The organism is Luteimonas aestuarii, assembly GCF_004357985.1.
Lineage (GTDB): Bacteria > Pseudomonadota > Gammaproteobacteria > Xanthomonadales > Xanthomonadaceae > Luteimonas > Luteimonas aestuarii.
The window spans coordinates 1-86,797 of record NZ_SMTF01000017.1 but is presented as its reverse complement, the minus strand read 5'-3'; the positions used below and the strand labels follow the sequence as shown (position 1 = coordinate 86,797).

Sequence of the window (86,797 nt, the reverse complement as noted above, 5' to 3'; positions counted from 1 at the left end):
GCGACTGGATCCAGTTCTATAACCACCGGCGCCCACACCAGGCGCTGGGCATGAAGACACCCGCTGAGGCATATGCATTAGCGGCCTGACCTGTGCAGAAACCGCTGGGTCATTACACGCGTTGGGTAAACGACCTCCGTCTGGAGAGTGGTGGCCAGGCGAACCGGGGTGCACGGCATTTCCTGACAAGGTGCCAAGGCACTCCCGGATACCCTCAATCGGCGCGATCAACGATGTTCGGTGCATGTCCCGATATCGTCGCGCATGGGGGCCGGGCGGCACCTACTTCTTCACGGTCAACCTGCTGGAGCGCAGGCGGACGCTGCTGGTCGACCGCATCGACGCCTTGCGCGTGGCTTTCCGCGAGGCGCGTGCGGCACGACCCTCGCGATCGAGGCCATCGTTGTGCTGCCGGATCACCTGCATTGCGTCCGGCGATTGCCGGACGGCGATGCGGACAATGCTACGCGCTGGCGTCACATCAAGACGAGGTTTTCCCGGATGGTTCCCAACGGGGAAAGGCGTTCGACTCGACGGCTGGCAAAGGGTGAGCGTGGGATCTGGCAGCGCCGCTTCTGGGAACATCTGATCCTCGACGAGGATAACCTGCAACGGCATGTCGACTACATCCATTTCAATCCGGTCAAGCATGGCTACGTGCAGCGGGCGGCGGATTGGCGCTACAGCTCCCTGCATCGGGAGATCAGCCGAGGATTGGTGGGGAAAGACTGGGCGGTTGAGGATGGTGGCGGAGGCCGTTGGGGTGAGTGATGGTCTTGCGGGGGATTCAACGGGGGCGTTGAAGCGTGGCGTTGACGCGGGATGGGGAAAATCGACACGGACGTCGAGGGGGGGCGTAATGGCGGGTCTAGACCCGCCCTATGGGATTTCGATCCTTGTGCCGTTGTTGCGCGCCGACTCGAACGCCGCATCCAGCACGCGCATGTCGGCCACGCCGTCTTCGCCGGGCACACGAGGCGCGGTGTTGTTGAGGATCGCCAGTGCGTCCTGGTCCATCTGTTCGGCCTGCATGCGCGGGGTCTTGCCCAGCTGCGGCTCGAACACGGTGCCGTCGCTGGCGCGGCCGGCGTTGCCTTCGTAGCCCTGGAACGGCGACATCACGTACCAGCCGCGTTCGCAGTCCACCTGCAGGGTGTTGAGGTTGCGGCCGAAGCTGGTGGTGCACTCGGCGACGATGTCGCCGGGGAATTCCAGCAGGAAACGCATGGTTTCGTCGACGTCGGGGAAGATGTCGCGGCGCGCGGTTTCGTCCCAGGCGCGGATGGCGACGGGGTCCAGCCCGCTGGCATAGCGCACGGCGTTCACGCAATACACGCCCATGTCGTACATCGCGCCGCCGCCGAACTCGGGTTTGGTGCGCCAGGCGTCGCTGGGGCCGTCGCGGAAGCCGAACCAGCCGGCGTCGGCGCGCAGCTTGATGATGCGGCCGAACGGTCGCTCCTCCGCCATCGCCATGAACCGGCGCGTGTTGGGTTCGTGCTGCATGCGGTAGCCGATGGTCAGCTGCACGCGGTTGTCGCGGCAGGCCTTGACCATGGCCTCGCCTTCGGCGGCGTCCATCGCCATCGGCTTCTCGCACCAGACGTGCTTGCCGGCGTTGGCGGCGGTGAGCGTCTGCGGCTTGTGCAGGTGGTTGGGGGTGACGATGTAGACCGCGTCGATGTCCGGGTTGTCGGCGATGCGGTGGAAGTCGTCGTAGCTGTAGACGTTGCCGTCGGGGATGTCGTACTTGCCCTGCCATTCGGGAATCTTGCCGGGCGAGCCGGTCACGATGCCGGCGAGCCGGCAATGCCGGGTCAGCTGCAGCGCCGGGGCCAGCAGGTCGCGGCTGTAGCCGCCCAGCCCGACCAGTGCCACGCCGATCCTGCGTTGCGCACCCTGCTCCGCGAAGCCTTTCGGCACGACGCCTGCAGCGCTGGCCAGGGCCAGCGATTGCAGCGCCTGCCGCCGTGTCCAGCCGTTGGTCCGGGGTGTCGTCATCTCCGCCTCCACGTCCGCATGCCCAGACCCATGTTAGCGCTATCCCGGATCGGCTCCCGTCAACGGATGGCGGCGATAATGCGGTGATGCCTGGGTTCCCTCCGCCTCATCGGGTCGCCGTCATCGGCGGCGGCCCCGCCGGACTGTTCGCCGCCGAGCGCCTGCGAGCGGCGGGCGTGGTGGTGGACCTGTACGAAGCGAAGGGTTCGGTGGGCCGCAAGTTCCTGATCGCGGGCAAGGGCGGGCTGAACCTCACCCATTCCGATCCGTTCGATGTGTTCGCCAGCCGTTACGGTGCGCGCAGCGAGGCGGTGGCGCGCTGGTTGCGCGGGTTCGATGCCGACGCCCTGCGTGAATGGGCGCGGGGCTTCGGCATCGAGACCTACGTGGGCACGTCGGGACGCGTGTTCCCGCGCGACCGCAAGGCGGCGCCGCTGTTGCGTGGCTGGGTGCGGCGCCTGCGCGAGCAGGGCGTGGCCTTCCATGTGCAGCATCGCTGGGCCGGATGGACGCACCAGGGCGCATTGCGTTTCGACACGCCGCAGGGCGAACGCACGGCGCAAGCGGATGCCGCCGTGCTGGCATTGGGCGGCGGCAGCTGGCCGGAGCTCGGTTCCGACGGTGCCTGGGTCCCGGTGCTGCGGGCGCACGGCGTGGACGTTGCGCCGCTGCTGCCGGCCAACTGCGGCTTCGACCTCGACTGGAGTGCGCATTTCGCGCAGCGCCACGCCGGTGCGCCGGTGAAACCGGTCGTCGTGCATTGGGATGACGGTGACGGCGCGCCGCGCGCGCTGCAGGGCGAATGCGTGGCCACGGCGACCGGGCTGGAGGGCAGCGTGGTGTATGCACTGTCGGCGATGCTGCGTGATCGCATCGCGCGCGGCGGCCATGCCGACATCACGCTCGACCTCGCGCCGGATCGCAGCCTGCCGCAACTGCAGGCCGCGTTGTCGCGACCGCGCGGCAAGCGCAGCCGCAGCGAACACCTGCGCCGCGAAGCCGGGATGCAGGGCGTCAAGGCCGGCCTGCTGCACGAGGTGCTGCCGCGCGAGGCGATGGACGATCCGCAGCGCGTGGCGGACGCCATCAAGCGCCTGCCGCTGCGGCTGTTGCGGCCGCGGCCGATCGACGAAGCGATCAGCAGCGCCGGTGGCGTGCGCCTGGAAGCGCTGGACGACGGGTTGATGCTGCGCGCGCTGCCCGGCGTGTTCGTGGCGGGCGAGGTGCTGGACTGGGAAGCGCCGACCGGGGGTTACCTGCTGACCGCGTGCTTCGCCAGTGGTGCGGTGGCGGCGGAGGGGGTGCTGGCGTGGTTGCGCGGCGGGGGAGCCATGCGCGCGTAAGCGGATGCGCCGGGCATGGGGCATGGTGTCCTGCAGGCCTCTGTTCCGAGCACAGGGGTGGCGTGGTTCCGACGGCCGACATGCAAGCGACCTTCGGTGCCGGTTCGATGCGGCGGCTGCGTCGCGACCGGGGCCACGGTCGCTTCGCCGACCCTCACCCCGGCCCTCTCCCGGGGGGAGAGGGTGCGAAGAGCGATTGCTCGCTCTCGAAGCATTGAGCCGTGCCATCCAGCGGGTCTTCGAACGCCAGCGACTGCGCCAGCAATTGCAGGGGCGCGCCATCCTGCGCAAGGGCCGTCTCATCGAGATCCGGATACAGCGGATCGCCCAGGATCGGTGCGCCCAGCGAGGCCATGTGCACGCGCAACTGGTGCTTGCGGCCGGTGACCGGCTCCAGCGCGTAGCGCCAGTGCGCTGCATCGCGCGACAGCACCTCGATGCGCGTCTCGCTGTTGGGTTCGCCGTCGACCTCGCGCATACGGAAGAACGGCTCGCCGCGCACGATGCGGCTGCAATGCGTCAACGGGAACGACCGTCCTGGCAGCGCTGGCGCGAGCGCTGCATAACGCTTGCGGATGCGTCGCTCGCGGAACAGCGCCTGGTACGCGTCGCGCGTGCGCGGTTCGACCGAGAACAGCACCAAGCCGGCGGTCGCGCGGTCGATCCGATGCAGCGGCACCAGCGTGTCGATGCCGGTCTGGCGCACCAGCCGCGCCAGCAGCGTGTCGCGCACGAAGCGGCCCGCCGGCACCACTGGCAGGAAATGGGGTTTGTCGGCCACCAGCAGGTGCGCGTCGCGATGCAGGACGCGCGCTTCGCCGACGATCAGGGGCTCATCGGGGACGTCGCGGTAGTAGTGCAATTCCAGACCGGCGCGAGCGGCGGCATTGGCGGGCAAGGGATGGCCGTCGGCATCCAGCACATGGCCGCGGGCGAAGCGTTCGCGCCACTGGCTGGCGGGAATGGCAGGGAACGCGGCGCACAGCGCATCCAGCACGGTGGCCGATGGCCCGGGCGGGACCTGGAAGCGGCTTGCGCCGACGCCATCGATGGCCGGCGGACGCCGGCGTGCGCTGCCCATGGCGCGGCAACGGGTGCGCCGCCCGCGCTCAGCCGTCCTGCTGCGTCCCGCGCAGCGCGCGGTAGCGCTCCACGGCGTATTCGAGGTCGGCGTCCAGCGACGCGCGCTCGTCCAACTGCTGGGACATGATCGCCTGCTGGCGCAGCAGGTCGTTGTGCTGGGTGAGGATGTTGTTCGCCAGCGGCTGCGGCACCGGCTTCTCCTGCAGCTCCAGGTCGGAGGCCTGGCGCAGCAACGACAGCAGGCTCAGGCGCAGGTTGGTCACGCCCATGCGCGAGGTCTTCAGCGCTTCGTCCACCAGCACGATGCGCTCGCCGAACGCTGCGCGCAGGTCGGCCTCGGTGTTGTAGGACACGGCCATCGCCAGTTCGCGGCGCTCCTGTGCGGCGACGGCTTCGGCAGCCTGCATGTCGCGCGCGGCCTGGGCTTCGGCGGCGGCGCGCTCCTCGGCGGTCAATGCGCGGCCGACCTGGCCGACCTGCAGGCCGCTGCGCGGGCTGATCTCGGTGCGCGCGCTGTCCACGGCCGACGCCGGCAGGGCGTCGCCGCAGACCTTGCGACCGTTTTCTTCCCAGCAATACAGCTTGCGTTCGACGGCCGCCGTGGACGTGCCGCGGCGCTGCTGCGCGTCCGCCGGGACCAGCACGGCGCACAGGACGATTCCAACAATGGCGATCCGGATGTTCATCAGCCTATCCCCAAGCAGCGGTCGCGATCAGCCCGTGGCGCTGCCGTGGCGGGCGCGGTAGGCGTCGAGTCGTTCGCGTTCGCCTGCCAGTGTCGCGTTTTCGCCCACGAACGCAAGCAGGTCGGACAGGCTTGCGACCGCAATCACGGGAACCCGGTGCTCGGCCGCCACCGCTTCCGCGGCCGAGCGGGGGTCGCCATCGGCGATGCGCTCCTGCCGGTCCAGTGCGATCACGATGCCCACGGCGGTGCCGCCGGCGTCGTCGATGAAGCCCAGCGCCTCGCGGATCGCGGTGCCCGCGGTCATCACGTCGTCCACGACCAGCACCCGCTTGCCGGCCAGCGGCGCGCCGATCAGGGTGCCGCCCTCGCCGTGGGCCTTGGCCTCCTTGCGGTTGAACGCCAGCGGCAGGTCGCGGCCGCGGCGCGCGTACTCGCAGGCCAGCGCGGTGGCCAGCGGGATGCCCTTGTAGGCGGGGCCGAACAGCAGGTCGAAGTCGAGCCCCGCGCCGTCGATGGCATCGGCGTAGCAGCCAGCCAGCGTGGCCAGCGCCTGGCCCGAGTCGAACCGGCCGGCGTTGAAGAAGTACGGACTGGTGCGCCCGGACTTGAGCGTGAACTCACCGAAGCGCAGGGCGTCGGCGGCCAGGGCGAGCTGCAGGAAGCGGGTGCGGTGGTCGGTCATGGCGGCATTTTCCCACGCCGGAGGCCGGCAGCGCGGATGCGAGAATGGAGGCCTTCTTGCTGCCAGGGACCGCGATGTCCGGTTTGCCCCCTTGCCCGCAGTGCGGGTCCAGCTACAGCTACGAGGACGGGCCGTTGCTGGTCTGCCCCGAATGCGCGCACGAGTGGTCGCCGGGCGAGGTGGTGGCGGCCGCCGCCGCCGCCGCGGAGGCGGCGCAGGTCCGCGACGCCAACGGCACGCCGCTGGCCGATGGCGACAGCGTGGTGGTGGTCAAGGACCTGAAGGTCAAGGGCTCGTCGCTGGTGGTGAAGGTGGGCACCAAGGTGCGCAACATCCGCCTGGTGGAGGGCGACCACGACATCGATTGCCGGATCGACGGCGTGGGCCAGATGGGGCTCAAGTCCGGGTTCGTGCGCAAGGCTTGAGGCGGAAATGCCGCCCCCACGCCAACCCGTCCGGTCCGGCGCACCGGCCGTTCGGAGCCCCCGCGCGGCAATGCCGCGCAAGCAGGTCCTCCTCACCCCCGCACGCGGGGGAGGGAGACGAAGACCAGGCTGCGCAGATCTGTCGGAACGTCCTGTTGCCGGTCGATTCCCGGTTGCCGAACTGTCCGAGCGACAGTCTGCTCCCTCCCCCGCTTGCGGGGAGGGTTGGGGCGGGGGAAACGGCGCCGCCGGCTTTCCGCTAGGCTTGCCCCACCTCTCCACGCGACGACCGCATGCGCATCATCAGCTTCAACGCCAACGGCATCCGCTCCGCCGCCAACAAGGGTTTCTTCCCGTGGCTGGAGGCGCAGGACGCCGACATCGTCTGCGTGCAGGAGACCAAGGCGCAGGAAGACCAGCTGGGCGACGCCTGTTTCCGTCCGTTCGGCCACTGCTACTACCGCGATGCCATGACCAAGAAGGGCTACAGCGGCGTGGCCATCTACAGCAGGCGCGAACCCGACGAGGTGCGCACCGCGCTGGGATGGGCGCCGTTCGACGACGAGGGGCGCTACATCGAGGCGCGCTACGGCAACCTCAGCGTGGTCTCGTTCTACATTCCCTCCGGTTCGTCCGGCGAACTGCGGCAGGGGTTCAAGTTCGAGGTGATGGACTGGCTGAAGCCGATCCTGGACGCGTGGCTGGCCAGCGGCCGCGATTACGTGCTGTGCGGCGACTGGAACATCGTCCGTGCGAAGAACGACATCAGGAACTGGACCAGCAACCAGAAGAACTCCGGCTGCCTGCCAGCCGAGCGCGCCTGGCTGAGCGGCATGATCGCCGACGCCCATGGCGATGGCCTGGTGGACCCGCCCGCGACCGGCTGGAAGGACAGTTTCCGTGAGCTGAAACCGGATGCGGTCGAATACACCTGGTGGAGCAACCGCGGCGCCGCCCGCGCCAACGACGTGGGCTGGCGCATCGACTACCAGCTGGTCACGCCCGGCCTTGCGAAGCGCCTGGCCGGCTGCGCGATCCATCGCGAGCCGCGCTTTTCCGACCATGCCCCCTACGTCGTGGATTACGCCGAATGAGCACAGCCGTCGAACGTCCCCGGAAGCCTTCGGCGTGGCAGGCCTTCGCGCAGCCTTCGGCTTGGACGATGTTCTTCTTCGGCTTCGCGTCGGGCATGCCGTTCCTGCTGGTCGCCGGCACGCTGGCGTACTGGCTGACCGAGAACGGGCTGGAGCTGAAGAACATCACGCTGATCGCCAGTGCCGGCCTGTCCTACACGCTGAAATTCCTGTGGGCCCCCTTGGTCGACCGCTGGCGGCTGCCACTGCTGGGCCGGTTGGGCCAACGCCGTGGCTGGCTGCTGCTGGCGCTGATGATCGTGATCGGCGGCCTGCTGATGATGGCCCAGCTCACGCCGGACCGGCTGGCGATGTTCGTGTGGATCACGTTGGCCACCGCGTTCGCCGGTGCCACGCTGGACATCGCGGTCGATGCCTACCGGGTCGAGATCGCTCCCAACGAGGCGCAGGGCGCGCTGGTGGCGACCTATTCGCTGGGCTACCGGATCGCGCTGATCATCACCGGCATGCTGGCGCTGGTGCTGGCCGACCATGTGTCGTGGCCGCAGGTGTACCGGGCCATGGCGCTGTTCATGCTGATCCCGGTGGTTGCCGTGCTGGTTGCGCGCGAGCCGGACGTGATCCGCATCAAGACCGAGACCTGGGCGCAGGGCCTGCGCGAGGGCGTGGTGGAGCCCTTCGTCGACTTCTTCCGTCGCTTCAGCGGGCCGCTGGCGTTCGCGCTGCTGGCCTTCATCCTGGTGGCGAAGATCTCCGACCAGTCGCTGGGCGGCGGCATCATGGCGCCGTTCTACCTGGGCGAGGGCTATACCAAGACCGAGATCGCCGCGGTGACCAAGCTGTATGGCATCTGGGTCGGCATCGTGGGCGTGTTCCTGGCCGGCATCGCGATCGCGCGCTGGGGGATCAAGTGGCCGCTGCTGGCCGGCGTGGTGCTGGGCGCGATCAGCAACCTGCTGTACCTGTGGCTGATCGGTGCCGATGGCGACGTGTGGAAGCTGACCGTCGTGATCTCGGGCGAGAACCTTGCGCAGGGCTTCCAGGGCACCACCCTGGTGGCGTTCCTGTCGGCGCTGGTCAACCAGCGCTTCACGGCGACCCAGTACGCGCTGTTCTCGTCGCTGGTGATGCTGCCGGGCAAGCTGCTGGGTGCGGTGTCGGGCCGGATCGTGGAGGCGACGGGCTTTGGCGTGTACTTCTGGATCACCACCCTGGTTGCGATCCCCGCCGTACTGCTGTTCTTCTGGTTGAAACCACGGCTTCGGCTGGGGGACGATGACGCACCAGCCACCGGCGGGGAGGCTGTGCAGGAGGCCAAGGCATGACCGACATCATGCTCAAGGATGCCGATCCGGTACTGGTGGACCGGATCAAGCGCGTCGCCGATGCCCGTGGCTGGCCGCTGCCGCGCGCGCTGCTGTACCTGCTGGAGCAGGGCCTGCACGTGTACGAAGGCGACGGGTCGGTGCGCTTCGACACCAAGGAAGCGGATGTCCTGGCGGCGGCCATCGCCGCACTGGAAGGCGTACCCGATGACGAAGGCTTCGCGCTGATCGGACGCGCGCCGCCACCGGGCGCGGATTGATCCGCCGGGTGTAGCGGGATTCGCAGCACCGCGATCAGGCCGCTGCGCGGGACGCCTGGATGCGGCCATGACGCAACCTTGCATCGCCCGGCGGTATGCTGCGGGCATGAGCGATCCCAACGACGTCATTGCCTTCTGGCGCGAGGCCGGCGAGTTCAAGTGGTTCAACGGCGGCGAGGCGTTCGACGCCGAATGCCACGCGCGCTGGACCGACGCGCATTTCGCCGCCGCGCGGCGCGAGTGCGAACACTGGATGGAGACGGGCGATGGCGCCCTGGCGCTGCTGATCCTGCTCGACCAGATCCCGCGCAACATCTTCCGCGGCAGCGCGCACGCCTTCGCCACCGACGGACTGGCCCTGCACTACGCGCGCCGCGCGGTGGACGCGAAACAGGACCGCGACGTGGACGCCGAACTGCGCGCCTTCGTCTACCTGCCGTTCGAACACTCGGAAGACATGGCCGACCAGCGGCGTTCGGTCGCGCTGTTCCAGCCGCTGGGCAACGCCGAGTACACCAGGTACGCGTATGCGCACCTCGACGTGATCGAGAAGTTCGGTCGCTTCCCGCACCGCAACCGGGCGTTGGGGCGGATCAGCACGCCCGCGGAGCAGGCGTGGCTGGATGCCGGGGGCGGGTTCTAGGCTGTTTGGCGCCGGCGCGTCGCGTCCGGGTCACGCCATATCCGCAGCGGACCGGTGCCGTCCTGGTTCCTGCAGTCCGACGCTCCGGTTCTCGCGCCATCCTCGGCGGTGGGAGGCGGCGCACAGCGCGGCATGAGATCGCTCGCAGGCAGTGCAGCGCGCCCTCACCCGATGCGCGGTGCACTTCGACCTCTCCTGCAAGCGGGAGAGGTGGGCAGGCTCAGTAACGCGGCACCGACGTATCCACCGTCTGCGCCCAGGCGTCGATACCGCCTTCGACGTTGAACACGTTGCCGAAGCCCAGCGTGCGGAACTGTTCGGCGGCTTGCGCGCTGCGGCCGCCGCTGTGGCACAGGAAGGCGAGGGCGGTGTCCTTCGGCAGGGCCTGCAGCTGCTGGATGCCGTCGCCGTCGAAGGTGCGGAAGTCGCGGTTCACCGAGGCGATGGCGCGCTCGTCGGCGGGGCGCACGTCCACCAGCAGCAGGGTGCCGGCGGCGACGCGGACGTCGGCATCGGCCGGCGTGATGCCCTGCACCGGCTTCGGCGCGTTGGGGTTTTCGATGACCAGGCCACGGCCGCGCATGTCGTCGGCGAAGTCGATGGTCATGCCCTCGGCGCGGCGTGCGCCGGCCAGGTCGAACTGCACGCGCACGCCGTCGATGGTGGTGGCGACGGCGTCGGCATCGGCGGGGGCGAGGTTGAGGCGGGTGCGGAAGTTGCGGTCCACGTCCACCTGCACCGCGACTTCGCCGCCGGCGTCGTCGATGGCCTGCTTCAGCATCGCCAGCGCGGGTGCGGTGATGGTGATCGACGGCGGCGTGCGATCGGGCTGCGGCAGGCCCAGCGCGGTATGCAGCTCGCCGCTGTTGAGCATCTGCAGGATGATGTCGCTGCCGCCGACCAGCTCGCCGCCGATGTAGAGCTGCGGGATGGTCGGCCAGTCGCCGTAGGCCTTGATGCCTTCACGGATCTCGCCATCCTGCAGCACGTCGATGTGCGCGTACTCGGCGCCCAGTGCGTCCAGCGCCGACACGGCCTTGGCCGAGAAGCCGCACTGCGGCGCCTGCGGCGAGCCTTTCATGAACAGGACGGCGGGATTGGCCTGCAGCAGCGCGTCGATGCGGGCGCGGAGGGCGGGATCGAGGGACATGACGGACATCCGGCAAAGCGATGGGGGATGCGCATGGTACTCCCCGTGGCCGGGGCGGGCCACGCGACGCATGGCATCATCGCGGCATGGAATTGCATCGCACGCCGCGCTGGCCGCAAGCCTGGTGGTGGCTGGCCCTGCCGGCGCACCTGGCCATCGCGTGGCTGTGGTGGCGGCATGGCTGGATGGCGGGCCTGCCCGCGCTGATGGCGCTGCACGGCGTGCTGCTATGGGGCACGCTGTCGCCGAACGCGCGCTTGTTCGGCCCGGTGCTGTCGCAGTTGCCGCCCGATGCGGATGGCGTGTGGCTGACCATCGACGATGGTCCTTCGGACGACACGCCCGCTCTGCTCGACCTGCTGGACGCGCATGGCGCGAAGGCGACGTTCTTCCTGGTGGGTGAACGCGCCGCGGCGCGACCGGCGCTGGTGCGCGAGATCGCGGCACGCGGCCACGGCATCGCCAACCACAGCCACACCCATCCGCAGGCGCGGTTCTGGGCGCTGGGACCGAGCGCGATGCGCCGGGAAATCACAGGGTGCCAGCAGCAGTTGCAGGCGATCACCGGCGCTGCGCCGGTCTGGTTCCGCGCGGTGGTCGGGCACGCGAATCCGTTCGTGTCGGCACCGTTGCGGGATCTCGGACTGGCGCGCGTGGCGTGGAGCGCGCGTGGTTACGATGCGGTGGATGGCGATGTACAGCGCGTGCTCGGCAAGATCGCCGCGGACCTTGCGCCCGGTGCGATCGTGCTGCTGCACGAAGGTGCGAAGCATGGCCGCAGTGTCGAGATCGTGACGGGGGTGCTCGACCGGATTCGGGAAACGGGGCTGCGAACGTTGGTGCCAGGGGTTGCGGAAGATGGCGTGGCTGCGGACGGCTCCCCACCCCAACCCTCCCCCGCACGCGGGGGAGGGAGTTGATCGTCGCGAGGTTCTCGTCGCGACGCGACAAGCCCCCGGCTCTGCTCCTCCCCCGCAGGCGGGGGAGGGAGTTGATCGTCGCGAGGTTCTGGTCGCGACGCGACAAGCCCCGGCTCTGCTCCCTCCCCCGCTCGCGGGGGAGGGCTGGGGTGGGGGCCACCCAGTCGCGCGGGACTTTCCCGCAAGGCGTCGCTCAGCGCCGTGCGACCACCAGCCAGTTGTTGAACGGCGTGTTGCCGTAGAACGGTTCGATGCGGGCGCTCAGCCCGGCGGCATCGAAACGCGCGCGCAGTTCCTCGACGGCGGGGTAATGCTTCGGTTGCGCGGGCATCCAGCGCACCAGCGCAGCGAAGCGGTCGGCGGCACGGGTGCGGCGGATTCGCGCACTGCCGTCGTCCAGCGCGGCGCGCATCACCAGCGTGGCGCCTGGGGCGAGCATGGCGATGGCCGCATCCAGCAGCGACGCCTGCTCGTCTCGCGACAGGAACTGCAGCACGTCGAGGATGGCGACGCTGCCCGCATGCGGTGGATAGCCGCGGGCCAGGTCCACCACCTCGAAACGCGCGTCGTGCAGGCCGGCTTTCGCGCCGATGCGACGCGCGCGCTCGATCTTCGGCGCATCGACATCCACGCCGATGTACGGCATCGATTGCCCATCCTGGCGCAGCGCGTGCGCCAGCAGGCCCAGCCCGCAGCCGAGGTCCATCAGCGGCGCGCCGTCGCCGCGCAGCGCGTCCAGCACGCCGGGATACAGCGGATCGGTGCGCAGCTTGGCGAGCGTGTAGTAGTAGTCGTGGCGGTTGCCCAGCGCGCGCTCGGGCAGGAAGGCGCGGGCGATGCGCTTCGCGGCATCGGGTGCGATGGGGCGGAGGGTGGCGTCGTTCATGCGGATTCCAGCAGGGCACGCGCCACCGGAAGGGCGCACGCGGTCCACGCAGCGTACATCGTGGACGACGGATGCAGGCCATCGTCGACCAGCATGTCCGTGTTGGCGCCGCGCTCGCGGCTGATCGGCGTGATGTCGACGAAAGCCACGCCGCGCATGTCGCAGATACCGGCCGCGACGGCGTTGTAGGCATCGATCTGGTGCGCGACGAGGCCCGCATCGCGCCCCTGCGCAATGGCGAATGGCGTCACGCCCCAATCCGGGATCGACAGCACGATCACGCGCCCGGCGCGGCCATCGGCGAACCCGATCGCGCGGCCAAGCAGTGCATCGAACTCGCACGCGTAGTCGTCGGTGCCGCGACCGCGGTACTGGTTGTTGACGCCGATCAGCAGCGACACGAAGCCGAAGGTGCCCGGTGGCTCCGCGGCATCGATGGCCTGCGACAGCTCGTCGGTGGTCCAGCCGGTGGTGGCGATGACATGGGGGTCGGACAGCGGAATGCCGTCGCTGCGCAATGCCCGCGCCAGCTGCACCGGCCAACGGCCGTGCACCGGAACGCCTTCGCCGATGGTGTAGCTGTCGCCGAGGGCGAGGTAGGGGATCGTGCCGTCGTACGTGCGCGGCGTTGCCGGTGCGCCGGGACTGCTCACGCCGCGGGCCGGGCCCGGCCGTGCTTCGAGGCGGCGATGGGCACGACTTTTCCGTTCGCCTGCGCACGCCGCGACAGCACGCGGTCGATGCGCGCGAACACGTCGCGCAATTGTTCCGGCTGCGGCAGCAGGGTGACGCGGAAGTGGTTGCGGTAGGGCACGTTGAAGCTGTTGCCGGGCACCAGCAGCACGTCCTCGGTCTCCAGCATCTCCAGCGCGAAGCCGTGGTCGTCGAAGCCCTTCGCAGCGTCGCCGACCACGCCCGGGAAGGCGTACAGCGCACCGGCAGGCGCGTTGAGCGAGAGATGCGCACTGGCGGCGCAGGCCTCGATCACCGCGCGCCGCGCCTCGTACAGTCGACCGCCCGGCTGGCACAGCGGGGTGATGGTGTCGACGCCGTCCAACGCGGCTTCGATGGCGAACTGCCCCGGCACGTTGGCGCACAGGCGCAGTGCGCCCAGCAGGTCCATGGCGTGGCGGAAGTCGGCGCTGCGCGCGCGGTCGCCGGACACCACCGCCCAGCCCACGCGCCAGCCGCAGGCGCGATGCACCTTCGACAGTCCGCCGAACGAGACGCAGGGCACGTCGCCGGCCAGCGGCGCCAGCGGTTCGAACACGGCGTCGTCGTAGACGATGCCGTCGTAGATCTCGTCGCACAGCAGCAACAGGTTGTGCTTGGCGGCGATGGCGACGACGCGTTCCAGCAGCGCGCGCGGGTATGCGGCGCCGGTGGGGTTGTTCGGGTTGATCAGCACGAGCGCGCGCGTGCGCTGCGACACCAGCGCCTCGATCTCGTCGGGGTCGGGCAGGAAACCGTTGCCGGCGTGGCAGCGGTAGAACACCGGGCGGCCATCGTTGAGGATGGTGGCCGCCGACCACAGCGGGTAGTCGGGCGAGGGCACCAGCACTTCGTCGCCGGGATTGAGCAGCGCGCGCAGCGAGATGTCGATCAGTTCGCTGACGCCGTTGCCCACGAACACACGATCGGGCGACGCGTCCGGCGTGCCGCGACGTGCATGGTGCGCGGCGATGGCTTCGCGTGCCTCGGGCAGGCCCTGCTGGTGGGTGTACGGATCGGTGCCGTGGATGTGGTCGGCGATCGCGCGCTGCAGGTGTTCCGGCGCGCGGAAGCCGAATGCGCCCGGGTTGCCGATGTTCAGCTTCACCAGCGTCCGCCCCTGCGCTTCCAGCTCGCGGGCGCGCCGGGCCAGTTCGCCGCGGATTTCGTAGCGGACTTCGGACAGGCGTTCGCGGGTTTTCAGCGGCGGGGTGGACATCGCGGCGGGTCGGCGGGAAAGGCGGGAATGCTAGCGGAAATGGCGGGTCGCCGCCCCCGGGGGGCCGGCCGCGCCTGGCGTCATCCGCCGGTCGGCAGGGTGCAATCGGCGGGCGCGGGTGCGGCGCGCGGCACGGCCATCAGCGCCATCAGCGTGTCGGCGGCGTGGCGCGACACCTCGCCCAGCAGCGCATCCGGGGTGGTATCGCCGACTTCATAAGTCACCGTGGGCGCGCCGTACTGGCAGTAGGCCCAATTCTTGAACACCGCGCTTGCGGCCGCGGACGGCCGTTCGTCGAGGCGGCCGGGGAAACGCGCCTGCATCGCCGCGATCCAGGCGTGCATCAGCCCACCCTCGGCCCGCGAAGGGTCCTCGGTGACGGTGTAGAGGATGTCCTGGAAGGTGGAATGGAAGTCGATGGCGAACGCGACGTGGCCGCCGCGTGCGAGTTCCGCATCCAGCGCGTCGCGCAACGCGCGCGTCTCCGGCTCGGCGAACGGACCCCAGTCGCGGTTGAGGTCGGTGCCGTTGGCATTCGTGCGCCAGTGGCCTTCCAGCACGCCGTCGGGGTTGAGCTGCGGCGCGACCAGCACGCGCACGCGCTCACGGAATGCGCGCGCCGCCGGGGTGTCGGCCGCCAGTGCTTCGACGAAGCCGGCCAGCGCGCGCGCGCCGGTGTACTCGGGCGGATGCTGGCCGCCAACGACGAGCAGCAGCGGTGCGCCGGGTGCGGCACCGAAGACGAATGCCGGCAGCGGCCGGCCGCGCACCGACCGGCCGATCGTGGTGGTGCCCGTACCGGTGCGTGCGGCGATGCCATCGGCCCATGCGCGCACGTCGCCGGGCAGCCAGGGCACCTGCGCGAAGGCCTGGAGCGTGCTGCCGGGCGACAGTGCCACCGACAGTTGCGCGCGGCCTTCGCCGTCGATGGTGAACTCGCCTTCGGCCGGTTCCCGCCATGGCCCGTCGCCCACACGCAGCTTGGGCACGTAGCGGTGCCGGTAAGCGTGCGGATACGCGAAGTCGAGGTGCAGCGTGCGCGCAGCGTCGGCGTGGACAGCGAAGCCGAACCACGGACTGGGATTGACCGGGTGCGTTTCCGGCGCGCTGGTGACGCGGTAGTGGCCGGGACCGAGGCGTTCGACGTCGGTCAGGCGCGCGGCGGGCGCCAGGTTGTCGAAGCGCAGGCCATCCTCGGCGAAGGCCCAGCTGCGACGTGCCTGCAGGGGCACGGCGCGGCTGGTGTCGATGGCGACTGCGGCATCCGGTGCCGGTGCCGGCACGCTGGAACAGGCGGCCAGCAGGCTTGCGGCCAGCAGCGCCACGCAGGCATGGCGAACAAGGGATGCAAGCCGGTGGCGTTGCAGCAGGGTCATGCGGTGTCCTCGCGCAGCGAATGCAGGGTCGCCGACAGGGTGTCGATGAAGGCCTCGGTCGCTTTCGATGGCGGGCGGTCCTCCAGGTGCACGCACTCCACCTTGAAGCGGATCGGTGGCTCGAACGGGCGGAACACGGTGGAGGCGTCGCTGCTGGCGCGCGCGGTGAACTCGTCCACCACCGCCATGCCGGCGCCGCAGCGGGTCAGCGCCGCGGCGATGTAGAACGTCTGGTTCGACACCACCTCGCGGATCGACACGTTCTGCCGCTGCATTTCCGCCGCGAACAGGTCGCCGACCGGTCCGCTGGTGGTCAGTCCCACCATGTCCTGGCCGTCCAGTTGCGCCAGCGGGACGCTGTCGCCGGCATCGGGCAGGCTGTCGGGCCGGAACAGCAGCATCAGTTCGCCGCTGCCCAGTTCGCGCCGCTGCAGGCGCGGATGGTTGGGCGGATCGTAGGCGACGGCGATGTCACAGGTGCGTTCGTACAGCGCTTCGAACAGGTCGCCGTGGTGCAGCGTCTGCACGTCGAAGGTGACCTCGGGATGCCGCTGCCGGAAGCGGGTGATCGCCAGCGGCGCGGCGTGCAGCCCGAGCGACGGCACCACGGCCAGCCGGATGTGGCTGCCGGCGAGGTTCTTGATGTTGCTGACGGTCTTCTGCAGCGAGGTCAGCCGCTTGAAGATCTCCGACACCTCGATGAACAGCGCATGCGCTTCGTCGGTGGCTACCAGCCGCCCGCGTACCAGGGTGAACAGCTCCAGCCCGAGTTGCGACTGGGTGTGGTGCAGCACCTTGCTGACCGAGGGCTGCGACACGTGCAGTGCACGCGCGGCGGCGCTGATGGAACCGGTGGTGTACACCGCGTAGAAGACTTCGATCTGACGGAATCGCATCGTTCGATCTTAAGCCAGTGGTGCCATCGCACGCGCGCAGGTCATGGACGGCGCGCTTCGCCGTCGCGTCGTGGGTCGGCGGCGCCTTCCAGCACGCCGTTGCGCAGGAACACGCCGTGCAGCCCGGAATCCTCGCCGGCGCCGGGCACGATGCGCACGCCACGCGCGGCCAGTGCGTCGCGCACGTCCGGCGCGAACGCATCGGCCTCGCCGTTGAAGCGGTCGCCGCGTGCGACCAGGTTGGGCAGGTCGATCGCCCGCTGCAGCGGCAGGTCCCAGTACAGCAGGCCCAGCAGGGTCTTGCCGATGTAGGCCGGGATGGCGTTTCCGCCCGGCGAACCGAGCGCGCCGACGAAGCGGCCGTCGTGGTCCAGCACGATCAGCGGCGACATCGACGAGCGCGGGCGCTTGCCCGGCGCGATGGCGTTCGCGGCCGGCAGCGCGTCGCCGGCATCGCCCCACGAGAAATCGGTGAGCTGGTTGTTGAGGAAGAAGCCTTCGGCGCGTCGCCCGGACCCGAAGAACGATTCGATCGTCGTGGTGACCGACACCGCGTTGCCCTGCGCATCGACTATCACGAAATGACTGGTGCCGGCGGGCTCGGCGGTGCGGTCGGCCGCGCGCGTTTGCGCCGCGGGTGGCGTACCGGCTTCGAACGATGCGGCAGCGCGGGTGCCGATCAGGCGGCGGCGCTGGTCGAGGTAGGCGGGGTCGAGCAGGCCGTCCACCGGCACGTCGACGAAGGCGGGATCGCCCACGTAGCGGTCGCGGTCGGCGTACATGATCCGGCTGGCCTCGGCGAACAGGAACCACGCCTGCGGATCGTCCGGGCCGCGTTCGGCAATGTCGGTGCCGTCGAGCAACAGCATCAACTGCAGCAGGCCCACGCCGCTGGCGGGTGGCGGCGGCACGCACAGCACGTAGGCGCGCAGCGGCCGGCACAGCGGCGCGCTGTCGGCGAGGTGGTACGCGGCCAGGTCGTCGACGGTCATGCCGCCGGGATGCGGCCCCTGCCGGGTGCGCGCGACGATGGCTTCGGCCAGCGGGCCGCGATGCATCGCACCGGCCCCCTCGCGCGCGATGCGGCGCAGGGTGCGCGCGTAGTCGGGATCGCGCAGCGTGTCGCCGGCCTGCATTGGCATACCGTCGTCGCGACGGAAGTAGGCCACCACGTCCGGCGCGCTGGCCTGCGGGAAACTGCCGGCGATGTGCCGCGCCAGTCGCGGGGTGATGGCGAAGCCGGATTCGGCGCGTGCGATGGTGCTGTCGAACAGTGCATGCCAAGGCAACTGGCCATGCGCCCGGTGTGCGGCGTCCAGCGCGGCCAGTGCACCCGGCACGCCGGTGGCGCGGCCGCTGAGCATGGCCGTGCCGCGTGGCAATGCCTTGCCGGCAGCGTCGCGCAGCATGGCCGGCGATGCGGATGCCGGGGCGGTCTCGCGCCCGATCCAGGTCTGCACCTGCCGCGTCTGCGCGTCGTAGGCCATCACGATGGCACCCCCGCCGATGCCGGAACTCTGTGGCTCCACCAGTCCCAGCATCGCCTGCACCGCCACCGCGGCATCCGCGGCGCTGCCACCGCGGCGCAGTACATCCAGTCCCGCGTCCACCGCCAGCGGATGCGCGGCGGACACCATGCCGGTCGTCGCGTGCGCAGGAGTGGGTGTCGGATCGCGCGTGGCGGGCGCGACCGCGCACGCGGCCAGCAGCACGCAGGCCAGGCCGAGCAGGACGATGCGCAGCGGTGCCGCGCGAAACGGGATCAGGGGCAGGGAAACAGGTCGCATGGGCCCAGCGTAAGCCGCAGGCCAGGCCGCAAGGCATCACTTTGCATGGCCCGGGGATAACCGGGGGCTATTGGTCGCGGATAGCCCATGGTTATACCCGTCGTCCGCAAACCTGCACGACAAACCGCCGCAGCTGCGACACCCTCGGACGGTCACGCATTGCCGCCGGAGTCCGACATGCCGCGCCCGATCGCCGCCATCCGCCTGCTTTCCGTCGTCCTGCTGCTGTTGTCGCTGGCCGCCCCCGCGATCGCGCAGACCCGGCAGCTGCTGAACTACGAAGAGATCCACAAGCCCGTCGTCGGCCAGCGCGGCATGGTGGTCAGCCAGAACACGCTGGCCAGCGAGATCGGTGCGCAGGTGTTGCGCGACGGTGGCAATGCGGTGGACGCGGCGGTGGCCACCGCGTTCGCGTTGGCGGTCACGCTGCCGCGCGCCGGCAACATCGGTGGCGATGGTTTCATGCTGGTGCACCTCGCCGATGGGAACCGGACGGTAGCGATCGACTACCGCTCGGCGGCGCCGGGGCTGGCGACGCTCGATGCCTATCTCGATGAAGACGGGCGCGTGGTCGATGCCACCGCCGGCTACAAGTCGGCAGGCGTGCCCGGCACCGTCGCCGGGCTGGCACTGGCGCATCGCAACCACGGAAAACTGCCGTGGGCGCGGCTGTTGGCACCGGCCATCGCGCTGGCCGCCGATGGCGTGGTGCTGAGTGCCGACGAAGCCTTCGCGCTCGACTGGGGCCGCGAACGGCTGGCGCGCACGCCCGCGGGGGCCGCGATCTTCTTGCATCCCGACGGCAGCGCGCTGCGTGCCGGCGAGCGCCTGGTGCAGGCCGACCTGGCCTGGTCGCTGCGGCAGATCGCCGAGCACGGCGAGGACGCGTTCTACCGCGGCGAGATCGCGCGCCGGCTCGACGCCGGCATGCGTGCCAATGGCGGCCTGCTGCGCTACGAGGATCTCGATGCGTATCGCGCGATCGAGCGCGAACCGTTGTTCGGCAGCTACCGCGGCCATCGCATCGCGACCATGCCGCCGGCCAGTGGCGGCGGCCTCGGCATCCTGGCCACGCTCAACCTGCTGGAACACTTCGACATGGCGGGCTTCGGCGCCGGTTCGGCGGCGGCGCTGCACCACTTCGCCGAAGCGACCAAACTGGCCTGGCGCGACCGCGCGCGGCATGCCGGCGACACCGGCTTCGTCGAGGTGCCGTTGGCCGGGCTGGTGTCGAAGGAGTACGCCGCGCGGCGCGTGGCGTCGATCTCGTCGACACGCAGTGCGCCGATCGAGACGGTCGAAGCCGGCGACCCGTGGCCGTACGAAAGCCCCGAGACCACGCATTTCTCGGTGGTGGATGCCGACGGCAACGCGGTCAGCAACACCTACACCATCGGTTCGGACTTCGGTGGCGGCGTGGTGGTCGAAGGCACCGGCTTCCTGCTGGGCAACCTGATCGGCAATTTTTCGCTGGCCGCGCAGGCGGCAGGGCGTCGCGAGGGTCGCGCGCAGACCGGGAACGAACTCGCGCCGGGCCGCCGCCCGGTGTCGAGCATGGCGCCGACCATCGTGTTCCAGGGCGACCGCCCGTGGCTGGTCACCGGCAGTCCCGGCGGCAACACCATCCCGGGCACCGTGGTGCAGACGATCCTCGGCGTGGTGGATTTCGGGTTGGGCATCGCCGAATCCGCCACCCTGCCACGCGTGCACCAGGAGATGCGCGGCGAAGGCCAGCTCAACCACGAGCGCGGCGTCAGCCCGGACACGCTGCGCCTGTTGGCCGGCTACGGGCACCGCCTGGAAACCGGCGAAACCATCGGCAGCACGCAGACCCTGCTGCTGCGCGACGGGCGCGTGGAAGGCGCCGCCGATCCGCGGCGCCCGGGCGCCACGGCAGTGGCGGAGTGAGCGGGGTTTCGCGGTGTCGCCGCGCGAGAAGCGGCGCATCCGGACGACGCGAATGCGATGGCGCGGGCATAGCTTGCAGCTATGGGCTGCCTCCAAATCGCTAATGCCTGCGCTTCCTGCGGGCTGATACCGTCAAAACATGACCCGTGCATGACAACGCACATGCCACGGGGTGGTCGATTCCAGAAAAGCCGAGGGGGCTGACACATGAAACGGCATCGCAGAACCGTACTCGCCATGGCCTTGGGCGCCATCGTCGCCGGCAACGGCGCATTCGCGCAGACCGCGCCCACGCAGGACGAGGCAGAGGCCGCGACCACCACCACCACGCGCTCGGCCGCGCAGCTCGACAACGTCACCGTGGTCGGCAGCCGCTTCGCCAGCACCAACGAAGCCGGCATGGCCCCGGTCGCGGTGCTGGACCAGGAGGCCATCGAAGCCACCGGTGCGGTCGATGGCGAGGACCTGCTGCGCAGCCTGCCGCAGGTCGGCGACATGAAGTTCGACAACACCGACGTGGCCGCCAACCTCAACGCCGCGCGCGGCGACGTGGGTTCGATCAACCTGCGCAACATCGGCACCGGCAACACCCTGCTGCTGGTCAACGGTCGCCGCATGGTGCCGCATCCGGGCACGCAGACCGAAGACCTGGTGCCGCGCCAGACCGCCAACATGAACGCCATCCCGCTGTATGGCGTGCGCCAGATGCAGGTGCTGCTGGGGGGCGCGTCGGCGCTGTACGGGTCCGATGCCGTGGCCGGCGTGCTCAACGTGGTCATGGACAGCACCTTCCAGGGGCTGGAGATGCAGGCGCAGTACGGCGGGTCCGAGAACATCGACATGCGTCGCGGCAATTTCAACGTCAAGGCCGGGCAATGGTTCAACGATGGCCGCACGCGCGTCACCCTGCTGGCAGGCCACACCTATCGTTCCGAAGTACCTGCGAGCGAGCACCCCATCACCGCGAACATGGACCGCCGGTACCTGATGGAGGGCACCCCGTTCGAAGGCAATGCCTCGTTCGACAACCGCTTCACCACAAGCGCCTGGGGCGTGTTCCAGACCGTCGGCAACGTGCCGGTGCGCCGCAATGGCGCGCTCGTCACCAGCGCCACGGGCTTCTTCAACATCCAGCCCGCCGAGAACCGCTGCCAGACCGTGTACCGCGATGGCATCTGCATCCAGTCGGGCGCGCAGAACACCACGCTCGATCGCCCCTTGCGCTTCAACGCGATGGAGCAGCGCAACATCCTTGGCGGCATCTCGCGCAGCAACGTGTTCACCACGCTCGAGCAGGATATCGACGACAACTTCGTCGCCTTCGGCGAGTTCAGCTACTACAAGGCCAAGTTCAACGGCATGCGCGAGCAGGCCGCGTCGCTGGGCGCGGCGCCGATGATCGTGCCGGCGTCGAACTACTACAACCCGTTCGGTGCGCTCTACCTGCCGGACGGCACGCTCAATCCCAACCGCCTGTCGGGCATCGACGCGCCGCCGGAAGGCCGTGCCGTGCGCATCACCAGCTACCGCGCCACCGACACGGCGCGTCCGTATGAAGTGCTGGACGACTCCTACCGCTTCCTGGCGGGCGTACGCGGGGACCTCTGGGGCTTCGACTGGGAGAGTGCCATCCTCTACTCGCGCGCCACCACCGAGGACACGCAGTACGGCTCGATCAGCAACACGCTGTTCGCCCAGGCCCTCGCACGCTCCGATGCAAGCGCCTACAACCCGTTCAACGGCGGCGACCTGTCCAACTGGTCCGGGGTGGATGGCACGCCCAGCAATGCCGATGCCATTGCCAGCTTCACGGTCCCGGTGGTGCGGCTGAGCACGGCCAGCCTGTTCCAGGTGGACACGCGCTTCCTGCGCGAGCGCATCTTCAGCCTGCCGGCCGGCGACGTGGGCCTGGCGTTCGGTGCGGAATGGCGTCGCGAGACGCTGACCGACGACCGCGACCCGCGCTTCGACGGCACCATCACCTACACCAACCCGATCACTGGCGAGATCACCAGCGACGTGCTCGGCGCCAGCCCGGCGGGCGACAATTCCGGTTCGCGCAACGTGGCGTCGTTCTACACCGAGTTCGCCGTGCCGCTGGTCTCGCCGCAAATGGAGGTGCCGCTGGTGCGCAGCCTCGACCTGCAGCTCGCGGGCCGCTGGGAGCGCTATTCGGACTTCGGTACCGTCGGCAATCCCAAGGTCGCGCTGGCCTGGTCGATGAGCGACAGCGTGATGCTGCGCGCCAACTGGGCGCAGAGCTTCCTGGCGCCGAACATCCTGCAGCTGTACTCGGAAGGCTCGACCGTCAGCAACACCCGCACCGACTACTACCTGTGCGAGGCCGACCTGCGCGCGGGCCGCATCACCAGCTTCGCCAACTGCGGCCGCTCGTTCAGCACGCAGGCAGACCGTACCGGCAACCGCGACCTCAAGCCGGAAACCTCCGATGCCTATTCGGTCGGGTTCGTGTTCGCCCCGGCCTTCATCCCGCGCGCATCGGGCCGGCTGACGCTGACCGCCGACTACTGGGTGATCAAGCAGGAGGACGTGATCGGCATCTATGGCGAACAGACCCAGCTGGCGCTGGACTACCTGGCACGCATGCAGGGCTCGTCCAACCCGAACGTGGTGCGCTTCGATCCGGACGACACGCGCATCGCCGACTTCGCCGGCACCGGCCTGACGCCGGTGGGCAATGTGTCGGTGGTCAACGACCGCTACATCAACCGCCTGCCGCGCACCACGCGGGGCATCGACTTCGGTGCCACCTGGCGCGTCAACACCGATGCCGCGGGCACCTTCAACTTCAGTGCCAATGCCTCGCGCCTGATCGAACGCACCCAGCAGCCGGCCGAGGACGAAGAGATCATCCTCGCCGCGCAGCAGTCGGGCATCATCAACGACGGCTTCCGCCTCAGCAGCGCGGGCAACCTGCTCGGCATCAACGGCACGCCGGAGTGGCGCGGCACGTTCAACGCGTCGTGGCGCTACAGCGACTGGCTGACCGGCACGCATTTCCGCTACGTCGGACCGTTCGAGTCCACCGGCGCGCTGGACGCGGACGGCAACCGCTTCCAGATCCCCAGCTGGACCACGGCGGACGTGTACGTGGAGCGTCGCTTCCGCGACGTGGGCAACTTCCTCGACGGCAGCCGCATCCGCCTGACCGTGCGCAACGTCACCGACCGCGACCCGCCGATCTCCACCACCGCGCTCGGCTTCTATTCATCGGTGCACAACGTGCTGGGCCGCGGCTACTTCCTCACCGTGACCAAGTCGTTCGACTGAACCCCCGCGCGACGCGCGAGCGTTGGGCGGCCTACGGGCCGCCCTTTTTTGGCGGCACTGAATGCGTGCGTGCCTGTCATCCTGGCGCAAGCCCACTGCGGTCCGGGGAAATGCCTGGGAAGGTGCAGGACGTGCCTGCGGACCTGCGGGAGATCGTGAAGTTGATCCGTCCGGGGTTCGATTTCGAGCGTGGCGGTGCATGGTCGGATCGGGATGTTCGTTCCGTGCGATCGGGTTTGTCCCGGGCCATGGTGCGCGACGTTGCCCTGTGTCCTCGATGGCATCGAACAGACCAAAATACTTCGCCTTCGGCGGGTTCATTTCCTTTAAGAAGCGTCACTGCGAGCACGCAGTGCTCGCGAACGGCGAAGCCGGCCCGAAGGGCGAGCGCCGGAGGCGCGAGTCAAAGCAGCGAACCAAAGAAAAACGCTTTCCCCGATCAGAGCGAACGTTGCGTCGGGTAGAGCGACGGGACTTTCCGCCCCCCCCATCCTGGTTCGATCGGAAAACGCCGCACATCCTTGTGCGGCGCCCTACGGATCTGGACGGTGTCATCGCGATTCACCACAAAGCCTCTAAAGCCATCATCCCGGCTTTCGCCGGGATGATGGCTGTTGGGGTTGTTGATCTATGTTGAGCAGCAACATTGCCGGAAGACCCGCAGGGTGGCTGGCATGGGTGAGCCGATGCGCGCTTGCGCGCGATTGGCGCGCGCATTGGCGAACGCCCGCGCCGCAAGCGCGGGCCGGACCTGGCCGCGAAGCGGACAAGCCAGCCGTTCTTCGACAGGACATGGACGTCCTGTCGAAAAATCCCGCCGAGACCGACAAAACCGGTTAGCTCTGACCGGGGAAGGCATTTCTTTGGTTACTTTCTTGACCGGCTTCGCCGTTCGCTGCGCAGGGTGCCAGCAAGGAAAGTAACCCGCCCTTCAGGGCGGAACGCTCTTGCCTTAACCGGCAGCACCATTCGCTTCGCAGCGGACCAGCAAGGAAAAGTGCCCCGCCGGCCTACTTCCACAGATTGATGAACGTCGTGATCACCAGCGCATTCGAGAAATCGATGAAGAACGCACCGACCAGCGGCGCGACCAGGAAGGCGCGCGGGGCCATGCCGTAGCGCTCGACCAGGGTGCGCATCACCGCCATCGCGTTGGCGGTGGTGCCGAGCATGAAGCCGATGAAGCCGCCGCCCATCACCGCGGCGTCGTAGTCGCGGCCCATCACCCGGAACACCACCACGCAGAACAGCGCCACCAGCGCCGCCTGCACGCCCAGGTTGACCAGCAGCGGCAGCGCCAGGCCGGCCAGTTCCCACAGCCGCAGGTTCATCAGCGCCACCGACAGGAACAGCGCCAGGCAGACGTTGCCGATCAGGTCGGTGGTGGCGGTCGGCAGCTTGATCCAGCCGGTGGCGTCGTCGATGTTGCGCACCAGCGCGCCGACCAGCATCGCGCCCACGTAGGCGGGCAGGGTGATGCCGGTGGTGGAGATCCAGCGGCTGACCCACGCCCCCAGCCACATCGCGATCAGGATCACCACGATGCCCTTGAGCGCGGCGAACTCGCGCTGGTGGTCGGTGTTTGCGGAGGCAATGACCGCTTCGTCCGGGGCGTGGTGGTCATGCGGGCGCGAGGAGACCAGCTGGAACCGGCGGATCAGCACCGTGATCACCGGCCCGCCCAGCAGGCCACCCAGCACGATGCCGGCCATCGCCGAGGCCACCGCGATCGACTCCGCGCCGACCACGCCGGCTTCCTCGAACAGCGGCGCGAACGCGAGTCCCGTCGCCGGGCCGCCGGCCAGCGTGGTCGAGCCGGCCAGCACGCCGAACAGCGGCGGCAGGCCGAAGCCGCTGGCGACCAGGATGCCCACCAGGTTCTGCACCACCGCGAAGCCGCTGGCCAGCAGCAGGAACACCAGCACCTGCCTGCCGCTGATCTTCAGCAGCGACAGGCTGGCGTTGAGCCCGATGCTGGTGAAGAACGCGATCATCAACGGCGCCTGCAGGCTGGTGTCCAGCGTGAACAGCGTGGTCTCGCGCGCATACGCGGCCCAGGCGACCAGCGCCACCACCAGCCCGCCGATCACCGGCGGCGGCAGGTTGTAGCGGCCCAGCACCGGGATCCAGCGACACAGGCCGTAGCCGAGGAACAGGGCGAGGCCGGCGAAGGCGAGGGTCTGGACCGCGTCGAGTTGCAGCATCGGCAAGGGTGTCCTGTGGTGTGCGGGCGGCGGCGTGGCGACCGCCGTCGTGGTTCAGGGGCAACTGCCTGCCGGCGGCACGTGGCGCAGCACGCGCCCGGCGCGCACGTCGGTCGCTTCGCCACCATCGATCGCAGGCACGCCGTCGACCAGCAGGTACGCCACGCCGGTCGAGAGCACCCGCGGGTTGGCATAGTCTGCCTTGGGCGCGAAGGTTTGGGGATCGAACACCACCACGTCGGCGAACTGCCCGGCGCGCAGGAAGCCGCGGTCGCGCAGGCCCATGATCGTCGCCGTCAGCCCGGTGGAGCGATGGATGAAATCCTGCAGCGTGATCACGCCCTCGCTGCGCACGAAGCGCGCGTACTTTTCCGGGAAGGTGGCGTACTGGCGCGGGTGGCCGTTGCTGCCGTCGGACGCGGTGACCACCCACGGCTGCTGCATGAACAGGTCCACGTCGGCCTTGTCCATGTTGAACGAGGCCACGCGCTGCGAACCGCCCGGACCTTCGATGCCGCCTTCGGTGAGGATGCGCAGCGCGGCCTCCACCGGATCGAGGTTCCACTCGGTGGCCATGTCCTGCAGCGTGCGCCCCGACCACGGGAAGCCCTGGCTGGTCAGCAGCAGCGCGCCAGGCCCGCCGCGACGGCGCAGGTTGTCGGCCATGTCGGCGCGGATGCGCGCGGCGTCGGCGGGATCGTCCAGCCGCGCGAACAGGGCGGCGCGCCCGCCGTCCACCGCCCACGGCGGCAGCAGCGTGGCGCCGAATCGCGTGCCCGACGCCAGCCACGGGTACTGGTCGGCGGTGACCTGCAGGCCCCCGGCGCGCGCGCGTTCGACGCGATCGATCACCGCCGCCGCCTGCCCGTGCACGTCCAGCCCCAGCGCCTTGATGTGCGCGATGTGCACCGGCAGCCCGGCCTCGCGGCCGATGGCGATGGCTTCGTCGATCGAGGCCAGCAGGCCGATGTCGTAGGACGACTCGTCGCGATGGTGCGTGTCGTAGCGGCCACCGCGCGTGGCCGCTTCCCGCGCAAGCGCGATCACTTCCGGGGTGTCGGCAAAGCCCTGCGGCGTATAGAACAGCCCGGACGACAGGCCGAACGCGCCCTCGCACATGCCTTTCGCCACCAGCGCACGCATCGCGTCGAGTTCGGCCGCGTCCGGCGCACGCGCATCCTGTCCCAGCACGCGCGCACGCACCGGGCTGACGCCGACATAGGACGCGATGTGGGTGCCCGTGCCGTGGCGTTCGAACCAGGCGTGGTCGTCGGCGACGTCCGGCGTGCCGCCGCCGTCGACGCCGATGAAGATCGTGGTCACGCCCTGGAACAGCCACGGCAGGTTGCGCCGTGCCGCGGGATCGTCGGAACGGATGTAGCTGTCCGGGTGCGTATGTGGATCGATGAAGCCCGGCGCGACCACCAGCCCGGTGGCATCGATCGTGCGTCGCGGTGCATGGCGTCGCCCGGCGTCGGGCCCCACGGCCACGATGCGTCCGCCGTCGACCACCACGTCGGCGACGCGGCCGGGGGCGTCGCTGCCATCGAACACCAGTCCGCCGGACAGCAGCAGGTCCACCGGCGTGCGCGGGGCCGGCGGGCCGCCCGCGCAGGCGGCAACCATCAGTGCGGTGGCCAGCAGGCCACAGGACAGGGCGATGCGACGGTTGCCGGCCGCCGTCATGTCGCCGTGGCGGCGTGGCGAGGCGCGGTGTCGCCTGGCTGCGTCGCCGCCGACAGGCCGCCGCCCCACAGCGCGGGCGACGGCGGCTGCAGCAGGCCATCGCGCCGCGTGACGCCGCCGGCATGGTCGTCGCGCAGCCACAGCGGGCCGTCGAGGTCGACGAACTCTGCATCGCGCGCCACGTGCAGCGCGGGCGCCACCGCCAGCGACGAGCAGATCATGCAGCCGACCATGATGCCGAAGCCCTGCGCGCGCGCCGAGGCGTGCAACTCCATCGCGGCGCTGAGGCCGCCGGTCTTGTCCAGCTTGATGTTCACCACCTGGTAGCGGCCGCGCAGGCGCGGCAGGTCCTCGGCGACATGGCAGGACTCGTCGGCGCACAGGCGGATGCGCGACTCGAACCCGAGCAGGGCCTCGTCCATGCCCGCGGGCAGCGGCTGTTCCACCAGGTCCACGCGCGCCTCCTGCAGCGCCGGCTGCAGCGATGCCAGCAGTTCCAGCGTCCAGCTTTCGTTGGGGTCGACGATCAGCCGCGCGCGCGGCACCTGGCTGCGCACGGCACGGATCAGCGTGGCCGGGTCTGCATCGGCCACCTTGATCTTCACCAGGTCCAGGTGCGCGAGCTGCGCGGCGGCGCGCGCCATCCGCTCCGGCGTGTCCAGGCTGACCGTCTGCGCGCTGTGTATCGCGGACAGCGGCGTGCGTCCGAGCAGGGTGGACACCGGCGTGCGGTGGCGCTGCGATTCGAGGTCCCACAGCGCGCAGTCCAGCGCATTGCGCGCCGCGCCCGGCGGCAGCAGGGATTGCAGCTGGCGTCGGTCGAGCCGCGCCGCCACGGCGCTGCGCGCCAGTTCGACCTGTTCGATCACCGAGGCGGTGGTTTCGCCGTAGCGCGCATAGGGCACCGCTTCGCCGCGGCCGACGCGCGCACCGTCGCGGATGGCCACCACCACCACGTCGGCGGCGTCCTTCACGCCGCGCGAGATGCGGAACGGCGTGGACAGCGGCCAGTGGACGGCTTCGACGGTCAGTTCGGGAAGCATGCGATCACATGGTCGACGATGCGGGACACGCCGTGGCGCACCGGATCCTGCGCCGGCAGGCCCAACTGGTCCTCGGCGCTGCGGCAGGCGCGCTCGGCGTCCTGTTCCGACATCCGCGCCGTGTTGAGCGCGATGCCGACGAAGCGGGCCTCGGCATTGGTCAGGTGCGCCGCGGCGAGGTTCGCTTCCAGCGTGGCCTGCAGGCTGGGCACGGCGTAATGCGGCAGGCCGCGCATGTGCGCGCGTCCGGGTTCGTGGCACAGCACCAGCGCGTCCGGCTGCGCGCCGTGCAGCAGGCCGATCGACACGCCCGCGTACGACGGATGGAACAGCGAGCCCTGGCCCTCGATCAGGTCCCAGCCGTCGTCGTCGCGCGCGGGCGACAGCCATTCGATGCCGCCGGAGATGAAGTCCGCGACCACGGCGTCGATCGGAATGCCGTGGCCGGCGATGAAGATGCCGGTCTGGCCGGTGGCGCGGAAGTCCGCGGCCATTCCGCGCGCCCGCATCTCCTTTTCCAGCGCCAGCGTGGTGTACATCTTGCCGGTGGAGCAGTCGGTGCCGACGGTGAGCAGGCGGCGGCCGGCGCGCGGCAGGCCGTTGCCCACCGGCGTGGGCGGCGGGTTGCGCGCATCGAACAGGCTGCGGCCGTTGCGGCGTGCCGCCTCGACGATGCGCGGCTGCGAGTCGAGCCGCTGGTGCAGCCCGGAAGCGACGTTCATGCCCGCGTCCAGCGCCGCCACCACGTGCTCGATCGTGCGCTCGTCCATGCGTCCGCCGGCATTGGCCACGCCGACGACCATGGTGTTGGCGCCGGCGGCCCGCGCCTGCGCGAAGTCCAGGTCGGTGATGCCCAGCGTGGTCTTGCAGTCGCGGTCGCGGAACTGGCCCACGCACAGCTCCGGCCGCCAGAAGGCCAGCCCGCGCGCGGTCTTGCCGGCCAGGTCGTCATGCGCATTGCCCAGGTACAGCAGGAACGGCGCCGGCCACGTGGATGCCGCGGCAGGCTCGACGGGAAGGGGGAGGGGTCGGGACATCGGCGGTCGGTCCTGGTTTGCGGTGGCGGCGGATGGGGTGCGCATCCACCTTAGGCAACCGGCCGCGCGCGCACCATTGAAAAGACACCCGACGGACATAACCGCAGGCTATGCGTCGTCATCCTGCCATCGGGCAACGCTTAGAATGCGCGGCATGCGCCGTCATCCCACCCTCGCTTGAACCTGCCCCCGGCCGCGACCGACGCCGCGCGGCTGGGCGCGATCGGCTGGCGGACCGCCGTCGATCCCGAGTGGCAGGCCTTGCTGGACGCGCATCCGGCCGCAACCCCGGCGCGCGTGGTCGAACAGCACCGCTCCGGCTATGTCGTGGCCACCGGGCCCGGCGAGGGCGTGGCGGTGGAGTCGCTGCCCGAATGGCAGCGCCCCTCCGGCTACCGCAAGGGCACGGTGTCGCCCGAGGAGCGGCCGGCGGTGGGCGACTGGGTGCTGGTCGAGGACGGCAAGCGCATCGTCGCCCTGCTGCCGCGGCGCGGTGCGATCAAGCGCGGCGCCGCGGGCGAGCATTACAGGCAGCAGCTGATCGCCGCCAACGTGGACGTGGTGCTGGTGGTGTGCGGGCTGGACGGCGATTTCAATCCGCGCCGCATCGAACGCTACCTGCTGCTGGTGCAGGGCAGCGGCGCGACGCCGGTGCTGGTGCTGACCAAGGCCGACCGGCCCGACGCCGATGCCGCCGCCGCGCGCGAGGCGCTGGCCGGCATCGAAGCGCAGCACGTCGCCGTGGTGGCGGTGAATGCGAAGGACCCGGCGACGGTCGATGCGCTGGCGCCGTGGCTGCGGCCCGGCGAGACCGCGGTGCTGGTCGGCAGTTCCGGCGCCGGCAAGTCCACCGTCACCAACACCCTGCTGGGCATCGAGAAGATGAAGACCAGCGCGGTGCGCGAACACGACGCGCGCGGTCGCCACACCACCACGCACCGCGCGCTGATCGCACTGCCGTCGGGCGCGTGCATCATCGATACACCGGGCATGCGCGAACTCAAGCCCACCGGCGAAGAGGAAATCGCCGATGGCGGTTTCGGCGACATCGAGGCGCTGGCGGAAGCCTGCCGGTTTCGCGACTGCGCGCACCAGAAGGAGCCCGGTTGCGCGGTGCGCGCCGCGATCGAGCGTGGCGAACTCGACGAAGCGCGGTTTGGCAACTACCTCAAGCTCAAGGACGAAATCGCCGCCGCGTCCGACCGGCTGGCGTCGCGCCTGGCCGACAAGCAGGGCGCGAAAGTGCAGACCCGCGCGCTGCACAAGCGGCCGGACGACAAGTACGGGAAGCGTTGACGGCGCATCGCGTCATTCCCTCGCCGACAGAAGCTCCAATGCCTTCGCCAGCGCCGGGTCACGGCCTTCTCGGATCGCGGCCCAGTCGTCGGCCACCTGCACGTCCGGTGCCACGCCGGTCTTCTCCAGCAGCGCGCCATCGGCGGTGGTCATCACCAGCATGCCGACGTGCAGCAGGCCGCCGTCGGGAAGGTCGATGCCGCGCGTGCCGACCACGGCACCGCGCGTGCGCTGGCCGACGAGCGTCGCGCGCCCGGTCTCGTGCAGGCGCGCGGCCAGCAACTCCGCCGAACTCGATGTCGCGGGCCCCACCAGCACGACCATGGGTCCCGTGTAGACCGTCGCGGGTGGGCGAGCGAACAGGCGTCGATTCACCAGCCGGCCCTCGAGCACCGCGAACGACTGCCGGTCCTCGTGGAAAAAGGCGTGCGCAAGCGCGGCCAGGTGGACCAGGCCGCCGCCATTGCGGCGCAGGTCGAGCACCAGTCCCGGCGGCGGATCGGCGGCAAGCGCGACCATCTGTTCGAGCAGCCAGTCGTGCGTGGCGCGATCGAAGTCGTCGAAGCGCAGGTAGCCGATGCCATCGCCCAGCACGCGTGCTTCGCGCCTCGGCAGCGGCGGCATCGAGCGTGCGGTCAACGCGAACGCGTGCTCGGTGCCGTGCTCGTCGGCGAACACCAGCCGGTCCGTGCGCCCGTCCTCGGCGGGCGTCGCGGCACGCGCGGGCCGGCCATCGACGCTCAGCAGCTGCCAGCCCGGCAGGATGCCGACCGCGGCGGCGGGGCTGTCGGGCAGTACCATCGCGACGATGTAGTCGTCGCCGGCCATGGTCAGCACCAGGCCGTAGCCGGCACGCTCCTCGCCGGCCTTGCGCGCCTCGACGCGCTCGCGCACGGTCGGCGCCAACGCGTAGCTGTGGTCGTCGTCGAGCCGCTTCAGCAGCGTGCCCAGAGTGGCGTAGAGGTCGGCCTCGTCCACCTGTGCCAGTGCATCGTCGCGTTGCGCGCGCGCTTCGCCGGCGAAACCGGCGCGGTCGAAATCCTTGCGGTAGAACAGCCGGTCGACATGGCGCACCGTGGCGTCGTACACGCGTGCGTTGAGCGCCGCGCGTTCGGGCGAGGCATCCGGCGGCTGCTCGGCGGGTGGCAGGTGGCCGTCCCTGGCATACGGCACGCTGGCGCAGCCGGCCAGCGCGGACAACAGGACCAGGGCAAGCAGCAGGCGATGCAATGCGGGCATGCGCCGAGCCTAGGCCAATGGCGGTACTTGCGTCGAGCTGTGCAGTCCGCGGCGGGCGTCGCGACGGCATGCGACACTGCGCGCATGGATGCCACCACCATCCTCGTCGCCGACGACCATCCGCTGTTCCGTGCGGCGGTACTGCATGCGTTGCGCGATGCGCTGGACGGCGTGCGCGTGGTCGAGGCGGCCAGCGTGTCGGCGCTGATCGAAGCGCTGGAGCGCGAGGTGCAGATCGACCTGGTGTTGCTGGACCTCACCATGCCCGGCGCCCGCGGCCTGTCGTCGCTGGTGCACCTGCGCGGCGAGCGCCCCGAGGTGCCGGTGGTGGTGATCTCGTCCAACGACCATCCGCGCACCATCCGCCGGGCGCAGCAGTTCGGCGCGGTGGGGTTCATCCCGAAATCGTCGCCGGCCGAATCGATCGGCGAGGCGGTGCGGGCGGTGCTCGACGGCGGCGACTGGTTTCCGCCGCTCACCGCGGAACGCTCCGATGCCGACGCCGAACTCGCCACCCGCCTCGCGCAGCTCACGCCGCAGCAGTTCCGGGTGCTGCTCAGCCTCGCCGACGGGCTGCTCAACAAGCAGATCGCGCACGAACTGGGCCTGGCCGAGAACACGGTGAAGGTGCACGTCACCGCGATCCTGAAGAAGCTCGGTTGCCACAGCCGCACGCAGGCGGCGGTGATGGTGAAGGCGCTGGAACCCGAAGGCGAGGCGTAGGGCGGGCCTCGGCCCGCCATTGAAAACCCGGCCATCACCAAGCGTGGCGGATCGCCCCCATCCCGGGATTCCTGCTTTTTCGCCCATCATTCCCGCTGGACCCGACATTCGTCTGTCGAGAGCTGTGAGACTGACGGCGACAGGGATGCCAGAAGCCAATTCCCTTTGAGGCACTCACGCCGCGCGCAACAACAATTGCGACATCAGCGCCCGCAGCGCCGGCGGCCGCACCGGCTTGGGCAGGTAGTGCCAGCCGCGGTTGCGGGCGAGCGCCTGTGCGGCGTCGCTGCGGTCGCCGGTCAGCAGGATCACCTGCGTGGTGCTGCCCCAGGCGGCGACCAACGCGGCGAACACGTCGGGCCCGCTGTCTTTGCCAAGGTGCAGGTCCAGCAACACCAGGTCCGGCGCATCGCCGCGCCGCGCCGCGCTGCGCGCCGCGTTGGCACCCGCGGCCAGCGGCACGTTGCAGCCCCAGCGCTCCAGCATCGCGCGCGCGGCGGCGCAGCTCTGGGCATCGTCGTCCAGGCACCACACGGTGCAGCCCTGGAGCGGGGATGTCGTCGCGGACGCCGGGCCGGCATCGGTCGCCGCGGGTGGCGCCTGCACGGGCACTGCCTGCGCGCGCGGCACGGTCACCGAGAACACGCTGCCCGCGCCGATGCGCGAGCGCAGGCCGATGCCGTGCCCCAGCAGGCGCGCGATGCGATCGACGATGGCCAGTCCAAGCCCGGAGCCGACGCTGTCGCCGCCGTCGTCCAGCCGCCGGAACTCCTCGAAGATCTCGCGCTGGCGCGAACGCGGGATGCCGGGACCCGTATCCCACACCTCGATGCGCACGTCGTCGCCGGCGCGGCGGCAGCCGAGCAGGATGCGTCCGCGCGGCGTGTAGCGCACCGCGTTCGACAGCAGGTTCTGCAGCACCCGGCGCAGCAGCGCCTCGTCGCTGCGCACCGCCAGCCGCGTGGGCACGTGGCGCAGGGTCGACCCGCGGGCGGTGGCGAGGATGCCGAACTCGCGCGCCAGCGCATCGAGCAGGGGCGCCAGTGCGAAGTCGCGGATGTCGACCTGCTGCGTCCGCGCTTCCATCCGCGAGATGTCGAGCAGGCTGGTGAGGATGGCGTCCTGCGAGGCCAGCGCCGCGTCGACGTGCCGCGACAGGTCGCGCTGTTCGCCGTCCTGCAGCCGCGAGCGCAGCGCGGACAGGAACATCCGCGCGGCGTTGAGGGGTTGCAGCAGGTCGTGCACCGCGGCGGCGACGAAGCGGGTCTTGTAGCGGTTGGCCTCCACCGCATCCTGCCGCGCCTGCTCCAGGTCGGCGGTGCGGTCGGCGATGCGCCGTTCCAGCGCGTCGGCTAGCGAGCGCAGTTCGCGCGCCGCGGCCTTGTAGCTGGTGATGTCGGCGTAGCTGGTGACGAAGCCGCCGTCGGGCAACGGGTTGCCGCGGATCTCCAGCACGGTGCCGTCTTCCTTCTCGCTCTCGCGCGTGTGCGGCGTGCCGCTGCGCAGGTGCTCGAGGCGGCGCTGGATCGCGTCCTCCACCGGCCCGGGGCCGAGCAGGCCGCGCTGCGCGTTGTAGCGGAAGACATCCTCGATCGGCCGGCCGACCTGGATGAAGTCGGGCGGGAAGCGGAACAGCTCGACGTAGCGCCGGTTCCACGCCGCCACCCGCAGGTCGGCATCGATGATCACCACGCCTTGCGGCAGATGGTCGAGCTGGCGGCTGAGCCCGCTGTCGGCGCCCTGCGCTGCTTCCAGCAGGCCGTCGCGCGCCGAGCGCAGTTCCCGCGCGTGTTGCTGCACCAGTGCCTCCAGCTCGGCGCGACTGCGCAGGCGCAGCGCGACCATGCGCCGGCGCTGCACCATGAACATCGCCAGCAGCACCGCGGCCAGCCACGCGATGCCGGCGGCCGTGGCGGCCTGCCGAGCCGCGGCGGCCACCGGCGGGCCGACGTCGCGCAACAGGTGCAGGGTCCAGCCCGATTCCTGCAGCGGGGCGCTGGCCCACAGTTGCTCGCCTGCGCGCGCGGGGGCGTCGATCCGCACCAGCCGCGCATCGTCGGCCAGCGTGGTCCGCACGCTGGCCGACATCGGCTGCAGTGGCTGCAGGCCGTATTGCCGCGTGTCGGCCATCCCGCGCCGCGTCGCCGCGTCCAGCGGCCGCAGCGTGCGGTAGCGCCAGTCGTCCTCGGTGGCCAGGAAGATCACGCCGTGCGTATCGCTGACCAGCATGGTGCCGTCCAGGCGCAGCCACTCGCGCTCCACCGCGGACACCTCGATCTTGATCACCACCACGCCCAGCGGTTCGCCGGCGTCGTCGCGGATCAACTCGGACAGGAAGTACCCGGGCACGCCCGTGGTCACGCCGATGCCGTAGAAGCGGCCGTGGCCCTCGCTGAAGGCCTGTCCCACGTAGGGGCGGAAGCCGTAGCGCTCACCGACGTTGCTGCCCGGTTCGCGCCAGTTGCTGGCGGCGATGGCGATGCCGTCGCGGTCGATCAGGGTCAGCGTGGACGCGCGCGCGGTGTGGTTGGCCTCCTCGAGCCGCCGGTTGAGGCGTTGTTGCAGCGCGTGGTCGAGCGGCCCGGCGACGGCGGCGCGCAGCTCCGGGTCCAGTGCCAGCACCTGCGGCAGGGCGCGGTAGCGGTCGACCAGCTGCTCGAGCGCGCGCGCGTGCAGGTCCAGCTGCTGCCGCGATTGCGTCGCCTGCTGCGACAGTTCGCGGCGCTCGCCCCAGCCGTGCGCCAGCATCGCCACCAGCCACATGCCGCCCAGCGCAAGCAGGGAGAAGGGCAGCCATTGCCGGACGATGCGGGACGGACGCATGGCGGCAGTGTAGTGGCCGTGGCCGGGCGGCGGCCCTAGTACCAATGCGTTATCGGCGATTCGCCGGTGCCCGGGGTACAACGATCCCAGCCTCCCGCCAGCGCCCTGTGCACGACCGTGCGCCGCGTGCCGTGCGGGACACGTATCCGAGGGAGGAGCCGCACCATGCACAAGACCCATCGCCACGCGCGCACCGGAGGCACCGTTGCCGTCGCCATCCTGGCCGCATCCATCCAGATGGCGCTGGCGCAGACGCCGCAGCCGGCGGATCCGCCCGCCGCATCCGGCGTCGCCCAGGACGATCCGTCCGCCAGCGAGCGCGCGGCCAACCTCGACAGCGTGGTGGTGGTGGGCTCGCACATCCGCGGCGCGCCGACCACCGACGCGTTGCCGGTGGTGGTGCTGGGCGCCGAGGAGATCGACGCCGCCGGCGCCATCTCCGGCGACGAACTGCTGCGCACCATCCCGCAGATGGGCGACGTACTGTTCGACGCCTCCAACAACCCGCAGACCAGCAATGCCGCGCGCGGCGACGTGAACTCGGTCAACCTGCGCTCGCTGGGCGTGGGCAACACCCTGGTGCTGCTCAACGGCCGCCGGCTGGTGCAGCACCCGACCAGCCAGGGCACGTCCGACACCGGCACCGTGCCGGTGCAGAGCTTCAACTCCAACGCGATCCCGGTCTCGGGCCTGGACCGCATGGAGATCCTGCTCGACGGCGCCGCGGCGATCTACGGTGCCGATGCCGTGGCCGGCGTGGTCAACACCGTGCTGCAGACCGACTTCGATGGCGTCACCCTGGGCACCCGCTACGGCACCGCGGAAGGCACCGGCATGGACGAGTGGGAGTTCAATGTCTTCGCCGGCAAGAACTTCGAACGCGGCAACGTGTCCGCGTTCCTGAACTACGTCGATCGCTCGGAGCTGTGGGCATCCGACCAGGCATTCACGCAATCCGACGACCTGCGCCCGCTGTTCGCCGACCATCCCGACTTCGCCGGCGTGACCGCGCTCGACGGGCGCTCGTCGCACACCCCGTGGGCGCGGACCAGCCTGGGCGCTCGCCCGGTGGTGCGCTCCAATGGCGTCGCGGTCACCAATGCCGCGGGCGCCTTCCACGTCAAGCCGTCCGCAGGCTTCGGCGCCTGTGCGGTCGGCTTCGGCGACGGCCTGTGCCTGGGCACCGGCAACACCAACTACAACACCACCCACCGCGACCTGCGCTACGACACCCGCCACGAGACCACGGTGCGGCCTTCGGTGGAACGCTTCAACGCGTACCTGACCGGCCGTTACGAAGTGACGGACACCGTGGAAGCCTTCGGCGAAGTCGGCTTCTACCGCGCGGTGAGCGAAGCGGTGCAGCCGCCGGTGGTGAACCTCAACAGCCTGTGGATCCCGGCCAGCAACTACTGGAACCCGTTCGGCCCCACCACGTTCGCCGACGGCTCGGCCAATCCCAACCGCCTGCCCGGCCTGACCGGCGTGCCGGTCGAGGGCCTCCCGGTGCAGTTGAGCAACTACCGGTTCGTCGATACCGGGTTCCAGCGCGTGCACGTCGAGAACTACCAGGCGCGCTTCCTGGCGGGGCTGCGCGGCAACTGGAACGGCTTCGAATGGGAAACCGCGCTGACCTATTCCGAGGCGGAAGCCAAGGACACGTCCCCCAACGTCAACATGACCGCGCTGCAGCAACAGCTGGCACTGTCCACGCCGGATGCCTACAACCCGTTCAACGGCGGCTGCGTCGCGACCACCAGCTGGGGCGACTGCACGCCCAGCTCGCAAGCGGCGATCGACGCCATCACCTTCGACCTCGTGCGCGAGTCGCGGACCACGCTGACCATGGCCGACTTCCGCATGAGCCGTGGCGACCTGTTCACGCTTCCGGGCGGCAATGTCGGCATCGCGTTCGGCGCAGAGGCGCGGCGCGAGACCCAGCACGACGACCGCGACGCGAACCTCGACGGCACCATCACCTTCGTCGACATGGTCACCGGCGAGACCAACCTCAGCAACGTCGCGGCGGTCAGCCCCAACCCGGACACGCGTGGCTCGCGCAACGTCGGTTCGGCCTACGTCGAGTTCGCGCTGCCGCTGGTGTCGCCGGAGATGGGCGTGCCGTTGGTGCACAACCTCAACATGCAGGTGGCCGGCCGCTACGAGCACTATTCCGATTTCGGCTCGGTGGCCAAGCCCAAGGTGGCGGTGGCCTGGGACCTGGTGGAAGGCGTACGCCTGCGCGGCTCGTACTCGCAGGGCTTCCGTGCGCCCAACCTGGAGCAGACCAACGCCACCCAGTACGCGCGGCTGGCCAGCGGCGTGGACTACATCCGCTGCGAGGCCGACCTGCGCGCCGGGCGCATCGCATCGATGACGGCCTGCGGCCAGAACACCTCGGGCGTGTCGCTGCTGGTCGCCGGCAATCCGGACCTCGAGCCGGAGGAGAGCACCAACACCTCGTTCGGCCTGGTGCTGCAGCCGACGTTCATCCCCGAACAGTTCGGCCAGTTCACCTTCACCGTGGACCGCTGGAAGATCCGTCAGGAGCGCATCGTCGGCCTGCTGGGCGCGCAGGCGGCGCTGATCGTCGACTACCTCGACCGGGTACAGGGCGGCGCGAACGAACTGGTGGTGCGCGATGCGCCGACGGTGGAAGACGTCGAGTTCTTCGAGGGCACCGGCATCGCCCCCGTGGGGCGCGTGACCGCGATCAACGACGGCTTCATCAACCTGCAGCCGCAGACCGCCGGCGGCCTGGACTTCGCGTTGAACTGGAACAAGCGCCGCACGCGCTTCGGCAGTTTCAACGTCAACCTCAACGCGACCCGGCTGCTGGAGTTCACGCGCGACCCGGGCGACGTGATCAACGAGTTGTATGCAGCGCGCGAGGCCGGCACGATCAATCCGCTGACCCCGCTGCCGGATCCGAGCCAGTTGATCGGCCAGAACGGACGCCCGAAGTGGCGGGGCACCGCCTCGTTCACCTGGAACAAGGGACCGTGGCGCACCGGCCTGTCGTCGCAATACATGAGCTCGTTCGAACAGCCCGGCCTGCTGGGCGCCTCGGGCGCGCCGTGGGTGGTCGACAGCCGGCTGGTGCACAACGCCTACGGCCAGTACCGCTTCGCCGACGGCACCGCGCTGCGCCTTGGCGTGCGCGACCTCACCGACGAAGGCCCGTCGCTGGCCGACAACGGCTACCGCGGCTCGCTGCACAACCCGTGGGGACGCTACTGGTATGTCAACCTGAGCAGGTCGTTCTGATCGGGAGGCCGGCATGCCGTCGTGCGTGACCCGGGCCGTGGGCGCGGCCCTGCTGGCGGGGGTGGTGGCGCTGGCCGCCGCGCCCGCGCGTGCGGACATGGCGGAAGTGGCGTTCGAGCCCGCCGGCTGCCCCGCGCCGCTGTCCGGCGTGGCCGACTGCCACGTCGGCCGCGACGGCAACGGCGCCTGGCTGCTGGTGGCGATGCCGCGCGAATGGAACCGTCGGCTGGTCGTGCACGCGCATGGCGGCCCGCGCCTGGGCGGGCCGGGGCGCGACGATCCGCAGGAGGACCTGGCGCGGTACGCCGTCCTCGTGCAGGCCGGCTATGCCTGGGTCGGCAGCACCTATCGCCGCGGCGGCTATGGCGTGCGCGTGGCCGCCGAGGACGTCGACAACAGCCGCGCCGCGTTCTGGGCGCGCTGGGGCCGACCGCAACGCACCCTGCTGCACGGCCAGTCCTGGGGCGGCAACGTCGCCGCCAAGGCCGCGGAACTGCATGCGCTGGACATGGAGGGCGAGCCTGTCTTCGACGGCGTGTTCACCACCAACGGCCTGTTGACCGGCGGCACGCGCGCCTACGGCTTTCGTGCCGACCTGCGTGCGGTGTACCAGGCCATCTGCAACAACCATCCGGCGCCGGGCGAGGCTTCGTACCCGCTGTGGCAGGGCCTGCCGGCCGACGTGCGCATGACGCGCGACGCGTTGCGCAAGCGCGTGGATGCGTGCACCGGCATCGACCGTCCACCTGCGCGCCGCACCCGCGAACAGGCCGCGCGGCTGGCCGACCTGGTCGCGGTGAGCGGCATCGCCGAACCGCACCTCGTCGCGCACCTGGCGTGGGCCACGTTCCACTTCCGCGACCTGGTGCAGCGCCACCTGCGTGGCGGCAATCCCTTCGACAACCGTGCCACGGTCTATCGCGGGTCGCGTGACGACGACGCCCTGAATGCCGCGGTCGAACGATTCGACGCCGATCCCGCAGCGGTCGCGCGCCTGGCTTACGACGCCGACCTGTCCGGGCACATCGTGCTGCCGATGCTGACCGTGCACGCGCTCGGCGACGCGGTGGTGTCGGCGGACGCGCAACTCGCGTATGCCGACACCGTGCGCGCCGCCGGCAACCAGCACCTGCTCGCCCAGTTCGGCACCGACGAGAGCGACCACAGCCGCCTGCGCGACACCACCTACCTCGCGGTAGTCGCGGCGCTGGAGGCGTGGCTGGATGGTGGCGGACCCCCGGATGCCGCGCGTCTGCACGACGCCTGTCGCGCGCATGGTGGTGCAGCGGGCGATTGCACCTTCGTGCAGCGTTGAGCCACGCCGCACCCCATTCCGCGCCACGCGCTTGGTGCGCCGCGACAACCCTGCCTCCGGTCCCGGTTGCCTGGACCGGCTAGAATCCATGCTCCACCAGCGGCCCTGACACGATGTCCGACAAGCAGTCCAACCCGCCCGCCAAGACCAACACCGAAACCGCCGAAGACTTCCGCCAGGCGGCGCTCGACTACCACCGCATGGCGCCGCAGGGGAAGATCAAGGTCACGGCGACCAAGCCCATGCTGACCCAGCGCGACCTGGCCCTGGCCTACTCGCCGGGCGTGGCCTATGCCTGCGAGGAGATCGCCGCCGATCCCAACACCGCCCGCGACTACACCGCGCGCGGCAACCTGGTGGCGGTGATCAGCAACGGCACCGCGGTGCTGGGCCTGGGCGACATCGGTCCGCTGGCCGGCAAGCCGGTGATGGAAGGCAAGGGCGTGCTGTTCCAGAAGTTCGCCGGCATTGACGTATTCGACATCGAGGTCGACGAGAAGGATCCGGACAAGCTGGTCGACATCATCGCCTCGCTGGAACCGACCTTCGGCGGCATCAACCTCGAGGACATCAAGGCGCCCGAGTGCTTCATCGTCGAGCGCAAGCTGCGCGAGCGGCTGAAGATCCCGGTGTTCCACGACGACCAGCACGGCACCGCGATCATCGTCGGCGCGGCGGTGGTCAATGCGCTGGAGATCGCCGGCAAGAAGATCGGGGACGTGACCCTGGCCACCACCGGCGCCGGCGCGGCGGGCATCGCCTGCCTCGACATGCTGGTGGCGCTGGGCATGAAGCGCGAGAACATCACCGCGTTCGACCGCGGCGGCGTGATCCACACCGGCCGCACCGACCTGGACGAGGCCAAGCAGCGCTATGCGCGGCACACGCACCAGCGCGAACTGGCCGAGATCGTGGCCGGCGCCGACGTTTTCCTGGGCCTGTCCGCGGGCGGCATCCTGACGCCTGCGATGGTCGCCACCATGGCCGAGCGGCCGATCATCCTGGCGCTGGCCAATCCGTACCCGGAGATCCTGCCGGAGGCGGCCAAGGCCGTGCGTCCCGACGCGATCATCGCCACCGGTCGCTCGGACTACCCCAACCAGGTCAACAACGCGCTCTGCTTCCCGTACATCTTCCGCGGCGCGCTGGACGTCGGCGCCACCGGCATCAACGAGGCGATGAAGCTCGCCTGCGTGCATGCCATCGCGTTGCTGGCCAAGAGCGAGTCCAGCGACCTCGGCGCCGCCTACGGCGAGGAAGTGCCGAGCTTCGGGCCCGACTACATCATCCCGCGCCCGTTCGACCCGCGTCTGCTGACCATCGTCGCCGCCGCCGTCGCGCAGGCCGCGATGGATACGGGCGTGGCCGCGCGGCCGATCGACGACATGCGCGCCTACTGCGAGAAGCTGTCGCAGTTCCACATCCGCACCACGCTGGTGATGAAGCCCATCTACGACCGCGCGCGCGCCGATCGCCAGCGCGTGGTCTACGCCGAAGGCGAGAACGAAACCGTGCTGCGTGGCGTGCAGACGGTGGTCGACGAAGGCCTGGCCTTCCCGATCCTGATCGGCCGTCCCGACGTGATCGAATCGCGCATCCAGCGCCTGGGCCTGCGCCTGCGCGCCGGCGTGGATTTCGAGTTGACCAACCAGGACGACGATCCGCGCTTCAACGAGTACTGGCAGCACTACCTGCAACTCACCGAGCGCCGCGGCGTGACCCCGGAAACCGCGAAGAGCCTGCTGCGCTCGCGGTCGACCCTGATCGCGGCGGTGATGGTGGATCGCGGCGAGGCCGATGCGCTGATCACCGGGCTCGTCGGCCGCTACCACAAGAAGCTGGGCTACATCCGCAGCGTGTTCCCGCTCGACCCGGGCGTGCAGAGCACCTCGGCGATGACCGGCGTGGTCAACGACCGCGGCCTGTGGTTCTTCCTCGATACCCACGTGCAGCCCGACCCCACGGCCGAACAGATCGCGGAGAGCACCATCCAGGGCGCGTACCGGCTGAAGCTGTTCGGCATCGAACCGAAGATCGCGCTGTTGTCGCACTCCAATTTCGGTAGCCACGACAACGCCAGCGCACGCAAGATGCGCAAGGTGCGCGAGATCCTGTCCGCGCGCGCGCCCAAGCTGGAAGTCGACGGCGAAATGATGGCCGACACCGCGTGGGACGAGGATTTCCGTCGCCGCATCTTCCCCAACACCACGCTGGAAGGCCGCGCCAACCTGTTCGTGATGCCCAACCTCGATGCGGCCAACATCACCTACAACATGGTGCGGGTGATGACCGACGGCGTGGCGCTGGGCCCGATCCTGATGGGCATCAGCAAGCCGGCGCACGTGCTCACCACCGCATCGCGTCCGCGCCGGGTGGTCAACATGACCGCGATCGCGGCGGTCGAAGCGCAGATCCGCAAGCAGTTGCTGGCGCAGGGCTGATCCCGGGCTCCCGGGCTCCCGCTCCCCCGCGCCGAGCGTGGTGCGGGGGCGACAGGACCTGCAGTGCGTGGAAGCGGCCCCGTTCCCGCCGCTTCAGCCGGTCGTGCCCAACAGCCTGCGCAGCAACCCCGGCAGCATCCCCATGTCGTCCTTCATCACCAATGCATCGGCCGGGGGCGGTTCCGAACCCGGCGCATAGAGCGAGCCGGTCATGAACACGAAGGGCAGCGACGGGTCGTGCGCGCGCACGATCGCCAGCGCCTCGGCGCCGGAGAAGCCGGGGATGTTGACGTCCGACAGCACCACCTGCGGTTCGAAGGCAGCCAGCGCGTCCTGCAGCGTCGGTGCCGCATGGACGCGTTGGCACGCGACCGCCAGGCCTGCATCGCGCAGCGCGATTTCCGCGAGTTCGGCGTCGTCGCGCGAATCGTCGACGATCAGCACACGCCAAGGGGCCCGTGCCTGCACCGCCCGGGTCGATCTCTGCGCCACGCGTCAGTCCTTCTTCGGCGGCTCGTTGAGTACCGCCCAGAAGCGGCCCAGCGTGCGCACCGCATCGAAGAACTGGTCCACGTCCACCGGCTTGACCACGTAGGCGTTCACGCCCAGGTCCCAGCTGCGCGCCAGGTCGCTTTCCTCGCGCGACGAGGACAGGATCACGATCGGCAACCCCTTGAAGCGCGGCTCCTTGCGCAGCTCGGTCAACACCTCCAGCCCGTCCATGCGCGGCATCTTGATGTCGAGCAGCAGCACGGCGGGCTCGCCTTCGCCGCGGTCGGCCCACTTGCCCCGGCGCAGCAGGTAATCCAGCGCGTCCACGCCATCCTCGACGTGCACGATGGGGTTGGCCAGGTGCGCTTCACGCAGGGCATCGATCGCCATTTCGGCGTCATGCGGGCTGTCTTCGGCCAACAGGATGGTGCGCAGGTCGGTCATCTCGGGGTCTCGTTGGAATTGGGCGCGTCGCCCGTGGCGGGAAGGGTGAAATGGAAGGTGGCGCCGGCGCCGGGCTCGGCCTCGGCCCAGATGCGGCCGCCGTGGCGCGACAGCACGCGGCGCACGCTGGCAAGTCCGATCCCGGTGCCGGGGAACTCGTTGGCGCTGTGCAGCCGCTGGAATACGCCGAACAGCTTGCCGGCGTACTGCATGTCGAAGCCGGCGCCGTTGTCGCGCACCTGGAAGTGGTGCGCGCCGTCGGCATCGCGCGAGCACGCCACCTCGATCCTGGCGGGTTCGCTGGCCTGGCTGTATTTCACCGCGTTGCCCAGCAGGTTCAGCCACACCTGGCGCAGCATGTTCTCGTCGCCCGCCACCACCGGCAGCGGCGCGATGCGCCATTCGATGCGGTGGTCGGGGTGGTCGCTGGCGCTGTTGGCGTCCAGCATCGCGCGCGTTTCCGACGCCAGCGACTGCATGTCCACCAGCTGCGTGCGCATCGCGCTGCGGCCCAGCCGCGAGTACACCAGCAGGTCGTCGATCAGGGCGGACATGCGCCGCGCCGACGACACCATCACTTCGAGGTAGTGGCGGCCCTTGTCGTCCAGCGATTCGCCCAAGTGGCGGCCGAGCTTGTCGCCGAAGCCTGCGATGTGGCGCAGCGGCGCACGCAGGTCGTGCGACACCGAGTAGCTGAAGGCCTCCAGCTCGCGGTTCACGTCGGACACCTGCTCCACCTTGCCTTCCAGCTGGCGGTTGAGCTCGCTGATCTGGCGTTCGTTGGCCTTGGCCAGGCTGACGTCGCTCGCGGTGATCAGCACGACGTCGTCGTCGCTGTCGGGCAACGGCATCGGTCGCGCATTGATCAGCATGGTGCGCTGGATGCCGTCGGCGGTGTGCTGGCCCTGTTCGTGGTCCCACAACTCGCGGCCGCGCGAGAGCACGTCGCGCAACCGGCGCAGGGTCGGCTCGTCGTGCCAGGCGCCGCCACCGATTTCCGCCAGTGGCTCGCCGTTCGCAGTGCCGTCCACGCCGTACAGCTCCGCGAACGCGGCGTTGTGCATCACCACGCGCAGGTCCCTGTCGGCCAGTACGATCGGCTCGCGCACCGTGTCCAGCACCACGCCGGCGCGTGCGCTGGCGCGTGCGGCATCGCTTTCCGCGCGCTGCCGGCGCATCAGCTGGCGCGAGCCGAACCAGGCCACGCCGCCGAGCAGCAGCAACTGCCCCAGCATCGACGCCCACAGCGCGAAGTCGCCCTGCCGGTCGGCGCGGCGCGACTCGTCCTGGCGCGTGGCCAGCAGTTCGCGTTCGTGGTCGAGGATCTCGCGGATCAGGTGGTGGATCGGGTAGCGCGCCACCAGCCCGTCGATGTCGGCGGCGGTGGCATCCTCGCCCGAGTCGATGACGCTTTCGGCGTATTCCATGCGCCGCACCACGCTGGCCTGCAGCGTACCGATGCGCACCTGCTGCTCCGGGTTGTCGCGAGTGAGCGCCTGCAGCCGCGCCAGCGCGGGCATGATGCGTTCGCGACTCACGTCGATCCGCTCGCGCAGCGCGTCGTTGTCCACGCCTGCCGCCAGCGACAGCGCCGCACTTTCCAACGAACGCACCGACCCGGCCAGCTCGAACACCGTCGACTCCACCTGGGTGGTATGGATCACCGAGCGCCAGGCCGCTTCGGAACTGTCCGTGGCCTGCCGCAGCAGCAGGAACGGCACCACCACGATCAGCACGACAACCGTCGCCAGCGCATAGATGCGCCATTGCGAAAGCGGGCCGGGGGCTGGGGCAGGTGTGGTCAAGGTTCAGGATCTGGTGGCGGGCGGGGAAGGGTGCCAAGGCACGAGGCGCCACCCCGCGCCAGGACGTCCCGGGAGACCCGGAACTCCGTTGGCTGCACGCGATTCCCCATTCCCCAGGCAGGCGATGATCGCCGAGCGAAGGGCGGGCTGGCAATCGGTCGCTGCGGGGCGAGGCATGCGGGCGCCATGATGGGGCGGCCCTGTGCACGCGGCGCGAAGGACGCGCGCGAGATGGCCCGCGTGTTCTCCGTGCAGGACCACCGGTGCGGCCTGCCACGCCTCCGACGGCGCTTCCAGCCAATCCTTTCCGCGGGATGTTTTGTCCGCAGGGACAACCACTTGCAGCTGAAACCGCAACGATCCGCGCAGCCGGCCCCTGTTAGAATCGGTGCTCTAAATCCCATGACAACAGCGCGGCCGGCGGGCTGCGGCGGAGTGAATCGATGAACTGGCTGAACGACGTGCTCGCGAACGATCCCAACCCCAACGAAACCCGGGAGTGGATCGAGTCCCTCAAGGCCGTCATCGACAACGGCGGCCCCGAGCGCGCGCACCAGCTGCTCGAGGACATGGTGGAACTGACGCGGCGCGCAGGCGCGCACCTGCCGTTCTCGCCCACCACCGAATACGTCAACACCATTCCCACGCACCTCGAACCGAAGATGCCGGGCGACGCCACGCTGGAGTGGAAGATCCGCTCGATCATCCGCTGGAACGCGATGGCGATGGTGGTGCGCGCCAACCGCAAGCCCGGCGACCTCGGCGGCCACATCGCCAGCTTCGCCTCCAGCGCCACGCTGTACGACGTGGGCTTCAACCACTTCTTCCGCGGCCCCGACGGCGACCACCCCGGCGACCTCATCGCCACCCAGGGCCACAGCAGCCCCGGCATCTACGCGCGCGCCTTCCTCGAAGGCCGCATCAACGAATCGCAGATCGACCACTTCCGCATGGAAGTCGACGGCCGCGGCATTTCCTCGTACCCGCATCCGTGGCTGATGCCGGACTTCTGGCAGATCCCCACCGTGTCGATGGGCCTGGGGCCCATCGCCGCCATCTACCAGGCGCGCAACTGGAAGTACCTCGAGTCGCGCGGGCTGATGCCCAAGAGCGACCGCAAGGTGTGGTGTTTCCTGGGCGATGGCGAGACCGACGAGCCCGAAAGCCTGGGCGCGCTGTCGATCGCCGGCCGCGAAGGCCTCGACAACCTCTGCTTCGTCATCAACTGCAACCTGCAGCGCCTCGACGGCCCGGTGCGCGGCAACGGCAAGATCATCCAGGAACTCGAGAGCGTGTTCCGCGGCGCCGGCTGGAACGTGGTCAAGACCATCTGGGGCAGCTACTGGGATCCGCTGCTGGCCAAGGACCACCAGGGCATCCTCAAGAAACTGATGATGGAGACCGTCGACGGCGAGTACCAGAACTGCAAGGCCTTCGGCGGCGCGTACACCCGCGAGAACTTCTTCGGCAAGTACGAAGAGACCGCGGCGATGGTCGCCAGCCTCTCCGACGACGACATCTGGCGTCTCAACCGCGGCGGCCACGACCCGCACAAGGTCTACGCCGCCTACGACAACGCCATGCAGACCAAGGGCATGCCCACGGTCATCCTGGCCAAGACGGTGAAGGGCTACGGCCTGGGCAGCGCCGGCGAAGCGCTCAACCCCACGCACAACACCAAGAAGCTGGACGACGAAGCCGTGCGCGCGTTCCGCGACCGCTTCAAGATCCCGGTGGACGACGAGCAGCTCAAGGACGGCAACATCCCGTTCTACCACCCGGGCGAGAAGTCCGAGGAAGTGCAGTACATGCGCGAGCGCCGCAACGCGCTGGGTGGCTTCCTGCCGCAGCGCCGCCGCAAGGCCGACGAGAAGATCGCCACGCCCAGGCTCGACGTGTTCGAGCGCCTCACCAAGAGCACCGGCGAGCGCGAGATGAGCACCACCATGGCGTTCGTGCAGTCGCTCAACATCATCCTGCGCGACAAGCAGGTGGGCCCGCGCGCGGTGCCGATCGTCTGCGACGAAGCGCGCACCTTCGGCATGGAAGGCCTGTTCCGCCAGATCGGCATCTACGCGCCGGAAGGGCAGAAGTACAAGCCGGTCGACCGCGACCAGCTGATGTACTACCGCGAGGACACCACCGGCCAGGTGTTGCAGGAAGGCATCACCGAGGCCGGCGCGTTCGCCTCGTGGATGGCCTGCGCCACCAGCTACAGCACCAACAACCTGCAGCTGCTGCCGTTCTACATCTACTACTCGATGTTCGGCTTCCAGCGCGTGGGCGATGCCGCATGGCAGGCCGCCGACATGCGCGCACGCGGCTTCCTGCTGGGCGGCACCGCCGGCCGTACCACGCTCAACGGCGAGGGCCTGCAGCACGAGGACGGCCACAGCCACCTGCTCTCCGGCGCCATCCCCAACTGCCGCAGCTACGACCCCACCTTCGCCGGGGAGGTCGCCGTCATCCTGCAGCACGGCATGCAGCGCATGATCGAGGAGCAGGTGGACGAGTACTACTACCTGACCCTGATGAACGAGAACTACCCGCACCCGGAGCTGCCCGAAGGCGCGGCCGAGGGCGTCATCAAGGGCATGTACCTGCTGAAGGATGCCGGCAAGGCGAAGAAGGGCGAGCTGCGCGTGCAGCTGATGGGCAGCGGCACGATTTTGCGCGAGGCGCTGGCCGCGGCGGAACTGCTGGACAAGGACTTCGGCGTGACCGCCGACGTATGGAGCTGCCCCAGCTTCACCGAACTGCGCCGCGACGGCTACGACGTGGAGCGCTGGAACCGCCTGCATCCCGAGTCCAAGCCGCGCACCGCCTACGTGACCGAGTGCATCGAATCGCGCCCTGCAGGCCCCGTCATCGCCGCCACCGACTACGTGCGCAACTTCACCGACCAGGTGCGCGCCTTCATCCCGCGCACCTACACCGTGCTGGGCACCGACGGCTTCGGCCGCAGCGACACCCGCGCCAACCTGCGCCGCCATTTCGAAGTGGACCGCTACTACATCGCCCACGCCGCCATCGACGCACTGGCGAAGGACGGCAAGATGACCGCGAAGGACGCCGCGCGCGCCATCAAGCTCTACAAGCTGGACCAGGACAAGCCGAACCCCATCGGCGTCTAGAGAACGCTCTACCCCCTCCTCCGCTTGCGGGGGAGGGCCGGGGGGGGCGCTCCTGAATCCCCAGGAAGCCCCGAATCGCAAGGATGCGATATGCCACCGAAGATCCGCGACATCCGCGACATCCGCGACCTGCGCAAACGCGACGGCTGGAGCGAAGTCGCCCAAGGTGGCAGCCACCGCCAGTCCAGGCATCCAGTCAAACCCGGCCCGGCGACTGTCCCGGGCAAGCCGGGTGATGATGTGCCGCCCGGTACGCTCAACTGCGTCTTCAAGCAAACCGGCCTCAGGAGATAACCGCCTGCGCTACGCGGTGGTCATTGAAACGGCGCAGTCCAACTATGCAGCTTACGTGCCGGACCTGCCGGGCTGGGGGTAAAAAGGTCAGGTTCATTTTCCGGCCGTATCGCCCTCTGCTGCCACCTCCACGCGAGAGCAGTCTTCGCCTGTCGCCACTTGTCGTCACCCGTGGCGGCTACTGGTGCCAGGGTATCGGGCCGGGAGGCGCCGACCAACGCTGGCGAGGTACGCTGAAAGACAGCACCTCACCCGTTGACGTGGCAATAAAGATCGTAGCTTTCGATCCGCCCGACCGCATTGATGGCAGCCAGCACGTCGGGGCGGGCCAGGAAGGCCTGCTTGTATGCGCGTTCGCGGACCTGGATGGGTAGCGGTTCCGGGAGCCGGCAGTCCTGCGCCCATTCCAGTACCTGCGTTCGTTGCCTTTCGGACAGCAGCAGGTCGTGCATCAGGGCTGTCGCACGATCCGGCTGCCCGTCCCAGACCAGCGCTTCCAGGTACCTGATCGGCGCGTCGTCGACGAGCCCGGACAGTTCGTCCAGCGCTGCGATGGCCCCGGCTCGGTCGCCGAGCTGGAGCGCGGCGCAATGGCGGATGGACGCCCGGACAGCCCGGCCGTAGGCGCTGATGTTCTCCTCGCCGGCGCTCTCGGCCGCGGCGAGTGCCGCGTCGGGGCGGCCGCGGTCGCACTCGAGGTTGCCCAGGTTGAGTGCCTGGCTGACATTCGGAAGGCCATCCTCGCCCAGGCGGCTGGCGCGATGCAGCTCGGCGACGGCTTCGTCGATACGGCCCGTCCTGCGCAGGGCCAGGGACTTGTGGTTCATCAGCCAGACCTGACGATCCGGGTCGGTGAACAGTGGGGCATCCAGTGGTGCGGAGGCCATGCGCGCGAGGGTCGCGTCGCTCAGGTCGATGACCTCCGCGTGCCGTCCGCCGAGCAGGAGCTGGTGGCCGAGCGAGACGATCGGCTCCAGCTGGTCCGGATAGACCGCCACCAGCAGTCGCATCCGCTCGATCTCGCGGGCGTTGGCCTGGGTCACGTTGGCACGCCAGCTGGACGGGTCGAGCAACGCGTCGAAGCGTCGGTCGGCGCGCATCTGGATCAGCGTTTCCGGATCGGTGATACGGCGCGCGACGATCCGCGCCCGATCCACGTCCCCTAGGGTCAGGCGGTTGCGTGCCAGCTGGAACCAGACACCGCTCGGCGTGCCCGCGCTGCCACCATTCCAGTTGGCATCGAACAGCGCCTGCTGGAAGGCCACGCGTTCGGCCGTGCTGGTGTCGCCTAGCTGCGCGAGCGGGTACAGGAGGTCCGGGCGCAGGTTGGGCAGCAGCTCGGGCCAGCGGCCAATCAGTACGGTCATGGCGCGTGCGGCCGTGTCGCGGTCCTGCTGGTCCAGGGCGACCAGGCTCATGCGATACCAGTCGTCGGGATCGTCGCTATCCAGTTCGACAACGCGTGCATACCGGGCGGCCGCGACGGGCAGGCGCGCATTCCGGGCCGCGCTCCATGCAGCGGCCGACAGGAGGCGGCGGCGCTCGTCCTCCGGCAACTGATCGAAACGCGCGTCCGCGATCACGTCCTCGAACCGGGAATCCGCGCGTGCGTAGGATTCCGCCTGCGCCGCGGTCCACGCCTCCAGGACTTGCTGCCGATAGAACGTCTCTTCCGGGGCATGGGCCCGCGCGAGGCTGCCCACGGCTCCGGCCAGGAGCACGATCATTGCCGCGGTGATGCGAAATCCGACCACTGGTTGTCCCCTCATGCGTCCCCCCCGGCGCGGCGCCTCGAACGCCGGAGTAGACGGTGCGGCAATGGCCGGGTCAAGTGGAAACGACTGGAAGAAGGGACCAGGTTGACTTCCGCAGGTCGGCGATGCGAAGAGCGGAACCCGGTGTATTGACGACGAGCGCCGTGCAGTTGTCCCCTGCCGCCGGGTGGTCGAGTACGTGGTGCTGCGCATGCGGCACCGAAGGTGCCTGCCCGTAGCGATGTTTCGTGGCGGACGCGGTCGGCCTTGCCCCCACGCGTCGCACGGCATCCGATGATCAAAGGTGCCCGAGAGTGGCCAGGTTCCACGGGCTGGATCATGACGACCGAACCCGGGACTCGCAGCTCGAGCCTTCAGTCCGCCGGCTCGCGGCTCGACACCAGCCGGCAATGCGTGCCGCCGACGTGGTGGCGTGCGGCTTCGTCGTCGTCCACCGCGACCGGTCGCTTGTCGGCTTCGATCGGTGCGAGGTCGAGCACGCCGGACGGGTCGATCACGACCACGTCGCGGCCGTCGTCGTGCAGCCGGCGGATGTTCTCGCGCAGGACGCGTTGCGCCACGTCGCTCAGCGAGTGGGTGTGGCGCAGCGACAGGATCACGGCGCGCGCCCCGGCGTAGGTGCCGATGCCATCGTCCTGTCCTTCACTGGTGCCGAAATCGCGTGCGAGGTGGCGGGTCAGCAGTTCGGCGCCGCCGAAGCGCACCGCGCCGCGCAGCTCGTAGATCGGTACCACGTCTTCGCCGTCCTGGCGTGCGCCGCCGCCGAGGGTGGCTTCGAGCACATGCACCAGGCTGCGGCCGATCTGGCTCACGTCCATCATGTGCAGGCCCATGTCGCGCGAGAGCCGTTCGCAGACCGCGACGCCGCGCACGCTGTTGCCATGGCCATCCAGTCGCGGCGAGAACACCGCCAGCCCCAGTTGGCCGGGCAGCGCGCCGATGATGCCGCCGGCCACGCCGCTCTTGGCGGGGATGCCCACGGTGGTGATCCAGTCGCCGGCGGCGTCGTACATGCCGCAGGAAGTCATCACCGACAGCACCTGGCGCACGCTGCTGGCCGGGAAGATGGGCTCGCCGGTCTGCGGTTGCTGGCCGGCGTTGGCCAGGGTGGCCGCCATCAGCGCGAGGTCGCGCACGTTGACGTTGACCGAGCACTGGCGGATGTAGCCGGACACCGCCTCGCCGGGGTCGCAGTCGAGCATGCCGCCGGCCTTGAGCATGTAGCCCAGCCCCATGTTGCGGTTGCCGTCGCGCAGTTCCGCATCAAAGACGGCCTCGTCCACCGACAGCGGGCGGCCCGCCAGGCGCGACATCACGTCGACGAAGCGTGTGATGCGGGCCTCGCGGCTGGCGCCGGGCGTGGCGACCAGCGCGTGCGTGGCGATCGCGCCGGCGTTGATCATCGGATTCATCGGCCGATGGCTGCCGGCTTCCAGCGAAAGTTCATTGAAGGCGTTGCCGGACGGCTCCACGCCGACGCGTTCGAGCACGCGGTCCAGGCCGTTGTCCTCGATCGCAAGCGCGTAGGCGAAGGGCTTGGAGATCGACTGGATCGAGAACTCCACGTCGTGGTCGCCGACGGCGTAGACCTCGCCATCCACGGTGGCCAGCGCCACGGCAAGCCGCGATACGTCGGCACGGGCCAGCACGTCGATGTAGTCCGCGGGCGCACCGTCTTCGATGCCGCGCACGGCGTCCAGTACGTCGGCCAGGTAGTCGGGGATCGGTGACTTCATTCGAATCCGGTGGGCAGGGGGGAAAGCCATGGTAACCGCGCCATCGGCGCCACCTGTCCGCGTGGGCATGCGGTGGAGAGTAGGCGCCGGTCCGCCGCTGCTGCTTACGATGGGCGTCGTGGCATCCGACGAGCCCGAAGGCATCGTGGAGGCATCGGGTTACGTGGAACCGATCCGTGTGCCGCGACACGCTGCTTCACCTGACCACCTGCCATGCCCGGGCCGATGCTGCCGATGTCGATGCATGCTCCGGCGTCCATGACGACATCTTCGCGCCGGACCCGTAGGCTGCAGGTTGCCTTCGTTCCCGGCCCGGCATGCACACCGACCAGCTCCTGATCCTCCTCATCCTCGCCTGCACGGTCGCGCTGTTCCTGTGGGGTCGCTGGCGGCACGACATGGTCGCCGGCGCGGCGCTGCTGGCCTGCGTGGGCGTGGGGCTGGTGAGTCCCGATGCCGCGTTCGCCGGCTTCGGCCATCCGGCGGTGATCACCGTCGCCTGCGTGCTGGTGCTCAGCCGCGGGCTGCAGACCTCGGGCGCGGTGGACGCGCTGACCCGCAAGGCCCTGCCCAATTCGGCCGGGCCGATGCTGTCGATCGCCGCGCTGACCGGGTTGGCGGCGGTGCTGTCGGCCTTCATGAACAACGTCGGCGCGCTGGCCCTGCTGATGCCGGTGGCGGTGCAGATGGCGCACAAGCAGGACCTCGCGCCCGGACAGGTGCTGATGCCGCTGGCGTTCGGTTCGATCCTCGGCGGCATGACCACGCTGATCGGCACGCCGCCCAACCTCATCGTGTCCAGCTTCCGTGCGCAGGCGAGCGAGGCGGGCGAGGCCGCGTCGTCGTTCGCGATGTTCGACTACACGCCGGTCGGCGCGGCAGTCGCGGTCGCCGGTGTGTTGCTGATCGTGCTCGGCGGCTGGAAGCTGGTGCCGGTGCGGCGCGAGGCGGCAGTGGAGGGCTTCGATCCCGGCGCCTACCTCACCGAGCTGCGCATCCCCGAAGGCGCGCGCGCCGTGGGCAAGTCCGTGCGCGAGATCGAGGAAGTGCTCGAAAAACACGACGCGCAGGTCATCGGCATGGTGCAGGCCGAGTTCCGCGTGCACGCCCCGCACCCCACGCGGGTGATCCGCGCTGGCGACATCCTGGTGGTGGAAGCCGACGCCGACGCGCTGCCCGAAGTGCTGTCCAGCCTGGGCGCAAAGCTGGAGGAAGACATTCCCGCCGACGATGGCGAAGAAGGACAACCGGATGTCGACGACGCGGACGATGCGCGGCCGACGACCGAATCGCGCGAAGCACCGTCAGTCTCGCCGGAAAACACGCACGACGAAGACGACGACACGGAAGACGACAAGCGCGACCCCGCGCGCACGCCGCATGCCGACATCGTGCTGCAGGAAATCGCCGTGCTGCCGGGCTCCCGCCTGGCGGGCCGCTCCGCGACGGACCTGGGCCTGCGCACGCGCTACAGCATCAACGTGCTCGCCATCTCGCGCGCCGGCCACCGCTCGCGTCGCCGGTTGCGCTCGCAGCCCTTCCAGGAAGGCGACCTGCTGCTGGTGCAGGGCACGCAGGCATCGATCACCGAGTTCGCCGCCGAGTCCGGTGGCGTACCGCTGGCCGAGCGCGCGCTGCGCATCCCCGACCGGCGCAAGGCCATCACCGCCGGCCTGATCATGCTGCTTGCGATCGCCGGCGCCGCGTTGGGCCTCGTGCCTGCGGCGGTGTCGTTCGCGCTGGGCGTGGTGGTGTCGATGGTGCTGCGCACCGTGCCGCCGCGCGAGGTGTACACCGCCATCGACTGGCCGGTGGTGGTGCTGCTGGCCGCGTTGATCCCCGTGGCCGGCGCCATGGAATCCACCGGCACCGCCGACCTCATCGCCCGCGTACTGTTCGAAACCGTGGCGCAGGGCCACCCCGTCATCGGCCTGGCGCTGATCCTCGTGGTCACCATGACCCTGTCGGACCTGATGAACAACGCCGCCACCGCCGCCGTCATGTGCCCCATCGCCATCGGCGCTGCCAGCACATTGGGCGTCAGCGCCGACCCCTACCTGATGGCCGTGGCCGTCGGCGCCTCCTGCGCCTTCCTCACCCCCATCGGCCACCAGAACAACACCCTGATCCTCGGCCCCGGCGGCTTCCGCTTCGGCGACTACTGGCGCCTCGGCGTGCCGGTGCAGCTGCTGGTGCTGGTGGTGTCGATTCCGATGTTGTTGTTTGTTTGGCCGCTTTAAACTGGAATACACGCCTAACTCGACAGGCTGCAGTTCGCCGTAGCTGGAATCGGAACCGGCCCAAGCAGAACCATGGAGCTGCGCGTGGCAGCCTAAGGCATGCGCTCCGATACCTCAGGGCTAGCGCGATTGAACCCGACACGGCTGCGCTCCAGACGAAATTGGCGCAATTGGAGGTGCGTGCTAGCCTCACGATGGATCCATGCCGCCCGAGACCGACGTGACACAACGAATTGATTTCCGCCCCGCCGGCGCCCTCATCGCCGCCACCGAACAGACGCGTGCCTTCATCCGCCGCACCTACACCGGCCTGGGCACCGACGGCTTTGACCCCAGCGACACGCGCGCCAGCCTGCACCGTCACTTCGAAGTGGACCGCTACTACATCGTCCACGCTGACATCGACGCAATGGCGAAGGATGGCAAAATGACCGCGAAGGACACTACGCGTGCGATCAAGCTTTACAAGCGGGATCAGGACAAGCCGGACCTGTTGGGGGTTTGATGAGTCCTGGCCTTGCCGTGCCCGCGATTGGTCCGAAACTCCGGAAGTCTCGGACCGGCCCCGAGTCAGAAATGATTAGTGCAGCGATGGCCGCTGGACTTCCATTCAGCTGGGCAGAGCGGGCGATTACCTTCCAAGAGCCTGAGCTTCCAAGTGGCGCGCCAGATGTTCTGTTGCTTCGACTAAAAGTGACAGATATTCATGGCGCCGCATCGCTTACAGAGCACGAATTGAAACTACTCCATTTCATCTCATCAAGATCGAAGGCCCGCATCCGGAACATCACCGATCTGTTGTGCTGGTCCCCCAAAGCTGCCGCCAAGACTGTCGCCTCCCTTGCCGAAAAACAACTTTTGAGCGTACGCGGCGACCTACTAGTTCCATCGTTGAACGCCAAGTCTCTGCTTGCAAGAGATATTATTGCGATTGAAGCCAAAATTGGTGGATGGAAGCGAGCGATCATTCAAGCGCAGCGAAATAAGTGGTTTGCATCACAGAGCTACATTCTCTTGTCAGGAACAGTCCCAGCTGCAGCAAAAGATGCAGCGGAAACCGAAGGAGTCGGGATACTGCGATATGGAAAAGGACGCACTGAAGTTGTGGTGAGATCCGAGAAAATGAGGCTCCCCGGATCTTATGCATCGTGGCTTGTGAGCATGTGGGGACATCGCGAGGCTCATGCATGATATCTATCGAAGATGTGCATAAGGCCTTTCCTGAATTAGGATCTCTTGCTCTCATAGCAAGTAGCGGTCAAAAGCATGTCTTCAGGGTGACCAAGAATGGCGGTCTTGTTCTGAAGCTCATAAAGAGCTCAGACTCAAGTGGCGCAAGGGCAGCTCGTGAAGCAGAAGCCGTTGCAAGGTTACGGTCTCGATATGTGCCGGAAATGCTAGAGGTTGGCGAGCGTGAAGTAGGAGGGACGCTTGCCATTTATTTCTTGGAACGTTTCATCAGCGGGAAAACCTACCGAGACATTTTGAGCAGTGGTCCGCAGTCGCTCTCGTCTGTGATTGATCTCGCAGATGCCTTGTTAACTGCTTGTTGCGAGTTTGAGGCGGCGACTCTCGTTCATCGCGACATTAAGCCGGAAAACATAATCGTTGACGAAGCAGGAAGTCACTGGATTCTTGACTTTGGTATTGTGCGTCTTCTTGACATGGACTCCGTCACAAAGACGTCAGATAGATTTGGTCCTTTTACGCCAGGATACGGTGCGCCGGAGCAAATTCGAAACTTAAAAGACAGTATAGATATCAGGGCTGATATCTTCTCCGTCGGCGTCGTGATGTACGAGGCGTTGCTGGGTCGAAACCCATACCTACATAACAAGAGGGACGCCTTGGCTGTCATTAAACACATGCTTGACCTTGATCTTGACCGCCTCGATGCACAGGTGGCTGGTTCTTTGCCCATGGCGGACTTCATTTCCGCTCTAACCTCGCGATTCCCGTCTCGACGGCCCGAGTCAGCTGGAGCCGCTTTGCAGTGGTTCAGTGACGTTCGGTGCGCGGTGATCCATTCATAAGGAGTGCGCGTGGAACTCTATCTGCAGTTCGGCTATGGAATGATGGGGCTGGCGGACGAGCTGATATCGTCTTGGGGAGGGGGTGGCGTCATTCTAAGCCCGCGAGACTTGGAGCAATCCCAGCTCGCAAAGGTCGCCAAGTCAATTGGAAAATCTTCTGCCGAAGTTCTAGTGGATCCGCAATGCTACCTGCATGCAGCGGACCACGGCAGGCTGACCTCCCATGAGTATTGGCAGCAGTTCGGTTCAAAAAAAACTAATGATCTCATCAATAGTAGGAACGTTGATTGCCTGGAGGTTCTGAAAGACCTGAATGCAGAACTCGGATGCCAATCGCTCATTCTTCCTGGAATTTATGCCGAATCCTTAGATGACCTGTGGTGGGATTTCCACGAGTCACAAATGTTGGGTGCGATGGACATTGGATTGGCGCCGTCTGAGGTTCAGCCCACCATCGCTTTGGGCGCAAGCATTGTCTCTAACGAGACCTCGATTGACGAGCTGATTGATCGGGTAAGGGGTTGGGCACCGGATAGGATTTACGTGGTTCTCGAAACAACAAGCAGCTACCTCAGCGAGGATCCGCTATGGCTGGCCGGAGTATTTCAGCTAGCAGCTGGCCTCAAGGTCTATGGAAAGAAGGTGCTTTTTGGATACGCAAATCACCAGATGCTTCCTCTGGGAGCGATTGGTGTAGATGCCATCGCATCTGGGACGTGGCTGAACGTGCGAGCTTTCCAGCCGGAGAAGTTCATGATCTCGAACGATGATGAGGTTTCGAGACGGGCCAAGGGCGGCTGGTACTACTGTCCTCAGGCTTTGTCTGAGTACAAGATGCCGATGCTTGACGTCGCGCAGCGAACGAAAGTACTGCCTTTGATGTATCCAGACCCCGATTCGGGTTACGCAACGGCCCTTTTCTCTGGAGTGCAACCTTCGCTTGTGGATTGGGGTGAAAAGAATGCATTTCTACACTATTTGACCTCCCTAAGAGACCAATGCTTGGCAACAAAGAAATCCAGTTATGACGATGCCATGTTTCATGTCCAGGCGGTACTGGAAAAAGCTAGAGGCTTGCTGGCTTCATTGAGGAAGGGCGGCGTGCGAGGTAATGATCGTGACTTTTCAGAGTTTGTGGACGTCTCAGAAGCGGCTCTGGTTCTGTTAGATGCAGCGTATGGGGCGAGGCTCAGGCGCCAGCGTCCTTGAAGCGACTACGAGAGGAGCAGGCAGAGGAAGAACGGTGTCAGGTTCACTTTTCCTACCATAACGATCGGTCGGGGTCAGCGTTCCCTCTGGTCGGTGAGCGCTTGTAGTTGACCGGGATTTGTCAACAGCCGTCGAGTACGACAGCCTCCGCATTAATGCGATATATCCAGACGTCGCCTGACTCCGCAGCAAGTTTGATCGCATCATCCTTCGCTACATGCGTCATCGCGCAGCCGAACAGTACGATCGAAAGGACTGAATATGTCCATCGAAGTAAGGCATTCTGGTCAGAGTGATAAGCAATGAGCGCGGACATCACACCGAGGATCGCGAAGGCGAAGTACCAAACTAACGGCACATAGCGAGCTAATTTTTTACTCGACAAGCTGCGGTGGCGCTTGCTCCGCCATTGCACGGTTCGGCTGCTTGCATCGTAACGCAGCAGCGGCCATAACTCCGAAAGATCTAACAGCGCTTGGCTGCTTGATGGATGGCTTAGAGCAAGACGAATGACGTGGGCGGGCAGATAGACGCCAAACAAATGGCGGACCGTTACCTCTAACCAAAGGTCGTCGCCGATTCGATCCGCATCCCAGAGATCCAAAAACTCTTTGCGATGCTGGCTTTTTCTGCCATGCAGGCTAAAAGCGCCGCGAATCACGTAGAGGACCAAAACAAAAAGAACAGCGGGAACTAAGAGTCCAGAACCGCCGGCGTCTACAAGATCCTTCAGCACGATTCTCTCCGCATCGATGTTGGTGGCTAAGACAGGCGTTGAATCAAGTCTTCCACTGGGTCATCGATCCGCTTGAACTTCTGCTCAAAGACATGCTTTCGATGATGTTCCAAATATCTCTGCTGCCCGACGGAAAACTCTCCGTATTTCCTCCCGGGTCGGAGTTTGAGCGCTAGGCGCTTCTCCACGTCATCGGGTAGTGCGCCTGAGCGAAGCAGTTCGCCGTTGTCATCAAAACTGATCCATCCGCGATCGAAGAGCAGGTCTGCGTGGGGCGTCAGGAGCAGACCGTTATGCCCATCGGTCCGTTCTTCGGCAAATTTGCAGTCCGCCCAAGGCTTGATATGACTAGCGCGTAGAAAGCGAAGATCTTGGACTCCGGTGAGACGGCAGCCCTTCTCCACCGTGATGAGTTGACGACGGAATAGCGATTGCTTCTTTCGTACCTCGACAAGCTTCTGCGTGGAGGTGGTGTCCAGAGGGCTTTGCTCAGGTGAGCGATCACGAACGCCATTAGAGAAGAACGACGAATCGGCATCCTTTGGTGTTAATCGAAAGACGATGGCATTCCGGACGCGGCCAGTCGTGTCTGGGGCACGAGGATCAATCTCTGTTCCAACGAGAACGAACTCGCCAAGATACCGACATGGCTTTCCATGGCCCATCATCTGAAACAGCAACAACTGTTTGCCATCTTTGACGTGATCACGAATAGCGCGGTTCCCGCCACTGAACGTCATGTGTCCTTGCTGGCCTTCCCCGTAGTAGCGAAGGATCACTTCGCTTTCCCATTTATCGCTATACCCGTGCGAATGACCAGCTTCCCCGGTGAAGGCAATCACCACGGGAAACTTCGCAGGCGTCGAGATACCACCTTGCTGCTGCCCACCGTACAAGCCATGGATATCACGGCGACGGCGATAGAGCGCACCAATTTCAAATGGAATCGGCAGCACAAAGACTCCAGCGATACCGTCGCGCCAGCGCATCCGTGCTTGTGTGTCCCCAGGGGGAGCCTAGCATCTCGTATGGCTGAGATCAGGCTGCGGTGCAGCAGTAGAGTTGAGTCCGATTTTGAGCTCCCTTGACGGAACGAATACGCAGTAGCAGACTCTTGACCACGGAGCGTCGAAACTCCACGCATAGCGGTACCCACCTCCGAAAACCTGGTGGGTTTTTTGTGCCCAGAGGCTTGGGCACGACCGGCGCGATCCCTGCGCCGGGAGGGCGGCTAATACAACACCCGCAAGGGGAATATGCCCGCCGTCTATGCGCGGTTTCGAACCTCCCGGCATCCCGCCCACGGGCGGGTCTTCCGTCGACAGGAGTCGAGCCATGCGAACAGGACGTCGCGTTTCGAAACCCCGATCCTCCATGCCCATGGGCTATGTGTTGCCCGAGCAGGCGCACCTCGCGCTGTTGCAACTGCGTGACCATCTGCGGTTGCTGGCGCGATTGACCGAGCCGGCGGTGGTTTCCGGCGACGAGGAGATCCCGGTCTCGCCGGAGGCATTGGCGCAATGCTTCGAACGCATGGCCCGTGATCTCGATGGCGTGCTTGCTGCAACGACGTGGCCGCATCGTAGAGCGGGCTAAATGACTCCCGACGCTTGGACCCACCCGATCTCCGTCTCGACCCATCCGAAGTCCTCGTCCGCCTCGACGATGGAGTTGCGGCTGCTATCCGTGCCAATCCGTCCGGCGCCCGCACATGGGGCAGGTCGTCGGTTGGTCGTGCATGAGGTAGACCGGCAGCGATTTGCAGGCGTGGAGTTGGAAAGGAGAAGACATGCAGGCTCCGATAGGACGCCTCTGGGACGCTTTCCCGATGGCACGGAACGGCACAGAACGGGGTCAGGTCCACTCCCGTAGCAAAGCAGGCGTCGGGGTCGACCCTATCGCCATCAGTTACATCGCGATCCGTAGGCAGGCCGGTTTCCGCTTGATATCGCTTCTGCCTCGGTGGCATAACGCCCTCGTGAAGTTGCACCGTAGTAGCGAGTGCCGGGGCAGTGGTAGACGCGGGAACTGGTATTGATCCAAACGCGCGTGCCGGAGGCTGCTTCAGGACCGCGAGGCGACAAGCCTTGTAGTACTTGCCGCTGCGCAGCCGCAGCGTCGGCAGCGGAACAGGCGCGGCCATAGGCAGCTCGGTAGCCGCGTTGTACGGCATCGGTCTCGGACATGTACCGGCCACGTTTTGTGTTGCCGTAGTACTGCCCGCCGGGACAGTGATAGACGCCGGAGCTTGTGTTTACCCAAACATCGGTTGCGATGGCCGGCAGCGACCATGCCAGCGCGAGCAGCGACGCCAGGACCGGACCGAGCCATGATCGAAAGTTGCTTTTTATTTCGGACATAACCCCGATGCCCGTCCTTATTGCGCCACTAGCATAGGCTGAGACCGGTGACGCAGTGCAGCAGATGCGGGGTCTGGCAGAAGCCGGCTCAGATTCAATTTCTTGCCTTGCTGCAACGAGCCACCCCTCGGATGTATCTGGATGGTTCCGACTCCCTTCCGAGTGCCCGCCATGTCCCGCGCCGTCTCCCTGCTCGTCGCGTGCTGCTTGCCTCTGACGCTACTGGCGCAACCGTCCCCCGCGCCGACGGACCGCCCCGTACCGGTGGCCGAGGCTGCCCTCGACCCCGCCCGACAGGCGCTCGATGCCTGGCTGGCGGCGTTCAATTCCGGCGAGCGCGCGCCGCTGGAGGCATTCCGCGACCGCTGGAAGCCGGACATGGACGTGGACGGGATGCTGGGGTTCCGCGTCGAGACGGGCGGGTTCCGGCTGGTGCGCCATGAGCCGTCGGATCCGGGCAAGGCGTTGGCGCTGTTGCAGGAAATGGACTCCGACACGGTGGCGCGCATGCAGATGGAGGTGAGGGCGGGCGAACCGGCGCGGCTGGAGATCCGCACCATCGATCCGCCCGAGGACCTGCGCGTGGCGCGCATGACGGCGCAGGGCGCCATCGATGCGCTGGTGGCGAGGGCCGACGAGCAGGCGGCGGACGATGGCTTCTCCGGCGTGCTGCTGGTCGCTAGCGGCGACGACGTGCTGCTGCACCGCGCATGGCATCGCGCCGGCGCGCCCGCGGATGCGCCGGTCACGCTGGACACCCGGTTCCGCATCGGGTCGATGAACAAGATGTTCACTGCGGTCGCCACGCTGCAGCTGGTGCAGGCGGGCAAGCTTTCGCTGGACGGCACGGTCGGCGAGTACCTGCCCGGTTATCCGAATGCGGAGGTCGCGAAGGCGACCGTGCGGCAGTTGCTGACGCACTCGGGCGGCACCGGTGATTTCTTCGGGCCCGAGTTCGATGCGCAACGCCTGTCGCTGAAGACGCACGACGACTACGTGCGCCTGTTCGGTGCGCGCGCACCCACGCATGCACCGGGCGCGGAGCAACGCTACTCCAACCATGGCTTCCTGCTACTGGGCGCGATCATCGAACGCGCCAGCGGGCAGTCCTACTACGACTACATCGACACGCACGTGTTCGCGCCCGCCGGAATGCAGCGCAGTGGATCGTTGCCCGAGGACGTCGACGTGCCCGGTCGCGCGATCGCCTACATGCGCAAGGACGGGGCCTGGGTGGATGCCGCCGACACCTTGCCGTACCGCGGCACCGCGGCCGGTGGCGGCTACAGCACGGCAGGCGACCTGCTGGCGTTCGCGCGTGCGCTGCTCGATGGCACCTTGCTGTCGCCGGACATGCTGGCCGAGGCCACGCGCAACCAGACCCCGTGGTACGGCTATGGCTTCATGGCGCGCACGCAGGACGGCGTGCGCATGTTCGGCCACGGCGGCGGCGCGCCGGGCATGAACGGCGACCTGCGCGTGTATCCCGACCACGGCATCGTGGTGGTGGGCCTGGCGAACGTGGATCCGCCTGCCGCCAATCGCCTGGTCGATTACTACCTGCTGCGCATGCCGCTGCCGACGGCGGCTGCGGAGAGGTAAACGACGGTTCGGGGGCGCGTCCGCGCGCGTCGGTGTGCGCGGAGGACGCGCGGCGCGGGCGTGGGCCGCATCGGTTCGGCAAACCTGAGCGGATGGCGGCGTCCTGCGACGTTTGTCGTTCCACGCGCATCCCGTTACAAGCACCCTCTCCTGGCACCGCCCCATGCCCCGCATCTTCGCCAGCCTGCTGCTGTGTGTCCTGCTCACGGCGACCGTCCACGCCGCGGAGCCACGTGCCGTGGCCGGTCGCGTGGCCGATGCCATCGAGCGCGAGTACTTCGATCCGGCCCGCGGCCGCGAGATCGCCGATGGCCTGCGTGGGTCCGCAGCCCGTGGCGAGTTCGATGCGCTGGTCCATCCGCAGGAGCTGGCCTCGGCCCTGACCGAGGTGCTCAAGCCACGGGACCGCCACTTCAACGTGCGCTGGCAGGACGGGGCGGACGCGGGCCCGCGGCCTGGCCCGCGCCCGGACGCGGCGCGCGTCAATTTCGGCATCCGCCAGGTGCAGCTGCTGCCGGGCAACGTGGGATATCTCGACCTGCGCATGTTCGCGGACTTCGAATTCGGCGAGCCGGATGCGCCCGCGCGGCGCGCCATCGAGGCGGCCTTGCAGCTGCTGGCGCATGCCGACGCGCTGCTGATCGACCTGCGCGACAACGGCGGCGGCTCGCCGGCGATGGTGGGGTACCTGGCCAGCGCCTTCGTGGCCCCGGGCAGCGACATCTACAACACCTTCCACTCGCGTGCGGGCACGGCATCCGAGGCGCCGGCCGAGCCGTTCGCGGCCCCGCGCACGGCGTTGCCGCTGTATGTCCTGGTCAGCGGACGGACCGGCTCGGCCGCCGAAGCCTTCGCCTACACGCTGCAGAACGCCCGCCGCGCCACGGTGGTGGGCGAAGCCACCGCCGGTGCCGCCAACCCGGGCCGGCCGTACCCGGTGGGGGACGGCTACAGCGTGTTCGTGTCGAACGGCACGCCGGTCAGCCCGCTGACCGGTGGCAACTGGGAAGGCGTTGGCGTGCAGCCGGACGTCGTCGTCGACAGCGCGCGCGCGCTGGATGTCGCCACCCGGCAGGCGCTGGAAACGCTGCTGGCCACGGGGGCCGGCGATGACGTGCGCTGGTCGCTGGAGGCACTGGCGGCTCCCGCCGACGTCGTGCACACGGACGTACTGTCGGCATTCGTCGGCCACTACGGTGCAGTGCAGGTCGAGCGCGTCGATTCGGCCCTGCAACTGCGGCAAGGCCGTCGCCCGCCGCTCCGCCTGCGCCCGCTGTCCGACACGGTGTTCTTCGTCGACGGCGAACCCACACGGCGCGTGCGTTTCGAGCGTGACGGCGACACCGTGCGTGCGCTGGAACTGCTGTGGGCCAACGGCCAGGTGGCACGGCATGTGCGCGTGGCCACGGACGCGGCGCCGTCGCGCGATTGAGTGGCCAAGGGCATCACCCGCGGCGCATGGGCGCAACAGCCGTATCGTCGCCGCGGGGATGCCCATCGCAGGGGGATTTCCGAATGCAGCCAGGGTGGGCGTGTGACGCCGCGTCGGACAGGTCATCCCCCACGCCGACCGAGCCGCGTTCCGTACCCTCGATAGGCAGCCGTGTGCGCTGGCCAGCCCCTGGTTCTGCTTACCCGTAATACGCCAGGAACATCTCCACCGCCGAATCCGCGACCGCCTTCTCCCGCGCCTGCGTCAGCAACGGCTGCCCCATCGCGATCTGCGGCCAGAAGGCGAAGCCCTTGACCAGCGATTCGAGCTGCTGTGCGGCGAAGGCGGGGTCGGGGGCCTTGAGCTTGCCGTCGGCGGCGGCGGCGCGGATCCAGGCGGCGAAGCCGGCTTCGCGCTGGCCGAGGGTGGCGATCATTTCGCGGGCCAGCTCCGGGTGGTGCAGGCCGGCGATGATGGCGATGCGGGCGAGGTCGGCGAAGTCGGGGTCGTGCAGCAGGTGCAGCTTGCGCCGCACCAGTTCCACCAGTTGCGGGCGCAGGGGCGCGTCGGCGCGGTAGGGCAGGTCCAGCGCCTGGCTACCGCGCGACATCATGGTGTCGAGGATCTGCAGGAACAGCGCTTCCTTGCTGGGGAAGTGGTTGTAGATGGTGCGCTTGGACACGCCGGCACTGGCGGCGATGCGGTCCATGCTAGTGGCCTCGTATCCGGCCGCGCGGAATTCGGCCACGGCGGCGGCCAGGATCGCGGCGCGCTTGCGGTCGGTCAGGCGGGTGGGGGTGTCGGGCTGGGCCATCGGGGCCAAGTTTACACCCGGCAGTTTACTTTCCGGAAATGGTGGTTACACTGCACGGTGTAGTTTCCGCCTGATTGCCCGCATGACCACACCGCCCGTCCCCGTCCCCACCGCCCCACGCCGCCACAAGGCATGGCGGCGCCTGTCCGTTTCGATCCTCGCCCTGGGAGTCCTCGCCGTGAGCGCCTGCACGTTGTCGTTCGTCCGTACCAACACGCCCCTCACCGGTTATCCGGACTCGCCGCAAAGCACCGACGCAGGCGGGTTCCGCAACGCCACGCCGCGCCCCCCGGAAAGCATCGGCCACATGGCGCGGGTGATGTGGGACTTCACTTTCAACAAGCCGACCGGCACGGTACCCGCGTCGCCGCCAAGGGTGATGCCGCTGACGCGCGCCGCGCTGGATGCGGCGCCGGATCGCAGCCTGTTCCGGCTGGGCCATTCGACGCTGCTGGTCAAGCTGCGTGGCGACTTCTGGATCACCGATCCGGTGTTCGCCGAACGCGCGTCGCCGTTCCGGTGGATGGGCCCGAAGCGCTTCCATGCGCCGCCGATCGCGCTGGACGAACTGCCGCCGTTGCGCGGCGTGCTGCTGTCGCACGACCACTACGATCACCTCGACCGCGATGCGGTGGTGCGCCTGGCCGACAAGACCGACGTGTTCCTCGCCCCGTTGGGCGTCGGCGATCGCCTGGTCGCCTGGGGCGTGCCCGAAGCGAAGGTGCGCCAGTTCGACTGGTGGCAGGAAACGGAACTCGGTGGCCTGCGCATCGTCGCCACGCCTGCGCAGCATTTCTCCGGGCGCGGACTGTTCGACCGCGACCGCACCTTGTGGACGTCGTGGGTGCTCATCGATCCGCCGACCGGTGAAGGCGATGAAGGCCTGCGTCTGTTCTTCAGCGGCGACACCGGCTACTTCGATGGCTTCGCCGAAATCGGCCGCCGCTTCGGCCCGTTCGACGTGACGCTGCTGGAAACCGGCGCCTACGACTCGCGCTGGGCCTTCGTGCACATGCTTCCCGAACAGACCGTGCAGGCGCACACCGACCTGCGCGGGCGCGTGCTGCTGCCGATCCACAACGGTACCTTCGACCTGGCGATGCACGCGTGGGACGATCCCTTCGAACGCGTGTCCGCGCTGGCGACCGAACGCGGCATCGAGCTGGCGACGCCGCGCATGGGCGAGCCGTTCGATCTTGCTTCGCCGCAACCCACGCAGGCGTGGTGGCGGGACTGAGGCGTCGAAGCGTCGGGGCAGGCCCAGCGTCGAGGCCGGCCCTCGTCGCGCATGCAACGTCGCGTGCCGCGACGACGCGGGTCGTGGGTCGCCTCGGGGGAGGCGATGTCAGGTCGATGGCCGGGCATCTTCCGCCCGATGCCGCAACAACCGCCCTGCCACGCCCACGCGCTCGCCGAGCTCGAACGCAGGCACGCCGTTGACCACCACCAGGTCGAAGCCCTCCGCGTGCTGGAACGGATCGACGTAGTCGGCCCGGGCGCGCACGCGGGCGGGGTCGAACAGCACCAGGTCGGCTTTCGCGCCTTCGCGCAACACGCCGCGGTCGGTGAGGCCGAGGATGGATGCGGGCAGGCCGGTGGCCTTGCGCACGGCTTCCTCGATCGACACCCGCGCATCGCGCATGGCGAAGTCCTCGATCCATTTGGCGAACGTGCCGTGGCCGCGCGGGTGGCGGCCCTCGGGCGAGCCGTCGCTGGCGATGGCGACGAACGGATCCTGCATCAGTCGCGCCTGCAGCGCATCGTCCATCACGAAGTGCGCGGCATTGCCGCCGCGCGGGCCCAGCGCCAGCAGCACGTCGGCGTATGCCTCGCCCGTGGCTTCGGCCACCTGCGCCAGCGTCTTGCCGGCGTGCGGGCCGGTGCCGAACAGCAGGGCATCGGGCCCGTTGCGCCGGGTCATGCGCTGCTCCAGCGCGTGGCGCAGTTCGTCGCGACGCGTCGCCAGCACCCGTGCGTAGTCGTTCGGCGGCAGCGCCCATTCCGGGAACACGATGCCGATGCCGGTGTAGCTGGCGCTGTAGGGATACGCGTCTGCGGTCAGTGGCACGCCGGCATCGCGATGGCGCTGCAGTTCCGCCAGCAGGCGTTCGGCGCGCGCCTCGCCCTTGCCGTACACCACCTTGAGGTGGGAGATGTGCGTGCGCGCCGGGCGGCTGGCGTCGATGTGTTCGCGGATGGCGTCTTCCACGGCATCGTCGTCTTCCGAGCGCAGGTGGCTCATCGCCACGGCGTCGTGGCGCGCCACCACGCGGCCCAGCGCGGCGAGTTCCGCGGTGGCGGCGTAGCGGCCGGGCACGTACTCGAGACCCGTCGACAGGCCGAACGATCCCGCGCCCAGGTCGGCATCGAGCAAGGCGGCCAGTCGTTCGAGCTGCGCGGGCGAGGGGTCGCGCGTGCCGTCGTCGATCCCGGCCAGCCTACGCAAGCTGCCGTGGCCCGAGGTGGTGGCGACGTTGATGTCGGGCGCATGGCGCGCCATGGCATCGAGCCACGCAGGCACGTCGCCAGCTTCGTCCTCGCCCGCGGAGGGACTGCTGCCGTCCTGCCCGACGACCACCGTGGTCGCGCCCATCGCCAGATGGCTGGCGTAGGACTGTCGCAGCGGATTGCCATGCACGTGCAGGTCGATGAAGCCCGGTGCCAGCACCCGGCCGCCGCCTTCCACGATGCGTGCGCCACGTGCCGACCGCGCGCTGATGCGGCCGATGCGCTGGACGGTGTCGCCGCGCACCAGCACGTCCGCCGTGCGCGCCGCCGCACCGGTGCCGTCCACCACGCGCACGTCGCGGATCAGCAGGCCGGGCGGCGCTTCGGCACGTCCCGCGAACGGCAGGCAGGCCGTGGCCGTGCCCGCGGCCATCGCCGCCAGGAATTCGCGTCGTGACCAATGCATGCGGCGAGCCTCCCTTCATCAAGTGGCCTGCAGTATGGCGGCGGGCAGGGGTGGATGCAGCCGTCCCTGCGGGCCGAGCAGGCTGGTCCATGGTGCCGGGTTGTGGTGGAGTGGCCGGCAACACGACGATTGGCGGCCACACGCCGCCTTGGCACACTGCGCGAACGACAAGGGGGCAGACGATGGTCGCATTCACGCAGCGGGTCGCACTGGCCTTGGCCCTGTGCCTCGCAGGCGTGGTTCCGGCGCAAGCCGACTCCTGGCCGCCGCCGCGGGTGGAAACCTATGTATCCAGCGATGGCGACAGTCGCGTGGTCATCACGCCGCGGCCGCTGGAAGGTGCGCTGTCCTACTTCCGTGACAAGGTGGAGGGCACCGAACCGGCGGGGCAACGGGCGGGGAGCGAGCAGTTGCGCCCCATGGCGCGGCTCGAACGGCGACAGGGCGCGCGCTGGCAGCACGTCTGGACGCAGCCGCTGGTCAACGATGTCGCGCCCACGCGCGCACTGGTGGCGAACGGTGGACGGTACCTGGTCACCTTCGACAACTGGCATTCGACCGGGTATGGCGACAACGTGGTCGTGGTGTACGACGCGACAGGCACCCTGGTGCGCAGGATGGCGCTCGCGGATTTCCTGCCCGCTGGCTACGTGGCATTGTTGCCGCGCTCGGTGAGTTCGCTGTGGTGGGGTGGCGCCCATGCGCTGGCCGACGGGGACCAGACGCTGGTATTGCGCGTGGTGGTGCCGGACAAGACACGCGAACCCAACGCAAGACCATCCACCGTGCCGGTGCGCGTACGCTTGGCCGATGGCACCGTCCTGCCGCACGAGGGACGCGCATGGACCGACGCGTTGGCTCGCGTGGAAGCGCAGGATGGCGAGCGGCAACGCCGCTGGCAGGGCAAGCGCAAGCTGCGCAGCCAGCCGTTGCTGCCTCCGCGGGGGCAGGACCACGACGCATGGCGTGCGTACATGGTGGAGTTGCGCGAGCGCCTCAACGACACCACCGGATTGCGCCATGGCGGACTGGTGCTGGCTCCACCCGGCAGTCGCGTGGCTGGATTCGATAGCGTGGATAGCATGCGGATGTTCCTGGATGAGTCCGTGGACAATCGCCTGCGTGCCGCCGAGGCCTACCTGCTGGTGTCGCCGTCGTCGGAAGCCGTCGCGGACGCCCTGGTCGATTACCTGCAATCGAAACGGGCAGGGACCATGGCTGGCGTGGTGATCCGTTTCGTCGGCACGCCATCCGATGCCGTGCGGGTGGAGGCTGCGGCGGCGAAGCCGGGCGCGGGCGTGGTGCTCATCGACAGCGCGTCGCCTTTCCCGCCGGGGGAACTGCCGCAGGCCGCGCCCGACTGGTTCCAGTAACCGGCCATGCGACCACGCGCGTAGCGCATCGACACGCAAGCTTCGATACCCGGGTCAGTGCCCGTGGCCGGAAGCCTTGCGATCCAGCAGATCGGCATCCGCACGCATGAACACGGCGGCGGTGGGCTCGGCGGCGCTGCCTTCGGCCACGCCGGTCAGGAAGCGCAGGCCGTGCACCAGCGAGGCTTCCGCCAGGATGGCCTGCAGGCGATCCAGCGCCATCCCCGCGTCTTCGCCGTGCAGCACCGCGACGTATTCGCCGCTGCCGCTGCTGCGGTTGATCGCGTCGCCACGCCCGTCGGGCAGCGCCTGTTCCAGCCGGATGTCCAGCGCTTGCAGCAGTTTTTCGGTCGCGCGCTCACCCAGGCGTGCAACCGTGCCGGCGAGGTCCTGCAATTCCACCAGCGCCAGCAGGTAGGTCGGCGCGTGGGCAGCCTTGGCAATGGGCGCAGGCACGGCATCGGCGATGAAGGCTTCGTGCGCCCGTTCGCGTTGCCGCGCGCCGGCTTCCAGCAGCGCCATGGTGATGCGGGCCAACGCTTCGAGCGACGCACGCTGGTCGTCGGCGAGTTCGCGCGGGCTGTCGTCGACCACGCAGACGGTGCCGATCGCGGCACCTGCAGGCGTGACCAGGGGCATGCCGGCGTAGAAGCGCGCCGCGCCGCGCTCGCCGTTGACGTAGGGGTTGGCGGCGAACCGTTCGTCTTGCGAGAGATCCGCGATCTCGAGCAATTGGCCGGGCGTGCGGATGGCGTGGTCGCACACTGCGATGTCACGGCTGGTTTGCGGAGTATCGAACCCGACGCGTGCCTTGAACCACTGCCGGTCGCGATCGACGAGGGTCAGCAGTGCCGTCGGCGTGCCGCACACGGTGGAGGCCAGCTTGACGATGTCGTCGTACGCAGCATCGGGCAGGCTGTCAAGCACGTGGTAGCCGTCGAGCGCGCGCTGGCGCTTGGTTTCATCCAGAGCAGGACCGGGTGTCTTTGTCATGCGCATCTGCCGTCGCGTCGGAAGCCCCGATTCTGGCGACCACGGTGTCAAGGCAGGGTTTGCGAGGCGCCATCGATGCCATGGAAGCGGCATCGCGCCGCGGGGGATCGCCGGCGCCGCGCAATCAGCCTGCAGCCGCCATCCGCGTGGCGTGCGGCAGGGTCACGCTCTGGTCTCCATCCATGAGCTGCAGCTCACCGTCCTGGATCATCGCGGTCAGGCGCATGCTGCGCGCGAGCAGGGTGACGGCGCGGTCGACGGTGTCCGGGGTGAAGTCGATCACCGTGAGGTTCTTCAGCCGCGACAGGCTGTTGGCCTGTTTCTCCCACCAGATGTCGGCGCTGTTGCCGCTGTAGGTGACGATGACCACCTGGCGCGCACGCGCGCACGCCTTGCGGATGCGGCTCTCGTCCGGCTGGCCCAGGTCGATCCACAACAGGGGGTCGCCGGTGTAGTCGCGCTGCCACAGGTCGGGGTCTTCCCCGGTGCTCAGGCCGCGGCCGAATTCCAGCCGCTCGTCTGCATACAGCGCGAACGCCATCAGCCGCACCATCAGCCGTTCCGGCGTTTCCGACGGATGTTGCGCCAGCGTCAGGCTGTGCGAGGCGTAGTAGTGCCGGTCCATGTCGCTGACCTGCAGCTCCAGCCGGTAGATGGTGGCATTCGGGGCCATGGCGGCGCCTGTCGGAAGCAGGCGCGATTGTAGGCGAATGCGTGGGGCAGGGCCGGGGCATGGCGCAGCGGTCGCGTCGTGGGGGCCACGTTCACGCAAGGCGAAGGCGGGCGCGGCGAGGATGGGAGCGAACGCACGTCCCTCCGATCCAGCCTTTGCATGAGGCCAGCCCATGACCCGCCACACCCACGTTCCACGCACATCGTTTCGGCCAATCACCGCGCTTGCGCTTCCGGTCCTCGCGGGCGTACTGCTGGCTGCATGCTCTCCGCAACCAACGCCCGCGCCGGGAGCGGAGGTGTCGCCCGATGGCACCGGACACCAGCCACCCGTGGCGGGTGCGGACGAAACACCGCCGACACCCGCATCCGCGGGCGACACCATCGGCGGTGATGGTTCGGAGATCCGGCTGGATGCGTTGACCGCGAGCGACATCGACGCGGCCAACCTGCAGGGTGAACTGGCGTGCAGCTTCTCGGCCGGCGACGCCATGCCGCTACTGGTCGCGAAAGGCATCGTGGCCTCGGACGAACCGGCGCAGGGCCTGGTGAAGGTGTCGGGTTACGTCGAACCGGTGTACGCGCCAGGTGGATTCAACGGCATCACCGACGATCCCGCGTTCACGGGCCAGGGCAAGACCATTCTCATTGCGGTGACCGACGCGGCCATTGGCGGCGGCGAATCACCGCCGCGACCGGCCACGCTGACCTACCAGCGCGCGGATGGCGCGAGTCGCGTGTTCGAGGGCCGCTGGCAGTGCGGGCCGTGAGATCTGGCCTGGGGGATGCTGCGGCTTTGCCGGGCGTCGTTGGCGCGATGGGGTGGTGCGACACGCGTCCGTGACCGGCACGATGTGATGCGGCGGAAGACGCGGCGCAGGACACGGTGCCTGCTGCCAGCTCCACGCCGTGCTGCATCTCGGCGCCCGCGTGAGCCAGCGCCAGAACAGACATGCCCCTCGCGGGGCATGTCCATGCGTGCACGACCCTGGCGCGATCAGCGCTGGTCGTTGTCCGGGCGGTCGGTCTGTGGGTTGCCGCGGTCCGGATCCTGCCGCTTCGGCTCCTGCTGCCCCGGATCGCGCACCGGCGCGTCCGGATCGCGCTCGTCCTGGCCCGGTGCATCCGGGTTGGGATTCTGCGCGCGCTGATCCTGGTCGCGTCGATCCTGTTGCGGGTTGGGCGTGCCATGCAGGTGCGTTTGCGAACCTTGCTGCGGCGTCTGTTGCTGGCCTTGCTGTGTCATGGGGGTGCTTCCTGCTCAAGCGGCACATCGCCGCCGTTGCACGCTAGTCCCGTGCGTCGCATGGTGCGCGTGAGGGAAGGCCATTCATCCTCGGACGCGTGATTCAGCTTGTTCATGCGCATGCGGTCGTCGCGCTGCCTTTCACGCCCGGGGCGTATAACAGGCCACGTCCTTGATCGTGCATTCGAGGCCCGGCGCGGCATCGAGGGCCAGGTACAGGCGCAATCTCCAGCATTCCCCAGGCAAATCCCCCATGAGCTATGCCCTTTACCGCTGCGGCGACGACACCTACGTGGCCGTCGACGACACCACCTCGCCGCCTGTATGCGCCACGGATGCGTATGGCCTGCCGATGCGCGTGCGCGCCATGCCCAGGGCCACGGGCGATTCGCCTGCGTGGCGACGCGCGGCGAGCAGCATCGCGGAGTCGATGTTCGTGGTGATCGACGTGGCCGAAGCCGAAGAGATGTTCGTGTTGCGCTGACTTCCACCGGGATGCATCGAATGATTGCGCGGTGCCTACCCCACGCTGCGCGTAATCCGTTGTCCAGGACCCTGTCGCTTGTCATTGTCAGATCGAATATCTGACAGGGAAAACAGGGAAAGCGCGACATTCCCGCCCCGCCCAGGCCGTGCAAATCGCCAACTCCAGCGATGGTCGATGCACGCGCGCAGAGGGCCGGCGATGGGGCGGCTCTGGAAAATCGCCGTCATCCCCGCGAACGCGGGGATCCATGGACGTCACCCCGTCAAGCCGTGACGTCCCTGGTCCGGCCAGCGCTCAACGCTGCCGGAGCAGCGCTTCCGCCCATGCGGATCTGGCAACCCGGCGCTGATCGTTCGAGGCCACCCTGGCGAGCTCAGGGCGCGCCGAACCCGCGGCTCGATTGCGCGCCTGCCGCAGGCGTGGGCGGAACCTCGATGCGTGCACCCACCAGTTCCGGGTCCAGCAGCGGATCGCCATGCGGTGAAGTGCGGACGCCGGTATCCAGCAAGGCCTCTCGCTTTGCCTGTCGTGCCTGCAGCGTGCGATAGGCGAGATAGCCGAGGGCGCCAGCGGCGAGCAGTTTGACGATGGCCATGGTGCATTCCTGTGTTGGGGGGCACTAGGCTTGCGCATTCGGGGTAAGCCCCGGGTGACGTCCGCGCTTACGCAAAGTGAACGCGCTGGGGCTGCTGGGCCTGGCCGTCGCGGTGGGACAAGCTTGGACCGCATTGTCCCCGGCGACCATGCCTGCGTGACTTGCTGGTTGCGCCGGCTTGCGTGCCGCTGGTGGTCGGCGTGCCGGCGCTGGTGGCGATCTTCGTACTCGGCAATCGTGAACTTGTGTCCACCCGGTGCTGGGCGTGGTGGCCGGGATGCCGCCAGCGGCACTGACGAAGCTGCTGGCGATGTCGGCCGTCCAACTGCCGGGCGAGGAACCGGTGACGATCCTGCCGATGCTGGTGCTGGTGGCCGCCCTGCGGCGCCCCGGCGTGTCGGCGTGGCTGGCGATCGGGATCGCGTGGATCGCCACCGCGTTGATGTTCGGCGCGCTGCACCTGCCCACCTACCTGTGGCACCCGGGCCAGGCGCTGCTGGTGATCGGCGCGGCACGGCTGGTCCTGACCGGCGTGTACCTGTTGACGCGCAACCTTTGGGCCAGCACGCTGGCGCACGTGGTGGACGACTGGACCTTGATGGCGATCGCGGTCGGCATGTCGCGCACCGGCATCGGTTGACCTGCCTGCAGCGCGACGGAAGGGTGCGATGGATTTCCTGAAGATCCTCAAGTCGTTCGAGGAGTTCGTCTACGAGGCCTTGACCTGGCTGTTGTTGCTGCCGCGCACCTTGCTGCGGATCGTGCTGCATCCGCGCAGGATGACGCGTTACGCCGCGACCGAGCTTGGCGACGGCGGCGAAGGCCGTTTCGACGACGCGATCAGCCCGCCGCTGCTGCTGATCCTGTGCGTGCTGGTCGCGCACTTCATCGACCTGGCCATTCGCGCCCAGGCACCTGCCGCGCCGGGCACGTTGGCCAGCGTGCTGCTGGCCTCGGAACAGAACCTGCTGCTCTACCGCACCATCGCCTTCGGCGTGTGGGCGATGGCGGGCGCGGCGTGCTTCCTGTGGCGCACCGGCGTGTCGATCGGCAGGACGACCCTGCGCCGCCCCTTCTACGAACAGTGCTATCTGGTGGCGCCGTTCGCGCTGGTACTGTCGATCAGCGGCTCATTGATGCTGATGGGGGAACGTTGGCTGGTGGTGGGGGGAAGCCTGACCCTGGCGGGTGGCCTCTGGCTCTGGCTGGTGCAGGTGGACTGGATCCGCGCGCGCACGCACTCCACGTGGTGGCATGCGCTGGTGTTCGGCACCCTGGTGCTGCTGGTGGGGTCGGTGGTGAATGCGCTGGTGGGACATGCGTTGTCGCACACGCGACACGCCGATGTGTCGGAGGCGGCGGCACGCAACGACGCACCAGAGGATCCGGAAATCCGCTGAGCGGGTGCCGTGGCGGCGACACCTGCCACGGGACGCGTGGTTCAGAACCGGCGCGCGCCACCGCCATAGTTGCCGATGTCGCTGTGGCCACTGAAGTTGGTGGCCGCGCGGATATCGGTGCGACCCGAACGTCGATCCACCGTGACCTGGGGGCGGTTCATGCCGTTGAGCCGGTCGCTGGCGGTGATGCGGTCAGGCGTGACCGACAGGCTGTCGAAATCCCACCAGCCGTTGTGGCCGCCGGAATGGATCGGCGGCACCATGCCCGGTCGGGTGGGCGGTCACTTCGGGCGACGCCGCGCAGTTGCCGGATGGCACGCCGATGATGGCGGCATAGCGCCCCTCGACGGTGGACACGGAGATGCGGCGGCCAGTGCGTTCGTTCCACCAGAAGGTGAAGCTCTGGTCGCGCACGGTGTTGCTCTGGCGGAGTTCATAGCCGCGGGAAAGCAGCTGGGCTTCGCCACCGGCGGCACGCGCGCCGACGAGATCTTCGACATCGGCGGCGGTCTGGGCGAAGGCGGGGCAGGCGACGGCAACGGCAACGACAAACAGCATTCGACTGGGGCGCATCGTTGGATCTCCTGGAACATCGGAAGGGCCGCCGCGTCGCCATGGCCGCGCGGCAGGGGGCGGGGACCCATCGTCCGGGCGCGCGGTCCGGAACCCGTGCGCCGCGTTTCAGATCGACGATCCGGATCGAGGATCCCGCCAGCGCGCAGCGTCAGCCAGCGGTGCGGCGGCCGCCTGCCAGACCACGCTTCGAAGGCGCGAAGCGCAGCACGAGCGTCTGCACGGCCAGCACCGCTGCGATGCCCAGCGCCACCCAGGCCGCCACCTGCGCGCCTTCCAGCGCATGGCTGGACTGCTTCACGTACACCGCGGCGAGTGCCCACAGTGCGGCGGCCACGTACACCACGTTGCCGCGCATCCGCTGGTTGACCACCAGCAGCGCCGCTGCGGCCAGCGCGAACAGCACCAGGCTCCACGGCAACTGTTGCGCGGTGGACAGCAGCTCGTACGCCACCACCACCTGCGCCAGGTTGAGGAACGCCGCCAGCGACAGCCAGCCGGCATGCAGCGACAGCGGTGCCCACGCCCAGAGGCGCTGCCCCGCGACCGGCGCAGCGTCGTTCGACAGCAGCCACGCGCAGCGCACCAAACACGCCATCGCACCGAAGATCACCAGCAGGCACAGCCAGAACTGTTCCAGCGAGAACAGCGGCATCCAGATCGTGGTCAGCGCGAACCCGGCGGCGGCCCAGGGCGCGACGCGCCCAAGGGTCGCATCGCGCTTGCGTTCCCCGGTCGTCTGCCAGGCGGCGTAGGCCAGGTCGAGCAGGAAGATCAGCCCCCAGATCGAGAACGCATAGCCGGCGGCCACCAGCAAGGTGGGGTAGCGATCGGAAATGGTGCCGTTGTCCGGCCCGAAGGTGCCGGTGTTGGACAGCCAAGCCACCAGCGGCATGGCGATGGCGGCAAGCAGGACGAGCAGGCGCATGGCGGTTTCCCCGTTGGTGGCGTGGCTTGGCGGCGCGACTGTCGCGTTGGCCGCGCTAGCGTGGCGTGAAAGCAGGCGGGGCGTCAGTGCATCCCGCAGCGTCGGCCTACCGCGGCCCGATCCTGGACAATGTTGCGCCCGGGGTGCGTGCATGGATGCGTGTTGCCAGCACGCCATCCAGCGCCAGGCGCGTCTTGAACCCGGCCTTCTCGAGTCGTCTCGACACTTCCCGAGGCACGTCGCGGCCGGTGGTGAGCTTGTTGGGGCTGCCGGTGTAGTGGAACAACGCGCCACCGCGTTTCAGCACGCGCGCAAGCTGGTCGTAGAAGACCTGCGAGTACAGCTCGCCGGCGATGCCGAAGCGGGGCGGGTCGTGGAGGATGGCGTCGAACGAGGCCGATGGCAGCGACTCGATGGCGTTCGCCACGTCACCATGCGTGATCGTGAAGCGAGCATGGGCGTCTTGCGAACCCGGATCCGGCGACCATGGGTTCAGGGTACGCAACCACAGCACGTCCCCGCTCTTCTCGAACGACTGCACGTGTGCCACGCCAGCCTGCAGGCAGCAGGCGGCGAAGTAGCCCAGTCCGCCGCAGGTATCCAGCACGCGTTTGCCGCGCGGTGCCAACAGCGCCACCTTGCTGCGCGCGTCCTCGAACGGCGACACCCTCGCGGTCGGCAGCATCTTGATGCCGTCGATCTCGAACGTCGGCGCGCCCCATTCGGTGGGTACCAGCTTGTACAGCGCGCGGCCGTAGCGCGACACCGGCACGAAGGCTTCGCCATCCCAGTAGTACAGGGTGCGGTCCTTCAGCGCGTGCGGATAGGGATAGGCGTTGCCGTTCCAGTGCCAGCGATCACGCGCCAGTTCGACTTGCGCGGTGGTAAGGCCGAGATCAAGCGAGCCCTGCCACGCGGTGGCGCCGGAATCGCGCGCATGCAGCAGCGCGTCTTGCGTGTCGCGTGTCAGCAGCGGGCCCGGATACGACATGCGCGGAAGGCGATGGAAGGTGCGTCATCGTAACGTGCGGACGGCGGATCGGTTCAGGGCCTTGAACGCATGTTGAACCGAAGGCGTGCATCCGCGTGGAGGTGGCATGAAGGTTTTTCTCCGCTTCAGTCTGGCCTGTCCCTAATGCGCCGCAATGCCGCTGCATGCATTGCGTCCGGGTGCAGCAGGCAGGACGCAGGCGGGTCCGGAACATCGGCCCGCCGAAGACTGAAGAGACCAAGGAGATCTCCATGCACAAGCTTGCACTTCCTGCCGCGCTGGTTGCGGCCTTGTTCGCCCCCGCCGCATTCGCTCAGTCCACCGCCGGCGACAACTATCGTCCCTCGCAGCAGGTGGGCGAAGGTGCCTGGTTCATCAGCGGCAACGTCGGCCGCACCGATGGCGGCACCGCCGGCCGGTTTGGCACCGGCAACTTCAACTTCCTCGAGAGCAACCGTGGCCGCCAGACCGGTTACGGCGTGAATACCGGCTACCGCTGGAAGCTCAGCGACAGCTGGGGCCTGGGTGCCGAAGTGGGTTACACCGACCTGGGCAACTTCCGCGTGCGCAACGTGTTCAACAGCGACGACGTGGACCAGACCGAGCGCACCGATGCGCTGCGCGGCTGGACCGCCGGCGCCAATGCCCGCTGGAACGTCAACCCGGCGTGGTACGTAGGCATGCGTGGCGGCTACTTCCGCGCCTCGGACAACAGCCGCGACTACTACAACACCATCGGCGAAGAGCTGGGCATCCGCAGTGGCCGTACCAGTGGCCGCAACAGCTGGTACGCCGGCGTGGGCACCGGCTGGCAAGCCAACGAGAACCTCAGCGTGGGCTTGCACTACGACTACTACCGCGCCAAGGCGGGCACCCTGGTGGACGAAGGCAGCGGGGTCGAGGTCGACGGCCCCAAGCGCTCCACCGCGCTGGTGGGCCTGAGCGCCGAGTACGCATTCTGATCGCAATGCGTTGACCCGCTTGGCGACGCACTGAGGCGTCGCCTGGATCGCCGCCATTCCCGTGCTGGGAGTGGCGGCGATTTCTGTTCTGGAGGATCGCCCGCCCCACGTCATCCGCAGTTGCCCGCCGTTGGCCTGTGACCCAGGGCGCTGGGTCCGGGCTTGCGCGGGGATGGCGACGGTTGAACACGTGACGCCGAACGTGGGGGCGCTGGGTTGCGGGGCAAGAGCGCCCCCACCCCAGCCCTCCCCCGTGAACGGGGGAGGGGGCAAAGCGTGTTCGAGCCTTCACCATCAACGTCACTCGCTGACCTTCAGCGCGGGCGCGAAGTTGGTCCGCCGCCGCTCGACGATGCGTTCGTTGGCCACGCGGCCTTCCACCAGCTCGTAGCCCATCAGCGCGAACACGCGCTCGCCGATGAAGATCGGCCGCGCGTTGCCGTACCAGTCCACGCAGCTGGCCTTGCACTGGTCGTCGACGGCGCGGTCGGCATCGGCCGACAGCTGCCCCATGCCGGCCAGGCGCAGGTCCCGGTTGCGCAGGTAGACCACGGCGGCGGTCTGGTCGAGGTAGCGCTGCATCGTGTTGCCCCGGCGCTGGCCCACGACCGGCAGGCCGACGATGCCCTGTTGCGCGCTGTCGGCGCGGTAGAAGAACCCGTGCGTGCGGCTTTCGCCCTGCGCGGCATTGGGCTGCACATGCACGCTGCCGGTGGTGGCGCGTCCCGCTTCCAGCTTGACGCTGGTGAAGTGCAGGTCCGGCCCGGCGCTGCCGACGAGGATGGCGTGCTGGCCCATCGCTTCGATGCGTTCCGCGCCATGGCCCAGCGCCAGCGCCTGGACGGCATCGTCCTCGGCGAAGCGCAGGGCATAGGCGACCGAGCCCGACTTGCCGTCACCGCCGTTGCGCCAGCGATGCGGCGCGTTGCCGTACAGCAGCCAGCCGCCGATGTAGCGGTTCTGCAGGCTGCCGTTGGCATCGCCCGGCAGCACGCGGTATGCGCTGCTCGGCGCATGGCCGCTGCCGTCGCCGAAGCGGTCCAGCGGCACGCGAAGCAGTGCGAGCGAGCCTGCGGCGGTGTCGTCGCCCCACATGGCCTCGCCGCGTCCGGCTTCGGTCAACAGCACGTTCAGGTGTTCGCCGTCGTGCAGGAACGACAGCTGGTCGACCGGCACGCCGCGCGTCTTCAGCGCCGTCGGCGGCGCATCGCCCAGCGGGATGCGGAACACCGCCGAACGATTGGTCGATGCGCTGCGGTCGTACTGCGTGGTCCACACGAAGACCGAATCGGTGGACACATAGAACACACGCCCTGCCGGCCCGAGCACGGCGGTCGAGGTGCAGTCCAGCTCGCGCGCGGACAGGTCGCAGCGGGTCACCGTATGCAGCGCGATGCCGCCGTTGAATGGATCGACCTCGTCATCGGTGCGATAGATCTGCGTGGCCGGCAGGATGCGGCGGAACTCCCCGGGCGCGGCGTCGGCATGCCAGCGCCGCATCGCCGGCATGAAGTCGCGCCCCGCCACGTTCCAGGGGTTGAAGTGCATCGGGGTGTAGAACACCAGGGTGTCGCCGATCAGGCGGCTGGCGTAGTTGCGCGCGGAGTAGTAGTCGTTGCTGCGCAAGTGGTAGGTGTCACGATAGCGCAGCGTGCCGTCGCGCGCGATGTCGAACAGCACCAGTTCGGTACCGCCGCGCGCGTAGCTGTAGCCGACCACGACCACGGTGTCGCCGCCGACCAGCATCTCGTCGTACCACGCCCCGCCCGGATCGGTGCCGGGACCGAAGGCGTCGACCGTGGACACGGGTCGCAACTGGTCGCCGCCGACGCGCACGGTGAACAGGCGCCCGCGCCGCAGCACGACCAGGTGGTCGCCATGGCGCTTGACGATGCCGCCCTCGTCCACGCCCGCGGTCTGCACGTTGGTGATCGATTCCTCGGCCTCGGCAACCCGCGAGCCGGTCACCGCGACGCTGTCGAGCGACATGCTGGCGGCTTCCATGGCCACGGGTGCCGGCGATGCCGGGGGTGGCGGTGCCGATGCGGGCATCGCGGCCTGCATCCGGCGTTCGCGCTCCTGCTTGCGTCGCAGGTCCTCGGCACGCTTGGTCCACTGCGCCAGCAGGCGGTCGAACTCGGCCTCGTCGGCGAAGGGGATGAGGTGGTCGTGCGGTTGCGGCGGCGCGGCTTCGACGGCAGGCGGCGTACCGCAGGCGGCGGTGCCCAGGCACAGCGCCAGCAGCAGGGCGGGGCGGACGATCATGGCAGCTCCTTCGCCGTACCCGTGGGCCGGCCGTCGGTGGATGGTGCAATGTCCAACGGGCGGATGGCGGGAACGGGGTTGGTGGCGGCAACGCGAGACACGCGACGCCTCGCCTTCAGCCCGATCGACGTCGTTCCAGCAGCAGCGTCACCGCGGACAGCCAGCCCACGATCAACGCGATCACCGCTTTCTGCGCCAGCCCGCGTGGGGCGTCGTGCCATAGCGCCAGCGCCCACACCGCTGCAAAGCAGGCGATCGCCCATGGCAGCAGCCAGCGTGCAGGCGTGCGCCACGACGGATCGCGGCGCAGGCGCAGCGCCTGCAGCACGATGCCGGTCGTGGCGAACAGGAACGCCGCCTGCGCGGTGATGCCATGCAGCCAGCCTTCGAAGCTGGCATCCACGCCCGGCAGGTCCATCCACGCGTAGGCCGTCGTGGACAAGGACAGGCTGCCCAGCACGAAGCACAGCAACGGCACCGCGCTGCGTGCCTCGATGGCCAGCGACCGGTACACGCCGAAGGCCAGTCCGACCATGGCGATGCCGAGTGCGACGTAGGCCGCCTGCAGCCACGCGCCATGCGCGCCGATCAGGTACAGGCTCATCTGGCTGTGCACCGGATCCAGGTCCGGCCGCAGCAGGTGCAGCGCGATTGCCGCGGCGAGGAAGCAGGCGATGCCGGCCGCGGCCAGCACGGGCCAGGGAAAGGGTCGCCGGGGTTCGATGGAAAGGGTCAAGTGCGCAGGGTCAACGTGGACGCGGGATGGCCTTGTAGCATGGTCGTGCCGGCGCGATGCACGCATGTCCCCGATGCCGGCGCATGTCCCACGACGGAGTCCACGCACATGACCACGCTCCTTGGCATTTCCGGCAGCCTGCGCGCCGGCTCGCTCAACACCGCGCTGCTGCGGGCCGCCACGGCGCTCGCGCCCGAGGGCGTGGCTTTCGACGTGGCCACGCTCCACGGCATCCCGCTGTACGACGGCGATGCCGAAGCGGCGTCCGGCATTCCCGGCGCGGTGCAGGCACTGAAGGCGCGCTGGCGCGCGGCCGATGGCATCGTGCTGGCGACGCCGGAATACAACAACGGCATCCCCGGCGTGTTCAAGAATGCGATCGACTGGCTGTCGCGGCCGTCGTCGGACATCGCGGACACGTTCGGCGGCAAGCCGGTGGCGGTGGTCGGTGCTTCGCCGGGCGGCTTCGGCACGGTGCTCGCGCAGGATGCGTGGTGGCCGGTGCTGCGCACGCTGCGCACTGCCCCCTGGTTCGGTGGACGACTGATGGTGTCGCGCGCCGGGGGCGCATTCGATGCCGATGGCCGGCTGGTGGATGACAAGCTGCGTGGGCAGCTGGGCGAATTCATTGCTGGATTCGCAGCGTTTGCTCAGGCGGATTGAATCTGCGCAGGCAAAGCGCGGCGCGGCGGACTGCTGCTGTTGAATGACGCGGCGCGCCGGACAAGTTTCCGGCGCGCCGCCGTGCGGTCAGATCTGATAACGCCGTTGCACGGACTGGAACCACACAGTCCTGCAGGATCAGCGCACCAGCGCCTCCAGGATCAAGCCGGTGGCGGCTTCGACCAGCAGGTACCGTGAATCGGACTGCCGCACCCAGCGATGGCCGGGTGGCGGTGCCTTGAGCTGGTAGCGCAGGTAGTCGTCGACCCAGTAGCGATCTCCCAGCTCGCGCATCGGAAGGCGTTCGCCACGGCGCCAGGCCTGCTTCTGCCAGCCCGGGGGCGGGGCATGGCGTCCATGCGGTCCACCGGCGTGTGCAGGCGGGCCTTTGCCCTGGGCGTGGCGCGGCGGGTCGGCCAGCACTGGCGCGGAAGCCAGTGCGGCGGACAGGAAAATCGCGGTCGTTGCGATACGAATGGTCATCGTGCGGTCTCCTTGTGGGCCAGTGCGATCGATCGATGCGGCGACCTGGATCGATGGATCGTCAGTCGTTCGATCATTTCCATCGAATCCGACGTGAGCGCAGGTGGTGTGGGCGTGAGGCGTTGCGAAGAACGACGTTATTGCAGCGCGCGTGAACAGCGTGCCTTCCCGCAAATGGGATCGAGCATGTCGTTCGCCCGGATTCCGGCGATGTCGACGACGGCGGTGTTGATGACTAGATGCGGCGTCCCGGCTGCGGCGTTCACTTCACGATGACATCGATGAATCCCGCCGAAGCTGGCGATCCGGAAGCCGGGACATTCCCGCCCATCTTCACCGGGGCTTGCGCGCCGATGCCTAGGATCGCCGCATCCGGTCCTGGTGCGCGCATCGCGCAAGGTTGTCTGCAAGGGAGTTTCCATCCGAGCGCAGGCCACCGATCGATCACTGATCACGTGTGACGGCCGACGCCCAGGCGCAATTGATACCGAATACGAACGCGTACGACGCAACCCAGAAGGAGCAAGACATGATCCGACGCAAGCTGTTCGCCCCGCAGGTTCTCGCCCTCGCGCTGGCCGGCGCAGTCGCTGGTGGTGCCATGGCACAGGCCCCGGACGCGATGACCGCTCCGCAGGTCCGCGCTGCGCTGGAAGCAGAAGGCTATACCCGGATCGACGACGTCGAGTTCGACGACGGCATGTGGAAGGCGGATGCGACCAACGCCAACGGCAAGCGCATGGACGTGCGCATCCACCCGCGCACCGGCCAGGTCTATCCGGAAGATGCGTCCACCAACCTGGGCGAAGCCGACATCCGCGCCCGCCTGGCCGCTGCCGGCTACACTAACGTGCATGACGTCAAGTTCGACGACGGTCTGTGGACGGCCGATGCCAATGCCCCCGGCGGCGGTGAAGTCGACCTGAAGATGGATCCGGCGACCGGCGAGATCGTCGGCATCGACCGCGATTGAACCAGGCGCGATCGACCTGACCGGTTGACGCCGGCCCAGTCGCGCCACGAACAGGATCGATTGGACCGGCACGGACTGCCGGCAGGCAGGGACGACGCGCGGGCATGGATGCCCATGGGCAGGGAGGCTGCCGGACAGGAACCGCCTGCAGGGACGCAGGCCACCGAAGGAAAGGGCGTTGGCCGCGGGACACGGAGCGTCGCCATGGCCATCAGGAGATGCACGACGGAGCGTGCGGGGCGCCGGGCAACCGGCGCCCTTTTTCATTCGTCTGATTTCATTCGCCTGCGCCGCCCGGCTGCACTTCGCCGCGCGCCAGCGCTTCCTCGATCGCGGTGAATGCCGAGCGCGTGCCGGCGGGCGCCTCGGCCATGCCGGTCGCGTAGTACGCCACGCCGGTACCTGCCTCGCGATCGACCCACAGTCCCGAGCGCAGGCCGTAGGCGTTGCCGGCATGGCCGACGCGCGCGATGCCGTCGCCGAAGGGGTCGTCGCCGCAGTTCGGATGCGCGCTGGCCAGCACCTGCACCGACAGTCCGTAGCGGCAGTAGAACGCCTTGCCTTCGGCGTCGTGCGGCTCGTCTTCCTCGTAAGGCGTGCCGTTGCCGGGCGCATACGTCCATTCGACGTGCAGCAGCGCCTGCATCGACGCCGGCGACAGCACGCGCATGCCATCGACTTCGCCATCGCCCAGCAGCAGCCGACCGATCTTCGCCAGGTCGCTTGCGGAAATGCGCAATCCGCCCTGCGGCGAGAAACTGCCGCCGTTGCGGCCTGCCTGCCAGGTCGAAAGGTCGCAGCTGCCGTCTTCGGCCGGACGCACCGGGCAGGCCGGGCGACTGCCTCCATGGTCGTCGAGCACCGGCTTGCGCGCGGCGTCGTACTGCACCACGGCACGCGCGGCAGTGGCGTCGTCGCATGACGCCCAGTTGAAGCAGCCGGCGATGCCCAGCGGTGCCAGCACCAGGCGCTGCATCGCCAGGTCGAAGCGTTCGCCCGTGGCGCGCTCGACCACCGACGCGACCAGCGGGAAGCCGACATTGGCGTACTGCCAGTACGTGCCGGGCGCATGGCCGTCGTTCCAGGCGCGGGGATCGTCCAGCAGCGCGCGGAACTCACCGTCCAGCGGCACCTGCCAGTAGCCGGCGCGATCGGTGAGCGAAGCCGTGTGCGACAGCAGCATGCGCAGGGTGATCGGCGTGTCCGGCCAGCGCGGGTGGCGCAGCGGCCAGCCCAGCGTGTCGGACACGTCGGCGTCGAGATCGAGCGTGCCGTCCTCCACCAGCCGCAGCACGCCGATGGCGACCACGAGTTTCGACACCGAGGCGATGCGTACGGGGTCGTCCACCGTCACCGCACGCGCAGTTGCGATGTCGGCAAGGCCGTGTGCGCGGCTGTCCACGACGCCATCGCGATCGAAGGCGACGCGGACCGTGGCGACCGGTTCCGATGCCTGTACGGAAAGGCAGGTGGCGAGGCACGCGGCAAGGCACGTCAGGAGGGCAGGGCGGGCAGGCATGCGTGTCTCCGGAAACGGGTCCGGGCGATGGTAGCGCGCGAGGCGGGATACGGCTCAGCGCGCGGGACGCGGGCTGGCCGGTGGTGGTGCGAGGCTGATCCCATGCGCGCGGACGTGGCGCAGCAGGGCGTCGAGGAACAGGATCAGGCCGGCCATCTCCAGCACCTCCTGCACGGTGGTGAGCACGGCATAGCCCAGGCTGTCTTCGCCATGCAGTCCGGCTTGCGCACCTTCCAGGAATTCGATGCCGAGCGCGGCGCCGACGTAGATCGTGCCCGCGACGCAGAACCGGAGCCGGGTGTCGCGCGGCAGGCGCCGCACGAATGGCAGGAACCACGCGCCCAGCGCCAGCACCACCAGCGCGTACGGCACCACCCACGCATACAGCAGCCAGCCCGTGGCTTCGTCGCCCATCAGCGCCTGCATGGGCGCGTCCATCAGTTCATGCAGTTTCGCGAACTCGTCGATGGCCATGAACAGGAAGCCGGCCGCCAGCACGGTCCATCGCGTGGCGTCGGCATCGCCCCGGCGGCGCGCATGGGCCGACACGATGGCAAGCACCCCGCAGCAGGCGAGCAACAGCACCGTCGTGAAGAACGTCGGCAGGTTGCCCTCGGCATCGAGATCGAACAGCGGGGTCAGGCCGTACAGGTAATCGTTGCCATCGATGAAGCGGATGGCCTGCAGGGCAATGTGCAGGATCGTCAGCGTTGCGGCGACGACGACGAGCCAGCCGGAGATGCGATGTCGGCAGTCGGCCAATCTCTGGATGTCGCTCATGCCGCGCGTGCCTGTCACCTGGGGCCCGGGCGTTTGCGCGGACTAGATGACAGGAACGTGACAGCGCAGGCAAACCGGACGCCGCCGCAATGCACGGACGGTTGCTATGCTCGCCCCGAATCGATGGAGGCACCGATGCGTGGACGGGTCCTGGCGGGCGTGGTGTTCCTTTCCGCGGCATTGGCCGCGGAGTCCCGCGAGCCACCGGCACCCCATTGCGCCGATGCGCGTGCCATCGAGGAATCGTGGCAGAGCGACGAGCGCACGTTGGTGCTCAGGCTGGCGAACGATTCCCGCTACCGCGTCGACCTTGGCGAGGCGCGCCCGGCCGCCACGACCGGTGGCGAGCTGCGGTTGCTGACGCATGGCGGCTGGCTCTGCGGGCATCCGGACGAGCGGGTGCGGGCGGGCGAAGCCGGGCTGTGCAGGATCGCCGGCGTGCAGGCGATCGACGCGAAGACCTTCGCCGGGCATGCGCGGCAGGCGAGGCTCGCGCGTGGTGTCGACCTCGATCATGTCACCGTGTCCGCACCACGCAGCCGGCGCTTCAGCGGATCCCCATCGTTCTGCCTGGATGCCCGCCATGTCCGCAGCTGGCACGAGGATGGCGATGGCCTGGTCGTGGAGGTGTCGCCGCGGCGTTCCGGCGGGTACCGCCGTTATCGCGTCGAACTCACCGGGACTTGTCCGGGCCTGGTGCGGGCGGAGGGCCTGCGACTGGAATCCAGTCTCGGCAGTACCACCATCTGCGGCAATCCCGGCGATCGGGTGGTGCCGGTGTCCGCCTCGATCGAACAGTTCGCCGGCGACCGGTTCCGGCGCGTGGTCGACCTGCCGACACCGTTGCTGGCACGCGGCTGTCCCGTGCAGGGCGTGTATCCGCTCGAGCGGGACTGAAGCGCCCCTGCCAGCGATCAGCCGCTCAGGCGGCTGGTTTCAGCGCGCCGACGCGCTGGCGCTCGGCGTCCACGTCGCGCAGGGCGCGCACTTCGATGCAGCCGGTGCGCGCCCACGGCAACTGCCGGGCCAGTTCGATCGCGTGCTCCAGGCTGTCGGCTTCGACAAGGTTGAACCCGGCCAGCAGCTCCTTGGTTTCGGCGAACGGGCCGTCGGACACCGTGGCCTTGTCGCCGCGGATGCGGACCGCCTTGGCCGTGGCCGCCGGCTGCAGCTGCTGGAAGCCCAGCAGGGTGCCTTCGGCCGCAAGCTCGTCGGCGTGTTCGAGGCAGTGCTTCATCATGCCGTCGTACTCGCCCTCGGGCAGTGCGTCGAGCAGTTCGGCGTCGGTGTACACCAGCAGCAGGTACTTCATGCGGAAGGCCTTCGTTGGGTGGAGTCAGGCGTGCGGGGTGTCGGTTTCGCCGCGGTCGAGGGGG

The 86,797-nt window shown here is 68.6% G+C and carries 75 protein-coding genes; 36 read left to right on the top strand and 39 right to left on the bottom strand.

Features of this window, described 5'->3' with window-relative positions:
- Together E2F46_RS15520 and E2F46_RS15515 are read left to right on the top strand one after the other, a co-directional pair.
- On the top strand, positions 1-89 hold an 89-nt coding region (locus E2F46_RS15520), incomplete at its 5' end, for an integrase core domain-containing protein (protein WP_157800575.1).
- A 316-nt stretch (positions 90-405) separates the two neighbouring features.
- Complete coding sequence (locus E2F46_RS15515) at positions 406-771, top strand: REP-associated tyrosine transposase (RefSeq protein ID WP_243720467.1); 366 nt, start codon at positions 406-408, stop codon at positions 769-771.
- A 108-nt stretch (positions 772-879) separates the two neighbouring features.
- Here the strand turns inward: E2F46_RS15515 and E2F46_RS15510 are convergent, their stop codons facing one another.
- Positions 880-2,001, bottom strand: coding sequence for a Gfo/Idh/MocA family protein (locus E2F46_RS15510; protein WP_133323492.1), 1,122 nt, complete (start codon positions 1,999-2,001; stop codon positions 880-882).
- 86 nt (positions 2,002-2,087) lie between these two features.
- Here E2F46_RS15510 and E2F46_RS15505 point away from each other — a divergent pair, with 86 nt between their 5' ends.
- Positions 2,088-3,344 carry a TIGR03862 family flavoprotein gene (locus E2F46_RS15505; protein ID WP_133323491.1) on the top strand — a complete coding sequence of 419 codons (1,257 nt, stop codon included), beginning with the start codon at positions 2,088-2,090 and terminating at the stop codon, positions 3,342-3,344.
- A gap of 154 nt (positions 3,345-3,498) precedes the next feature.
- On the opposite strand, the gene E2F46_RS15500 is transcribed toward E2F46_RS15505, so the two are convergent.
- From E2F46_RS15500 to pyrE, 3 genes are read right to left on the bottom strand one after another with little or no spacing between them, the layout of a single operon-like run.
- Positions 3,499-4,425: a pseudouridine synthase gene (locus E2F46_RS15500; RefSeq protein ID WP_133323490.1), complete on the bottom strand. Its 927-nt coding sequence runs from the start codon at positions 4,423-4,425 to the stop codon at positions 3,499-3,501.
- A gap of 28 nt (positions 4,426-4,453) precedes the next feature.
- The gene (locus E2F46_RS15495) at positions 4,454-5,113 is read right to left on the bottom strand and encodes a hypothetical protein (RefSeq protein ID WP_133323489.1); all 660 of its coding nucleotides are present in this window, start codon (positions 5,111-5,113) and stop codon (positions 4,454-4,456) included.
- Between the two features lie 27 nt (positions 5,114-5,140).
- Positions 5,141-5,797 carry an orotate phosphoribosyltransferase gene (gene pyrE, locus E2F46_RS15490; RefSeq protein WP_133323488.1) on the bottom strand — a complete coding sequence of 219 codons (657 nt, stop codon included), beginning with the start codon at positions 5,795-5,797 and terminating at the stop codon, positions 5,141-5,143.
- Positions 5,798-5,871: 74 nt separating this feature from the next.
- On the opposite strand from pyrE, the gene E2F46_RS15485 reads away from it, so the two are divergent.
- The 5 genes from E2F46_RS15485 to E2F46_RS15465 all read left to right on the top strand — a co-directional run bounded on the left by E2F46_RS15485 (position 5,872) and on the right by E2F46_RS15465 (position 9,544).
- Complete coding sequence (locus E2F46_RS15485; RefSeq protein ID WP_133323487.1) at positions 5,872-6,222, top strand: zinc ribbon domain-containing protein YjdM; 351 nt, start codon at positions 5,872-5,874, stop codon at positions 6,220-6,222.
- A 293-nt stretch (positions 6,223-6,515) separates the two neighbouring features.
- On the top strand, positions 6,516-7,316 hold the full coding sequence (locus E2F46_RS15480) for an exodeoxyribonuclease III (RefSeq protein WP_133323486.1): 801 nt from the start codon (positions 6,516-6,518) through the stop codon (positions 7,314-7,316).
- A complete protein-coding gene (locus E2F46_RS15475) occupies positions 7,313-8,641 on the top strand; it encodes an AmpG family muropeptide MFS transporter (protein WP_243720466.1) in 1,329 nt (442 codons plus the stop codon). The genes E2F46_RS15480 and E2F46_RS15475 overlap by 4 nt, the downstream gene beginning before the upstream one ends.
- The gene (locus tag E2F46_RS15470) at positions 8,638-8,901 is read left to right on the top strand and encodes a hypothetical protein (protein WP_133323485.1); all 264 of its coding nucleotides are present in this window, start codon (positions 8,638-8,640) and stop codon (positions 8,899-8,901) included. Before E2F46_RS15475 ends, E2F46_RS15470 begins: the two co-directional genes overlap by 4 nt.
- A gap of 106 nt (positions 8,902-9,007) precedes the next feature.
- Complete coding sequence (locus E2F46_RS15465) at positions 9,008-9,544, top strand: DUF924 family protein (protein WP_133323484.1); 537 nt, start codon at positions 9,008-9,010, stop codon at positions 9,542-9,544.
- A gap of 220 nt (positions 9,545-9,764) precedes the next feature.
- On the opposite strand, the gene grxD is transcribed toward E2F46_RS15465, so the two are convergent.
- Complete coding sequence (gene grxD / locus E2F46_RS15460; protein ID WP_133323483.1) at positions 9,765-10,694, bottom strand: Grx4 family monothiol glutaredoxin; 930 nt, start codon at positions 10,692-10,694, stop codon at positions 9,765-9,767.
- A gap of 86 nt (positions 10,695-10,780) precedes the next feature.
- Here grxD and E2F46_RS15455 point away from each other — a divergent pair, with 86 nt between their 5' ends.
- A complete protein-coding gene (locus E2F46_RS15455; protein ID WP_133323482.1) occupies positions 10,781-11,614 on the top strand; it encodes a polysaccharide deacetylase family protein in 834 nt (277 codons plus the stop codon).
- A gap of 193 nt (positions 11,615-11,807) precedes the next feature.
- Here the strand turns inward: E2F46_RS15455 and E2F46_RS15450 are convergent, their stop codons facing one another.
- The 6 genes from E2F46_RS15450 to E2F46_RS15425 all read right to left on the bottom strand — a co-directional run bounded on the left by E2F46_RS15450 (position 11,808) and on the right by E2F46_RS15425 (position 18,489).
- Entirely contained in the window at positions 11,808-12,476 is a 669-nt protein-coding gene (locus tag E2F46_RS15450; RefSeq protein WP_425599843.1) for a class I SAM-dependent methyltransferase, read from the bottom strand.
- Positions 12,477-12,496: 20 nt separating this feature from the next.
- Entirely contained in the window at positions 12,497-13,153 is a 657-nt protein-coding gene (locus E2F46_RS15445) for an SGNH/GDSL hydrolase family protein (RefSeq protein WP_243720465.1), read from the bottom strand.
- On the bottom strand, positions 13,150-14,430 hold the full coding sequence (locus E2F46_RS15440) for a pyridoxal phosphate-dependent aminotransferase (RefSeq protein ID WP_133323480.1): 1,281 nt from the start codon (positions 14,428-14,430) through the stop codon (positions 13,150-13,152). Before E2F46_RS15440 ends, E2F46_RS15445 begins: the two co-directional genes overlap by 4 nt.
- Positions 14,431-14,510: 80 nt before the next feature.
- Entirely contained in the window at positions 14,511-15,806 is a 1,296-nt protein-coding gene (locus E2F46_RS15435) for a M14 family metallopeptidase (RefSeq protein ID WP_133323479.1), read from the bottom strand.
- Positions 15,803-16,702 (bottom strand): LysR family transcriptional regulator, encoded by a 900-nt coding sequence (locus tag E2F46_RS15430; protein ID WP_133323478.1) that lies wholly within the window; start codon positions 16,700-16,702, stop codon positions 15,803-15,805. The genes E2F46_RS15435 and E2F46_RS15430 overlap by 4 nt, the downstream gene beginning before the upstream one ends.
- A 41-nt stretch (positions 16,703-16,743) precedes the next feature.
- Positions 16,744-18,489: a gamma-glutamyltransferase family protein gene (locus E2F46_RS15425; protein ID WP_133323477.1), complete on the bottom strand. Its 1,746-nt coding sequence runs from the start codon at positions 18,487-18,489 to the stop codon at positions 16,744-16,746.
- Between the two features lie 177 nt (positions 18,490-18,666).
- Between E2F46_RS15425 and ggt the strand changes: the two genes are divergently transcribed.
- Both ggt and E2F46_RS15415 read left to right on the top strand, forming a co-directional pair.
- Positions 18,667-20,397 carry a gamma-glutamyltransferase gene (gene ggt / locus E2F46_RS15420; protein ID WP_133323476.1) on the top strand — a complete coding sequence of 577 codons (1,731 nt, stop codon included), beginning with the start codon at positions 18,667-18,669 and terminating at the stop codon, positions 20,395-20,397.
- Between the two features lie 237 nt (positions 20,398-20,634).
- Positions 20,635-23,688 carry a TonB-dependent receptor plug domain-containing protein gene (locus E2F46_RS15415; RefSeq protein ID WP_165967499.1) on the top strand — a complete coding sequence of 1,018 codons (3,054 nt, stop codon included), beginning with the start codon at positions 20,635-20,637 and terminating at the stop codon, positions 23,686-23,688.
- 1,010 nt (positions 23,689-24,698) lie between these two features.
- Here the strand turns inward: E2F46_RS15415 and gltS are convergent.
- From gltS to dgcN, 4 genes are read right to left on the bottom strand one after another with little or no spacing between them, the layout of a single operon-like run.
- Positions 24,699-25,892: a sodium/glutamate symporter gene (gene gltS / locus E2F46_RS15410; protein WP_133323474.1), complete on the bottom strand. Its 1,194-nt coding sequence runs from the start codon at positions 25,890-25,892 to the stop codon at positions 24,699-24,701.
- A 54-nt stretch (positions 25,893-25,946) separates the two neighbouring features.
- Positions 25,947-27,578, bottom strand: a complete 1,632-nt coding sequence (locus E2F46_RS15405; RefSeq protein WP_207949610.1) for an N-acyl-D-amino-acid deacylase family protein — start codon at positions 27,576-27,578, stop codon at positions 25,947-25,949.
- Positions 27,575-28,621: an N-acetyl-D-Glu racemase DgcA gene (dgcA, locus tag E2F46_RS15400; protein WP_133323473.1), complete on the bottom strand. Its 1,047-nt coding sequence runs from the start codon at positions 28,619-28,621 to the stop codon at positions 27,575-27,577. Before dgcA ends, E2F46_RS15405 begins: the two co-directional genes overlap by 4 nt.
- Complete coding sequence (gene dgcN, locus E2F46_RS15395) at positions 28,606-29,658, bottom strand: N-acetyltransferase DgcN (RefSeq protein WP_133323472.1); 1,053 nt, start codon at positions 29,656-29,658, stop codon at positions 28,606-28,608. Before dgcN ends, dgcA begins: the two co-directional genes overlap by 16 nt.
- Positions 29,659-29,841: 183 nt before the next feature.
- Between dgcN and rsgA the strand changes: the two genes are divergently transcribed.
- Positions 29,842-30,954, top strand: coding sequence for a ribosome small subunit-dependent GTPase A (gene rsgA, locus E2F46_RS15390; protein ID WP_425599842.1), 1,113 nt, complete (start codon positions 29,842-29,844; stop codon positions 30,952-30,954).
- A gap of 12 nt (positions 30,955-30,966) precedes the next feature.
- On the opposite strand, the gene E2F46_RS15385 is transcribed toward rsgA, so the two are convergent.
- Positions 30,967-32,193: a S41 family peptidase gene (locus E2F46_RS15385; protein ID WP_133323470.1), complete on the bottom strand. Its 1,227-nt coding sequence runs from the start codon at positions 32,191-32,193 to the stop codon at positions 30,967-30,969.
- An 84-nt stretch (positions 32,194-32,277) separates the two neighbouring features.
- Here E2F46_RS15385 and E2F46_RS15380 point away from each other — a divergent pair, with 84 nt between their 5' ends.
- Positions 32,278-32,916, top strand: a complete 639-nt coding sequence (locus E2F46_RS15380) for a response regulator (protein ID WP_133323469.1) — start codon at positions 32,278-32,280, stop codon at positions 32,914-32,916.
- Between the two features lie 174 nt (positions 32,917-33,090).
- On the opposite strand, the gene E2F46_RS15375 is transcribed toward E2F46_RS15380, so the two are convergent.
- On the bottom strand, positions 33,091-35,739 hold the full coding sequence (locus E2F46_RS15375) for a PAS-domain containing protein (RefSeq protein WP_133323468.1): 2,649 nt from the start codon (positions 35,737-35,739) through the stop codon (positions 33,091-33,093).
- A gap of 165 nt (positions 35,740-35,904) precedes the next feature.
- Between E2F46_RS15375 and E2F46_RS15370 the strand changes: the two genes are divergently transcribed.
- The 3 genes from E2F46_RS15370 to E2F46_RS15360 all read left to right on the top strand — a co-directional run bounded on the left by E2F46_RS15370 (position 35,905) and on the right by E2F46_RS15360 (position 42,762).
- The gene (locus E2F46_RS15370) at positions 35,905-39,006 is read left to right on the top strand and encodes a TonB-dependent receptor plug domain-containing protein (protein ID WP_133323467.1); all 3,102 of its coding nucleotides are present in this window, start codon (positions 35,905-35,907) and stop codon (positions 39,004-39,006) included.
- Positions 39,007-39,019: 13 nt separating this feature from the next.
- Complete coding sequence (locus E2F46_RS15365) at positions 39,020-40,321, top strand: hypothetical protein (RefSeq protein WP_133323466.1); 1,302 nt, start codon at positions 39,020-39,022, stop codon at positions 40,319-40,321.
- Positions 40,322-40,434: 113 nt separating this feature from the next.
- Positions 40,435-42,762, top strand: a complete 2,328-nt coding sequence (locus E2F46_RS15360) for an NADP-dependent malic enzyme (protein WP_133323465.1) — start codon at positions 40,435-40,437, stop codon at positions 42,760-42,762.
- Positions 42,763-42,855: 93 nt separating this feature from the next.
- Here E2F46_RS15360 and E2F46_RS15355 read toward each other — a convergent pair whose 3' ends face one another.
- The 3 genes from E2F46_RS15355 to E2F46_RS15345 are packed head-to-tail and all read right to left on the bottom strand — an operon-like array spanning position 42,856 to position 45,503.
- Positions 42,856-43,254: a response regulator gene (locus E2F46_RS15355; protein ID WP_133323464.1), complete on the bottom strand. Its 399-nt coding sequence runs from the start codon at positions 43,252-43,254 to the stop codon at positions 42,856-42,858.
- A 3-nt stretch (positions 43,255-43,257) separates the two neighbouring features.
- Entirely contained in the window at positions 43,258-43,698 is a 441-nt protein-coding gene (locus tag E2F46_RS15350) for a response regulator (protein WP_133323463.1), read from the bottom strand.
- Entirely contained in the window at positions 43,695-45,503 is a 1,809-nt protein-coding gene (locus tag E2F46_RS15345; RefSeq protein WP_243720464.1) for a sensor histidine kinase, read from the bottom strand. Before E2F46_RS15345 ends, E2F46_RS15350 begins: the two co-directional genes overlap by 4 nt.
- A gap of 443 nt (positions 45,504-45,946) precedes the next feature.
- Between E2F46_RS15345 and aceE the strand changes: the two genes are divergently transcribed.
- Positions 45,947-48,637 (top strand): pyruvate dehydrogenase (acetyl-transferring), homodimeric type, encoded by a 2,691-nt coding sequence (gene aceE, locus E2F46_RS15340; protein ID WP_133323462.1) that lies wholly within the window; start codon positions 45,947-45,949, stop codon positions 48,635-48,637.
- Positions 48,638-48,727: 90 nt separating this feature from the next.
- Positions 48,728-48,931, top strand: coding sequence for a type II toxin-antitoxin system HicA family toxin (locus E2F46_RS15335; RefSeq protein ID WP_133323461.1), 204 nt, complete (start codon positions 48,728-48,730; stop codon positions 48,929-48,931).
- 248 nt (positions 48,932-49,179) lie between these two features.
- On the opposite strand, the gene E2F46_RS15325 is transcribed toward E2F46_RS15335, so the two are convergent.
- Together E2F46_RS15325 and E2F46_RS15320 are read right to left on the bottom strand one after the other, a co-directional pair.
- Entirely contained in the window at positions 49,180-50,658 is a 1,479-nt protein-coding gene (locus E2F46_RS15325) for a tetratricopeptide repeat protein (RefSeq protein WP_133323460.1), read from the bottom strand.
- Between the two features lie 401 nt (positions 50,659-51,059).
- On the bottom strand, positions 51,060-52,442 hold the full coding sequence (locus tag E2F46_RS15320) for a glutaminase (RefSeq protein WP_133323459.1): 1,383 nt from the start codon (positions 52,440-52,442) through the stop codon (positions 51,060-51,062).
- A 317-nt stretch (positions 52,443-52,759) separates the two neighbouring features.
- On the opposite strand from E2F46_RS15320, the gene E2F46_RS15315 reads away from it, so the two are divergent.
- The 5 genes from E2F46_RS15315 to E2F46_RS15295 all read left to right on the top strand — a co-directional run bounded on the left by E2F46_RS15315 (position 52,760) and on the right by E2F46_RS15295 (position 57,924).
- Positions 52,760-54,682, top strand: a complete 1,923-nt coding sequence (locus E2F46_RS15315; protein ID WP_133323458.1) for an SLC13 family permease — start codon at positions 52,760-52,762, stop codon at positions 54,680-54,682.
- 202 nt (positions 54,683-54,884) lie between these two features.
- The gene (locus E2F46_RS15310) at positions 54,885-55,187 is read left to right on the top strand and encodes a hypothetical protein (protein ID WP_133323457.1); all 303 of its coding nucleotides are present in this window, start codon (positions 54,885-54,887) and stop codon (positions 55,185-55,187) included.
- An 86-nt stretch (positions 55,188-55,273) separates the two neighbouring features.
- On the top strand, positions 55,274-55,873 hold the full coding sequence (locus E2F46_RS15305) for a hypothetical protein (protein WP_133323456.1): 600 nt from the start codon (positions 55,274-55,276) through the stop codon (positions 55,871-55,873).
- Positions 55,870-56,715: a serine/threonine protein kinase gene (locus E2F46_RS15300; RefSeq protein WP_133323455.1), complete on the top strand. Its 846-nt coding sequence runs from the start codon at positions 55,870-55,872 to the stop codon at positions 56,713-56,715. The genes E2F46_RS15305 and E2F46_RS15300 overlap by 4 nt, the downstream gene beginning before the upstream one ends.
- A 9-nt stretch (positions 56,716-56,724) precedes the next feature.
- Entirely contained in the window at positions 56,725-57,924 is a 1,200-nt protein-coding gene (locus E2F46_RS15295; RefSeq protein WP_133323454.1) for a hypothetical protein, read from the top strand.
- 121 nt (positions 57,925-58,045) lie between these two features.
- On the opposite strand, the gene E2F46_RS15290 is transcribed toward E2F46_RS15295, so the two are convergent.
- Both E2F46_RS15290 and E2F46_RS15285 read right to left on the bottom strand, forming a co-directional pair.
- Positions 58,046-58,660 (bottom strand): hypothetical protein, encoded by a 615-nt coding sequence (locus E2F46_RS15290; RefSeq protein WP_133323453.1) that lies wholly within the window; start codon positions 58,658-58,660, stop codon positions 58,046-58,048.
- Positions 58,661-58,686: 26 nt separating this feature from the next.
- On the bottom strand, positions 58,687-59,649 hold the full coding sequence (locus E2F46_RS15285) for an HNH endonuclease (RefSeq protein ID WP_133323452.1): 963 nt from the start codon (positions 59,647-59,649) through the stop codon (positions 58,687-58,689).
- 385 nt (positions 59,650-60,034) lie between these two features.
- Between E2F46_RS15285 and E2F46_RS15280 the strand changes: the two genes are divergently transcribed.
- The 3 genes from E2F46_RS15280 to E2F46_RS15270 all read left to right on the top strand — a co-directional run bounded on the left by E2F46_RS15280 (position 60,035) and on the right by E2F46_RS15270 (position 64,054).
- Positions 60,035-60,256, top strand: a complete 222-nt coding sequence (locus E2F46_RS15280; RefSeq protein WP_133323451.1) for an XAC0095 family protein — start codon at positions 60,035-60,037, stop codon at positions 60,254-60,256.
- Between the two features lie 935 nt (positions 60,257-61,191).
- On the top strand, positions 61,192-62,622 hold the full coding sequence (locus E2F46_RS15275) for a serine hydrolase domain-containing protein (RefSeq protein ID WP_165967498.1): 1,431 nt from the start codon (positions 61,192-61,194) through the stop codon (positions 62,620-62,622).
- Between the two features lie 163 nt (positions 62,623-62,785).
- Positions 62,786-64,054: a S41 family peptidase gene (locus E2F46_RS15270; RefSeq protein WP_133323449.1), complete on the top strand. Its 1,269-nt coding sequence runs from the start codon at positions 62,786-62,788 to the stop codon at positions 64,052-64,054.
- A gap of 199 nt (positions 64,055-64,253) precedes the next feature.
- On the opposite strand, the gene E2F46_RS15265 is transcribed toward E2F46_RS15270, so the two are convergent.
- Positions 64,254-64,868 carry a TetR/AcrR family transcriptional regulator gene (locus E2F46_RS15265; RefSeq protein WP_133323448.1) on the bottom strand — a complete coding sequence of 205 codons (615 nt, stop codon included), beginning with the start codon at positions 64,866-64,868 and terminating at the stop codon, positions 64,254-64,256.
- An 82-nt stretch (positions 64,869-64,950) separates the two neighbouring features.
- On the opposite strand from E2F46_RS15265, the gene E2F46_RS15260 reads away from it, so the two are divergent.
- Entirely contained in the window at positions 64,951-66,105 is a 1,155-nt protein-coding gene (locus tag E2F46_RS15260; RefSeq protein WP_133323447.1) for an MBL fold metallo-hydrolase, read from the top strand.
- 108 nt (positions 66,106-66,213) lie between these two features.
- On the opposite strand, the gene E2F46_RS15255 is transcribed toward E2F46_RS15260, so the two are convergent.
- The gene (locus E2F46_RS15255; protein ID WP_133323446.1) at positions 66,214-67,782 is read right to left on the bottom strand and encodes an N-acyl-D-amino-acid deacylase family protein; all 1,569 of its coding nucleotides are present in this window, start codon (positions 67,780-67,782) and stop codon (positions 66,214-66,216) included.
- 182 nt (positions 67,783-67,964) lie between these two features.
- Here E2F46_RS15255 and E2F46_RS15250 point away from each other — a divergent pair, with 182 nt between their 5' ends.
- Complete coding sequence (locus tag E2F46_RS15250; protein WP_133323445.1) at positions 67,965-69,155, top strand: hypothetical protein; 1,191 nt, start codon at positions 67,965-67,967, stop codon at positions 69,153-69,155.
- Between the two features lie 54 nt (positions 69,156-69,209).
- On the opposite strand, the gene E2F46_RS15245 is transcribed toward E2F46_RS15250, so the two are convergent.
- The gene (locus E2F46_RS15245; protein WP_243720463.1) at positions 69,210-70,148 is read right to left on the bottom strand and encodes a GAF domain-containing protein; all 939 of its coding nucleotides are present in this window, start codon (positions 70,146-70,148) and stop codon (positions 69,210-69,212) included.
- Between the two features lie 124 nt (positions 70,149-70,272).
- Positions 70,273-70,821: a YaeQ family protein gene (locus tag E2F46_RS15240; RefSeq protein WP_133323443.1), complete on the bottom strand. Its 549-nt coding sequence runs from the start codon at positions 70,819-70,821 to the stop codon at positions 70,273-70,275.
- A gap of 298 nt (positions 70,822-71,119) precedes the next feature.
- Here E2F46_RS15240 and E2F46_RS15235 point away from each other — a divergent pair, with 298 nt between their 5' ends.
- On the top strand, positions 71,120-71,590 hold the full coding sequence (locus E2F46_RS15235; RefSeq protein WP_133323442.1) for a hypothetical protein: 471 nt from the start codon (positions 71,120-71,122) through the stop codon (positions 71,588-71,590).
- 227 nt (positions 71,591-71,817) lie between these two features.
- On the opposite strand, the gene E2F46_RS15230 is transcribed toward E2F46_RS15235, so the two are convergent.
- The gene (locus tag E2F46_RS15230; protein ID WP_133323441.1) at positions 71,818-72,066 is read right to left on the bottom strand and encodes a hypothetical protein; all 249 of its coding nucleotides are present in this window, start codon (positions 72,064-72,066) and stop codon (positions 71,818-71,820) included.
- A gap of 253 nt (positions 72,067-72,319) precedes the next feature.
- Here E2F46_RS15230 and E2F46_RS15225 point away from each other — a divergent pair, with 253 nt between their 5' ends.
- Entirely contained in the window at positions 72,320-72,550 is a 231-nt protein-coding gene (locus tag E2F46_RS15225) for a hypothetical protein (protein ID WP_133323440.1), read from the top strand.
- A 376-nt stretch (positions 72,551-72,926) separates the two neighbouring features.
- Here E2F46_RS15225 and E2F46_RS15220 read toward each other — a convergent pair whose 3' ends face one another.
- Positions 72,927-73,148 carry a hypothetical protein gene (locus E2F46_RS15220; RefSeq protein WP_133323439.1) on the bottom strand — a complete coding sequence of 74 codons (222 nt, stop codon included), beginning with the start codon at positions 73,146-73,148 and terminating at the stop codon, positions 72,927-72,929.
- Between the two features lie 277 nt (positions 73,149-73,425).
- On the opposite strand from E2F46_RS15220, the gene E2F46_RS15215 reads away from it, so the two are divergent.
- Together E2F46_RS15215 and E2F46_RS15210 are read left to right on the top strand one after the other, a co-directional pair.
- Positions 73,426-73,788 carry a CPBP family intramembrane glutamic endopeptidase gene (locus E2F46_RS15215; RefSeq protein WP_133323438.1) on the top strand — a complete coding sequence of 121 codons (363 nt, stop codon included), beginning with the start codon at positions 73,426-73,428 and terminating at the stop codon, positions 73,786-73,788.
- A 28-nt stretch (positions 73,789-73,816) separates the two neighbouring features.
- Positions 73,817-74,548, top strand: a complete 732-nt coding sequence (locus E2F46_RS15210; RefSeq protein WP_133323437.1) for a hypothetical protein — start codon at positions 73,817-73,819, stop codon at positions 74,546-74,548.
- 192 nt (positions 74,549-74,740) lie between these two features.
- On the opposite strand, the gene E2F46_RS15205 is transcribed toward E2F46_RS15210, so the two are convergent.
- From E2F46_RS15205 to E2F46_RS15195, 3 genes are all read right to left on the bottom strand, one after another.
- Positions 74,741-75,121, bottom strand: coding sequence for a hypothetical protein (locus tag E2F46_RS15205; RefSeq protein ID WP_207949608.1), 381 nt, complete (start codon positions 75,119-75,121; stop codon positions 74,741-74,743).
- A 151-nt stretch (positions 75,122-75,272) separates the two neighbouring features.
- Entirely contained in the window at positions 75,273-76,049 is a 777-nt protein-coding gene (locus tag E2F46_RS15200) for a hypothetical protein (protein ID WP_133323436.1), read from the bottom strand.
- Positions 76,050-76,155: 106 nt separating this feature from the next.
- Entirely contained in the window at positions 76,156-77,040 is an 885-nt protein-coding gene (locus E2F46_RS15195; protein WP_133323435.1) for a class I SAM-dependent methyltransferase, read from the bottom strand.
- A gap of 251 nt (positions 77,041-77,291) precedes the next feature.
- Between E2F46_RS15195 and E2F46_RS15190 the strand changes: the two genes are divergently transcribed.
- Entirely contained in the window at positions 77,292-78,002 is a 711-nt protein-coding gene (locus tag E2F46_RS15190) for an outer membrane protein (RefSeq protein ID WP_133323434.1), read from the top strand.
- Positions 78,003-78,302: 300 nt separating this feature from the next.
- On the opposite strand, the gene E2F46_RS15185 is transcribed toward E2F46_RS15190, so the two are convergent.
- Complete coding sequence (locus E2F46_RS15185) at positions 78,303-80,267, bottom strand: beta-propeller domain-containing protein (protein WP_133323433.1); 1,965 nt, start codon at positions 80,265-80,267, stop codon at positions 78,303-78,305.
- Between the two features lie 115 nt (positions 80,268-80,382).
- On the bottom strand, positions 80,383-81,003 hold the full coding sequence (locus E2F46_RS15180; RefSeq protein WP_165967497.1) for a DUF998 domain-containing protein: 621 nt from the start codon (positions 81,001-81,003) through the stop codon (positions 80,383-80,385).
- Between the two features lie 108 nt (positions 81,004-81,111).
- Between E2F46_RS15180 and E2F46_RS15175 the strand changes: the two genes are divergently transcribed.
- Complete coding sequence (locus E2F46_RS15175; RefSeq protein ID WP_133323431.1) at positions 81,112-81,666, top strand: NADPH-dependent FMN reductase; 555 nt, start codon at positions 81,112-81,114, stop codon at positions 81,664-81,666.
- Positions 81,667-81,804: 138 nt separating this feature from the next.
- Here the strand turns inward: E2F46_RS15175 and E2F46_RS15170 are convergent, their stop codons facing one another.
- The gene (locus E2F46_RS15170; RefSeq protein WP_133323430.1) at positions 81,805-82,149 is read right to left on the bottom strand and encodes an RcnB family protein; all 345 of its coding nucleotides are present in this window, start codon (positions 82,147-82,149) and stop codon (positions 81,805-81,807) included.
- 457 nt (positions 82,150-82,606) lie between these two features.
- Here E2F46_RS15170 and E2F46_RS15165 point away from each other — a divergent pair, with 457 nt between their 5' ends.
- Entirely contained in the window at positions 82,607-83,122 is a 516-nt protein-coding gene (locus tag E2F46_RS15165; protein WP_243720462.1) for a PepSY domain-containing protein, read from the top strand.
- Between the two features lie 277 nt (positions 83,123-83,399).
- Here the strand turns inward: E2F46_RS15165 and E2F46_RS15160 are convergent, their stop codons facing one another.
- Complete coding sequence (locus E2F46_RS15160; protein WP_133323429.1) at positions 83,400-84,641, bottom strand: serine hydrolase domain-containing protein; 1,242 nt, start codon at positions 84,639-84,641, stop codon at positions 83,400-83,402.
- 54 nt (positions 84,642-84,695) lie between these two features.
- Positions 84,696-85,421: a hypothetical protein gene (locus tag E2F46_RS15155; protein WP_133323428.1), complete on the bottom strand. Its 726-nt coding sequence runs from the start codon at positions 85,419-85,421 to the stop codon at positions 84,696-84,698.
- Positions 85,422-85,556: 135 nt separating this feature from the next.
- On the opposite strand from E2F46_RS15155, the gene E2F46_RS15150 reads away from it, so the two are divergent.
- Positions 85,557-86,318 carry a hypothetical protein gene (locus E2F46_RS15150; RefSeq protein WP_133323427.1) on the top strand — a complete coding sequence of 254 codons (762 nt, stop codon included), beginning with the start codon at positions 85,557-85,559 and terminating at the stop codon, positions 86,316-86,318.
- Between the two features lie 25 nt (positions 86,319-86,343).
- Here E2F46_RS15150 and E2F46_RS15145 read toward each other — a convergent pair whose 3' ends face one another.
- The gene (locus tag E2F46_RS15145) at positions 86,344-86,733 is read right to left on the bottom strand and encodes a YciI family protein (RefSeq protein WP_133323426.1); all 390 of its coding nucleotides are present in this window, start codon (positions 86,731-86,733) and stop codon (positions 86,344-86,346) included.
- Between the last annotated feature and the right edge of the window lie 64 nt (positions 86,734-86,797).

Bases quoted from the DNA above. Each gene is read 5' to 3' on its own strand.
- E2F46_RS15510 (WP_133323492.1), bottom strand. From the start codon at position 2,001: ATGACGACACCCCGGACCAACGGCTGGACACGGCGGCAGGCGCTGCAA.
- E2F46_RS15380 (WP_133323469.1), top strand. From the start codon at position 32,278: ATGGATGCCACCACCATCCTCGTCGCCGACGACCATCCGCTGTTCCGT.
- E2F46_RS15310 (WP_133323457.1), top strand. From the start codon at position 54,885: ATGCCGCCCGAGACCGACGTGACACAACGAATTGATTTCCGCCCCGCC.
- E2F46_RS15280 (WP_133323451.1), top strand. From the start codon at position 60,035: ATGCCCATGGGCTATGTGTTGCCCGAGCAGGCGCACCTCGCGCTGTTG.
- E2F46_RS15160 (WP_133323429.1), bottom strand. From the start codon at position 84,641: ATGCCTGCCCGCCCTGCCCTCCTGACGTGCCTTGCCGCGTGCCTCGCC.
- E2F46_RS15220 (WP_133323439.1), bottom strand. From the start codon at position 73,148: ATGGCCATCGTCAAACTGCTCGCCGCTGGCGCCCTCGGCTATCTCGCC.
- E2F46_RS15250 (WP_133323445.1), top strand. From the start codon at position 67,965: ATGGTCGCATTCACGCAGCGGGTCGCACTGGCCTTGGCCCTGTGCCTC.
- E2F46_RS15315 (WP_133323458.1), top strand. From the start codon at position 52,760: ATGCACACCGACCAGCTCCTGATCCTCCTCATCCTCGCCTGCACGGTC.
- E2F46_RS15335 (WP_133323461.1), top strand. From the start codon at position 48,728: ATGCCACCGAAGATCCGCGACATCCGCGACATCCGCGACCTGCGCAAA.
- grxD (WP_133323483.1), bottom strand. From the start codon at position 10,694: ATGTCCCTCGATCCCGCCCTCCGCGCCCGCATCGACGCGCTGCTGCAG.
- E2F46_RS15145 (WP_133323426.1), bottom strand. From the start codon at position 86,733: ATGAAGTACCTGCTGCTGGTGTACACCGACGCCGAACTGCTCGACGCA.
- E2F46_RS15415 (WP_165967499.1), top strand. From the start codon at position 20,635: ATGGCCTTGGGCGCCATCGTCGCCGGCAACGGCGCATTCGCGCAGACC.
- E2F46_RS15200 (WP_133323436.1), bottom strand. From the start codon at position 76,049: ATGCGCCTGCTCGTCCTGCTTGCCGCCATCGCCATGCCGCTGGTGGCT.
- E2F46_RS15285 (WP_133323452.1), bottom strand. From the start codon at position 59,649: ATGCGCTGGCGCGACGGTATCGCTGGAGTCTTTGTGCTGCCGATTCCA.
- E2F46_RS15425 (WP_133323477.1), bottom strand. From the start codon at position 18,489: ATGCGACCTGTTTCCCTGCCCCTGATCCCGTTTCGCGCGGCACCGCTG.
- E2F46_RS15430 (WP_133323478.1), bottom strand. From the start codon at position 16,702: ATGCGATTCCGTCAGATCGAAGTCTTCTACGCGGTGTACACCACCGGT.
- E2F46_RS15470 (WP_133323485.1), top strand. From the start codon at position 8,638: ATGACCGACATCATGCTCAAGGATGCCGATCCGGTACTGGTGGACCGG.
- E2F46_RS15225 (WP_133323440.1), top strand. From the start codon at position 72,320: ATGAGCTATGCCCTTTACCGCTGCGGCGACGACACCTACGTGGCCGTC.
- E2F46_RS15265 (WP_133323448.1), bottom strand. From the start codon at position 64,868: ATGGCCCAGCCCGACACCCCCACCCGCCTGACCGACCGCAAGCGCGCC.
- E2F46_RS15260 (WP_133323447.1), top strand. From the start codon at position 64,951: ATGACCACACCGCCCGTCCCCGTCCCCACCGCCCCACGCCGCCACAAG.
- E2F46_RS15350 (WP_133323463.1), bottom strand. From the start codon at position 43,698: ATGACCGACCTGCGCACCATCCTGTTGGCCGAAGACAGCCCGCATGAC.
- E2F46_RS15150 (WP_133323427.1), top strand. From the start codon at position 85,557: ATGCGTGGACGGGTCCTGGCGGGCGTGGTGTTCCTTTCCGCGGCATTG.
- E2F46_RS15485 (WP_133323487.1), top strand. From the start codon at position 5,872: ATGTCCGGTTTGCCCCCTTGCCCGCAGTGCGGGTCCAGCTACAGCTAC.
- E2F46_RS15435 (WP_133323479.1), bottom strand. From the start codon at position 15,806: ATGACCCTGCTGCAACGCCACCGGCTTGCATCCCTTGTTCGCCATGCC.
- E2F46_RS15475 (WP_243720466.1), top strand. From the start codon at position 7,313: ATGAGCACAGCCGTCGAACGTCCCCGGAAGCCTTCGGCGTGGCAGGCC.
- E2F46_RS15480 (WP_133323486.1), top strand. From the start codon at position 6,516: ATGCGCATCATCAGCTTCAACGCCAACGGCATCCGCTCCGCCGCCAAC.
- E2F46_RS15210 (WP_133323437.1), top strand. From the start codon at position 73,817: ATGGATTTCCTGAAGATCCTCAAGTCGTTCGAGGAGTTCGTCTACGAG.
- E2F46_RS15185 (WP_133323433.1), bottom strand. From the start codon at position 80,267: ATGATCGTCCGCCCCGCCCTGCTGCTGGCGCTGTGCCTGGGCACCGCC.
- E2F46_RS15300 (WP_133323455.1), top strand. From the start codon at position 55,870: ATGATATCTATCGAAGATGTGCATAAGGCCTTTCCTGAATTAGGATCT.
- E2F46_RS15155 (WP_133323428.1), bottom strand. From the start codon at position 85,421: ATGAGCGACATCCAGAGATTGGCCGACTGCCGACATCGCATCTCCGGC.
- E2F46_RS15465 (WP_133323484.1), top strand. From the start codon at position 9,008: ATGAGCGATCCCAACGACGTCATTGCCTTCTGGCGCGAGGCCGGCGAG.
- E2F46_RS15195 (WP_133323435.1), bottom strand. From the start codon at position 77,040: ATGTCGTATCCGGGCCCGCTGCTGACACGCGACACGCAAGACGCGCTG.
- E2F46_RS15205 (WP_207949608.1), bottom strand. From the start codon at position 75,121: ATGCGCCCCAGTCGAATGCTGTTTGTCGTTGCCGTTGCCGTCGCCTGC.
- E2F46_RS15325 (WP_133323460.1), bottom strand. From the start codon at position 50,658: ATGATCGTGCTCCTGGCCGGAGCCGTGGGCAGCCTCGCGCGGGCCCAT.
- ggt (WP_133323476.1), top strand. From the start codon at position 18,667: ATGCCGCGCCCGATCGCCGCCATCCGCCTGCTTTCCGTCGTCCTGCTG.
- E2F46_RS15320 (WP_133323459.1), bottom strand. From the start codon at position 52,442: ATGAAGTCACCGATCCCCGACTACCTGGCCGACGTACTGGACGCCGTG.
- dgcA (WP_133323473.1), bottom strand. From the start codon at position 28,621: ATGCTTCCCGAACTGACCGTCGAAGCCGTCCACTGGCCGCTGTCCACG.
- E2F46_RS15385 (WP_133323470.1), bottom strand. From the start codon at position 32,193: ATGCCCGCATTGCATCGCCTGCTGCTTGCCCTGGTCCTGTTGTCCGCG.
- dgcN (WP_133323472.1), bottom strand. From the start codon at position 29,658: ATGTCCCGACCCCTCCCCCTTCCCGTCGAGCCTGCCGCGGCATCCACG.
- E2F46_RS15270 (WP_133323449.1), top strand. From the start codon at position 62,786: ATGCCCCGCATCTTCGCCAGCCTGCTGCTGTGTGTCCTGCTCACGGCG.
- E2F46_RS15245 (WP_243720463.1), bottom strand. From the start codon at position 70,148: ATGACAAAGACACCCGGTCCTGCTCTGGATGAAACCAAGCGCCAGCGC.
- E2F46_RS15305 (WP_133323456.1), top strand. From the start codon at position 55,274: ATGGCCGCTGGACTTCCATTCAGCTGGGCAGAGCGGGCGATTACCTTC.
- E2F46_RS15255 (WP_133323446.1), bottom strand. From the start codon at position 67,782: ATGCATTGGTCACGACGCGAATTCCTGGCGGCGATGGCCGCGGGCACG.
- E2F46_RS15505 (WP_133323491.1), top strand. From the start codon at position 2,088: ATGCCTGGGTTCCCTCCGCCTCATCGGGTCGCCGTCATCGGCGGCGGC.
- E2F46_RS15360 (WP_133323465.1), top strand. From the start codon at position 40,435: ATGTCCGACAAGCAGTCCAACCCGCCCGCCAAGACCAACACCGAAACC.
- E2F46_RS15370 (WP_133323467.1), top strand. From the start codon at position 35,905: ATGCACAAGACCCATCGCCACGCGCGCACCGGAGGCACCGTTGCCGTC.
- E2F46_RS15175 (WP_133323431.1), top strand. From the start codon at position 81,112: ATGACCACGCTCCTTGGCATTTCCGGCAGCCTGCGCGCCGGCTCGCTC.
- E2F46_RS15275 (WP_165967498.1), top strand. From the start codon at position 61,192: ATGTCCCGCGCCGTCTCCCTGCTCGTCGCGTGCTGCTTGCCTCTGACG.
- E2F46_RS15440 (WP_133323480.1), bottom strand. From the start codon at position 14,430: ATGTCCACCCCGCCGCTGAAAACCCGCGAACGCCTGTCCGAAGTCCGC.
- E2F46_RS15495 (WP_133323489.1), bottom strand. From the start codon at position 5,113: ATGAACATCCGGATCGCCATTGTTGGAATCGTCCTGTGCGCCGTGCTG.
- aceE (WP_133323462.1), top strand. From the start codon at position 45,947: ATGAACTGGCTGAACGACGTGCTCGCGAACGATCCCAACCCCAACGAA.
- E2F46_RS15190 (WP_133323434.1), top strand. From the start codon at position 77,292: ATGCACAAGCTTGCACTTCCTGCCGCGCTGGTTGCGGCCTTGTTCGCC.
- E2F46_RS15500 (WP_133323490.1), bottom strand. From the start codon at position 4,425: ATGGGCAGCGCACGCCGGCGTCCGCCGGCCATCGATGGCGTCGGCGCA.
- E2F46_RS15240 (WP_133323443.1), bottom strand. From the start codon at position 70,821: ATGGCCCCGAATGCCACCATCTACCGGCTGGAGCTGCAGGTCAGCGAC.
- E2F46_RS15455 (WP_133323482.1), top strand. From the start codon at position 10,781: ATGGAATTGCATCGCACGCCGCGCTGGCCGCAAGCCTGGTGGTGGCTG.
- E2F46_RS15365 (WP_133323466.1), top strand. From the start codon at position 39,020: ATGCCGTCGTGCGTGACCCGGGCCGTGGGCGCGGCCCTGCTGGCGGGG.
- E2F46_RS15170 (WP_133323430.1), bottom strand. From the start codon at position 82,149: ATGACCATTCGTATCGCAACGACCGCGATTTTCCTGTCCGCCGCACTG.
- E2F46_RS15215 (WP_133323438.1), top strand. From the start codon at position 73,426: ATGCCGCCAGCGGCACTGACGAAGCTGCTGGCGATGTCGGCCGTCCAA.
- E2F46_RS15230 (WP_133323441.1), bottom strand. From the start codon at position 72,066: ATGACACAGCAAGGCCAGCAACAGACGCCGCAGCAAGGTTCGCAAACG.
- pyrE (WP_133323488.1), bottom strand. From the start codon at position 5,797: ATGACCGACCACCGCACCCGCTTCCTGCAGCTCGCCCTGGCCGCCGAC.
- E2F46_RS15405 (WP_207949610.1), bottom strand. From the start codon at position 27,578: ATGACGGCGGCCGGCAACCGTCGCATCGCCCTGTCCTGTGGCCTGCTG.
- gltS (WP_133323474.1), bottom strand. From the start codon at position 25,892: ATGCTGCAACTCGACGCGGTCCAGACCCTCGCCTTCGCCGGCCTCGCC.
- E2F46_RS15375 (WP_133323468.1), bottom strand. From the start codon at position 35,739: ATGCGTCCGTCCCGCATCGTCCGGCAATGGCTGCCCTTCTCCCTGCTT.